The 114,495-nt window shown below is 67.4% G+C and carries 106 protein-coding genes, 1 tRNA gene and 3 pseudogenes (1 of these 110 only partly in view); 51 read left to right on the forward strand and 59 right to left on the reverse strand.

The annotated features are described in order from the left end of the window. The 3 genes from E3O42_RS13740 to E3O42_RS13750 all read right to left on the reverse strand — a co-directional run. On the reverse strand, positions 1–447 hold a 447-nt coding region (locus E3O42_RS13740), incomplete at its 3' end, for a biotin/lipoyl-containing protein (RefSeq protein ID WP_338144954.1). Between the two features lie 67 nt (positions 448–514). Beyond that, positions 515–1,888, reverse strand: a complete 1,374-nt coding sequence (gene lpdA, locus E3O42_RS13745; protein ID WP_134454485.1) for a dihydrolipoyl dehydrogenase — start codon at positions 1,886–1,888, stop codon at positions 515–517. 107 nt (positions 1,889–1,995) lie between these two features. Further along, entirely contained in the window at positions 1,996–3,483 is a 1,488-nt protein-coding gene (locus tag E3O42_RS13750) for a leucyl aminopeptidase (RefSeq protein ID WP_134454486.1), read from the reverse strand. A gap of 95 nt (positions 3,484–3,578) precedes the next feature. Between E3O42_RS13750 and E3O42_RS13755 the strand changes: the two genes are divergently transcribed. From E3O42_RS13755 to E3O42_RS13775, 5 genes are all read left to right on the forward strand, one after another. Next, complete coding sequence (locus E3O42_RS13755) at positions 3,579–4,502, forward strand: proteasome assembly chaperone family protein (protein WP_134454487.1); 924 nt, start codon at positions 3,579–3,581, stop codon at positions 4,500–4,502. A 66-nt stretch (positions 4,503–4,568) separates the two neighbouring features. Then, positions 4,569–5,903: an MFS transporter gene (locus E3O42_RS13760; protein WP_134454488.1), complete on the forward strand. Its 1,335-nt coding sequence runs from the start codon at positions 4,569–4,571 to the stop codon at positions 5,901–5,903. Positions 5,904–6,156: 253 nt separating this feature from the next. After that, positions 6,157–7,488 (forward strand): RNA polymerase sigma factor, encoded by a 1,332-nt coding sequence (locus E3O42_RS13765; RefSeq protein WP_134454489.1) that lies wholly within the window; start codon positions 6,157–6,159, stop codon positions 7,486–7,488. A 9-nt stretch (positions 7,489–7,497) separates the two neighbouring features. Then, on the forward strand, positions 7,498–8,766 hold the full coding sequence (locus E3O42_RS13770; protein WP_134454490.1) for a MurT ligase domain-containing protein: 1,269 nt from the start codon (positions 7,498–7,500) through the stop codon (positions 8,764–8,766). After that, a complete protein-coding gene (locus E3O42_RS13775) occupies positions 8,763–9,497 on the forward strand; it encodes a type 1 glutamine amidotransferase (RefSeq protein ID WP_134454491.1) in 735 nt (244 codons plus the stop codon). Before E3O42_RS13770 ends, E3O42_RS13775 begins: the two co-directional genes overlap by 4 nt. 77 nt (positions 9,498–9,574) lie before the next feature. On the opposite strand, the gene E3O42_RS13780 is transcribed toward E3O42_RS13775, so the two are convergent. After that, entirely contained in the window at positions 9,575–9,811 is a 237-nt protein-coding gene (locus tag E3O42_RS13780; RefSeq protein WP_134454492.1) for a DUF7455 domain-containing protein, read from the reverse strand. A gap of 198 nt (positions 9,812–10,009) precedes the next feature. On the opposite strand from E3O42_RS13780, the gene E3O42_RS13785 reads away from it, so the two are divergent. After that, positions 10,010–12,091, forward strand: coding sequence for a DNA gyrase/topoisomerase IV subunit B (locus E3O42_RS13785; RefSeq protein WP_134454493.1), 2,082 nt, complete (start codon positions 10,010–10,012; stop codon positions 12,089–12,091). An 89-nt stretch (positions 12,092–12,180) separates the two neighbouring features. Here the strand turns inward: E3O42_RS13785 and E3O42_RS13790 are convergent, their stop codons facing one another. Both E3O42_RS13790 and E3O42_RS13795 read right to left on the reverse strand, forming a co-directional pair. Further along, positions 12,181–12,909: an SDR family NAD(P)-dependent oxidoreductase gene (locus E3O42_RS13790; RefSeq protein WP_134454494.1), complete on the reverse strand. Its 729-nt coding sequence runs from the start codon at positions 12,907–12,909 to the stop codon at positions 12,181–12,183. A gap of 55 nt (positions 12,910–12,964) precedes the next feature. Continuing rightward, positions 12,965–15,451: a DNA gyrase/topoisomerase IV subunit A gene (locus E3O42_RS13795; protein ID WP_134454495.1), complete on the reverse strand. Its 2,487-nt coding sequence runs from the start codon at positions 15,449–15,451 to the stop codon at positions 12,965–12,967. A 210-nt stretch (positions 15,452–15,661) separates the two neighbouring features. Between E3O42_RS13795 and E3O42_RS13800 the strand changes: the two genes are divergently transcribed. Then, on the forward strand, positions 15,662–16,699 hold the full coding sequence (locus E3O42_RS13800; protein WP_241984837.1) for an alkaline phosphatase family protein: 1,038 nt from the start codon (positions 15,662–15,664) through the stop codon (positions 16,697–16,699). 60 nt (positions 16,700–16,759) lie between these two features. Here E3O42_RS13800 and E3O42_RS13805 read toward each other — a convergent pair whose 3' ends face one another. After that, the gene (locus E3O42_RS13805) at positions 16,760–17,356 is read right to left on the reverse strand and encodes a DUF3043 domain-containing protein (protein WP_134454497.1); all 597 of its coding nucleotides are present in this window, start codon (positions 17,354–17,356) and stop codon (positions 16,760–16,762) included. 39 nt (positions 17,357–17,395) lie between these two features. Between E3O42_RS13805 and E3O42_RS13810 the strand changes: the two genes are divergently transcribed. The 5 genes from E3O42_RS13810 to ctaF all read left to right on the forward strand — a co-directional run bounded on the left by E3O42_RS13810 (position 17,396) and on the right by ctaF (position 22,630). Further along, positions 17,396–18,832, forward strand: a complete 1,437-nt coding sequence (locus E3O42_RS13810; RefSeq protein ID WP_134454498.1) for a dipeptidase — start codon at positions 17,396–17,398, stop codon at positions 18,830–18,832. A 130-nt stretch (positions 18,833–18,962) separates the two neighbouring features. Beyond that, a complete protein-coding gene (gene erpA, locus E3O42_RS13815) occupies positions 18,963–19,319 on the forward strand; it encodes an iron-sulfur cluster insertion protein ErpA (protein WP_134454499.1) in 357 nt (118 codons plus the stop codon). A gap of 260 nt (positions 19,320–19,579) precedes the next feature. Then, positions 19,580–20,467: an aa3-type cytochrome oxidase subunit II gene (gene ctaC / locus E3O42_RS13820; protein WP_134454500.1), complete on the forward strand. Its 888-nt coding sequence runs from the start codon at positions 19,580–19,582 to the stop codon at positions 20,465–20,467. A gap of 3 nt (positions 20,468–20,470) precedes the next feature. Then, the gene (gene ctaD / locus E3O42_RS13825) at positions 20,471–22,207 is read left to right on the forward strand and encodes an aa3-type cytochrome oxidase subunit I (RefSeq protein ID WP_134454501.1); all 1,737 of its coding nucleotides are present in this window, start codon (positions 20,471–20,473) and stop codon (positions 22,205–22,207) included. Continuing rightward, a complete protein-coding gene (ctaF, locus tag E3O42_RS13830) occupies positions 22,208–22,630 on the forward strand; it encodes an aa3-type cytochrome oxidase subunit IV (protein WP_134454502.1) in 423 nt (140 codons plus the stop codon). Between the two features lie 65 nt (positions 22,631–22,695). Here ctaF and E3O42_RS13835 read toward each other — a convergent pair whose 3' ends face one another. The 5 genes from E3O42_RS13835 to ctaE form a co-directional block, all read right to left on the reverse strand. Continuing rightward, a complete protein-coding gene (locus tag E3O42_RS13835; RefSeq protein ID WP_134454503.1) occupies positions 22,696–23,505 on the reverse strand; it encodes a class I SAM-dependent methyltransferase in 810 nt (269 codons plus the stop codon). A gap of 103 nt (positions 23,506–23,608) precedes the next feature. Beyond that, positions 23,609–25,207, reverse strand: coding sequence for a cytochrome bc1 complex cytochrome b subunit (gene qcrB, locus E3O42_RS13840; protein WP_134454602.1), 1,599 nt, complete (start codon positions 25,205–25,207; stop codon positions 23,609–23,611). 14 nt (positions 25,208–25,221) lie between these two features. Then, a complete protein-coding gene (qcrA, locus tag E3O42_RS13845) occupies positions 25,222–26,310 on the reverse strand; it encodes a cytochrome bc1 complex Rieske iron-sulfur subunit (RefSeq protein ID WP_134454504.1) in 1,089 nt (362 codons plus the stop codon). A gap of 53 nt (positions 26,311–26,363) precedes the next feature. Further along, positions 26,364–27,176: a cytochrome bc1 complex diheme cytochrome c subunit gene (gene qcrC / locus E3O42_RS13850; protein WP_134454505.1), complete on the reverse strand. Its 813-nt coding sequence runs from the start codon at positions 27,174–27,176 to the stop codon at positions 26,364–26,366. Positions 27,177–27,200: 24 nt separating this feature from the next. Next, positions 27,201–27,830 (reverse strand): aa3-type cytochrome oxidase subunit III, encoded by a 630-nt coding sequence (gene ctaE / locus E3O42_RS13855; RefSeq protein WP_241984838.1) that lies wholly within the window; start codon positions 27,828–27,830, stop codon positions 27,201–27,203. Between the two features lie 142 nt (positions 27,831–27,972). Here ctaE and trpD point away from each other — a divergent pair, with 142 nt between their 5' ends. Continuing rightward, a complete protein-coding gene (trpD, locus tag E3O42_RS13860; protein WP_134454506.1) occupies positions 27,973–29,025 on the forward strand; it encodes an anthranilate phosphoribosyltransferase in 1,053 nt (350 codons plus the stop codon). Positions 29,026–29,095: 70 nt separating this feature from the next. Here trpD and glpK read toward each other — a convergent pair. Then, positions 29,096–30,600 (reverse strand): annotated as a pseudogene (gene glpK / locus E3O42_RS13865) (glycerol kinase GlpK). Between the two features lie 118 nt (positions 30,601–30,718). Then, positions 30,719–31,435 (reverse strand): MIP/aquaporin family protein, encoded by a 717-nt coding sequence (locus tag E3O42_RS13870; protein ID WP_241984848.1) that lies wholly within the window; start codon positions 31,433–31,435, stop codon positions 30,719–30,721. A 282-nt stretch (positions 31,436–31,717) separates the two neighbouring features. Between E3O42_RS13870 and dhaK the strand changes: the two genes are divergently transcribed. From dhaK to E3O42_RS13900, 6 genes are all read left to right on the forward strand, one after another. Next, a complete protein-coding gene (gene dhaK, locus E3O42_RS13875; protein ID WP_134454508.1) occupies positions 31,718–32,719 on the forward strand; it encodes a dihydroxyacetone kinase subunit DhaK in 1,002 nt (333 codons plus the stop codon). A 10-nt stretch (positions 32,720–32,729) separates the two neighbouring features. Then, entirely contained in the window at positions 32,730–33,368 is a 639-nt protein-coding gene (dhaL, locus tag E3O42_RS13880) for a dihydroxyacetone kinase subunit DhaL (protein WP_134454509.1), read from the forward strand. A gap of 2 nt (positions 33,369–33,370) precedes the next feature. Further along, complete coding sequence (dhaM, locus tag E3O42_RS13885; RefSeq protein WP_241984839.1) at positions 33,371–34,099, forward strand: dihydroxyacetone kinase phosphoryl donor subunit DhaM; 729 nt, start codon at positions 33,371–33,373, stop codon at positions 34,097–34,099. 51 nt (positions 34,100–34,150) lie between these two features. Then, entirely contained in the window at positions 34,151–34,471 is a 321-nt protein-coding gene (locus tag E3O42_RS13890) for a hypothetical protein (protein ID WP_134454510.1), read from the forward strand. Positions 34,472–34,590: 119 nt separating this feature from the next. Next, the gene (locus tag E3O42_RS13895) at positions 34,591–35,073 is read left to right on the forward strand and encodes an SRPBCC family protein (RefSeq protein WP_134454511.1); all 483 of its coding nucleotides are present in this window, start codon (positions 34,591–34,593) and stop codon (positions 35,071–35,073) included. Continuing rightward, positions 35,070–35,387 carry an ArsR/SmtB family transcription factor gene (locus tag E3O42_RS13900; protein ID WP_134454512.1) on the forward strand — a complete coding sequence of 106 codons (318 nt, stop codon included), beginning with the start codon at positions 35,070–35,072 and terminating at the stop codon, positions 35,385–35,387. The genes E3O42_RS13895 and E3O42_RS13900 overlap by 4 nt, the downstream gene beginning before the upstream one ends. 345 nt (positions 35,388–35,732) lie before the next feature. On the opposite strand, the gene E3O42_RS13905 is transcribed toward E3O42_RS13900, so the two are convergent. Next, a complete protein-coding gene (locus tag E3O42_RS13905) occupies positions 35,733–38,120 on the reverse strand; it encodes an ATP-binding cassette domain-containing protein (RefSeq protein WP_134454513.1) in 2,388 nt (795 codons plus the stop codon). Positions 38,121–38,283: 163 nt separating this feature from the next. On the opposite strand from E3O42_RS13905, the gene E3O42_RS13910 reads away from it, so the two are divergent. Beyond that, positions 38,284–38,880 carry an HdeD family acid-resistance protein gene (locus tag E3O42_RS13910; protein WP_134454514.1) on the forward strand — a complete coding sequence of 199 codons (597 nt, stop codon included), beginning with the start codon at positions 38,284–38,286 and terminating at the stop codon, positions 38,878–38,880. A 12-nt stretch (positions 38,881–38,892) separates the two neighbouring features. Here E3O42_RS13910 and E3O42_RS13915 read toward each other — a convergent pair whose 3' ends face one another. Beyond that, entirely contained in the window at positions 38,893–39,687 is a 795-nt protein-coding gene (locus tag E3O42_RS13915) for an SDR family oxidoreductase (protein WP_174844273.1), read from the reverse strand. Positions 39,688–39,744: 57 nt separating this feature from the next. Here E3O42_RS13915 and E3O42_RS13920 point away from each other — a divergent pair, with 57 nt between their 5' ends. The 4 genes from E3O42_RS13920 (at position 39,745) to E3O42_RS13935 (ending at position 42,436) form a co-directional block, all read left to right on the forward strand. Continuing rightward, complete coding sequence (locus E3O42_RS13920; RefSeq protein WP_134454515.1) at positions 39,745–40,215, forward strand: NfeD family protein; 471 nt, start codon at positions 39,745–39,747, stop codon at positions 40,213–40,215. Beyond that, positions 40,199–41,197: an SPFH domain-containing protein gene (locus E3O42_RS13925; protein ID WP_134454516.1), complete on the forward strand. Its 999-nt coding sequence runs from the start codon at positions 40,199–40,201 to the stop codon at positions 41,195–41,197. Before E3O42_RS13920 ends, E3O42_RS13925 begins: the two co-directional genes overlap by 17 nt. Further along, positions 41,187–41,939 carry a glycerophosphodiester phosphodiesterase family protein gene (locus E3O42_RS13930; RefSeq protein WP_134454517.1) on the forward strand — a complete coding sequence of 251 codons (753 nt, stop codon included), beginning with the start codon at positions 41,187–41,189 and terminating at the stop codon, positions 41,937–41,939. Before E3O42_RS13925 ends, E3O42_RS13930 begins: the two co-directional genes overlap by 11 nt. Before the next feature lie 134 nt (positions 41,940–42,073). Next, positions 42,074–42,436, forward strand: coding sequence for an RNA polymerase-binding protein RbpA (locus E3O42_RS13935; protein WP_088456196.1), 363 nt, complete (start codon positions 42,074–42,076; stop codon positions 42,434–42,436). 49 nt (positions 42,437–42,485) lie between these two features. On the opposite strand, the gene lnt is transcribed toward E3O42_RS13935, so the two are convergent. The 10 genes from lnt to E3O42_RS13985 form a co-directional block, all read right to left on the reverse strand. Next, positions 42,486–44,087: an apolipoprotein N-acyltransferase gene (gene lnt / locus E3O42_RS13940; protein ID WP_241984840.1), complete on the reverse strand. Its 1,602-nt coding sequence runs from the start codon at positions 44,085–44,087 to the stop codon at positions 42,486–42,488. A gap of 9 nt (positions 44,088–44,096) precedes the next feature. Beyond that, positions 44,097–46,541 (reverse strand): DEAD/DEAH box helicase, encoded by a 2,445-nt coding sequence (locus E3O42_RS13945; RefSeq protein ID WP_134454518.1) that lies wholly within the window; start codon positions 46,539–46,541, stop codon positions 44,097–44,099. Positions 46,542–46,549: 8 nt separating this feature from the next. After that, positions 46,550–47,344, reverse strand: a complete 795-nt coding sequence (tatC, locus tag E3O42_RS13950; protein WP_241984841.1) for a twin-arginine translocase subunit TatC — start codon at positions 47,342–47,344, stop codon at positions 46,550–46,552. Between the two features lie 5 nt (positions 47,345–47,349). Further along, entirely contained in the window at positions 47,350–47,592 is a 243-nt protein-coding gene (gene tatA / locus E3O42_RS13955) for a twin-arginine translocase TatA/TatE family subunit (protein WP_134454519.1), read from the reverse strand. Next, positions 47,586–47,927, reverse strand: a complete 342-nt coding sequence (locus E3O42_RS13960; protein ID WP_134454520.1) for a hypothetical protein — start codon at positions 47,925–47,927, stop codon at positions 47,586–47,588. Before E3O42_RS13960 ends, tatA begins: the two co-directional genes overlap by 7 nt. Then, complete coding sequence (locus E3O42_RS13965) at positions 47,927–48,946, reverse strand: helix-turn-helix transcriptional regulator (RefSeq protein ID WP_134454521.1); 1,020 nt, start codon at positions 48,944–48,946, stop codon at positions 47,927–47,929. Before E3O42_RS13965 ends, E3O42_RS13960 begins: the two co-directional genes overlap by 1 nt. Beyond that, positions 48,943–49,968 (reverse strand): helix-turn-helix transcriptional regulator, encoded by a 1,026-nt coding sequence (locus tag E3O42_RS13970; protein WP_134454522.1) that lies wholly within the window; start codon positions 49,966–49,968, stop codon positions 48,943–48,945. Before E3O42_RS13970 ends, E3O42_RS13965 begins: the two co-directional genes overlap by 4 nt. 75 nt (positions 49,969–50,043) lie before the next feature. Further along, a complete protein-coding gene (locus E3O42_RS13975; protein ID WP_134454523.1) occupies positions 50,044–51,009 on the reverse strand; it encodes an FKBP-type peptidyl-prolyl cis-trans isomerase in 966 nt (321 codons plus the stop codon). Between the two features lie 106 nt (positions 51,010–51,115). Then, on the reverse strand, positions 51,116–52,117 hold the full coding sequence (locus tag E3O42_RS13980) for a tRNA (adenine-N1)-methyltransferase (protein WP_134454524.1): 1,002 nt from the start codon (positions 52,115–52,117) through the stop codon (positions 51,116–51,118). Further along, on the reverse strand, positions 52,114–52,845 hold the full coding sequence (locus E3O42_RS13985; protein ID WP_255455114.1) for an HAD family hydrolase: 732 nt from the start codon (positions 52,843–52,845) through the stop codon (positions 52,114–52,116). The genes E3O42_RS13980 and E3O42_RS13985 overlap by 4 nt, the downstream gene beginning before the upstream one ends. 82 nt (positions 52,846–52,927) lie before the next feature. On the opposite strand from E3O42_RS13985, the gene E3O42_RS13990 reads away from it, so the two are divergent. Next, positions 52,928–53,872, forward strand: coding sequence for a PAC2 family protein (locus E3O42_RS13990; RefSeq protein WP_134454525.1), 945 nt, complete (start codon positions 52,928–52,930; stop codon positions 53,870–53,872). Positions 53,873–53,971: 99 nt separating this feature from the next. On the opposite strand, the gene mshC is transcribed toward E3O42_RS13990, so the two are convergent. Genes mshC through E3O42_RS14005 form a run of 3 tightly spaced genes read right to left on the reverse strand, consistent with a single transcriptional unit; the run spans position 53,972 to position 57,497 of the window. Further along, positions 53,972–55,252 (reverse strand): cysteine--1-D-myo-inosityl 2-amino-2-deoxy-alpha-D-glucopyranoside ligase, encoded by a 1,281-nt coding sequence (mshC, locus tag E3O42_RS13995; protein WP_134454526.1) that lies wholly within the window; start codon positions 55,250–55,252, stop codon positions 53,972–53,974. 13 nt (positions 55,253–55,265) lie between these two features. After that, complete coding sequence (locus tag E3O42_RS14000) at positions 55,266–56,120, reverse strand: undecaprenyl-diphosphate phosphatase (RefSeq protein WP_134454527.1); 855 nt, start codon at positions 56,118–56,120, stop codon at positions 55,266–55,268. 51 nt (positions 56,121–56,171) lie between these two features. Beyond that, positions 56,172–57,497, reverse strand: a complete 1,326-nt coding sequence (locus tag E3O42_RS14005; RefSeq protein ID WP_134454528.1) for a M20/M25/M40 family metallo-hydrolase — start codon at positions 57,495–57,497, stop codon at positions 56,172–56,174. A 154-nt stretch (positions 57,498–57,651) separates the two neighbouring features. On the opposite strand from E3O42_RS14005, the gene E3O42_RS14010 reads away from it, so the two are divergent. The 4 genes from E3O42_RS14010 (at position 57,652) to E3O42_RS14025 (ending at position 61,675) form a co-directional block, all read left to right on the forward strand. After that, positions 57,652–57,736: transfer RNA gene (locus E3O42_RS14010), tRNA-Leu, on the forward strand. Positions 57,737–58,002: 266 nt separating this feature from the next. Continuing rightward, positions 58,003–58,245: a hypothetical protein gene (locus E3O42_RS14015; protein ID WP_134454529.1), complete on the forward strand. Its 243-nt coding sequence runs from the start codon at positions 58,003–58,005 to the stop codon at positions 58,243–58,245. A 205-nt stretch (positions 58,246–58,450) separates the two neighbouring features. After that, the gene (locus E3O42_RS14020) at positions 58,451–60,922 is read left to right on the forward strand and encodes a glycoside hydrolase family 94 protein (RefSeq protein ID WP_134454530.1); all 2,472 of its coding nucleotides are present in this window, start codon (positions 58,451–58,453) and stop codon (positions 60,920–60,922) included. Positions 60,923–60,958: 36 nt separating this feature from the next. Continuing rightward, a complete protein-coding gene (locus E3O42_RS14025; protein WP_134454531.1) occupies positions 60,959–61,675 on the forward strand; it encodes a hypothetical protein in 717 nt (238 codons plus the stop codon). 31 nt (positions 61,676–61,706) lie between these two features. Here the strand turns inward: E3O42_RS14025 and E3O42_RS14030 are convergent, their stop codons facing one another. Both E3O42_RS14030 and E3O42_RS14035 read right to left on the reverse strand, forming a co-directional pair. Next, positions 61,707–63,302 (reverse strand): ABC-F family ATP-binding cassette domain-containing protein, encoded by a 1,596-nt coding sequence (locus E3O42_RS14030; RefSeq protein WP_134454532.1) that lies wholly within the window; start codon positions 63,300–63,302, stop codon positions 61,707–61,709. After that, positions 63,299–63,688 carry a hypothetical protein gene (locus tag E3O42_RS14035; RefSeq protein ID WP_134454533.1) on the reverse strand — a complete coding sequence of 130 codons (390 nt, stop codon included), beginning with the start codon at positions 63,686–63,688 and terminating at the stop codon, positions 63,299–63,301. The genes E3O42_RS14030 and E3O42_RS14035 overlap by 4 nt, the downstream gene beginning before the upstream one ends. A gap of 65 nt (positions 63,689–63,753) precedes the next feature. Here E3O42_RS14035 and E3O42_RS14040 point away from each other — a divergent pair, with 65 nt between their 5' ends. Beyond that, on the forward strand, positions 63,754–64,644 hold the full coding sequence (locus tag E3O42_RS14040) for a hypothetical protein (protein ID WP_134454534.1): 891 nt from the start codon (positions 63,754–63,756) through the stop codon (positions 64,642–64,644). 18 nt (positions 64,645–64,662) lie between these two features. Here the strand turns inward: E3O42_RS14040 and E3O42_RS14045 are convergent, their stop codons facing one another. After that, positions 64,663–65,589, reverse strand: a complete 927-nt coding sequence (locus E3O42_RS14045; protein ID WP_134454535.1) for a J domain-containing protein — start codon at positions 65,587–65,589, stop codon at positions 64,663–64,665. Between the two features lie 146 nt (positions 65,590–65,735). Between E3O42_RS14045 and E3O42_RS14050 the strand changes: the two genes are divergently transcribed. Beyond that, positions 65,736–66,383: a DUF1345 domain-containing protein gene (locus tag E3O42_RS14050; RefSeq protein WP_241984842.1), complete on the forward strand. Its 648-nt coding sequence runs from the start codon at positions 65,736–65,738 to the stop codon at positions 66,381–66,383. A 34-nt stretch (positions 66,384–66,417) separates the two neighbouring features. On the opposite strand, the gene E3O42_RS14055 is transcribed toward E3O42_RS14050, so the two are convergent. The 3 genes from E3O42_RS14055 to E3O42_RS14060 all read right to left on the reverse strand — a co-directional run bounded on the left by E3O42_RS14055 (position 66,418) and on the right by E3O42_RS14060 (position 68,303). Continuing rightward, complete coding sequence (locus E3O42_RS14055) at positions 66,418–67,266, reverse strand: SMP-30/gluconolactonase/LRE family protein (RefSeq protein ID WP_134454536.1); 849 nt, start codon at positions 67,264–67,266, stop codon at positions 66,418–66,420. A 56-nt stretch (positions 67,267–67,322) separates the two neighbouring features. Beyond that, entirely contained in the window at positions 67,323–67,487 is a 165-nt protein-coding gene (locus E3O42_RS18085) for a hypothetical protein (protein WP_166788005.1), read from the reverse strand. Between the two features lie 90 nt (positions 67,488–67,577). Further along, a complete protein-coding gene (locus E3O42_RS14060) occupies positions 67,578–68,303 on the reverse strand; it encodes an SOS response-associated peptidase (RefSeq protein WP_134454537.1) in 726 nt (241 codons plus the stop codon). 84 nt (positions 68,304–68,387) lie between these two features. On the opposite strand from E3O42_RS14060, the gene E3O42_RS14065 reads away from it, so the two are divergent. The 5 genes from E3O42_RS14065 to cspE all read left to right on the forward strand — a co-directional run bounded on the left by E3O42_RS14065 (position 68,388) and on the right by cspE (position 75,563). Next, positions 68,388–69,155, forward strand: a complete 768-nt coding sequence (locus tag E3O42_RS14065) for a hypothetical protein (protein WP_174844275.1) — start codon at positions 68,388–68,390, stop codon at positions 69,153–69,155. Beyond that, a complete protein-coding gene (locus E3O42_RS14070) occupies positions 69,152–70,771 on the forward strand; it encodes a DNA polymerase Y family protein (RefSeq protein WP_134454538.1) in 1,620 nt (539 codons plus the stop codon). Before E3O42_RS14065 ends, E3O42_RS14070 begins: the two co-directional genes overlap by 4 nt. A gap of 86 nt (positions 70,772–70,857) precedes the next feature. Further along, positions 70,858–74,259: an error-prone DNA polymerase gene (locus tag E3O42_RS14075; RefSeq protein WP_134454539.1), complete on the forward strand. Its 3,402-nt coding sequence runs from the start codon at positions 70,858–70,860 to the stop codon at positions 74,257–74,259. Between the two features lie 10 nt (positions 74,260–74,269). Further along, positions 74,270–75,109, forward strand: a complete 840-nt coding sequence (locus E3O42_RS14080) for a DUF3097 domain-containing protein (protein WP_194092318.1) — start codon at positions 74,270–74,272, stop codon at positions 75,107–75,109. 250 nt (positions 75,110–75,359) lie between these two features. Next, a complete protein-coding gene (gene cspE / locus E3O42_RS14085; RefSeq protein WP_035840308.1) occupies positions 75,360–75,563 on the forward strand; it encodes a transcription antiterminator/RNA stability regulator CspE in 204 nt (67 codons plus the stop codon). 199 nt (positions 75,564–75,762) lie between these two features. Here cspE and E3O42_RS14090 read toward each other — a convergent pair whose 3' ends face one another. Both E3O42_RS14090 and E3O42_RS14095 read right to left on the reverse strand, forming a co-directional pair. Beyond that, entirely contained in the window at positions 75,763–76,242 is a 480-nt protein-coding gene (locus E3O42_RS14090) for an Lrp/AsnC family transcriptional regulator (RefSeq protein ID WP_066595420.1), read from the reverse strand. Between the two features lie 147 nt (positions 76,243–76,389). After that, positions 76,390–78,201 carry a DEAD/DEAH box helicase gene (locus E3O42_RS14095; protein WP_134454609.1) on the reverse strand — a complete coding sequence of 604 codons (1,812 nt, stop codon included), beginning with the start codon at positions 78,199–78,201 and terminating at the stop codon, positions 76,390–76,392. Between the two features lie 182 nt (positions 78,202–78,383). Between E3O42_RS14095 and E3O42_RS14100 the strand changes: the two are divergent. Next, a pseudogene (locus E3O42_RS14100) lies at positions 78,384–79,112 on the forward strand (SGNH/GDSL hydrolase family protein). Here the strand turns inward: E3O42_RS14100 and E3O42_RS14105 are convergent. Next, entirely contained in the window at positions 79,109–80,332 is a 1,224-nt protein-coding gene (locus tag E3O42_RS14105; RefSeq protein WP_134454540.1) for a D-alanyl-D-alanine carboxypeptidase family protein, read from the reverse strand. The pseudogene E3O42_RS14100 and the gene E3O42_RS14105 sit on opposite strands and share 4 nt — an antisense overlap. A 64-nt stretch (positions 80,333–80,396) precedes the next feature. After that, entirely contained in the window at positions 80,397–81,200 is an 804-nt protein-coding gene (locus E3O42_RS14110; RefSeq protein ID WP_134454541.1) for a TrmH family RNA methyltransferase, read from the reverse strand. A gap of 161 nt (positions 81,201–81,361) precedes the next feature. Between E3O42_RS14110 and E3O42_RS14115 the strand changes: the two genes are divergently transcribed. Further along, positions 81,362–82,216 (forward strand): Sir2 family NAD-dependent protein deacetylase, encoded by an 855-nt coding sequence (locus E3O42_RS14115; protein ID WP_134454542.1) that lies wholly within the window; start codon positions 81,362–81,364, stop codon positions 82,214–82,216. Positions 82,217–82,259: 43 nt separating this feature from the next. Next, a complete protein-coding gene (locus E3O42_RS14120) occupies positions 82,260–82,829 on the forward strand; it encodes a histidine phosphatase family protein (RefSeq protein ID WP_241984843.1) in 570 nt (189 codons plus the stop codon). Positions 82,830–82,837: 8 nt separating this feature from the next. On the opposite strand, the gene E3O42_RS14125 is transcribed toward E3O42_RS14120, so the two are convergent. Further along, entirely contained in the window at positions 82,838–83,923 is a 1,086-nt protein-coding gene (locus E3O42_RS14125; protein ID WP_134454611.1) for a glycosyltransferase family 4 protein, read from the reverse strand. A 20-nt stretch (positions 83,924–83,943) separates the two neighbouring features. Further along, positions 83,944–84,870, reverse strand: coding sequence for an alpha/beta fold hydrolase (locus tag E3O42_RS14130; protein ID WP_134454543.1), 927 nt, complete (start codon positions 84,868–84,870; stop codon positions 83,944–83,946). Between the two features lie 146 nt (positions 84,871–85,016). Between E3O42_RS14130 and treS the strand changes: the two genes are divergently transcribed. Next, the gene (treS, locus tag E3O42_RS14135; protein ID WP_134454544.1) at positions 85,017–86,714 is read left to right on the forward strand and encodes a maltose alpha-D-glucosyltransferase; all 1,698 of its coding nucleotides are present in this window, start codon (positions 85,017–85,019) and stop codon (positions 86,712–86,714) included. A gap of 65 nt (positions 86,715–86,779) precedes the next feature. On the opposite strand, the gene E3O42_RS14140 is transcribed toward treS, so the two are convergent. The 3 genes from E3O42_RS14140 to glgA all read right to left on the reverse strand — a co-directional run bounded on the left by E3O42_RS14140 (position 86,780) and on the right by glgA (position 89,169). Next, positions 86,780–87,031: a type B 50S ribosomal protein L31 gene (locus tag E3O42_RS14140; protein WP_066595443.1), complete on the reverse strand. Its 252-nt coding sequence runs from the start codon at positions 87,029–87,031 to the stop codon at positions 86,780–86,782. A 133-nt stretch (positions 87,032–87,164) separates the two neighbouring features. Then, positions 87,165–87,947 (reverse strand): ABC transporter ATP-binding protein, encoded by a 783-nt coding sequence (locus E3O42_RS14145; protein WP_134454545.1) that lies wholly within the window; start codon positions 87,945–87,947, stop codon positions 87,165–87,167. Positions 87,948–87,987: 40 nt separating this feature from the next. Further along, a complete protein-coding gene (gene glgA, locus E3O42_RS14150) occupies positions 87,988–89,169 on the reverse strand; it encodes a glycogen synthase (protein ID WP_134454546.1) in 1,182 nt (393 codons plus the stop codon). A gap of 81 nt (positions 89,170–89,250) precedes the next feature. Between glgA and E3O42_RS14155 the strand changes: the two genes are divergently transcribed. Both E3O42_RS14155 and serB read left to right on the forward strand, forming a co-directional pair. Further along, complete coding sequence (locus E3O42_RS14155; protein ID WP_134454547.1) at positions 89,251–90,495, forward strand: glucose-1-phosphate adenylyltransferase; 1,245 nt, start codon at positions 89,251–89,253, stop codon at positions 90,493–90,495. After that, positions 90,495–91,139 (forward strand): phosphoserine phosphatase SerB, encoded by a 645-nt coding sequence (serB, locus tag E3O42_RS14160; protein WP_198414149.1) that lies wholly within the window; start codon positions 90,495–90,497, stop codon positions 91,137–91,139. The genes E3O42_RS14155 and serB overlap by 1 nt, the downstream gene beginning before the upstream one ends. 55 nt (positions 91,140–91,194) lie before the next feature. On the opposite strand, the gene fabG is transcribed toward serB, so the two are convergent. Next, a complete protein-coding gene (gene fabG / locus E3O42_RS14165) occupies positions 91,195–91,905 on the reverse strand; it encodes a 3-oxoacyl-ACP reductase FabG (protein ID WP_104166238.1) in 711 nt (236 codons plus the stop codon). A 180-nt stretch (positions 91,906–92,085) separates the two neighbouring features. On the opposite strand from fabG, the gene E3O42_RS18615 reads away from it, so the two are divergent. Next, entirely contained in the window at positions 92,086–92,466 is a 381-nt protein-coding gene (locus E3O42_RS18615) for a DUF3099 domain-containing protein (protein ID WP_420897885.1), read from the forward strand. On the opposite strand, the pseudogene E3O42_RS18985 reads toward E3O42_RS18615, so the two are convergent. After that, a pseudogene (locus E3O42_RS18985) lies at positions 92,393–92,560 on the reverse strand (hypothetical protein); the annotation flags it as partial. The gene E3O42_RS18615 and the pseudogene E3O42_RS18985 overlap by 74 nt on opposite strands. Before the next feature lie 144 nt (positions 92,561–92,704). On the opposite strand from E3O42_RS18985, the gene E3O42_RS14185 reads away from it, so the two are divergent. Further along, the gene (locus tag E3O42_RS14185; RefSeq protein ID WP_134454550.1) at positions 92,705–93,547 is read left to right on the forward strand and encodes an SURF1 family cytochrome oxidase biogenesis protein; all 843 of its coding nucleotides are present in this window, start codon (positions 92,705–92,707) and stop codon (positions 93,545–93,547) included. 30 nt (positions 93,548–93,577) lie between these two features. On the opposite strand, the gene E3O42_RS14190 is transcribed toward E3O42_RS14185, so the two are convergent. From E3O42_RS14190 to sufB, 7 genes are all read right to left on the reverse strand, one after another. Beyond that, positions 93,578–95,176: an ABC-F family ATP-binding cassette domain-containing protein gene (locus E3O42_RS14190; RefSeq protein ID WP_134454551.1), complete on the reverse strand. Its 1,599-nt coding sequence runs from the start codon at positions 95,174–95,176 to the stop codon at positions 93,578–93,580. Between the two features lie 119 nt (positions 95,177–95,295). Next, positions 95,296–95,946 carry a TetR/AcrR family transcriptional regulator gene (locus E3O42_RS14195; RefSeq protein WP_134454552.1) on the reverse strand — a complete coding sequence of 217 codons (651 nt, stop codon included), beginning with the start codon at positions 95,944–95,946 and terminating at the stop codon, positions 95,296–95,298. A 148-nt stretch (positions 95,947–96,094) separates the two neighbouring features. Beyond that, entirely contained in the window at positions 96,095–96,424 is a 330-nt protein-coding gene (locus E3O42_RS14200) for a metal-sulfur cluster assembly factor (RefSeq protein ID WP_104166251.1), read from the reverse strand. 4 nt (positions 96,425–96,428) lie between these two features. Beyond that, positions 96,429–97,193 carry a Fe-S cluster assembly ATPase SufC gene (gene sufC / locus E3O42_RS14205; RefSeq protein ID WP_134454553.1) on the reverse strand — a complete coding sequence of 255 codons (765 nt, stop codon included), beginning with the start codon at positions 97,191–97,193 and terminating at the stop codon, positions 96,429–96,431. 83 nt (positions 97,194–97,276) lie between these two features. Beyond that, entirely contained in the window at positions 97,277–97,603 is a 327-nt protein-coding gene (locus E3O42_RS14210; protein ID WP_134454554.1) for a non-heme iron oxygenase ferredoxin subunit, read from the reverse strand. Between the two features lie 2 nt (positions 97,604–97,605). Beyond that, entirely contained in the window at positions 97,606–98,832 is a 1,227-nt protein-coding gene (gene sufD, locus E3O42_RS14215; RefSeq protein WP_134454555.1) for a Fe-S cluster assembly protein SufD, read from the reverse strand. Then, positions 98,833–100,251 (reverse strand): Fe-S cluster assembly protein SufB, encoded by a 1,419-nt coding sequence (gene sufB, locus E3O42_RS14220; protein ID WP_134454556.1) that lies wholly within the window; start codon positions 100,249–100,251, stop codon positions 98,833–98,835. Positions 100,252–100,536: 285 nt separating this feature from the next. Between sufB and E3O42_RS14225 the strand changes: the two genes are divergently transcribed. Beyond that, positions 100,537–101,478: a COX15/CtaA family protein gene (locus E3O42_RS14225; protein WP_134454557.1), complete on the forward strand. Its 942-nt coding sequence runs from the start codon at positions 100,537–100,539 to the stop codon at positions 101,476–101,478. Between the two features lie 134 nt (positions 101,479–101,612). On the opposite strand, the gene E3O42_RS14230 is transcribed toward E3O42_RS14225, so the two are convergent. Beyond that, positions 101,613–102,563, reverse strand: coding sequence for a heme o synthase (locus E3O42_RS14230; RefSeq protein ID WP_134454558.1), 951 nt, complete (start codon positions 102,561–102,563; stop codon positions 101,613–101,615). A gap of 262 nt (positions 102,564–102,825) precedes the next feature. Between E3O42_RS14230 and tkt the strand changes: the two genes are divergently transcribed. Genes tkt through pgl form a run of 6 tightly spaced genes read left to right on the forward strand, consistent with a single transcriptional unit; the run spans position 102,826 to position 110,991 of the window. Then, positions 102,826–104,919 (forward strand): transketolase, encoded by a 2,094-nt coding sequence (gene tkt, locus E3O42_RS14235; protein WP_134454559.1) that lies wholly within the window; start codon positions 102,826–102,828, stop codon positions 104,917–104,919. A gap of 43 nt (positions 104,920–104,962) precedes the next feature. After that, positions 104,963–106,078: a transaldolase gene (gene tal / locus E3O42_RS14240; RefSeq protein ID WP_134454560.1), complete on the forward strand. Its 1,116-nt coding sequence runs from the start codon at positions 104,963–104,965 to the stop codon at positions 106,076–106,078. Continuing rightward, positions 106,075–107,682 (forward strand): glucose-6-phosphate isomerase, encoded by a 1,608-nt coding sequence (locus E3O42_RS14245; RefSeq protein ID WP_134454561.1) that lies wholly within the window; start codon positions 106,075–106,077, stop codon positions 107,680–107,682. Before tal ends, E3O42_RS14245 begins: the two co-directional genes overlap by 4 nt. A gap of 44 nt (positions 107,683–107,726) precedes the next feature. Next, on the forward strand, positions 107,727–109,268 hold the full coding sequence (gene zwf / locus E3O42_RS14250; RefSeq protein ID WP_134454562.1) for a glucose-6-phosphate dehydrogenase: 1,542 nt from the start codon (positions 107,727–107,729) through the stop codon (positions 109,266–109,268). Then, entirely contained in the window at positions 109,265–110,224 is a 960-nt protein-coding gene (locus E3O42_RS14255) for a glucose-6-phosphate dehydrogenase assembly protein OpcA (protein WP_134454563.1), read from the forward strand. Before zwf ends, E3O42_RS14255 begins: the two co-directional genes overlap by 4 nt. After that, positions 110,221–110,991, forward strand: a complete 771-nt coding sequence (pgl, locus tag E3O42_RS14260) for a 6-phosphogluconolactonase (RefSeq protein ID WP_134454564.1) — start codon at positions 110,221–110,223, stop codon at positions 110,989–110,991. Before E3O42_RS14255 ends, pgl begins: the two co-directional genes overlap by 4 nt. A gap of 75 nt (positions 110,992–111,066) precedes the next feature. Here pgl and E3O42_RS14265 read toward each other — a convergent pair whose 3' ends face one another. The 5 genes from E3O42_RS14265 to gap all read right to left on the reverse strand — a co-directional run. Further along, positions 111,067–111,435 carry an RNA polymerase-binding protein RbpA gene (locus E3O42_RS14265; protein ID WP_066595496.1) on the reverse strand — a complete coding sequence of 123 codons (369 nt, stop codon included), beginning with the start codon at positions 111,433–111,435 and terminating at the stop codon, positions 111,067–111,069. A gap of 118 nt (positions 111,436–111,553) precedes the next feature. Then, complete coding sequence (gene secG / locus E3O42_RS14270; RefSeq protein WP_066595498.1) at positions 111,554–111,805, reverse strand: preprotein translocase subunit SecG; 252 nt, start codon at positions 111,803–111,805, stop codon at positions 111,554–111,556. 115 nt (positions 111,806–111,920) lie between these two features. Further along, positions 111,921–112,712 (reverse strand): triose-phosphate isomerase, encoded by a 792-nt coding sequence (gene tpiA, locus E3O42_RS14275; RefSeq protein ID WP_134454565.1) that lies wholly within the window; start codon positions 112,710–112,712, stop codon positions 111,921–111,923. Further along, positions 112,703–113,917, reverse strand: a complete 1,215-nt coding sequence (locus E3O42_RS14280) for a phosphoglycerate kinase (protein WP_104166278.1) — start codon at positions 113,915–113,917, stop codon at positions 112,703–112,705. Before E3O42_RS14280 ends, tpiA begins: the two co-directional genes overlap by 10 nt. Positions 113,918–113,931: 14 nt before the next feature. Beyond that, positions 113,932–114,495 carry the 3' portion of a type I glyceraldehyde-3-phosphate dehydrogenase gene (gene gap, locus E3O42_RS14285; protein ID WP_104166280.1) on the reverse strand. Its footprint extends 441 nt past the window's final position, so the window shows 564 of its 1,005 coding nt (coding positions 442–1,005); its start codon lies beyond the right edge, outside the window — the gene reads right to left on this strand; its stop codon occupies positions 113,932–113,934.

The following is a 114,495-nucleotide window of genomic DNA, read 5'->3' on the forward strand; positions in this document are numbered from 1 at the left end:
AGCGACGGGCGCAGCAGCGACGGGTGCCGATGCGGCGGGCGGCGATGCGGCGGGCGGCGGCTCCACGGCGGCCGGGGCCGGCGGTGCGACGGCGGCAGGAGCTTCGGCGGGTGCCGGCGCTTCGGTCGAGGGGACCTCGGCGACGGGTGCTTCGGCGGCGGGTACCTCAGCGGCGGGCACCTCGGCGACCGGAGCTTCGGCCGCAGCCGAGCCGTCTCCGATGGTCACCAGCGGGGTGCCGACCTCGACGGTCTCGTCCTCCTGGACGAGGATGGCTTCGATGATGCCGGCAACGGGGGATGGGATCTCCGTGTCGACCTTGTCGGTCGATACTTCGAGCAGCGGTTCGTCGACTTCGACGCGGTCTCCCACGTTCTTGAGCCAGCGGGTAACCGTACCCTCTGTGACACTCTCACCGAGTGCCGGGAGGTTGACGGATTCGCTCATGCGTTTGTCTCCTTTGAAACCATTAATGTCTGACCAATGTTAGTGAGAATCTGTGTGCCGAAACGGACTACATCGCGTGCAAAGGCTTGCCGGCCAGGGCCAGGAAAGCTTCGCCGAGTGCTTCGTTCTGGGTGGGGTGCGCGTGCAGCAGCGGAGCGAGGTCCTCAGGGTAGGCCTCCCAGTTCACGATGAGCTGGCCTTCACCGATCAGCTCGCCCACGCGGGCGCCGATCATGTGGATGCCGATGATGGGGCCGTCGGCCTCGCGGACGACCTTGATCGACCCGGTGGTGCCCAGGATCGAGCTCTTGCCGTTGCCGCCGAGGCTGTACTCGTAGCTGGTGACCTTGTCGGCGCCGAACTTGGCGACGGCCTTGGCCTCGGTGTAGCCGACCGATGCGATCTCGGGGTCGCAGTAGGTGACCTTGGGGATGTTCAGGTCGTCGACGACGATCGGGGCCAGGCCCGCGATCTCCTCGGCGACGAAGATGCCCTGCTGGAAACCGCGGTGCGCGAGCTGCAGGCCGGGGACGATGTCGCCGACGGCGTACACGCCGGGGATGTTGGTGGCGAGGCGTTCGTCGGTGATGACGAAGCCGCGGTCCATGGTGATGCCGGCCTCTTCGAAGCCGAGTCCCGCGGTGGACGGGCCGCGACCGACGGCGACGAGCAGCAGCTCGGCCTCGATCGTGGTGCCGTTCTCGAGGGTGACGACGACGCCGGAGTCATCCTGCGTGACCGACTGGAACCGAACGCCGAGGGAGAAATCGATGCCGCGCTTGCGGAACGCCCGCTCGAGCTGCTTGGACACAGACTCCTCTTCGTTGGGAGCGAGGTGAGGGAGGGCCTCGATGATGGTGACGTCGGCGCCGAAGGACTTCCAGACGCTGGCGAACTCGACGCCGATCACGCCGCCGCCGAGCACGGCGACCTTCTTGGGCACGTAGTTGAGCTCGAGGGCTTGTTCGCTGGTGATGACGCGACCTTCGATGGCCAGGCCGGGCAGCGACCGGGAGTACGAACCCGTGGCCAGCACGACGTTCTTGCCGACGATGGTGTCCTCGCCGACCTGAACGGTCGTGGGGGAGATGAGCTTGCCCTCTCCCGCGATGACGGTGATGCCGCGGGCCTTGATCAGGCCCTGGAGGCCACGGAATTTGCTCGCGACGATGCCCTCCCGGAACTTGGTGACCGCGTCGATGTCGATGCCTTCGAAGGAGGTGTTCACACCGTACTTGGCCGACTCGCGGCTCACGTCGGCAACCTCGGCCGAGTGCAGCAGTGCCTTCGTCGGGATACAACCGACGTGCAGGCAGGTGCCACCGAGCTTGTCCTTCTCGATCAGGCCGACGGTCAGGCCCAGCTGAACGGCACGCAAAGCGGCTGCGTAACCGCCGCTGCCGCCACCGAGAACTACAAGGTCAAAATTCTGTTCAGACACCCAGATACTCCCTCGTGCATCACATACACTTTCACGGCCCGTCCGACGCACCTGTTGTGCGCGGTCAGGCGTTGAACGGCAAGGATTTTCCTGCCTATAAGACCTTACTACTTGCGCGAAAAGTCCTCGGCCAGTCGCAACAGGGTCCGGACCGTCACTCCGGTCGGGCCGGGGGCGGTGAAGCCGAGGCCGCCGCCGACTAGCTGCGCGCTGCCGGCGATGTCCAGGTGCGCCCAGGGGATGGGGGTGGCTTCGGCGCCCTCGCCGGTCTTGGGGATGAACTCATTCAGGAAGACCGCGGCCAGGAGCATCCCACCGCCGGTGTTGCCGATCTTGGCATTGGCAATGTCCGCGACGTCGGAGTTGAGCAGGGCGCGCAGCTCCTCGGGCATCGGCATCGGCCAGGCCAGTTCGCCCTCGGCCTTGCTCGCGGCCAGAACCTGGCCGACGAGGTCGTCGTCGCCCAGCACCGCGGAGTATCGGGTGCCGAGGGCCACGATCGCGGCGCCGGTCAGCGTCGCGACGTCGATGATCGCGTCGGGCTTCTCCTCGCCCGCGGCGACGAGACCGTCCGCGAGGACCAGCCGGCCTTCCGCGTCGGTGTTGAGCACTTCGACGGTGCGCCCGCCGCGCATGGTCAGCACGTCGTTGGGGCGGATGGCGGATCCGGACGGCATGTTCTCGGCGATGCACAGCCACGCCGTGAGCCGGACGGGCAGGCGCAGGCGTGCCGCGGCCAGGGTGACGGCCAGCACGGTGGCGGCGCCGGTCATGTCGTACTTCATGCCCACCATCGACGCCGGCGGCTTCAGCGACAATCCGCCGGTGTCGAAGGTGATCCCCTTGCCCACCAGGGCGAGGTGCGTGGTCGCCTGGATCGGGTCGTAGCTGACCTTGACCAGCCGCGGAGGCCGGGTCGAACCCTGGCCGACACCGGCGATGCCGCCGAAGCCGTCGGCGACGAGCTGCTCTTCGTCCCACACGGTCAGCGTCACCGGGAGGCCCTCGGCGGCTGCCGCTGCGAGGTCGGCCAGGGACTCCGGATACAGGTCGAGCGGCGGCATGTTGACGAGGTCTTTCACCAGGCTCACAGCCTCGGCCACGATCCCGGCACGCTCGGATGCGTCCTCATCGGCCTGATCCGTGTGCACAGTGATGTCGGCGGCCGGAAGCTTGGTCGCGGCCAGGGACGCCTTGCGGTACGTCGTGAAGGAGTACCCGCCCAGCGCAGCGCCCTCGAGCACCGCGGCGGCCTGGTCCGCGTCGGCCAAGGGCAGGGCGAACGCCACCGTGGCGGAGCCGGTGAGCTGGCGCACCGCAGAGCCGGCCGCGTAGCGCAGCGACTCCGGCGAGACCACAGGGCCGAGCCCGACAACGGCGATGCTGCGCGCGGCACCGACGACGGCCGCGAGACGAACCACCTGATCTTTCATCCCCGTTACGGCTACGGCGGCGAACTGCAAGGCGATCTCCTCGAAGCCGGGGTCGGCGAAGAGGGTCGGCCCGTCCTTTCCCTGCACGGCGCCGACAACGAGCACGTCGGCGGTGGATTCGATCGAGGGCAGTGCGGACACGGTAACGCGGGAAACGGTCATGCCTCGATGGTACGGGGCGCAGTGTTCGCTCTGGGCATCACGGCGTGAGGAGCGATTCTCCGACACCGGGCGAAACCTCCGCCTAAAGTTAATGGATGCGCGATCCCGATGAAATCTATACGCTCACTGCGGACGCCGCAGGCGTTCCTGAAGGACTGCATCTCGTCGCGGGCCTGACCGGGTTCGCGGACGCCGGCGGCGCGGTCTCCCAATTCACGGAATACCTGCTCGCGACCCTCGAGCATGAGGTCATCGCCGAGTTCGACGCGGATCTGCTGCTCGACTACCGGGCGCGGCGACCGATCATCTACTTCGATCAGGACCATCTGACCGACTACCAACCGCCGCGGCTTCGCCTGTACCTGGCTCGCGACGAGATCGGCCAGCCGTTCCTGCTCCTGGCCGGCTTCGAACCGGACTTCAGGTGGGAGCAGTTCACGGCCGCGGTGCTCGAGCTCGTGGGCCGGTTCACGGTGTCGTCCACGACGTGGGTGCACGCCATCCCGATGCCGGTCCCGCACACCCGACCCATCGGTGTGACGGTCAGCGGAAACCGCACCGACCTCATTGAGAGCATGTCGGTGTGGCGGCCGCACACCCAGGTGGCCGCCAACGCCCTGCATCTCGTGGAATTCAGGCTGCAGGAGATCGGCGCCTGGACCATCGGCTACGTCCTGCTGATCCCGCACTACCTTGCTGACACCGAATATCCGTCCGCCGCGTTGTCGGCCCTGGAAAGCACGAGCGCATCCACCGGGCTGATTTTCCCCACCGATCGGCTGCGGGAGAAGAACCGCGAGTTCATCGGCCGGATCGACGAGCAGGTGGGCGAGAACCCCGAACTCGCCAAGCTCGTCGGCACCCTTGAAGAGCGATACGACGCTTATATGGAGGGCAACACCCTGCGGTCGCCGTTGACCGACGAGGACGGCGAACTGCCGTCGGCAGACGAGATCGCGGCGGAGCTCGAGAAGTTCCTCGCGACCAGACGTGGTCGGGACGACGGTCAGCAGCCCTAGCCCGATGCCCCACCCGGCGCCCGGCAATGGTCGGGGACACCGGCCCGCCCGGCTAGATTGAGACAAGTGAACTCTCGTCGATCCTGGTTGATTTTTTCGTTCGGGTCGTTCGTCTACCTGTCCGCCGTCATGCAGCGCACCTCGCTCGGCATCGCGGGAGTGTCGGCAACCGAGCGATTCGGCGGCTCTGCCGCCGTCCTGTCCAGCCTGGCGGTGGTGCAGCTGATCGTCTACGCGGCCGCCCAGATTCCGGTCGGCGTGCTGATCGACAGGTTCGGTCCCCGCGTGCTCATGCTCGCCGGCACCGCCCTGATGGTGGCGGGGCAGCTGACCCTCGCATTCGCACCGTCCATTACCCTCGCGGTGGTGGGGCGGATGCTGGTGGGCGCGGGCGACGCCGCGATCTTCATCTCGGTGATCAGGCTGATCACCTCCTGGTTCTCCGGGCGCATCGTGCCCCAGCTGTCGCAGTGGTTCGGCAACATCGGCCAGCTGGGCCAGGTGCTCTCCGCCGTGCCGCTGGCCTGGATCCTGCACGACTTCGGCTGGACGCCGGCGTTCCTGGGCGCCACCCTGGTGGCGTTCGTGGCCTTCGTGGTGGTTGTCGTAGGCATCCGCGACCGGCCGGCCGGGGCGCCGGACCAGCCGCGGCCGAAAAGTTGGGGGAGCGCCCTGACCCAGCTGCGGCACAGCTTCAGCCGGCCCGGGACCCAGCTGGGCTTCTGGTCCCACTTCGTCACCCAGTCCTCCGGGACGGTCTTCACCCTCCTGTGGGGTTTCCCGTTCATGGTCTACGGTCTCGGGTACGAGTCGAGCTTGGCCGCGGCGATGCTCACGATTCCGGTCGCGGCCGCGATCATCTGCGGACCGATCCTGGGCGTTCTGACGGCACGGCATCCGCTGCGCCGCAGCAATATCGTGCTGGGTATCGTGACGGTCATGGCCGCGGCGTGGGCGCTGGTGCTCCTGTGGCCTGTGGGCCCGCCGTTCTGGCTGATCGTCGTCCTGCTGATCGTGCTGGGCGGCGGCGGCCCCGGGTCGCTGATCGGCTTCGACTTCGCGCGCACTTTCAACCCGCAGCGCAGCCTCGGCTCAGCCAACGGGGTCGTCAACGTCGGCGGTTTCCTGGCCAGTTTTGTGATGATGTTCCTGATCGGAGTGCTCCTGGACGTGCAGGACAGCTGGCGTCAGGCCCACACCGGCGTCAGCGATCTGTATGCGCTTGACTCCTTCCGTCTCGCGTTCACGGTGCAGTTCCTGATCGTCGGCATCGGCGTGGTCATGCTCGTGAGCACCCGCAAACGCACCCGTCGGATGCTGTCCCGCGATGAGGGAATAGAAGTGGCGCCGCTCTGGGTTGAACTTTCCAGGAGACTGCGGCAACACAAGCGCGTGGAGTAGGCCGGCGTGGCTCGGTTTATACACAATCCGTGCAATAATTGTCAATAGGACCCGTTCTGGTTCCTGGGCGCACCGATCGTTTGTCGGCGGCAATCCCGGGGACTTGACATGGGTCCTAGTACTGCCCAAAAACGTACGGCCCAAAAACGTACCGCCCATAACCCCCGCTCTCAGATGGACCCGGCCCGCGCCGAGTGCCCGACGAGCGAGGCCGCGCCGCACGCGCACGAACCACGGCATGAGAGGTGTTCGAATGGCAACCCCGACGAAGACAGAGCCCGAATTGAAGACCACCGAGACCCAGCCGGCCGACGACGCTTCGACCGCCCCTCCGGCCAAGACGCCCGCGCAGAAGGCCGCGGCAACGCGTGCCGCCAAGGCCGCGGCCGCCGCCGCGAGCGGCGACGCCCCCGTGAAGGCCGCGCCGCGCAAGCGAGCCGCCAGCACGAAGGCCAAGGCGCCCGCGACCAAGAAGAAGGCCGGCGATGCCGAAGCCGGCGACGACGAGGCCGCGGCTCCCGGTGAAGACCACGACACCGATGACGACGACACCACGGATGGCTCCGCCAAGCGCGTCGCCCCTGCCGAGCCGCTGCCCAGCGGTGCGCTCGTACTGTCCCTCGTCGACGACGAGGACGAGGTTCCGGTCTACTCGAGCGCCATCACCGGCGCGACGGCGGACCCGGTCAAGGACTACCTGAAGCAGATCGGCAAGGTCGCGCTGCTCAACGCCGCCGAAGAAGTCGAACTGGCCATGCGCATCGAGGCCGGCCTGTTCGCCGAGGACAAGCTCTCGCAAATGACCGATGCTGAGAAGAAGAGTGCGCTCGGACGCGAATTGCAGTGGGTCGCCAAGGACGGCGCCCGCGCGAAGAGCCACCTGCTCGGCGCCAACCTGCGTCTGGTCGTCTCCCTGGCCAAGCGGTACACCGGTCGTGGAATGCAGTTCCTGGACCTGATCCAGGAAGGCAACCTGGGCCTCATCCGTGCGGTCGAGAAGTTCGACTACACCAAGGGCTTCAAGTTCTCCACCTATGCGACCTGGTGGATCCGCCAGGCCATCACACGCGCCATGGCCGACCAGGCCCGCACCATCCGCATCCCGGTGCACATGGTCGAGGTCATCAACAAGCTCGCACGCGTGCAGCGCCAGATGCTGCAGGACCTCGGCCGCGAACCCACGCCGGAGGAACTGAGCCGCGAGCTCGACATGACCCCGGAAAAGGTCGTCGAGGTACAGAAGTACGGCCGCGAGCCGATCTCCCTGCACACCCCCCTCGGCGAGGACGGCGACAGCGAGTTCGGCGACCTGATCGAGGACACCGAAGCTGTGGTTCCCGCCGATGCTGTGGGCTTCACCATGCTGCAGAAGCAGCTGGAAAGCCTGCTCGACTCGCTCTCCGAGCGCGAAGCCGGCGTGATCCGGATGCGTTTCGGCCTGGGTGACGGCATGCCCAAGACCCTCGACCAGATCGGCGACACCTTCGGGGTCACGCGCGAGCGGATCCGTCAGATCGAGTCCAAGACCATGGCCAAGCTGCGCCACCCGTCCCGGTCGCAGTCGCTGCGCGACTACCTCGAGTAAGAGTTGCCTGTGCGGTATGCGCCGGCGATCCTGCTCGGCAGGGTCGCGCGCACCCTTGCGCGCTGGCGCAAGCCCGGTGGCGGGTCTGCCGTCCCGGGCCTGGTGGTCAACACCATCGCGCCCGGATTCCTGCCCCGCACCCTGAACGGGTTTCCCGGCGGACTCGTCATCGTCACGGGTTCGGCGGGCAAGTCCACGACCACCAAGATGCTCGTTGCCGCTCTGCGCGCCCACGGCCTGTCGGTGTTCACCAACCAGTCGACGGCGAACATCAGCCAGGGGCTCACCTCGGCGCTGCTGGAGCGGGTCAGCCTGACCGGCCGCATCGAGGGCGACATCGCGGTGCTGGAAATGGATGAGGGCCATGGCGCCCTGATCTCCGCCTCCCTCGACCCGCGGGTTGTCGTGCTGACCAATGTGATGGTCGACCAGATCGACCGCTTCCACGACTCCGACATGGTCGCCGCGATGCTGGCCAAGATCGCCCAACGCGCCACCGGTTCGGTGGTCCTGAACGCAGACGACCTCTACCTGGCCAGGCTGGGCGATGGCATCGCCCCCGGCGTCAGCGTGGCGCGCTACGGAGTCGCCGACGAGGTACTTGCCGCGAACCCGCGGGGACTGGGCTATACGCTCACGTCGCCGACCCGGCTCGACGCCGCCGATGGCATGGTCCTGACCGGCGTCAGCGGGCTCGACGCGACGGTCCTGGTCGACGGTCGTGTGCACGAGCTGCGGTTGCCGGCCAGAGGCACCCACTACGCGGTGGATGCGCTCACCGCACTCGCCGCCGCGCGGGCGGCCCTGCTCGACAGGTTCGACGCCGACGTCGCTGTCGCCGCGATTTCGACCATCCCCCCGGTCTTCGGCCGCGGCGAGGTCGTGTCGGTGCGCGGGACCACCGTGGAGTTCGTGCTGGTGCAGAACCCGGCCAGCCTGCAGCTCAATGTGGACAGCCTGGACCCTGACACCGAACAGATCCTCGTCGCCGTCGGCTCCGATGTGCGCGACCCGTCCTATCTCTGGCCGGCCGACACGTCCGGCCTCGGCCACGTGCTGATCGCCTCCGGGTCGAAGTCCTACGACATCGGCCTGCAGCTGGCGTACGACGGTGTGCTCGTCGACCGCATCGAACCCGACCTCGGCCGGGCCCTCGACGACTTCCTGGCGCTGCCGGAACCCGCCAGGGGTGTCAAGACGATCATCTTCTCGGCCGACTCGATGCGGCGCACCCGGGCGCACCTGGGCCTGGAAACCAACGAAGCGGACCCGTCATGACTGTTGACCACCAGGCTGGCCTGACCATCGTGACCCTGTTCCCGCGGTTGCTGGACACCAACGGTGACGCTGCGAACGCCCGGGTTCTTGCGCAGCGCGCCCGCTGGGCCGGACTACCGGCCCGGATCGTGCTCGTGCACACCATCGCCGACCTTCCCGATGCCGTCGATCTGGTCGTCATCGGCTCGGGAACCGACACCGACCTCGCCGCCGCGCGCGACGCCCTCGGCACCCTGGCCGAGCCGCTGCGTGCCTGGCTGGCCGGGGGAGTGCCCGTGCTGGCCGTCGGCACCGGTTGGGAGCTGCTCAGCGCCGGGCTCGGCCTGGCCGACGGTTCGTCGGTCGATGGTCTCGGCCTCGTTCCGGGGCGTGCGAGCGTCCTGCCCGCCCGCGTCGCTGACGACCTCGTCGTCGACGCCGACGGGTTGCGCCTGCTCGGCTTCGAGAACCATCTGCGCGGGTACTCCGGCGCCACGGCCACGCTCGGCGCGGTCGCCTACGGCACCGGCAACGGCGACGGCACCGAGGGTGCCGTCGATGGCAGCTTCATCGGCACCCACCTGCACGGACCGGTTCTCGCCCGCAATCCGCAGCTCGCCGATCGGATGCTCGGGCTGGCCTCGGCCGCCAGGGGACTGACCCTGGCCCCGTCCGCTCAGACCGAGTCGGTCGACGGCATGGCAAAAGCCGCACGCAACCAGGTTGCAGTGCGGCTCAGCCTCACCTCGTAGGAGGACTCACCCGGCCTGGGGCCGGGTCCGCCCTGGGGGACCGCACCCCGCGCGAGCGGGGTGCGGTGCCAGACGGGTTAGGACTTCTGGTCCTCGAAGAGTCGGCTCGACTCGTCGTGCCAGCTTTCGGCAATAGCGGCGAGCTTCTCCTGGTGCTTGCGTCCGTGGTGGGCGCAGAAGAGCAACTCGCTGTTGCTCACGACTACACGAATGTAGGCCTGAGCGCCACAAGCGTCGCAGCGGTCGGCCGCGGTGAGCTGGTGGGGGGCGCCCTGTTGGTCGACGGCACCATTTTCGGTGGCGATCTGGGACATATTCTCCTCCTCCAGACTGATACCAGGTGATACCAATTGAATCCTTACTCACCATGTAAACACGGGCGGGCGCGGATTGGGCCACAGTTCGGTGACATTTCGCTCACCGCGTAGCATTCTTCAACGTGACCCCGGCGCAGGGGAGCCCTGCGCGAGTGTCGATCGGGGCGGGACGCATCCGGTTCGCTATTCTTAACCATCGTGAGTTCTGACTATTCCGCCCGCCACCTCTCGGTCCTCGAAGGCCTGGACGCGGTGCGCAAACGCCCCGGCATGTACATCGGATCGACCGACTCTCGCGGGCTCATGCACTGCCTCTGGGAGATCATCGACAACTCTGTCGACGAGGCGCTCAGCGGACACGGGTCGTCGATCGGCATCGTGCTGCATCCCGACGAAAGCGTCGAGGTCAGCGACACCGCGCGCGGAATCCCGGTGGACATCGAACCGAAGACCGGGCTGAGCGGTGTGGAGGTCGTGTTCACCAAGCTGCACGCCGGCGGCAAGTTCGGCAGCGGCTCCTATGCGGCGTCCGGCGGACTGCACGGCGTCGGCGCATCGGTCGTGAACGCCCTGTCGGAACGCCTCGATGTCGAGGTCGACCGGGATGGCAAGACCTGGGCGATGTCTTTCCACCGCGGCGAACCGGGTGTCTTCGCCGACTCCGGTGAGAAGAGCCCGGATGCGCCGTTCACGCCGTTCGAGAAGAGGAGCGAGCTGCGCGTGGTCGGCAAGGTGCGCAAGGGCGTCACCGGCACCCGCATCCGCTACTGGGCCGACCGCCAGATCTTCACCAAGGGCGCCACCTTCCAGACCGAGGACCTGATGGGGCGGGCCCGCCAGACGGCATTCCTGATTCCGGGCCTGACCATCAACATCGATGACAGGCGGAGCGCCGTGCCCGTCGCGGAGTCGTTCACCTTCGCCGGCGGCATCTCCGAGTTCGTGGACCACCTGGCCGTCGACACGCCGATCACCGACACCTGGCGGCTGACCGGCGCCGGCAGCTTCACCGAAACGGTGCCGGTGCTCACCGACACCGGCGCGATGATCCCCACCGAGCTGGTCAGGGAGTGCCAGGTCGACATCGCCCTGCGCTGGGGAACCGGCTACGACACCGTGATCAAGAGTTTCGTCAACATCATCGCCACGCCCAAGGGCGGCACCCACCAGGCGGGGTTCGACGCGGGCATGCTCAAGTTCCTGCGGGCGCAGGTCGAGCAGAACGCCCGGCGGCTCAAGGTCGGCTCCGACAAGCTCGAGAAGGACGACATCCTCGCCGGGCTCACGGCTGTGCTCACCGTCCGGTTGCCCGAACCGCAATTCGAGGGCCAGACCAAGGAGGTGCTTGGCACCCCCGCGGTGCGCGCCATCGTGGCCGCGGTGATCAACAAGACCATGACCGAGCGTTTCACCTCGACCAAGCGTGACGACAAGACCCAGTCGGCGGTGGTGCTCGACAAGATCGTGGCCGAGATGAAGTCCCGAATCTCAGCCCGCGCCCACAAGGAGACGCAGCGGCGCAAGAACGCCCTGGAGAGCTCGTCGTTGCCGGCGAAGCTGGTCGACTGCCGCAGCAATGACGTGGCGCTGAGCGAGCTTTTCATCGTCGAGGGCGACTCGGCGCTGGGCACCGCGAAGCTGGCCAGGGACAGCGAGCACCAGGCGCTGCTGCCGATTCGGGGCAAGATCCTCAACGTGCAGAAGGCCTCGGTTTCCGACATGCTCTCCAACCTGGAGTGCGCGTCGATCATCCAGGTCATCGGCGCCGGTTCCGGCCGCAGCTTCGACCTGTCCGCCGCCCGTTATGGCAAGGTCATCATCATGAGCGACGCCGACGTCGACGGCGCGCACATCCGCACCCTGCTGCTCACCCTGTTTTTCAGGTACATGCGCCCCATGATCGAGGCCGGCCGGATCTTCGCCGCCGTGCCGCCGTTGCACAGGGTCGTCGTGATGAATCCGGGCAGCAAGCCCAACGAAACCATCTACACCTACTCCGAGGCCGAGCTGCAGGGGGTGCTCGCCGCGCTCAAGAAGAGCGGGAAGCGCTATCAGGACCCGATCCAGCGGTATAAGGGACTGGGCGAGATGGATGCCGACCAGTTGGCCACGACGACCATGGAAAGGGCGCACCGCACCCTGCGCAGGGTCCGTGTCGCCGACGCCGAGATGGCGGGCAAGGTGTTCGAACTCCTGATGGGCAACGACGTCGCCCCGCGCAAGGAATTCATCATCGACAGTTCCGACAAGCTCAGCCGCGAACGCATCGACGTCTGACCGGACCCGACTGTTCCCGGAACGGACTTCTGCGCCCGGCGTGCCGGACGCAGAAGTCCGCAGCGGCAACAGTTGTGGGTGGAACAAAGCTACGCGCGGGCGGCGGGTTGACTCGCCGGGTCGCGCGTGAACGCCGTGCTGGGCAGATCCCGCTCGCCGTCCACGATGCCGCGAACGATTCGGGCGCACACGGCGACGGGGTCAAGGCCAACGGGCAGCGGCGGCGCGCTTCCGCTGATCGGATGCGTGGACAGGGCCGTCTCCGTGTGCCCCGGCCTGGCGTCGATGACCCGGATGCCCACCCGCCGCAGCTCCCGGCCTGCCGCGGTGCCGAACGCAGCCAGTGCGGCCTTCGACGCCGAATAGGCGGCGAGGTTCGCGGTCGGGCTCTCACTGACCAACCCGCTGAGGGTGAGAAAGAACGGCGACCGGCCCGCTGCGGCCGACGCCGAGAGGGAACCGTGGGCGGCCTGGAGAAGCAGCATCGGGGCGGTGGTGTTCACGGCAAACAGTCGGGCGATGATGTCGTCGGTGAGGTCTGACGCGGGGCCGAAAGCGACGACACCCGCGGCAACCACGATCCCGTCCAGGTGGCCGGTCACCGCGACCGCATCGGAGATGAGCCTCCGTACGGCTGCCGGGTCGGTGAGGTCGCAGGCGATGATGGTGCCCGGCAGTCCGAGGGCGGCCAGGGCAGCAGGGTCGCGGGCGCTGAGGACCAGGGTCGCCCCGGCTTCGGACAGCTGGCGGGCGGTCTCCCGGCCCAGCCCGCCCGAGGCACCGACAACGAGGATTGTGAAACCGTGAAGTTCAGGCATGCCACACCTTACTGCGAACGCCCAGCCCCAGGCCTAACGCCCGGGAGAACCAGCGTCAGCCGATTCCCGAACCGATCGAGCCGACGACGGCATCCAGCATGGTCCCAGAGGCGTCGCGTCGTGCGCCGGTGTCGGGGAGCGTGCGGGCAGTGCCCTCGACGCCCAAAGCCCGAGCCGGCGCCGCGCCCACCCAGGCGACGCCGAGAACGTCTTCGCCCTTGAGGAAGCGGTGCGAGCGCACCCCTCCGGTGGCTCGACCCTTGGCGGGGAATTCGGTGAAGGCGGACACCTTGGCGCTGCCGGGGTCCGTTCCGGGCAGGGTCTGGCTTCCCGAGGCGATCGTCGCCACCACGGCATCCTCGGCGGCGTCTGCCGCCAGGCTCGTGAAGAACACCACCCGGGCGTCCTGGCCCAGCTTGATGCCCGCCATCCCGCCGGCCGTACGGCCTTGCGGCCTCACCGTCGATGCCGGGAAGCGCAACAGTTGGGCGTCGGAGGCGACGAAGACGAGCTCGTCGTCCTCGGCGCCCTGGACGGCGCCGACGACCTCGTCCCCGGCCTTGAGCGCGATGATCTCGAAATCGGGCTTGTTCGCCCAGTCGTTCGGGGTGACCCGTTTGACGATGCCCTGCCGGGTGCCGAGCGCGATCGCCCGGTCACTGTCCAGGGCCACGAGAGCACGCACCAGCTCGCCGGTGCTGCCCAGCGAGAGGTAGTCGCGCACGCGCACACCAGCGGCCAGCTGGATCGAGGTGGGTGGCAGCACGGGCAGGTCGACGGGGGAGAAGCGGATGAGCCGGCCACGATTGGTCACGGCGCCGATCTCGGTGCGACTGGACGTGTCCAGCGCGGACAGCACGGCGTCGTGCTTGCTGCGGCGGTGCGCGGGCATGATGCGTTCCGTCTGGTCGTCGCCGGGCTGCGGCAGGTCCACCCTGGCGATGCGGCCCGTGGTACTCAGGTACACGCGGGTGGGGGAGTCGGTCACCTCGAGCACGGCCGTCTTTCGCGCGGATGCGCCGGCGATGCTGGGACGAGCCTCGGTGAGCAGGGTGCGCCGCGGGGTGCCGAACCGGTCGGAGATGGCGGCGAGTTCGTCGGAGACCAGGGTGCGGATGGCCTGCTTGCTGGCGAGCAGGGCCTCCAGTTCCTTGATCTCGGCGAGCAGCTGGTCTCGCTCGGTTTCGAGTTCGATGCGGGAGAATCGGGTGAGCCGGCGCAGCCGCAGCTCGAGGATGTACTCGGCCTGAAGCTGGCTGAGGTCGAACACGTCGATGAGCCGGGTGCGAGCCTGCTCGGTGTCGTCGCTGGCGCGAATCACCTGGATGACCTCGTCGATGTCGAGGATCGCGATGAGCAGCCCGTCGACCAGGTGTAGGCGTTCTAGGCGCCGGGCCAGCCGGTACGCCGTTCGCCTGGTGACGACCTCGACGCGGTGATTGACGTACACCTGCAGCAGTTCGACCAGGCCCAGCGTCTGCGGGCCGCCGTTGACGAGGGCGACGGCGTTGATGTTGAAGGAGTCCTCCAGCGGAGTCACCCTGTACAGCTGCTCGAGCACGGCCTCTGGGCTGAAACCGGTCTTAATCCCGATCACCAGGCGCAGGCCCTTGGTGCGGTCGGTGAGGTCGGTGACGTCGGAGATGCCGCTGAGCTTCTTGGAGTTGACGCCGTCCTTGATCTTCTCGATCACCCGTTCGGGCCCGACCAGGTAGGGGAGCTCGCTGACGACGAGTCCGGCCTTGCGGGCCGTGATGGCCTCGATCGACACCTTGGCCCTGGTCTTGAAGCTGCCTCGCCCGGTCAGGTAGGCATCCTTGATGCCGGCCAGGCCCACGATGGTGCCGCCGGTGGGCAGGTCAGGACCCGGCACGAACTCCATGAGCTCGTCGAGGGTCGCACGCGGGTGGGCGAGCAGGTGCCGGGCGGCGCCGATGACTTCGACGAGGTTGTGCGGAGCCATGTTCGTGGCCATGCCCACCGCGATGCCGCTGGCCCCGTTGACGAGCAGGTTGGGGTACGCCGCCGGCAGCACGTCGGGCTGGGTGAGCTGGTTGTCGTAGTTGGGCACAAAATCGACGACGTCCTCGTCGAGGTGCTCGGTCATCGCCAGGGCCGGTGCCGCCAGGCGCGCCTCGGTGTACCTGGGCGCGGCGGGTCCGTCGTCGAGCGAACCGAAGTTGCCGTGCCCGTCGATGAGCGGCACCCGCAGGGTGAAGGCCTGGGCCATCCGTACCATGGCGTCGTAGATTGCGGTGTCGCCGTGCGGGTGCAGCTTGCCCATCACCTCGCCGACGACCCGCGCCGACTTCACGTGGCCACGGTCCGGCCTGAGGCCCATCTCGCTCATCTGGTACAGGATGCGGCGCTGCACCGGCTTGAGTCCATCCCTGGCGTCGGGGAGGGCGCGCGAGTAGATCACCGAGTACGCGTACTCGAGGAACGACCCCTGCATCTCCGTCGACACATCGACGTCTTCGATGCGTTCGGTGGATGCGGCGGGCCCCGCGTTGGCTGACACTGTGTTGTCTGAGCGGCTCATTCGTAGATTCTGCTGTGTGGTGCATGCCGGCAAACCGGGGAGCACCAGGGCTGATGCGCACGGACCTGCGCTGAGGAAACGTGCGGCCGGGTCTATGTCAGACTGGGCCAGATGCCCCCTATGCTACCGGTCCGGCCCTTCAGCGTCGTTCGCCTTGCCGACGTTTTGACAAGTTCGCTGGCCTCGCTCCGGGCCCAGCCGAACCCGCTCGTGCTTCCACCCGCAGGCAAGGCCCTCGTGGTCCTCGCCGACGGGCTCGGCGTGAGCAACCTGCGCGCGCGCGCCGGGCACGCCAGGTTCCTCACGTCTCATCTGGCCAGGACCGACGTCGTCGACGGGGTCTTCCCCGCCACGACCGCCGCGGGCATCGCCTCCCTGACCACCGGGGTGGCGCCCGGCACCCACGGGCTGGTCGGCTACAAGGTCCTCGACGCGGCCAACGACAGGGTCGTCAACCAGCTCACTGGCTGGGACGAGCGGATGGAGCCGCACAGCTGGCAGAACCAGCCGACGGTCTTCGACACCGCCGCGGAGACCGGGATCCCCAGCTTCGCCGTCGGCCCCAAACGGTTCACGGATTCCGGCTTCAGCCGGGCCGTGCTGCGCGGTGCCGGCTACGTACCGGCCGAGTCCATCGGCGCGCGCTTCGCCGCGTCGCGCGCGATCTTCGACGCCGAGCCCACGGCTCTGATCTACCTGTACGTGCCCGAACTGGACATCAATGCGCACGCCCACGGCTGGGAATCCGCCAAGTGGCTGGCGCAGCTGGAAAGCCTCGATGCCGAAACGGCCCGGTTCGCCGGCACCCTGCGCCAGGACGAGGGCATGATCCTCACGGCAGACCACGGTGTCGTCGATGTTCCCGCTGCCAAGCAGGTGCTCTTCGACACCGTGCCGGCCCTCGTCGCCGGGGTACGCCATATCGGCGGTGACCCGCGCTGCCTGCAGCTCTACACCGAGCCGGGCGTTGACGCCGATGCGCTGGCCGAGGCCTGGCGTGGGGTCGAGGGGGAGCGCGCCTGGATCTTCACCAGGAGCGAGGCGGTGGCCGCGGGACTGTTCGGCGCGGTGCGCGCCGACGCCGTGGCACGCATCGGCGACGTCATCGTGGCCGCCCGCAAGCTGATCGCCTACTACGACTCCCGGGAACCCAACCAGTCCGCGCGCAGCATGGTCGGCCAGCACGGCTCGCTGACCGATGAGGAACTGCGTGTTCCGGTCATCAGGTTGGGCGCCTTCCGGCGTTGACCCGGCGCAGACAAAACCCCTCGGAGCCGGCTCCGAGGGGTTTTGTCTGCGCCGGGTGGATCAGGCCGGGTACTGGCCGCGCTTCACCTGCGGCTTGGGCAGGCGCATGACTCGCAGCTGAAGGGCTCGCATTGCAGCGTACCAGCGCACCTTCTCGGCCCGGTCGGCTCCGAACTTGGCCTCGATCTTCTTGGTCAACCGGAAACCGAGCACGATGCAGTCCCCGATCGCGACCAGGAAGAACGCCCAGAGAGCGAGGATGCCGTAGGTCTGCACGGACGGATCCGGGAAGAAGGTGAGCAGGATGACCAGGAACATCACCGGGATCATGAACTCGCCCACGTTGAAGCGTGCGTCGATGTAGTCACGGGCGAAACGTTTCTGCGGTCCGCGCTCACGCACCGGGAGGTACTTGTCGTCGCCGGCGGCCATGCCGAGCCGGGCCTTCTCGCGGGCCTCGGCCGACTTCGCCCGCGCCTGCTTGGCGGCGAGCTTGCGGTCATCCGGAACCAGCGGCCGTTTGTTCGCGGCCTCCTGGACCCGACGGCTCGGGGTCGGCTGGCCCTTGCGCGCAGACGGACCGGCCAGGCGGGCCTTCGTCTCGTCGGCGGACTCGATCGACGGCTCTGCGCCGGGATTTACAGGTTGCTTAGCCACATCAGTTCCTTGCACTTAGGTTGCCTTAAGATTACTCGCATGACGGATACCGCGGACACAGCAGCAGGAACCACCCAGCAAGACGCACCAAGAACCCTCGAATCGGCGCTGCGGAACGCCGTCGAACGAGAGCTTCCGCGAACCGTCGCCGACCTCTGCGCCCTCGTGCGGATCCCCTCGGTGTCCTGGGCGGCGTTCGACCGCGAGCACGTGCGCGCCAGCGCCGACGCCGTCGCCGAGCTGGTGCGGGGAATCGGCATCTTCGACACCGTCGCGGTCACCCAGGCCGGCATTCCCGGTACCGACGAACTCGGGCAGCCCGCCATCCTCGCCACCCGGGCGGCCAGGAACGGCCGCCCCACCGTTCTCCTCTACGCCCACCATGACGTGCAGCCTCCCGGTCTCGACGACGCGTGGGACTCGCCGCCCTTCGAGCCGACACTGCGCGGGGACCGCCTGTACGGCCGCGGTGCCGCCGACGACAAGGCCGGCGTGATGGCGCACGTCGCCGCGTTGCGGGCGCTGCTCGCGGCAACCGGCGGGGACCTCGACCTCGGCCTGGCCCTCTTCATCGAGGGCGAGGAGGAGTTCGGCAGCCGCTCGTTTGCCACCTTCCTCACCGAGAACCGGGATGCGCTCCGTGCCGACGCGATCGTCGTCGCAGACTCGAACAACTGGGACGTCAACACCCCGGCCATCACCATCGGGCTACGGGGCAACGTCACTTTCCGCCTCACCGTCAGCACTTTGGCGCATGCGTCGCACTCCGGAATGTTCGGCGGCGCCGTGCCGGACGCGATGATGGCGACCGTCAAGCTGTTGGGGACCCTGTACGCCGCAGACGGATCCGTCGCGATCGATGGTCTCACCAGCCACGACGCGCCGACCCCGCCGTACGACGAATCCGCGCTGCGCGAGGAGACCGGCCTGCTTGACGGGGTGGCTCCGATCGGCCACGGACCCATTCTCAGCCGCATCTGGTCCCAGCCCGCGCTGACGGTGACGGGCATCGACGCACCCACCGTCGCCAATGCATCCAACACCCTGACCCCCGCGGTCAGCGTCCAGATCAGCGTGCGCATCGCCCCCGGCCAGTCCGCCAGGGAGGCTGCCACCGCGATCGAGGCGCACCTGCGCAGGAACGCGCCGTTCGGCGCCCACCTCACCATCGACGACCTCGACACCGGCGAACCGTTCCTGGTCGACACCAGCGGGTGGGCCGTGGCCGAAACACGACTGGCCATGACCGCGGGCTGGGGCGTCGAACCCGTCGACATCGGTGTGGGCGGCTCGATCCCGTTCATCGCGGACCTGGTCCGGGAATTCCCGGACGCGCAGATCCTGGTGACCGGGGTGGAGGACCCGGATTCCCGGGCGCACAGCCCTAACGAGTCGCTACACCTGGGTGTCTTCAAGCGGGCAGTGCTCAGCGAGGCGTTCCTCCTGGGCCGCCTGAACGACCGCACCGGCCACTGACACCGGGAAAGCGTCCGCGCGATCCAGCCCGCACACGGGCCTGGCGGTTACACTAGGAGCAGATTCGCCGGCGGACCCCATGCGCGTGGGATGCTCACCGACGCGAAACCGGATAATACCGAGGAGCAGCATGACCGACACGATCGAAACCAGCACCACTGCCCACGGCGTCGGCCTGACCGACGTCGCCGCCGCAAAGGTGCGCAGTCTGCTCACCCAGGAAGGCCGCGAAGACCTGCGGTTGCGCGTCGCCGTGCAGCCCGGCGGCTGCTCCGGCCTGATCTACCAGCTGTACTTCGACGAACGCACCCTCGAGGGTGACGCCGTCATGGACTACGACGGTGTCGAGGTCGTCGTCGACAAAATGAGCGTCCCGTATCTCGAGGGCGCCTCCATCGACTTCGAGGACACCATCCAGAAGCAGGGCTTCACAATCGACAACCCCAACGCCGGCGGCAGCTGCGCCTGTGGAGACTCCTTCAACTAGCGAATCGACCGTGCAGGAAGGAGACCGCCCATCGGGCGGTCTCCTTCCTGCATGTCGGTGTGGAGTCCTGCCGCCGACGCCTCATCCCCGACAAAATCGCCCGGAACGGGCCCTTCGACCCTGTTGTCGTGCCCCCATCGGGGTCGAGAATTGCGACGGGCCCGTCGCTCGTGCACTCGGGCGCGACCGGCGCGGAGTAAGCTAAAGATGATAAATGCACTTCCTGTGTAGTGCCTTCACGTCTTTCCGAAAGGTCACCGGTGCTCAAAAACCGCCGTCTCCGATGGGCCGTCATTCCGGTCGCAGCAACGTTAGCCATAGTCCTCGCCGGATGCACCCAGGCTCAACTCAACGGGTACCTGCCCGGCTTCGAGGAGGGCGAGTCCCCGGTAACCAACAACACCGAGCGGGTGTCCGGTCTGTGGACCACCTCGTGGATCGTGCTGCTGATCGTCGGCCTGATCACCTGGGGCCTCACCATCTGGTCCGTCGTCGTCTACCGTCGACGCAAGGGCCAGACCGGCCTTCCGGTGCAGCTGCGCTACAACATGCCGATCGAGATTTTCTACACGATCGTCCCCCTGATCCTGGTGCTGGGCTTCTTCGCGTTCACCGCGCGGGACCAGAACGCCATCGAGGCACGGTTCGAGGAACCCGACCTGCAGATCGAAGTCATCGGCAAGCAGTGGGCGTGGGACTTCAACTACGTCACCGACGACGTCTTCACCCAGGGCATCCAGGGTCAGCCTGACCTCGACGGCGAGAGGGGCGCGCTGGTCGAGTCCGAGATTCCCACGCTCGTGCTGCCGGTCGGCAAGAAAATCGAGATCGCCCTCGAAGCGCGCGACGTCATCCACTCCTTCTGGGTCATCGACTTCCTGTACAAGAAGGACATGATCCCGGGAAAGACCAACTACATGTCGGTCGTCCCTGAACGCGTCGGCACCTACGCCGGCAAATGCGCCGAACTGTGCGGCGAGTACCACTCGCTGATGCTCTTCAATGTGGAAGTCGTCTCCGAGGCGGACTACGAGGCCTACGTCGACTCACTGCGTGCTGCCGGCAACGACGGCCAGGTCTCCAACGAATACGACCGCAACTCGAACCAACCAGGCACCGACGCCCCGACGGCTGAGGAAGGCAACTAGACCATGAGCACGACAACAGCTCCCGCCGGCGCCCCGGCCGCCCCCTCGGCGGCACGGCCGACCGGTGTTGACCGCAAGGGCAACATCGTCGTTCGGTGGATCACCTCCACCGACCACAAGGTCATCGGCTACATGTACCTGATCACCTCGTTCATCTACTTCTGCCTCGGCGGCGTGATGGCGCTCGTGATGCGCGCCCAGCTCTTCGAACCGGGGCTGCAGATCGTGCAGACCAAGGAGCAGTACAACCAGCTCTTCACGATGCACGGCACCATCATGCTGCTCATGTTCGCCACGCCACTGTTCTTCGGCTTCGCGAACGCCCTGATGCCGCTGCAGATCGGTGCACCCGACGTCGCCTTCCCGCGACTGAACGCGTTCTCCTTCTGGCTGTTCTTCTTCGGCAGCCTGATCGCCGTGGGCGGCTTCCTCACCCCGCAGGGAGCGGCATCGTTCGGTTGGTTCGCCTATCAACCGCTGGCGAGCACCACGTTCTCGCCGGGCATCGGCGGCAATCTCTGGATGGTGGGCCTGGGCCTCTCCGGCTTCGGCACGATCCTCGGTGGCGTGAACTTCATCACCACCATCATCACCATGCGGGCCCCCGGCATGACCATGTTCCGGATGCCGATCTTCACCTGGAACACCCTCGTCACCTCGCTGCTGATCCTGATGGCGTTCCCGGTCCTCGCCGCGGCCATGCTCGCCGCTGCCAGCGACCGGATCTTCCTCTCGCACATTTACGACCCGGCCAACGGTGGCGCCATCCTCTGGCAGCACCTGTTCTGGTTCTTCGGCCACCCCGAGGTGTACATCATCGCCCTGCCGTTCTTCGGCATCGTCTCCGAGGTGTTCCCGGTGTTCAGCCGGAAGCCGATCTTCGGCTACAAGACCCTGATCTACGCGACCATCTCGATCGCGGCGCTGTCCGTGACGGTGTGGGCGCACCACATGTACGTGACCGGTTCGGTCCTGTTGCCGTTCTTCTCGCTGATGACCATGCTCATCGCCGTTCCGACGGGCGTGAAGATCTTCAACTGGATCGGCACCATGTGGCGCGGTTCGCTGACCTTCGAGACGCCCATGCTCTGGGCCATCGGCTTCCTCATCACGTTCACCTTCGGTGGCCTGACCGGGGTCATCCTGGCCTCGCCGCCGCTGGACTTCCACGTGTCAGACACCTACTTCGTGGTCGCCCACTTCCACTACGTGGTGTTCGGCACCGTCGTCTTCGCCATGTTCAGCGGGTTCTACTTCTGGTGGCCCAAGTGGACCGGCAAGATGCTCAACGAACGCCTGGGCAGGTGGCACTTCTGGCTGCTGTTCATCGGCTTCCACACGACCTTCCTCGTGCAGCACTGGCTCGGTGTGGTGGGCATGCCGCGCCGCTACGCGTCCTACCTGCCCGATGACGGATTCACCTGGATGAACCAGCTGTCCACCGTCGGATCGATGATCCTCGCCGTCTCGATGATCCCGTTCTTCCTGAACGTGTACATCACGGCCCGCACGGCTCCCAGGGTCACGGTCAACGACCCGTGGGGCTACGGCGCCTCCCTGGAGTGGGCGACGTCCTGCCCGCCGCCGCGGCACAACTTCACGTCGATCCCGCGCATCCGCTCCGAACGTCCCGCGTTCGACCTGAACCACCCGGAGGTCGGCATGCCCGTCGGCATCGGTCCCGCCAAGGACGCCCCGGATGCCCCCACCTATGACGCAGGATCGGAAACGGTTAAGTAGATGAAAGCCAATGTCAACCTCTACTGGATCCTGACGGGATTCCTCGCGCTGGTAGCAGTCGCGTACGTCGTGTGGGGCCTCGTCGACCCGAACCAAGGCCGCATCGAGTGGGTCGGAGCGTTCGCGATCTCCCTCTGCGCCCTGCTCGTGGCGTTCATCGCCTTTTATCTGTCCCGTGTCTACAAGGCGCAGGGCGGCGAGCTGCCCGAAGACCTGCTCGACGCGAACATCGACGACGGCGACCCCGAGCTCGGCTTCTTCAGCCCGTGGAGCTGGTGGCCGATCATGCTCGCGGCCAGCGCGGCACTGTTATTCCTGGGACTGGCCGTTGGCTTCTGGATCTCGTTCATCGCCGTCGGCATCGGCGTGATCAGCCTCGTCGGCTGGGTCTACGAGTACTACCGCGGTCTCTTCGCCCGCTAAGCCCACCCTGTACGAACAAGCGCCAGTGACCTTCGGGTCACTGGCGCTTTGTCGTATGCCGACGCTCAGGCCTCGGTGCGACGGAACCCGAGGAGGCGGAACGCGACGGTGACCTCGGTCGACCCTGACCGGTCGGCGGGGTCCGTTGTCGGGGCGTGGTGCGAGGACGGGCCCATGCCGATGAGCGCGGCAACGTCGCCGGGGGAGAGCAGCAGGACCCTGGACAGGTCCTCGGTGGACTCCAGGTGAAAGCCGAACTTCAGGCCGGCGACCAGGTCGTCGGTCTTGTTCCCGTGCACGTCCAGGGCCAGTCCGGCGGCCCGCAGCTCCTGCAGGTGGCCCGGGTGCGGCACCACGACGGCCAGGAGCGCACCGGGAGCCAGGATGCGATGGAACTCGGCCGGGTTCCGGGGAGCGAATACGTTGATCGCGACGTCAGCGGCCCCGTCACGGACGGGGAGGGGAGACCAGACATCCGCCACCAGACCGTGAGTGGACGAGTCCGGATCGATCAGGCCGGCGCGGACGGTGCGCGCGACCGCGGCCGCGGACAGGTCCATGGCCAGCGCCCCGACGCCGGGGGCCTGCACCGGAGGGGAATCAGGGGAGCGCCTGCTGGCCGCGATGGCGGCCAGGACACCGCGCAGGTAGTAGCCGGTGCCGCAGCCGATGTCGATCACGCGAAGGGGCGACTCGGCGGCCACGAGGGCGCCGAGGGCGTCGCGGAGTTCGGTGTACCAGCCGCGTTCCAGGAAGGTGTCGCGGGCGTCGAGCATCGCGGCGGAATCACCGATGAGCTTGCGTGAGCCGACGATGAGGGACGCGAATCCTCGGCGGTTCGTGTCGAAGCGATGACCGTTGCTGCAGGCGAGCACCAGCTCGCCGGCCGGGACGAGGTCACGGAAACAGTTCGGGCACCGAAGCCACTCCGACAGGGTCTGGAGTGGCTTCGGTGCCCGAACCGGTTCGGCTGAGGAACTAGTGGTGATCGCCGTGGCTCTCTTCGAGTTCCTTGGTTCCGACCGGGGCAATCCGGTCTTCGAAGAACCAGCGGGACAGGCCGGCGCGCACCCGCTGAACGGGGGACACCTTGCCCTGGGCGTTGGGGGCCAACTCCAGCGGCTTGTAGTTGTTGTAGCTGACCAGCTTCCAGCGCTCGTACTCGTCGACGGGCTGGTGCACCTCGATGTACTCGCCGCCGGGAAGGCGCACGATCCGACCGGATTCGTAGCCGTGCAGGACAATCTCGCGGTCCTTCTTCTGCAGCGCCAGGCAGACGCGCTTGGTGATGAAGTAGGCGAAGATCGGCCCCAGGATCACGACGGCCTGGAGAGTGTGGATGACACCCTCCATGGTCAGCTTGAAGTGCGTGGCCATGATGTCAGAGGAGGCCGCCGCCCAGAGGCCGGCGTAGAACGTGACACCGGCGGCGCCGATGGCCGTTCGGGTTGGCGCGTTGCGCGGACGGTCCAGGATGTGGTGCTCGCGCTTGTCGCCGGTGATCCAGGCCTCGATGAACGGGTAGAACAGCACCGTGGCGATGAAGATACCGATGACGGTCAGCGGGATCAGGATGTTGAACGACCAGGTGTGGCCGAACCAGACCCATTCCAGTCCCGGGGGGACCAGTCGCAGGGCTCCATCGGCGAAACCGATGTACCAGTCCGGCTGGGTTCCGGCGGACACCGGTGAGGGGTCGTACGGGCCGTAGTTCCAGATCGGGTTGATCGTGAAGAACGACGCCATCAGCATCACCACGCCGAAGACGATGAAGAAGAATCCACCGGCCTTGGCGGCGTAGACCGGGAGCACCGGGTAGCCGACCACGTTCGTGTCGGTGCGGCCCGCTCCGGGGTACTGGGTGTGCTTGTGCACCACGACGAAGAGCAGGTGCAGTGCGATCAGCGCGACGATGATCGCCGGCAGCAGCAGGATATGCAGCGAATACAGGCGGCCGACGATGTCGGTGCCCGGGAATTCGCCGCCGAAGAGCAGGAACGAAATCCAGGTTCCCACGACGGGGATGCCCTTGACCATGCCGTCGATGATCCGCAGGCCGTTGCCGGAGAGCAGGTCGTCGGGCAGCGAGTAGCCGGTGAAGCCCTCGGCCATGGCCAGGATGAATAGTACGAACCCGATCACCCAGTTGAGCTCGCGCGGCTTGCGGAATGCTCCGGTGAAGTAGATGCGGAGCATGTGCAGGCCGATGGACGCGACGAACAGCAGCGCAGCCCAATGGTGCACCTGACGCATCAGGAGACCGCCGCGCACGTCGAAGGAGATGTCCAGCGAGGACGCCATGGCGACGGACATCTCCACGCCCTTGAGCGGCACGTAGGAGCCGTCATACTGCACTTCGGCCATCGACGCCTGGAAGAAGAACGTCAGGAAGGAGCCGGACAGCAGGATGATGACGAAGCTGTACAGCGCCACCTCACCGAGCAGGAACGACCAGTGGTCGGGAAAGATCTTGCGACCCAGTTCCTTGACCGCGGTGGAGACGCTGGTGCGTTCGTCGATGTAGTTGGCCGCGGCGCCGGTGAAGCCCCCCGACTTCTTCGTCGCGACGGGTTTCATGTCAGTTGTGGTACTCACTGTCGCTCCCAAAAGCTCGGTCCGACTGGTTCAAGGAAATCGCTTTGTGCGATGAGGTAGCCCTCGGAGTCCACGGCAATGGGCAACTGGGGGAGGGCGCGCTTGGCCGGTCCGAAGATGACCTTCGCGTGGTCGGCCACGTCAAACTGCGACTGGTGGCACGGGCAGAGGAGGTGGTGTGTCTGCTGTTCGTACAGGCCCACCGGGCATCCGACGTGCGTGCAGATCTTGGAGTACGCGACGATGCCGTCGTAGGACCAGGTGGCACGCTCGGGGAGCTGGTTGAGGTCTTCGGGCTTCATCCGGACGAGGATGACGGCGGCTTTCGCCTTCTCTTCGAGCCTGCCGTGCTCGAGGTCCGCCAGGCCCTCGGGGATCACGGCGAACGACGACCCGAGGGTGACGTCAGAGGCCTTGATCGGCGACCCTGAGGGGTCAAGGGCGAGCCTGGTGCCCTTCTTCCACATGGTCTGGTTCAGGAGGGCGACCGGATCCTGGTCCTGCGGGGCGAGCCCGCGGAACAGGACGACGGCGGGGAGGGGGAAGACCACGAGGGCGCCGATGAGGCTGTTGCGGATCACGGCGCGCCGGCCGATGCCGGACTCGGTGTTGGCTTCCTGGAAGATCTCGACCGCGCGGGCGCGGGTCTCGTCGCTGCCCCGGACGGGGTGGCGTTCGTCGCTGCCCTCTTCGTCGTGCATGAGAGCCTTGCCCCAGTGGACGGCGCCGATGCCCAGCGCCAGGAGGGCCAGGGCCAGGCCGACGCCGATGAATAGGTTGTTCAGCCGAACGGAGCCTGGATCTTCGGGGACGATCGGGAAGATCATGTACGCCGCGATGGCGAAGATGCTGCCGACGATCGACAGGTAGAACAGGGTGTACACCGTGCGCTCCGCGCGCTTCTCTGCGCGGGGATCGAGGTCGGTGATGCGGGGCCGGTGCGGCGGGAAGCCGGGATTGGCCACGGCGTCGCGGGCGACGACGGCAGTGCCGACGACGGCGGTGCCGACGGCGGCCGTGACGTGCTCGACGCTCGAGGAGTCGGCAGCGGTCAGATCCTTTCCGCTGGTCTCATCGCTGGCCATGGTTCTCCTTCGTGGGCGCTGTCTGTGCTGGGTGTGTCATAGCCGGGTGCCGATCAATTCGATTTCGCTGTGATCCACACGGTCAGCGCCACGATGGCGCCCAGACCGAAGATCCAGAGGAACAGGCCTTCCGACACCGGTCCGAGGGATCCGAGGGCGAATCCGCCCGGCGACGGGTTGTTCTCGAGGTACTTGAGGTAGGTGATGATGTCGCGCTTGTCTTCGGGCGAGACGTTCATGTCGTTGAACACCGGCATGTTCTGGGGGCCGGTGACCATGGCCTCGTAGATGTGCTGTGGGGTGACGCCGTCCAGCGCGGGAGCATACTTGCCCTCGGTGAGCGCGCCTCCGGCTCCGGCGACGTTGTGGCACATGGCGCAGTTGATGCGGAACAACTCGGCGCCGGCGGCGGCGTCGCCCTCGGCATCGAGGTACTCGGCTTCGGGAATGCCGGGGCCGGGGGCCAGGGAAGCCACGTATGCGGTCAGCGCTGCGGTCTGCTCCTCCGTGAACTGGACCGGCTTGACGATGGCCTGCGGACCGTTGGCCTGCAAGGGCATGCGTCCGGTGCCGACCTGGAAGTCGACGGACGCGGCTCCCACGCCGATCAGGCTGGGCCCGCTGCCGGTTCCGTCGGCGCTGAGTCCGTGGCAAGTGGCGCAGTTCGCGGCGAAGAGTTTTTCACCCTCGCTGACGGTCTGCTGCGACGCGGTTTCGGTCGCCGCGGTGGCCGTGCTGGTGCTGATCATCGCGTAGGCGCCGCCCGTGAAGAGCAGGCCGATCGCGATCAGCGCGACGCTGGCGAGCGGGCTGCGCCGGCCGGTGCGACGCGTGCGGCCGTTGGTAGGTTTCTGAGTCCTGGGCATACTGAGAGTGTCCGCTCCTGCTTGTTATTTAAGAACGTAGATGACGAGGAAGAGCCCGATCCAGACGACGTCCACGAAGTGCCAGTAGTACGAGACCACGATGGCGCTGGTGGCTTCCTTGTGACCGAAGTTCTTGACCGCGAAACCACGACCGATCACGAGGAGGAAGGCGATGAGTCCGGCGGTCACGTGGATGCCGTGGAATCCGGTGGTGAGGTAGAACGCGGAACCGTAGGCGTTGGAGGCGAGAGTGACGCCTTCTGACACGAGGGTCGCGTACTCCAGGACCTGACCGGAGACGAAGATGGCGCCAAGCGCATAGGTGAGGAAGAACCACTCGACCATGCCCCACTGGCTGGGCTTCCACCCCGTCGACCTGGCCTGCAGGCGCTCGGCGGCGAACACGCCGAACTGGCAGGTGATCGACGACGAGACTAGAACCAGGGTGTTCACCAGCGCGAAGACGAAGTTGTGCTTTTCCGTCTCGAACTGCCACAGCTCCGGGGAGGTGGACCGCAAGGTGAAGTAGATGGCGAAGAGGCCAGCGAAGAACATGACCTCACTGCCCAGCCAGACAATGGTGCCAACCGCCACGCTGTTGGGCCTGTTAACTACGGGAATGGTCGCCCGGGGAGTAATTGAGGTCGTCGTCACTCCTCCATTATGACCGATTACTCCACAGGTTTTTCTCAAGGTGAAGTGCCATAAGACCCTAATCTGAAAAATGGCATCCCCATCCGAACTCTGACGGTGCCAAAATGCCGGCTGGGGGAGCGCCGGCGCTTAAGATTGGGCCATGCTCGAATCCCAGTCCTGGCCCGCCGTTCTCGATGCCCTCCTGCGTAGAGAGGACCTGAGCGTCGCCGATGCGGCGTGGAGCATGGAACGGATCATGCTCGGTGAGGCCACTCCGGCCCAACTCGCCGGATTCCTGGTGGCCTTGCGCGCCAAGGGCGAGACCGTGGATGAGATCGTCGGCTTCCGTGACGCGATCCTCGACCACGCGGTTCCGCTTGACGTCAACTCGATGGGGCTGGACATCGTCGGCACCGGGGGAGACCGGTTCGGCACCGTGAACGTGTCGACCATGGCGTCGATTGTGTGTGCGGCGACCGGCGTGCCGGTGATCAAACACGGCAATCGGGCGGCCAGTTCGGCATCGGGCTCGTCGGACGTGCTCGCTGCACTGGGCATCGACCTGACCCTGTCGGCGGACGCCGTGGCCGCGATCCTGGATGCCACGGGCATCACCTTCGCGTACGCCGCCGCGTTCCACCCCGGATTCCGGCACGCCGCCGCGGTTCGAGCCGAGCTGGGCATCCCCACGGTGTTCAACTTCCTCGGCCCTCTCGTCAATCCCGCCAGGCCGGAAGCATCCGCCGTCGGCGTGGCCAACCTCGACCGGGTACCCCTGTTCGTCGGGGTGTTCCAAACCCGCGGCGCGTCGGCGCTGGTTTTCCGCGGCGACGACGGCCTCGACGAACTCACCACGACGGGGCACAGCCACGTCTGGGAGGTGTCACGGGGTCTGGTGACCGAGCACGACATCGAACCGCGCGACCTCGGCATCCCGCGGGCGACCATGAGCCAGCTGATCGGCGGCTCTCCGGAACACAACGCGTCGGTGGTGCACTCGGTCCTGGCCGGTGCGAAGGGACCGGTGCGGGACATCGTGCTCCTGAACGCGGCAGCGGGTCTGGTCGCCTACGACCTCGCCCACGATCCCGCGCAGTCGCAAATCAGCATCCTGGACCGGTTCCGGGCGAAGCTGGCCGTGGCAGCGCAGGCCATCGACTCCGGCGCCGGCGCCGCAAAACTGGCCCAATGGGTGAAGGCCAGCCGCGCCTGACCAGCTGCGCAGCCCCGCATGTGCGGGGCTGCGCAACCGGCGGGCGCGGCTACAGGAGGCGTTTCGGCGGTTAGAGCACGTCGTCGTCGACCCAGTCGAAGGTCTTGGTGACGGCCTTCTTCCAGTTGCGCAGCTGACGGGCGCTCTCCTCCGCGCTCAGCTTCGGCGTCCAGCGACTGTCCTCCTGCCAGTTCGCCCGCAGCTCGTCCAGGGTGCTCCAGAAGCCCACGGCCAGGCCGGCCGCGTATGCGGCGCCGAGAGCCGTGGTCTCGGCCACAACCGGGCGCACCACGGGCACACCGATGATGTCGGCCTGGAACTGCATCAGCATGTTGTTCTTGATCATCCCGCCGTCGACCTTGAGCTCGGTCAGCGGCACTCCGGAGTCCGCGTTCACGGCGTCGAGCACCTCCCGGGTCTGGAAGGCCGTGGCCTCCAGCGCCGCTCGGGCGATGTGGCCCTTGTTGACGAACCGGGTGAGCCCAACCAGCGCACCGCGAGCATCCGCGCGCCAGTACGGCGCGAACAGGCCGCTGAACGCCGGCACGAAGTAGGCGCCGCCGTTGTCGTCGACCGTCGCGGCGAGGGTCTCGATCTCCTCCGAGGACGTGATCATGCCCAGGTTGTCGCGCAGCCACTGCACCAGGGCGCCGGTGACGGCGATGGAGCCCTCGAGGGCGTAGTGCGGTTCGGCGTCGCCGAGCTTGTAGCCCAGCGTGGTCAGCAGGCCGTTCTTGGAGTGGATGATCTCGGTGCCGGTGTTGAAGATCAGGAAGTTACCGGTGCCGTAGGTGTTCTTGGCCTCGCCCTGGTCGAAGGCGGCCTGGCCGAACGTTGCGGCCTGCTGGTCGCCGAGGATGCCCGCGATCGGCACCTCGCGCAGCAGGCTGTGCTCGTTCACGGTGCCANCGAGGACTTGATCTGAGGCAGCATCGACTTCGGCACATTGAAGATGCGCAGGATCTCGTCATCCCACTGCAGCGTCTCCAGGTCCATGAAGAGCGTGCGGCTGGCGTTGGTGACGTCGGTGGCGTGAACGCCGCCCTCCAGGCCTCCGGTGAGGTTCCAGAGCACCCACGAGTCCGTGGTGCCGAACATCAGGTCGCCGGCGTCTGCCTTGGCCCTGGCCCCCTCGACGTTTTCGAGGATCCAGACGATTTTGGTGCCGGAGAAGTAGGTTGCCAGCGGCAGGCCCACCTTCTGCTTGAACCGCTCCACGCCGCCGTCGGCGGCGAGACGGTCGACGATCGGCTGGGTGCGGGTGTCCTGCCAGACAATGGCGTTGTAGACGGGTTTGCCGGTGGTGCGGTCCCAGACCACGGCGGTTTCGCGCTGGTTGGTGATGCCGACCGCGGCGATGTCGTGCCGGGTGAGGTTGGCCTTGGACAGGGCCTGGCCGATCACCTGCCGGGTGTTGTCCCAGATCTCCATCGGGTCGTGCTCGACCCAGCCGGCGCGGGGGAAAATCTGCTCGTGCTCGAGTTGGCCGGTCGAGACGATGGATCCGGAGTGGTCGAAGATGATGGCGCGAGAACTCGTGGTGCCCTGGTCGATGGCGAGTACATACTTAGCCATGGTGTACCTCCTTGTACGTTGCGTGATGGCTTGAACAGACTATAAAACCGACTGCCGGTTTCGGGTGGTGTTTGCACAGCGAAGCAGGCCGGTCCGTGGAGGAACCGGCCTGCCTCGGTCATGCCATGATCGGCAGCCAGACCAGCGACGCCCAGCCCGCCAGGAGTCCGCCGATAACGGGTCCGACAACGGGAACCCAGGAATAGGCCCAGTCCGAGGAGCCCTTGCCCTTGATCGGCAGGATGAAGTGCGCGATCCGCGGGCTGAGGTCACGGGCCGGGTTGATGGCGTAGCCGGTGGGGCCACCGAGCGAGACGCCGATGACGAGAACCAGCAGGGCAACGGGCAGCGCACCCAGCGCACCCAGACCGCCGCTTTCGCCCTGACGGCCGCCGCCGAATGCGATCACCACGAAGACCAGCACGAAGGTGCCGATGATCTCGGTGACCAGGTTCCAGCCGTACGAGCGGATGGCCGGCCCGGTCGAGAAGGTTCCGAGCTTGTTGGCGGGCTCGGGCTCCTCGTCGTAGTGCTGCTTGTAGGCCAGCCAGCACACGACGGCGCCGAGGAAGGCGCCGAGGAACTCGCCGGCCAGATAGACGAGCACGGACAGGAAGTTCACCGGGACGCCGAGGCCGAATTCGGTGGCGCCGGAGGCGACGAGGCCGAGGGTGACGGCCGGGTTGAGGTGTGCGCCCGAGTTGTATGCCACCGTGACACCGGCGAAGACCGCGAAGGCCCAGCCGAAGGTCACCATGAGGAACCCGCCGCCGAAACCCTTGTTCTTCGTCAGGGCTACGTTGGCAACGACACCACAACCAAGGAGGATGAGCATCCCTGTGCCCAGCACCTCCGACAAAAACACAAGACCGATATTGTCCACGATGACCTTTCTCGTAAGAATCGAGATGCCGGCTGTACCGGAGCAATCCCTTCGCGGTGAGCGATTTCGCAGTCACCATAGCGCGGGCGGGGCGCGAGCGAAATAGTCCCGGTGGGCAGCATCATCTGCCTCTTACCCAGACCGATGGCAGCGCGTAGGTTGGGCAGGGAGCACAGTTACGTGCCCGGCGCTGAAGCCTGCGCCGATCGATCCCGACGAAACGAAGGAATGGTCATGAAAAAGCTTGTCAACGACCCGAAGAACGTTGTCGACGAAGCCGTCGCCGGTTTCGGTGCGGCGCACGCGGATATCGTGCGTGTCTCCCTGGACCCCGTGTTCATCGTGCGTGCGGACGCGCCGGTGGCGGGAAAGGTCGGCATCGTCAGCGGCGGTGGCAGCGGGCACGAGCCCCTGCACGGTGGTTTCGTCGGGTTCGGCATGCTGGATGCGGCGGTGCCGGGCGCCGTGTTCACGTCGCCGACCCCTGACCCGATCCTGGCCGCCACCAAGGCCGTCGACGGGGGAGCCGGGGTACTGCACATCGTGAAGAACTACACCGGGGACGTCCTCAACTTCGAAACGGCGGCTGACCTGGCCGAAGCCGACGAGATTGAGGTGCGCACCGTCATCGTCAACGACGATGTCGCAGTGAAGGACTCCCTGTACACCGCCGGTCGACGCGGTGTGGCCGGGACCGTCCTCGTAGAGAAGATCGCGGGCGCGGCCGCGGCCAGGGGTGACGACCTCACTGCCGTGGCCACCGTCGCAGAAAAGGTGATCGGCCAGGTGCGCTCGATGGGGGTGGCCCTGACTCCCTGCGTCGTGCCGCACGCCGGCGAGCCGAGCTTCACCCTGGCCGACGACGAGATCGAGATCGGCATCGGAATCCACGGCGAGCCCGGGCGCGAGCGCATCAAGCTCGAACCGGCCGACGCGATCGTCGACCGGATCCTCGGACCGATCCTGGACGACCTCCCCTATGCATCCGGAGATAAGGTTCTGCTCTTCGTCAACGGAATGGGCGGGACGCCTCAGGTTGAGCTGTACATTGTATTTCGACGGGCCGCCGAAGTTCTCGCCGAGCGAGGCATCGAGGTGACACGCACGCTCGTCGGCAATTTCACAACATCACTGGAGATGCAGGGCATGTCGATCACGGTACTCAAACTCGACGATGAGTTGACCGCCCTGTGGGATGCTCCGGTACACACGGCCGCACTGCGGTGGGGAAAGTAGGGAAGACCGAATGAGCGTAGACGTCGCATGGGCACAGACCTGGATCAGGAGCAGCGCGAAGGTTCTCTCAGAACACCGCGCCGAACTGAACACCCTCGACCGCGAGATCGGCGACGGTGATCACGGCGAGAACATGGACCGGGGCTTCCAGGCCGTCCTGCCCAAGCTCGATGCGCTGGCCGACGCCGCCACGCCTGGTGAGCTGCTCAAGACGCTCGCGGCGACGCTCATCTCCACCGTCGGCGGTGCGGCCGGTCCGCTCTACGGCACGGCGTACCTCAAGGCCGCCGCCGCCGTGAGCGGGATCGCCGAACTGGACGGCCCCGCCGTCGTCGCCCTGCTGACGGCGGGGCGGGACGGCATCGTGCTGCGCGGCAAAGCCGAATCCGGGGACAAGACCATGGTGGACGCCTGGACCCCGGCAGTGGACGCGGCTATCGAGGCCGTGGCCGCCGGGGCCAGCCCCAGCCTGATCCTGGCCGCCGCCGCGGATGCTGCCGAGGCCGGCGCTGTCGCGACCGAACCCTGGGTCGCCCGCAAGGGCCGTGCGAGTTACCTGGGGGAGAGGGCCATCGGCCATCGCGATCCCGGCGCCCAGTCGACAGCGCTCATCCTCCGCTGCGGCGCCGATGCGGCCGCACAGTCCTGATCGTGGCTGACCTGAACGTGCCCGAGTCCCTCGTCGGTCTGGTTTTCGTCTCGCACAGCGTCGAGATCGCCAGCGGCCTGGTGACGCTGGCCCGCCAGATGGCCCCGAACGTCGCCCTGGTGGCCGCTGGCGGCAGGGACGACGACGGAATCGGCACGAGCTTCGACAAAATCGCGGCAGGCATAACGGAGGCCGACCGGGGCGGCGGCGTCGTCCTGCTCTGCGACCTGGGCTCGGCCATCCTCACCGCGGAGACCGCGCTGGACTTCCTCGACGACGAGGTGCGGGCCCGGGTGCGAATCGCGGACGCACCACTCGTAGAGGGCGGGGTGGCAGCCGCCGTCGCGGCCGAGATCGGGGGAGACCTCGCGGCCGTGCTCGCAGCGGCTCAGTCGGCCCAGGGCGGCGGGTCGGCTCCGGCGGAGTCCGATTCGCCCGAACCATCGGGCACGGCCAGTACCGGGGAGGCCGCGCGGCCGGTCAGCCGCACGGTGACGTTGCGAAACCGGGACGGCCTGCACGCCAGGCCCGCCGCGGACTTCGTGAAACTCGCCAGTGGGTTCGACGCCGAGGTCACCGTCAACGGCAAGGACGCGCACAGCCTGCTGGGCATCATGTCGCTCGGGCTGACCCGGGGGATGAGCGTGGAGATCTCCGGTCCCGACGAGCGATCGCGGGCGGCCGTGGATGCCCTGGCCGACCTGGTCGAGACCGGATTCGGCGAAGAATAGCCGCGTCCCGATGCCTAGTCCGGGGGCATGCCGGGGGCGTACGCTGTGGGCATGGTCCAGAATGAGAAATCCTCGGCCCAGGCGCATCGCAGGGGCGCCAACCGTCTGTTCGACTGGGTGGAGGACCGGCTCCGTCCCGCCTTCGACTCCCCACCCGTGGGCAGCTACGACGCTGCCGAGGCGACGGGGCTGACCCAGTGCCCGGTGTGCGGACGGCCGATGACCGAACACACCATCGACCACTCGGCCCATGACACAGTCCTGAATTGTCCGATCCCACACCCGGGAGCCTGGGACCGGGATGCATTCGAGCCGGTCAATGAGTTCGGAATGGTGATCCGACGCCGGCCCGACGATGGCACCCCGGACTGAGCCCTGCGGCACCAGGCGCGGCCCGCCCCGTTCCCACGAACTGCAACCAGGGGGTTGCTTTTCGTTTTCGATTGATGCAACCTTAGAGTTGCAGTAATCGACTGAAAGGAACGGAAACCATGACCATGACCACAAATCCTCCCGCCGTTGTCGATAGCGGCACCTTCACGGTGCGACGGACCATCACCATCCAGGCCCCGATGGACCGGGTCTGGGAGGCCATCACCGACGCTCGCCACATCGCCGCCTGGTTCGGGCAGTCCGCAATACTCGACACGGTGGCCGTCGGTGCCCGGGGAGTGTTCTCCTTCGAGGGCGTCGGCGACTTCCCGGTGCTGATCGAAGAACTCGAGCCGCCCCGCCTGATCGCGTATCGCCAGAGCAACGACAACACGCGTGCGGTCGACCCGGCCCGGGTCAGCCCCGAGCGATCGACGGTTTTCAGGTTCGCGCTCGAACCCGCGGGGGCGGGCACCCAGCTCACCGTTGTCGAGTCCGGATTCGACTCGTTGGCCGATCCCGCCGCCGGCATGGAGAGCAACCGTGGCGGTTGGGATGCGGAGCTCGACGAACTGGTGGCCTACCTCGAGGGCGGCTCGTGACAATCAGCACCCTCGTTCCCGTGTTCGCCGCGCTCGGCGACGAGACGCGGTGGAGCATTCTGGCAGCCCTGGGCGAGGGTGACGCATCGGCGTCCGCCCTCGCCGGGCGGCTGCCGGTCACCCGCCAGGCCATCGCCAGGCACCTTGCCGTTCTGCAGGAGGTTGGACTCGTGGATTCCGTGCGCGTTGGCCGTGAGCTGCGTTACCGGGTTATCGGCACGCAACTCAGCGACACGGCGCGGCGGCTGGACCGCATCGGTGATGAGTGGGACCGCCGGCTGGCGGCCATCACGCGAATCGCCGAGGAGCTGTGAAACCCTCCTTCTTGTTGACATAATGTGCATTATCGGTCATATTCCGGTGCCGGGGAGACGGCCGGGATCCTGGTCGATCCCGCATCAGATCGTGCCGGTTCGACCCGTGACGGTGCTCGCCCGGACGCAGGCGTATGCGAGGCGGTGAGGAAGCACGCTGCACGCCGGGCGCCGCCGGGTGCATTCGGCTGGCACCGACGTTCGGCGACGGTCGGACGCCCCGTCGACGCACCCCTTCCGAGCCACTCAGTGCGCCAATCTGCATGTTATGTCAAGAAAATCGCTCTCCTGAGCAGAACCGCCCCTCGTTTTGAAGACGAAGTGGCATGACAAGGACGATTCTGGTCAGGCGCCGACGTACGCCGCGAGGTGCTGGCCGGTGAGGGTGGATCGTGCCGCGACGAGGTCGGCGGGTGTTCCCTCGAAAACGATCCGGCCACCGTCGTGGCCGGCGCCGGGACCCAGGTCGATGATCCAGTCCGCGTGGGCCATCACCGCCTGATGGTGTTCGACGACGATAACCGACTTGCCGGAGTCGACCAGCCGGTCGAGCAGACCGAGAAGCTGTGCCACGTCGGCGAGGTGCAGGCCCGTCGTCGGCTCGTCGAGCACGTAGACGCCGCCCTTCTCCGAGAGATGGGTGGCCAGCTTCAACCGCTGCCGCTCTCCCCCGGACAGCGTCGTGAGCGGCTGGCCCAGGCTGAGATAACCGAGCCCTACGTCGGCCAGGCCCACCAGGATGGCGTGCGCTGCCGGTGTCCGGGCCTCGCCGGTGCCGAAGAACGCCTCGGCCTCGGTGACCGACATCGCAAGAACCTCGCTGATGTCGCGGCCGCCGAGCCGGTACTCCAGCACGGATGCGTCGAACCGCTTGCCCTCACACACCTCGCAGGTGGTCGAGACCGTCGCCATCGGGCCCAGGTCGGTGAAGATCACGCCGGCGCCGTTGCAGTTGGGGCACGCGCCCTCGGAGTTGGAGCTGAACAGGGCCGGCTTGACGCCGTTGGCCTTCGCGAAGGCCTTGCGGATCGGTTCGAGCATCCCCGTGTAGGTGGCCGGGTTGCTCCGCCGCGAGCCGCGAATCCCGCCCTGGTCGATCGACACCACGCCGGCCCCGGCCGGGACCGAGCCGTGCACGAGCGAACTCTTGCCCGAGCCGGCCACGCCGGTGATGACCACGAGGACACCCAGGGGGATGTCCACGTCGACGTCCTGCAGGTTGTGCGCCGTCGCGCCGCGGATCTCGAGGGCCCCGACGGACGTGCGCACGCTCTCCTTCACCCTCGCGCGGTAGTCGAGGTGGCGGCCGGTGAGGGTGTCACTGGCCCGCAGGCCTTCGAGAGTGCCCTCGAAGCAGACCGAGCCGCCCGCCGTGCCTGCACCGGGGCCCAGGTCGATGACGTGGTCGGCGATGGCTATCATCTCCGGCTTGTGCTCCACAACGAGGACGGTGTTGCCCTTGTCCCGCAACCGCAACAGCAGCTCGTTCATCCGTTGGATGTCGTGCGGGTGCAGCCCGATGGTGGGTTCGTCGAAGACATAGGTGACGTCGGTGAGAGACGAGCCGAGGTGGCGGATCAGCTTGGTGCGCTGCGCCTCACCACCGGACAGGGTGCCGGCTGGACGGTCGAGCGACAGGTAGCCCAGGCCGATCTCGGTGAAAGAGTCGAACAGGTGCTGCAGCGCCGCCAGGAGCGGAGCCACCGTCGGGTCGTCGATGGTGCGCACCCAGTCGGCGAGGTCGCTGATCTGCATGGCGCAGGCGTCCGCGATGTTCACGCCGGCGATCCGCGACGATCGTGCCCCCTCGCTGAGGCGGGTGCCGCCGCAGTCCGGGCAGGTCGCGAAGGTGACCGCCCGGTCCACGAAGGCGCGGATGTGCGGCTGCATGGCCTCGCGGTCCTTGGCCAGCATCGACTTCTGCACCTTGGGGACCAGGCCCTCATAGGTCATGTTGATGTCGCCGACCTTCACCTTGACCGGCTCCTTGTAAAGGAAGTCGTGCAGTTCTTTCTTCGAGTAGTCGCGGATCGGCTTATCGGCCTTGAGGAAGCCGGACCCGGTGAAGATCTTCACCCCCCAGCCGTCCGCAGTGTAACCCGGGATGGTGAGCGCACCCTGGTTCAGCGACTTGCTGTCGTCGTACAACTGGGACAGGTCGATGTCGTTCACCGTGCCCATGCCCTCGCAGCGCGGGCACATGCCGCCGGTGATGCTGAAGCTGCGCCGTTCCTTCGTGGTGTTCCCGCCGCGCTCGATGGTGACGGCGCCCGCACCGGAGATCGACGCGACGTTGAAGGAGAACGCCTGCGGCGAGCCGAGGTGCGGCTGGCCGAGCCGGCTGAACAGGATGCGCAGCAGCGCGTTCGCGTCGGTGGCGGTGCCGACCGTCGACCGGGCGTTGGCGCCCATCCGCTCCTGGTCTACGATGATCGCCGTGGTCAACCCGCTGAGCAGGTCCACATCCGGGCGGGCCAGCGACGGCATGAAGCCCTGCAGGAAGGCGCTGTAGGTCTCGTTGATCATCCGCTGCGACTCCGCGGCGATGGTGCTGAACACCAGCGAGCTCTTTCCGGAGCCGGAGACGCCGGTGAACACCGTCAGGCGCCGTTTCGGGATCTCGACACTGATGTCCTTGAGGTTGTTCTCCCGCGCACCCTGTACCCGGATCAGGTCGTGGCTGTCCGGATCCGCGGCGGGAGACGACGGGGCCGTCGGGGCTGAAGCATTCATCGTGTCTCCAAAATAGAGGGGGTGCCGTGCCGAAAGGGGTGCCGTGGCTGCGCAGCCGACCAGCTTCGAGCATACGTGAGGATCTCCGTCGTCACCGGGCAGTTTCGGTGTCGGGGTTGGACTGCGCGTAGCCGTGGGAGCGGCATCGGATTAGGTTGACGGCATGCCAAACACTGTCGGACCCACCAGTGCAGTCTTCGCCATCTCCATCGACCCCCGCCAGCTGACCGCGAGGGAGATCAGCGGCATCAGGGTGGCCTTCGCCGTAAGCGGGGTGGTCGCCATCGCCATCGGGACGATCCTGCTGGTCTGGACCGAGGCCACCCTCTCGGTCATCGCCGTGCTGTTCGGGCTCTATTTCGTGATCAGCGGGGTCGTGCGTATCGCACGCGGGGTCGCCAGCACCGGGTCGGCCGTTGGCGGCAGGGTGCTCAACATCGTTCTCGGCGTACTGGTGCTGGTCCTGGGCATCCTGGCGCTCCGCAACCCCGAGGGGTCGTTGGCCGTTCTCGGGCTGCTGGTCGGCATCGTGTGGATCGTGGAGGGGGTGGCGGGGCTCGTGGAGTACACCACGGACTCCAGCCGCTGGCCCGGAATCCTACTGGGCGTGGTCGGCGTCCTGGCGGGCCTGATCGTGCTGTTCGCACCGGTGCAGACCATCGGCGTCCTCGTGACGATCGGCGGAATCATGCTGATCATTTCGGGACTCGTGCAGCTCGTGCGCGCGTTCACCTTCGGGCGCGGCGTCGCCGCCGGCTGACGGCGGGTGCTGCTAGCTTGAGAAGTCGGAGGTGTCGCCGACGTAGCGGGTGTTGTTGGCCGGGACCGGGTCTACGGCCGCCAGCACGATCTCCGCGGCGAACTCGCTGACGTTGTAGAGCTTGCCGGCGGAGTTCTGGCGGGCGCTGATGGCCCCGGGATTCGCGCGTTCGAGCAAGACCGCCGTGATGGTGCCCTGGATCATGTCGCCGGAGACGACGACGAAACCGATGCCGGCCTCGGCCAGTTCGGGGATGACGGCGCGCAGGGCGTCCTCGCCGGCGCGCTTGCTGCGGGCGACGGGCTCGTAGACGGCGACGTTCGACGCGGTGTCGACGAAGTGGGCCTGGTGGCTCGTGATGAAGACCACGCGGGCCCCGTCGCTGAGTAGGGGGACGGCCGCGGTGAGCAGGTTGACCTGGGCGTCCCGGTTCAGCTGCATGGCGTAGTCCTCGGCCATGCCTGACTCCATGCCGCCGGAGGCATTCATCACGAGGATGTCGAGTCCGCCGTACTCGGCGCGGATGGTGTCGAACATCGCCGAGACGGACTCTGCGTCGGTGAGGTCAGCGGCCACGGTGATGGCGGTTCCGCCTGCGGCACGGATGGTGTCGGCCAGCTTGGTGGCACGCGCTTCCTTATTCCGGTAGTTGATGACGACCTTCGCGCCGGCTTCGGCGAAGTAGGCGACGGTGTCGGCTCCGATCCCCCGGGACGAGCCCGTGACGAGGATGCGCTTTCCCGAAAGGCTGCCGGGCTGGAGGGGATTCATCGATGGTGTGCTCACGGTGATAAACACTACCAACATGCCCAACACCTCCAAGTGCTAGCGTCAGGTGCAAGCGACGCTAAGAGGGGCGGCGACATGGTGGATTTGACGGACTACCTGTGGATCGTATGGCTGGTGTTCATCCTGGTCTGCGTCATCATCGAGCTACTCACGCTGGATTTCACCTTCCTGATGATCGCCGTCGGCAGCGTCGCCGGGCTGGGCGCGAACCTGCTCGGCTGGGACTGGTGGGTGCAGATCCTCGTCGCCGGCGCCGTGTCGATGCTGCTGCTGCTGCTGATCCGACCGGTGCTGTTGCGCTTGATGGCCAGGAACGCCGCGTCGGTGCCACCGAGCAACGTTGCCGCGCTGATCGGCATGGGCGGGCGGGTGTCCTCCACGGTCGCCGAGCTGGGCGGCTTGGTCAGACTCGACAACGGCGAGACCTGGACAGCCCGCCTGTCCCCCGACCGGGCCCAGACCCGCATCGATCCCGGTGAGCGGGTGCTCGTGTCCGCCATCGAAGGCTCCACCGCTGTTGTCGTCCCCGATGAAAGGACCGATTAACGTGCCAAGTCTCGATCAACTCCTTCTCCAGATCTTCGTGCTGGTCCTCATCATCGTCGTCCTGGTCTTCGTCGTGGTGGTGCTCGTACGCACCATCCGCATCATCCCCCAGGCCAGTGCCGGTGTCGTCGAACGCCTCGGCAAGTACCACAAGACCCTGATGCCCGGACTCAATATCCTGGTGCCTTTCGTCGACCGGGTACGGCCACTCATCGACATGCGGGAACAGGTGGTGTCCTTTCCTCCGCAGCCGGTGATCACAGAGGACAACCTGGTGGTGTCGATCGACACCGTCGTCTACTTCCAGGTCACGGATGCCCGCGCCGCGACCTACGAGATCACCAACTATCTCGGCGCGGTCGAGCAGCTCACCACGACCACTCTGCGCAACGTGGTCGGGGGGCTCAACCTCGAAGAGGCGCTGACCAGCCGGGACAACATCAACGGTCAACTTCGGATCGTGCTGGACGAGGCCACCGGGAAGTGGGGCATCAGGGTCGGCCGGGTCGAGCTGAAGGCCATCGACCCGCCGCACTCGATCCAGGACTCGATGGAGAAGCAGATGCGCGCCGAACGAGACCGCCGGGCGCTGATCCTCACCGCCGAGGGCACCAAGCAGTCCGCCATCCTCACGGCCGAGGGCGCGCGCCAGGCCTCGATCCTGCAAGCCGAAGGCCAGGCCAAGGCCGCCGTCCTGCGGGCGCAGGGTGAGGCGGAGGCGATCACCACGGTCTTCAAGGCCATCCACGACGGCGATCCCGACCCGAAGCTCCTCGCCTACCAGTACCTGCAGACCCTGCCGAAGCTGGCCGACGGCACGGCGAACAAGCTCTGGATCGTGCCGAGCGAACTGACCGAGGCGATGAAAGGCATCGGCAGGGCCTTCGGCCCGAATCCGGTACCCGGTTCCCACCCGGGCGCCGCCACAGCCGAGCCGTCGGGGGCTCCCCCGGAAACACCAGTGCCCGGACATGACCGCTGACCTGGCAACCTTCCTGTCCCCGCCGGGGCCGCGCATCCTCGCGCACCGCGGGCTCAGCACGCAGGCGCCCGAAAATACCCTGCTGGCGTTCCTGCAGGCCATCGTCAGCGGGGCGACGCACCTCGAAACCGACGTGCACGCCAGCCGCGACGGCGTCGCCGTGATCAGCCACGACCCCGTCCTGCCCAACGGCGGACCGGCCGTGAACGCGCTGACGATGGCCCAGCTCGGCCGGATCGACCTCGGCGCGGGCCAGACCTATTGCTCGCTCGCGGAGGCCCTGGCCGCTTTCCCCGAGGCGCGGTTCAACATCGACGTCAAGTCCGCCGACGCCGTGCTGCCGGCCGCGCGTGCCATCCGGGCGGCCGCCGCGTCCCGCCGGGTGCTCCTCACCTCGTTTTCTGAGAGCCGGCGACGCCGAGTGCTCCGGGCCGTTCCCGGCGCGACGACGTCGGCCTCCGCCCAGGGGATCGCCCTGATGCTGGCCGCAATCGGCCTCCGCCAGCACTGGGCGCTCCCCCGCATCCTGCGCGGGATCGACGCCATCCAGGTGCCGCTGCGGGCCGGACGGCTGCGCATCGTCACTCCCCGTGTCATCAGCCGAATGCATGCAATCGGGGTGGAGGTGCACGTGTGGACGGTCAACGACCCGGCAGTGATGGCCCGGCTGCTGGCGCTGGGCGTCGACGGGCTCGTTACCGACCGCTGCGACCTCGCTGCCCACGTCGTCGCACGGCGGTGAACACGGCCCGCCGGTCAAACGGAGCGAAACAGATGCGGTTTCTGAGAGATCCCCGGGAGATCGGCGGTAACGGAAAGATAACGCACAGCTTGATGGTTTACAACTGAGAATGCATCGCGAGAAGGGACCACACGATGGCAGACCGTAGTTTGCGTGGCATGAGGTTGGGTTCACAGAGCCTGCAGAGCGAAGAGGGCGTGACCTTTTCCCCACGCGTCAGTCACACGTATTTGTGTGCAACGTGCGAACGCGAGACGGTGATGATTTTCTCCGCCGAAGCCGAGGCACCGGATGAATGGGAGTGTCGTTTCTGCTCCCAGACCGCAACCAGGTTGGTTGATTCGAAGCCAGTGGTCGTCGACCACTCCGACGAAAAGATCGCCCGCACCCACTGGGACATGCTCCTGGAGCGTCGCACCCGGGCCGAGCTCGAAGAGCTGCTGGAGGAACGCCTTGCGGTCCTGCGTCAGCGTCGGGGCCAGAAGGTCGGCGCCTAGCCACCTCAGCGGGCAGCCTGGCTCCCGCACTCAGACCTGACGGCGTCGGCTAACCCCGGCGCCGTTTGCGTATCTTCGCGCGGTCGGCGCCCACCTGCCCGGCCGACAGGCGGGGGCCGCCGTCGGAAAGAGCCAGGGTTCGGGCCGAGACGATGCAGAGCAGCATCCCCGCCAGTCCGAGACCGGAGACGAACCATTCCAGGGGCCGGCCGACGGTCATCGCAGGGGTGTCCGAGATGCTCAGCGGAACGGTCTGGATCATGGCCCCGGACACCCAGGTGGGCAGGCTGTCGAGGGTCTCGCCGTCCGGCGTGATGATCGCGCTCGTGCCGACAGTCGAGATGTTCACCACGGTTCGTCCGGCCTCGATCGCGCGGAGCCGCGCGATCGCCAGCTGCTGCACCGATTCGTCGGTGCGGCCGAAGTCGGCGTTGTTGGTCTGGGCCAGGATGATCTCGGCGTCGTCGTCGATCATCTCGTTCACGAGTTGGTCATCGGCGATGTCGAAGCAGATGGCGATTCCCGCGATGATGCCGTCGATGTCGAAGACATTGTCCCGTGTGCCGATCTCGTAGTCCCGGGAGACAAGGTCGATGAGATCGGGTGCAAACGGCCGCCAGAAGGCCCGGTCCGGCATGTACTCCGCGAAGGGAACCGGGTGCACCTTGTCGTAGAGGTCCACCGCACCGTCGCCGGCCTTCCAGAGTAACGAGGTGTTGTAGAACTTGCCGTCACGCTCGGTGATGGTTCCGGCGATGAGTGGAGCATTCATGGCCCGGCTGATGTAGTCGGCCACCCGTGCGGAGTCTGCGGACCGGAGCGGGTCGACGTCGATGCCGTTCTCGGGCCAGACGACGAAGTCCACCGGCTCGCCCACCAGCGGCAGGGTCGCCGACACGTGGTCGTTCAGGATCTGGCCGGGCGAGTTCTGCGCGAACAGGCCGGCGTCGGAGGCGCCCTGCACGGCCGCGATGCGGGCGGTCCCGCTCTGCAGGGTGGGCCACGCCGGGAACGCCAGCAGCAGGGCGACCGCGGCCACCGCTATCGCGGACCGGCCCCCGACGCGCACACCGGGCTCCCGGCACAGTTGCACGGCCAGGGCGCTGAGCCAGACCATGACGAAGCTGAGACCGGACATCCCCACCCAGGCGATGAGTCCGTTGAACGGGCTCTCGGATTGGGAGATGGCGACGCGGCCCCATGCGAAACCGCCGTACGGCCACACCGCGGAGATGGCTTCCCGAGCCGTCCACAGCCCTGCCACGACGACAGGGAGCATGCCGAGCCGGCCGGTGACGGACGGCCAGACCCGCGGGCCGAGGTTCAACACCACCCCGGTCAACGCCAGGCCGACGCCGAAAAACAGCGCCTCGAGGCCGGCCAGGGCCAGCCAGGGCACCGGACCGAGGTACAGGGTGAGCCAGCTGATGTGGATGAGCCAGAACGACAGGCCGGCCACCATGCCGACGAGAAGACCCGTCCACGGCCCACGGCCCAGCAGGGCCAGGAGCATCAGCACCACACCGATCGGAGCCAGGATCCACCAGTTCCGGTCCGGGAATCCGCCGTCCAGGATCGCGCCCGCGCCGGCGGCAAGCAGAATCGCCGCCCACAGGGGCAGGCCGGTGCCGCGCTGTATGCCCGTCTTCACTTCAACAGCCTATGCGACCGAGGAATACGCGACGATGCCGCGCCGGATGGAGTCCATCGCCACCCGCGCCGTACGACCGACGGGGCCGTCCGCGACGAGCGAGAGCTGGTCGAGCAGGTCGATGGTCTGCTTGGTCCAGCGCACGAAGTCTCCCGCCGCCATTTCCGCCTCTTCCAGCACCAGCCCGAGCGAGTCGCCCCGCGCCCACTTCCACATCGCCAGGCTCAGGCCGCCCGCCAGGGGATTGCTGCCGGGCAGTTTGTGGTCCCGTTCGAGGTCGTCGAGTTGGCTCCACAGGATCTGGGTGGCGTCCAGGGCGGGCCGGAAGGGGCCCTTAGGCAGGAACCGTTCGTCGGTCATACCCTCGTCGCGGCGGGGCTCGAAGACCAGGGCGCAGGCCATCGCGGCCAGGCTCGGTGCGTCGAGGGAGTTCCAGAGGCCACGGCGCAGGGACTCGGCCACGAGCAGGTCACGGTCGGCGTAGATGCGGCGCAGGATGCGGCCGCTCTCGCTCAGCGTGACCGCGCGGCCCTCGCCGGGCAGGAGGTAACCGAAACCGAGCAGCACATCGGTGACCCTGTCGAAGACCCGGGCGACGGCCCCGGTGCGGACCGTGATCTGGCTGGTCAGGGCCTCGGTCTCCCGGGTCAGCTTCCACCAACGCTGGGCCCAGCGGGCGTGAGCCTCGCGCTCAGGGCAGCTGTGGCACGGGTGCGCGCGCATCCGCTTGCGCAGGCCGGCAAGTTCCTTCTGGCGCCGGTCCCGGCCGCGGGCGTTCGAGTCGGCGGCCGCGTTCTCCCGTTCCAGGTCGGACAAAAGTCGGCGGATGCCGGAGTACTCGGTGAAGTCGCCGAGGTGGCAAGCCATCGAGGTGGCGTAGCCGTCGAGCGAACTCTGCTGCTGCCGCACCCTCCGGGCCAGGTCCACAACGGCGCGGTCGGCCTGGAACTGCGCGAACGAGGACTCCAGAACCTCCCTGGTGTGTTCCCGGCCGAACTGGTCGATGAGATTGACGGCCATGTTGTAGGTGGGTTTGAAGCTCGAATTTAGCGGGTACGTGCGCCGGGAGGCCAGCGAGGCGACGGCCTGCGGGTCCAGGCCCTGCTGCCACTGGATGACGGCGTGCCCCTCGACGTCGATGCCGCGGCGACCGGCGCGACCGGTGAGCTGGGTGTACTCCCCCGGCGTGATCGGCACCCGCGCCTCCCCATTGAACTTCTCGAGCTTGTCAAGCACCACGGTGCGGGCCGGCATATTGATGCCCAACGCCAGCGTTTCCGTGGCGAAAACGGCTTTGACCAGTTTTTTCTGAAAGAGCTCTTCGACGACTTCCTTGAACGCGGGCAGCATGCCGGCGTGGTGGGCGGCGACCCCGCGTTCGAGACCGTCGAGCCATTCCCAGTAGCCGAGCACGGCGAGGTCCTCGTCGAGCAGGGTGCGGCAGCGTTCGTCGACGATCTGCCGGATCTCCTCACGCTCGGCGGTGTCGGTGAGGCGCACCCCGGCGCGGAGGACCTGGCGCACGGCCTGATCGCAACCGACCCGGCTGAAAATGAAGAAGATCGCGGGCAGCAGGTGCTTGCCCTCGAGCATCCGCACGATCTCCGCCCGATCCATGCGTCCGGACTCCGCTTGCGCGCGTTGCTGGTGGTACCGGCTCTGGTTCGAACCGCGGCGCCCGGAGCCTGACCTGTCGGAGAGCGGGCGGCCGCCGGCCTGGGCCAGGCGGACCAGCTCCGGATTCACCCGATGGGTTGCGGCCAGTCCTGACGAGTCGAACAGGTCAAGCATCTTGCTCTTGACCAGAACGTGCTGATCCAGCGGTACCGGTCGTTCTTCGGAGACGATGACGTCGGTGTCACCGCGCACGGCCTGCAGCCAGTCGCCGAACTCCTCCGCGTTGGACACCGTCGCGCTCAGCGACACCATCCGAACCGACTGCGGCAGGTGGATGATGACCTCTTCCCAGACGGCCCCGCGGAACCGGTCGGCCAGGTAGTGCACCTCGTCCATGATCACGAAGGCGAGATTGGTCAGCAGGTCGGAATCGGCGTAGAGCATGTTGCGGAGCACTTCGGTGGTCATCACGACGATCCGGGCGCCGGCGTTGACGTTGGTGTCTCCCGTGAGCAGGCCCACCTGGTCTGCGCCGTACTCGGCCACGAGCTCCTGGAACTTCTGGTTGCTCAGCGCCTTCATCGGCGCGGTGTAGAAGACCTTGGCGGTGGGCCGCTGCATGGCCAGGAAGATGGCGAACTCGGCGACGACGGTCTTGCCGGCGCCGGTGGGCGCGGCGACGAGCACGCTGTTCCCCGCCTCGAGCGAGGCCCCCGCGGCCAGCTGGAAGGAATCCAGGTCGAAGCGCAAGCCCCGACGGAAGGTCTCGAGTTTGGGGGTCTGCGCCCGCAGGCGTGCTGCCGTGTACCGGTCCGCCGGCGTCTGGATGTCTGTCATCTGATGCGCTAGAGCGCCAACTCCCGTTCGAGGGCACGAGCGCGCCGGGCGGCTCGCTTGTCGTGCAGGTACGCGATTGAGTACGCGGCGAAGTACAGCACGATCATCGGCACGGCGAGCATGAACATGGAGACCACGTCGGCGGCCGGGGTGGCGATGGCGGTGAAGAGGATGATCACCAGAACGGCGATGCGCCAGGACTTGATGATTGAGGCGGCACTGATCACCCCGGCGAAATTGAGCAGGACCACGAAAACCGGCAGCACGAAGGCAATCCCGATGGCGACCAGCAGTTTGAGGGTGAAGTCCAGGTAGTTCTGGGCGTTGATGAACGCCGCGTCCTCGGGAGGCGCGAAGCTCGTCATGAGGCCGACCACCTGGGGCAGCACATACCAGCCGGCGGCACAGCCGGCAAGGAACAGGGGCACCGCCGTCAGGACGAAGCCGTAGACGTACTTCTTCTCGCCGCGGGTGAGGCCCGGCATCAGGAACGCGAAGATCTGATAGAGCCACACGGGGCTGGACACCACCAGGCCCACGTAGAACGCGATCTTCAGCTTGAGGTCGAAGGCGGAGGTGATGTCCGGGTAGTTGATCTGCGCGTTCCGGGCCTGCGCCTCGATGATGGCGTAGATGGGCTGGCGCAGGGCGTCCCAGACTGCCTCGGAGAGTATCCAGCCGATGATGCCGCCGATGAGGATGCCGGCGGCGGCGCGGAACAGGCGCTTGCGAAGCTCGACCAGGTGCTGTCCGAGCGACATCGTGCCCGCACGGTTCGCACGCTTGGTGGTGCGTACGGCCACGGGAGTTAGGACTTCGTCTGGTCGCCCGGGCCGACGGGCCGCGTCGTGCCGTCAGCGGAATCCGGGTGCGCCGTCGTACCGGTCTTGTCTGCGGGCTCGTCGACGGTGTCGCTCTTGATCTCGTTCTTGAAGATCTTCATCGACTGGCCGAGGCTGCGGGCCAGGCCGGGAAGCTTGGGCGCACCGAACAACAGCAGGATGACGACGAGGATGATCAGGAAATGCCATCCGGTCAGATTGCTCAACATGAGGGCCAATCCTCTGGCTTGTAGGGAGTGTGTTGGATTAGTTTACCCCGGTTGATTGCGAGATCCCGCCGGTGTGCCCGCCGGTGCGCACGCTCGAGGCGCGCCTGGTCGATCGCGGCGGCCAGTACCCGGCGCTTCTGGAATACCGCCGGGTGGAACGGGGCGCCCGGCACCCCGGTGTCGAGGTCGAGTTCGGCCAGCTGGTCGCCGAGGTCTTCGAGGGCGCCCATGGTCGCCATCAGCTTGCGAAACAGGTGCACGGCGAACCAGACCAGCATCGCGATGAGCCCGGCGACCAGCAGCGTCCAGATCAGGATCCAGGACCAGACCGGCATCAGCGCGGCGCCCCATCGGCCTGCTCGGTCTGCGCTGCCGCCGAAGTCTCGTACCTGGCGGCACCGGCGGCGGCCCAGTCGGCGACGGTCTGCCTGGCCAGGCCCGGATCCACCACGGTGACAACGCCGGCCAGACCGGCTACGAGCCGCTTGAGGCCGTGGAAGTGCGACACCCGTACCTCGGCCCTGGACAGTTGGCCGTCGGCGGCCGGACCGTGAGGAACCGGCCCGTAGTCGGCGAGAAGTTCCAGGGCCGCGGCCGGCAGCTCGATCGTGACGGTGAGGTCGTCAGCGGAGCCCTCGAACAGGGTGTCCGGCAGGAGGACGCCGTCATCGTGGGAGTCCGCCGGCACAACCGTGGAGCGCAGGTTGCTCATCCGGTCGAGCCGGAAGGTGCGCATGGCCTCGCGCAGGTGGCACCACCCGCGCAGGTACCAGTCGCTGTCGACGGATTCGATGCGCAACGGGTCGACGCAGCGGTGCTGGGCGGTACCGCGGGAGTTCAGGTAGTCGAATTCCACCTGGGTGCCCGCACGCACGGCGGCCTGGATGACCGCAATCGCCACGTCGGCGTCGGTGCGAGACACCGCGAGCTGGCTCGGCGCTCCCGTGGAACTGCGGGTGAGCTTGGCCATCAACGTGGCGATGGCGTCCCGGTCGCCGTTCTCGGGGAGGGCGGACAGGTACTGCAACCCGGCGATCAGAGCGGCAGCCTCCCGCGCCGAGAACCGGGGCGAATCGTCGATGGCGACCAGGTGGGTGAGGACGATATTGTCGTTGGTCTCGAATTCATCCCACTGGATGTCGAAGAGGTCGCCGTGCAGGTACTGCCGGGTCTCCCCCGGCACACCCGACATGGCGATGAGGTTCACCGCGTCACGCACCCGCTCGGGGGTGACCCCGAAGTGGTCGGCGACGGCCGTCACGCTCACCCTGTCGTGGTCCATCAGGAACGGGACGAGGGAGAGCAGGAAGGTGAGCTTGTCGGACGCTCCGAGCGTCACGGGCTTGGCGTTCATCGTGCGACCTCCGTCTCCGGCAGTGGGGCGTGACTGTCCCGCACCTGGCGGAGACGGCCCAGGACGGCGTCGATCAGGGTGGGCGGGGAGAGCACGAAGACCTCGGGTCCGTAGCCGGCCAGCTCGTCGGCGAGGATGTTGACGTCGGTGTAGTGCAGTTCCACGCTGTCTTCGGCGCGGCCGGGCTCACCGCGCTTGCTCAGCCGCACCGCAGCATCCGAGCCGGGTTCGACGGTGATCAGCGCGACCTGGGCCTGCCACAACGCGTCGAGTTCGGCGAGGGCCCGTTCGCCTTGGCCGTCGTCGGCCGGCAGGACGGTGAGACCGGGCACGGTCACGACGGGACCGACGATCCTGGCGAGCAGGAAGGTACGGGTGGCGCCGGCATCCTGATCGGCGCCGTACAGGTGCCATCGGCCCTCGTGCAGCACCACGGCCAGCGGCGCGATGACCCGGCGGCGCGGCGCGCTCTCGCCCGGCTTGAGGTAGAGGAAGGCGACGACCTGGCCGCGGTCCATGGCCTTGCCGAGCGGTTCGAAGGATGACTCGCGGGCGCGCAACGACGGCGCGTAGCCGATCACGGGGTCGCTCGAGTCGATGCCGAGCGAGTTGAGCTTGGTGAGCGCACGGCGGGACTCGGCCGAGAGGGACCCCTCACGCCACACCGCGGCGGCGAGTTTGAGCAGCATGATCTCGTCGGGCGAGAACGAGATGTCTGCGGGCAGGTCGTAGAGCCCCTTGGGGATGCGGTAGCGCAGGTGGTGATTGCTGCCGGGGTCGTCGGGCGACTCGATGGTTTCGAGGGGGATGCCGAGTTCGCGGATGTCGTCCTTGTCCCGCTCGAACTGCCGCTCGAGGCTGGCGTTGTCACCGCCGACCCGGAACCGTTGCCGATATCCCTGCACGGTCGAAAGGATATCGGCCTTTGTCAGGCCGATCTGGGTGGCAATGAGCGCAAGGACCAGGCTGAAGAGGCGTTCCTCGACAGTGACGGGGTGCGGCAGGTCTGGGGTGGGCGACACGTACGCGATTCTATCGGTGGTGCACTCAATGGTCGGCCCGTCCCGCGGGGAACGCGGGACGGGCCGGGAAGCCGGTTAGTCGACGCCGAGGATGTCCACGACGAACACCAGCGTGGAGCCGGCCGGGATGGTGTCAGTGGCCTGGTCGCCGTACGCCTGGTCGGGCGGGAGAACGGCCACGATCTGGGATCCGACGGTCTGGCCGATGAGGGCGTTCGCGAAGCCGGGGATCACACCGCCCTCGGTGGTGGAACCATCCGCGGCCACGAAAGCGGCCGGAGCTCCGGCGGCCCAGCTGGAGTCGAAGACCTCCTTCGAATCCCAGACCACGCCGGTGTAGTGCACGGTGACGGTCGACCCGTCGGTGACGGTTTCGCCGTCGCCCTTCTTGAGCACGCCGATCTTCAGCTCGGTGGGCGGCTCCGCCGAGGGAATCGTGATGCCGGGGGTGCCGTCGTCCGCGAGGACCACGGCGGGCAGGCCAGCGACGGGCAGCTGGTCGGCGCCGTCGGCGCGGGTGAGGTAGGCCTTGACGACGTCGAGCACGAACACGAGCGAGTCGTCTTCGGCGACGCCGATGTCGGCGTTGCCGCCGGACGGGCCGAAGGCGTCTGCCGCAGACGCGACGACGGCGACCCGGGAGCCCACCTGGGCGCAGAGCAGACCGTCGGTCAGTCCGGTAAGGGTCTGGTCGTTGAGCACGAAGCTGGCCATGGTGGTGCCGTCGTACGAGCTCTGCTCGATGGCTTCACCCGTGGTGGCGTTGAAGACGCTGAGGTCGACCTGCACCTTCTGGCCTTCGGTGAGGCCGGGGCCGGTGCCGTCGATGATCTCGCTGCGCTGGGTGGTGTCGGTCTTGAGCGGGGTCGGGAAGTCGACCGTGGGGGCCGAACCGAACTCCCCGGTCACCTCCACCAGCTTGGACGCGTCGCCGGAGGACACCGGAGCCGTGCAGTCGGAGTTGTCGGGGCCGGCGCTGCAGGCGGTCAGGGTCGCGAGCACCAGGCCGGCGGTTGCGATAAGTGCGGGAACTTTACGCACGGGTCCTCATTTCGATACGGGAAGGCGGCAGCGTGATGCCGTCGAGTGACTTTCAGGGTGAGAGCTGGCGGAAACCGCTGGTGCGGGCGGCGGGCCGAAGCCCATCCTATCCGGCGTCGAGGTCGCGGGCCTTGGAGAGTGCCGCGCCGTTCTCGGCAGTGCGGTTGCGCTTGCGCATCACCTTGGCGCTGACGGACCGTTCGCCGAGAGCGCCCGGCGTCCACAGCTCGACATCGGCGTCACTGAAGTCGGTCTTCGAGGGGCGACGCTTGAGCTCGGGCAGGATCGTGTCCGGTGCGAGGCGGCGGGCGGTGATGAGGAAGCCGGTGTGCCCGATCATGCGGTGGTCGGGACGAACCGCGAGGCCTTCCACGTGCCAGCCGCGCACCATCGTCTCGTGTGAATCCGGGTTGGTGTAGTTGCCGGTGGCGCGAATGGCCTCCGCGACGCGGGACAGCTGGGTGACGGTGGCCACGTAGCAGAGCAGCACTCCCCCGGGCTTGAGCGCGTCGGAGACGACATCGATGCACTCCCACGGAGCGAGCATGTCGAGTACGACCCGGTCGACGGACTGCGCCGGCATGGTCTCCGGCAGCGTGTCGGCGAGGTCGCCCAGCGTGATGGTCCAGTTCCGCGGGTCGGTGCCGAGGAAGGTGGCGACGTTGGAGCGGGCCACGTCGGAGAACTCCTCCCGGCGTTCGAAGGAGGCCAGGGTGCCGGCCGGGCCGATGGCGCGCAGCAGCCACAGCGACAGGGCGCCGGAGCCGACTCCGGCCTCGACGACCGTGGCGCCGGGGAAGATGTCTGCCTGGGCGAGGATCTGGGCGGCATCCTTGGGGTAGATGATGGCCGCGCCGCGGGGCATGCTCATCACGAAGTCGATGAGCAGCGGGCGCAACGCGAGGTGTTCGACGCCGACGTTGTTGGTGACGACGGAGGCGTCGGGCCGGCCGATGATGTCGTCGTGCTCGAGGATGCCCCTGTGGGTGTGGAAGGTCTTGCCCGGTTCGAGGGTGATGGTGTTCAGTTTGCCCTTGGGGCCGGTGAGCTGAACTCTGTCGCCGGCGCGGAACGGACCGCTGTTCTGGATGACCTGGTTGTCGCTCATGCGCGTGTTGCGTCCTCGGTATGGGTATTGGTGCGGGTGGATGGGGAAGATCGTCGGGTCTGGTAGACCTCGGTCAGGGTGGCCAGCGAGGTGCCGGTCAGGCTCTGCACCAGCGTGTAGTGCTCACTCTGCTCGATAGGCACCATGTGCGGAACGGCGATGACGACGGCGCCGGAGGCGACGGCCGCCGCGACGCCGGGCAGGGAGTCCTCGATCGCGACGGAGTGCCTGGGGTCGACGCCGAGGACGCCCGCGGCGGTGAGGTAGGCCTCGGGGTGCGGCTTGCTCTGCTGCACCATGTCGCCGGAGATGATGGTGGCGAAGGCGGCGAAGCCGACGAGGTCGGCGATCTGGCGGGCCATCCGCTGTTCGGACATGGTGACCAGGGCCATCGGCATCCCGGCCCCGTGCAATTCGGTCAGCAGCTCGTGCGCCCCGGGGCGCCACGGGATGCCGGCGGAGCCGAGCTGCTCCTGCACCCGCGTGGTGAGCAGGTCGACGATGGCCTCCGCGGCCAGGTTCACCCCGCGGTTCTGCAGGATGGCTGCGGAGCCGAGCATGCCGGAGCCGACCAGCAGCATGGCGTCCGCGTGCGTCCAGACGCCACCGAAGGACTCCACGAGCTCGTGTTCGGCGCGCATCCAGTACGGTTCGGTGTCGACCAGGGTGCCGTCCATGTCCCAGAGAACGGCGGCTGGTGGGGGCGAGAATGCGGGGATCAGTGTCACGGGGTTCAAGTTTAGGGGGCACGGCCTATCCTTGGAGGAGGCCGCCCAGTCGCGGTGGCCGGAATACACGAGGTTTCGCGCAGTGACAGACGGCAATGGGTTCCTCAGCGGGCGTCTCCTGGTGGTCGCCTTCGAAGGCTGGAACGATGCGGGCGAAGCCGCAACGGGCGCCGTGAGTACGCTGAAAGAGCTCCTCGACGTCGAAGAGGTCAAGCGCATCGACCCCGAGCTCTACTTCGACTACCAGTTCAACCGCCCCACCATCTCCACCGACGAAGACGGCCGCCGGGTCATCGAGTGGCCCAGCGCGGTCATGTACGGCCCCGTCGTTCCCGGTGCCAGCGGGGTTCCGTTGGCCGAGGATGCGCAGCTCAAGGTGAGCGGCACCAACGCCGGCAACATCTACCTGCTGGTGGGCACGGAGCCCTCGCGCAGCTGGAAGAGCTTCACGGCCGAGATCCTGGACTCCGTGCTCGCCGCCGACGTGAGCGGGATCGTCTTCCTCGGCGCGATGCTGGCGGATGTGCCGCACACCCGGCCGATCTCGATCTTCGTCTCGAGCGACAACCCAGAGGTGCGCGCAGAGCTGCAGATCGAGCGCAGCAGCTACGAGGGGCCCGTCGGCATTCTGAGCGTGCTTGCCTCGGCGGCGGAGACCGTGGGAATCCCGAGCCTGTCGATCTGGGCGTCCGTGCCGCACTACGTGCACAACGCCCCGTCCCCCAAGGCCATGCTCGCCCTGATCGACAAGCTCGAGGAGATCATCGACGTCGTGATCCCCCGCGGCGACCTGGTCAGCGACGCCTCGGAGTGGGAGACGGGCATCGACGCTCTCGCCGCCGAAGACGAGGAGATGGCCGCGTACATCGGTCAGCTCGAGCAGGCCAGGGACACCGTCGACTCACCGGAGGCGAGCGGCGAGGCGATCGCCCAGGAGTTCGAACGGTACCTGCGCAAACGTGGCGACGGTCAGGGCGGTTGGGCCGACGGCCGCCAGGGCCCCGGCCCGGAGCCGCGCCAACCCTAGCCGGTCGCCCGTCCTCCCCGACGTGCCCACCTGAGGACGAGTTGCCCCGGCATAGCGGGGCAGCTCGTCCTCAGGTGGGCAACTCGCGGGGTAGGCGGGCTAGAGCTTGACGCCCAGGAGTGCGTCGATCGCGGCGGCCACGAGGGCGCGGTCGTCGACTCCGGCCACCGCCGCCTCGTCCACAGCGGCCAGGGCACCCCGGGTATCAAGATCGTCGACCAGCGCGGCACGCATCCGCTCGACAACGGCCGCGGCGCTCGCAAACGCCGAGACAGCAGCACCGGCCGCGGTGTCGGCCGGGCCGAAGGCCAGCGTCCAGGCTGACAGGCGAGCCTCGGCGTCCACCAGCTGCTGCGCGGTCCACTCCCAGTCCGTGCGGTAGTGCTGGGCCAGCAGGGCGAGGCGGATGGCACGCGGGTCGCTGCCCCCGGCCCGAAGGCGGGAGACAAGAACCAGGTTGCCGAGCGACTTGCTCATCTTCTCGCCCTGGTAGGCGACCATTCCGGTGTGGCTGTACACCTGGGCCAGCGGATGCCCCGACAGTGCGGCGGCGTGGCCGGCGCTCATGTCGTGGTGCGGGAAGATCAGGTCGCTTCCGCCGCCCTGCACCGTGAAGTCGGTGCCGAGTTCGGCGAGGGCGATGACCGAGCACTCGATGTGCCAGCCGGGGCGGCCGGCGCCCACGGGTGAGTCCCAGGCCGGCTCTCCGACTCTGGCGGCGCGCCAGAGGAGCGGGTCGAGCCTGTCGCGCTTGCCGGCCCGGTCGGGGTCTCCCCCGCGCTCGGCGAACAGGGTGAGCATGGGGCCCGGCTCGAGGTTGCTCTCGTCGCCCAGGGTCCACGGCGCCTGGCGCTCGGCCGCGCGAATGTCGAAGTACAGGTCGGCGCCGGGCCCGTCGGGTGTCGGCAGGGCATCCGGCGTTGGCACCTTGTAGGCCAGGGCGGACTGGCGCAGTTTCAGCACCGCGGCGCTGATGTCGTCGATGACGTCGGTGACGGCCACGAAGTCGTCCGGCGGGATGATGCCGAGCGACTCCATGTCGGCCCGGAACAGGTCGGTCTGCTCCCGGGCGAGATCGCGCCAGGCGACGCCCGTGGCCGTTGCCCGCTCCAGCAGTGGGTCGTCGACATCGGTCACGTTCTGGGCGTAGTGCACCCGGTAGCCGCCGTCGCGCCACACCCGCTGCAGGGTGTCGAAGGCGAGGTAGGTGGCGGCGTGGCCCAGGTGGGTGGCGTCGTATGGCGTGATGCCGCAGACGTACAGCCTGGCCACATCCGTCGGTCGGGCTTCGACGATCGAATCCGTCGCCGTGTCATGCAGGCGCGGAGCGGCGGAGAGTCCCGGAATTGACGGGATGACGGGGTGTGACCAGGCGCGCATGCTTCCAGCCTAACTACGCCGTGATGGTATTCGTGCCCAGCAGGATCATCACGAGGATGCCGAGTGCGATGCGGTAGACCACGAACGGCATGAAGCTGCGCTTGGAGATGTAGTTCATGAAGAAGCCGATCACGAACAGCGCCACGACGAACGCCACGACGGTTGCGACGAGGGTTTCCAGCGGGCCGAACAGTTCGGGCGTGCAGTTCGCGGCGGCCGCTACGCACGGTTCCTTGATGGACTTGTAGACCTGGTAGAAGCCGCTGCCGAGGACCGCGGGGATCGCGAGCAGGAACGCATAGCGGGCGGCGGCGGCCCGCTCATAGCCGAGGAACAGGCCGGCCGTGATGGTGCCGCCGGAGCGGGAGACGCCGGGGATGAGTGCCAGCGCCTGGGCGAAGCCGAAAATGACGCCGTGTCCGACGGTGAGGTCGTCCAGTTTTCGGCGCTTAGCACCCACGTAGTCGGCGACGCCGAGCAGTACGCCGAAAGCGATGAGCATGATCGCGGTCACCCACAGGTTGCGCAGGCTGGTTTCGATCTGGTCCTGGAAGAGCAAGCCCAGGATGACGATGGGCAGGGTGCCGAGGATGATCAGCCAGCCCATGCGGGCATCCGGATCGCTACGTGGAACCTTGCCGGCCAGGGACTTCGCCCACTGGCCGATGATGCGCACGATGTCGCGCCAGAAGAAGATCACCACAGCCGCCTCGGTGCCGATCTGGGTGATCGCGGTGAATCGGGCGCCGGGGTCCTCGCCGGTGCCGAGGAACTGACCCACGATGCTGATGTGGGCGCTGGAGGAGACCGGCAGGAATTCGGTCAGACCCTGGACCAGGCCCAGGATGACCGCGTTGATGAAGTCCACGTGATACTCGTTTCGCTTGTGCGGTGTGCTGGCCGTTAGCGCGACAGCGGGCTAGTACGTCGTCAGCAGATCGGTCAAAACCGTCCTGCCAAACACTAATGCGTCCAGTGGCACGCGCTCATCAACGCCGTGGAACAGTGCCGGAAAATCCAGATTCGCTGGGAGCTTCAGCGGGGCGAAGCCGTATCCTTTGATGCCCAGTTTACTCAGCGCCTTGTTGTCGGTGCCGGCGGGCATGAGGTACGGCAGCACCGGTGCGCCCGGGTCGTGGGTGTCGAGGGTCTGGACGATCCGGTCGATCAGGGGGCCGGCGAACTCGGTTTCGAGCCCCACATCACGGTGCATCACCACGATCTCGATGTCAGGGCCGACCAGCTCGGCCAGCTCGGCCAGCACGGCGTCTTCCTCGCCCGGTAGGGAGCGCACGTCAATGAGGGCCTCGGCACGGTCGGGGATGACATTGTGCTTGTAGCCCGCCTGCAGCACGGTCGGGTTCATGGTGGTGCGCAGGCTCGCCTGGATGAAGCCGGATGCCGTGCCCGTCGCCAGGGCCAGTTCGTCCGGACCCATGGACTGCGGCTCGACACCGAGGATTCGCGCGATCTCGGAGAGCAACTGCCGGGTGGTGTTCGTCAGGCGGATCGGCCACTGGCGGCGCCCCACTTTGGCGACGGCCTCGGCGAGCCTCGTGATCGCGTTGTCGGTGACCAACCGCGACCCGTGCCCGGCCGGGCCGTGCGCGACGAGTTTGAGCCAGATGAGAGCCTTCTCACCCGTTTGCAGCAGGTAGGCCCGTTCCCCGCCGATGCTGATCGAGTATCCGCCGACCTCGCTGATGGCCTCGGTCGCTCCGGCGAACAGGTCCGGACGGGTGTCGACGAGGTGGTGCGAGCCGAACACTCCCCCGGCCTCCTCATCGGCGAAGAACGCGATGATCAGGTCCCGCTCGGGCTGGCCGCCCTGGTCGAGCACATCCGTGAGGGAGGCCAGGATCATCGCGTCCATGTTCTTCATGTCGACAGCGCCGCGCCCCCAGAGCATGCCGTCCTTGATCTCGCCGCCGAACGGATCCACCGACCAGTTCGCCGGATCGGCGGGCACCACGTCGAGATGACCGTGCACCACCAGGGCGCCCGTGCTCCGGTCGCGGCCTGGCACCCGGGCGACAACGCTGGTGCGACCCGGCTCCGAATCGAACAACTCCGGCGCCAGTCCCAGGGCACGCAGCTTCTCAGCTACGTACTCCGCGGCATCCGTTTCGCCGTTGGAGCGGCCCTCACCGTAGTTCGTGGTGTCGAACCTGATGAGATCGCGGGCGATCTCGGTGGTCAGGTCGAGCGTGTCGGCCGAAGCGGGGCTGGTGGCGGGGGCTGTCATGATGTTCACGCTACCGGGCATCCGGGCGGCACCGGCTGAAGCGGTCCTGCACGGGTATCCGGGGGGCCGTGCGGCGCTGTGGTGTCCGGAAGTGGTTTTGATCCGTGCTAAGTTATTCCCCGGCAGCAAAACAAAATTGCGGCCAAAACATCCAGTCCGGGTGGCGGAAATGGCAGACGCGCTAGCTTGAGGTGCTAGTGCCCGTATAGGGCGTGGGGGTTCAAGTCCCCCCTCGGACACGGCGATTGTTGGTAAGACAGCAATCAACGAGAACTGGTTGAGACAGTTCACGGGCCGGATCTCAGGATCCGGCCCTGTCTCGTTAACACGTCCTCGTTAACCCGTCAGTGAGGTAGCGCACAAGGTTACCTCGCCGGGGCCGGTCCCGACGAGCGTCGGACCACGAGCGACGGCGGCGGCAGCGTTGTGGCCAGCACATCCGTGTGCTCGAGCTGGGCCACCGCGGCACGACCCTGGCCCTCGAAGTCGTTCCGCAGGGGTGTCAGTGGCGGATCGAAGTAGGCCTGCCGCCCCGCGGAAGCTCGCCGAGCGCCTGGCCCTGGACGCCGGAATCGACCTTCCGGCACCCGTGACGAGCGGCGTCCGGGTCGAGGTGGTGCGGCGCGGCGGCGCCCTCTTCGTGATCAATCACGGTCAGGACGACGCGAAGGTCCTGATCGACGGCACCGACGCGCTCACGGGCGCGCCGACATCCGGCATGCGGCTGCCCCGCAGGGAGTCGCCATAGTACGAACCATGGGAGCCGCCGGGGACGGGACACCGGCCGGAGACTGAGTCGGAATTCGCTCCCGGGGTCTTCTCCTGAGGCTGCTAGAGTCAACGAAAGCGCTCGTGAGAGCGCTCTCATTGAGACTAGGCTCGGCTACGGCGGCGGATTCAGGATGTTGGATCTTGCCCTCCAGACGGTCCGTGGATACCGAAAAGGTGCACGCATGAAGTTCGGCCACTTCGACGACGAAGCCAGGGAATATGTCATCGAGACCCCGTTGACGCCCTACCCGTGGATCAACTATCTCGGCAGCGAGGACTTCTTCTCGCTGGTCTCGCACACGGCGGGCGGGTACACCTTCTACAAGGACGCCAAGATGCGCCGTCTGACCCGGTACCGCTACAACGACGTTCCCACCGACTCCGGTGGACGCTACTTCTTCATCAAGGACGGCGACGACGTGTGGACGTCCAGCTGGCTGCCGATGAAGAAGGACCTCGACTTCTTCGAGACCCGCCACGGCATGGGCTACACCCGCATCACCGGTGAGCGCGGCGGACTGCGGGTCTCGACGCTCTACTTTGTTCCCCTCGGTGAGACGGCGGAGGTACAGAAGGTCACGATGACCAACACCTCGGATCAGGTCAAGACTTTTTCTCTGTTCTCCTACCTCGAGTTCTGCCTGTGGAACGCCCAGGACGACCAGACCAACTACCAACGCAACCTCTCCATCGGCGAGGTCGAGGTCGAGGGCAGCGCGATCTACCACAAAACCGAATATCGCGAGCGTCGCGACCACTACGCCGTCTACGGAGTGAACGCCGAGATCGCCGGCTTCGACACCGACCGGGAGACCTTCGTCGGACTCTACGAGACTCTCGCGGAGGCCAAGGTGCCGCATGCCGGCGCCGCGGCGAACTCGATGGCGTCCGGCTGGTACCCGATCGGCTCCCATCAGGTCGACTCGACGCTGCAGCCAGGTGAGAGCCGTGACCTCGTCTTCGTTCTCGGCTACGTCGAGAACAATGCCGAGAACGGTGAGGAGAAGTGGGCCGACGACGCCAAACAGGTCATCAACAAGACCCGGGCCCAGGCCCTGCTCGCCCGCCTGTCCACCACCGAGGCCGCGGATGCCGCCTTCGACGCCCTCGGCGGGTACTGGACGGACCTGCTCTCGGCGTACACGGTGACCTCGCCGGACGACAAACTCAACCGGATGGTCAACATCTGGAACCAGTACCAGTGCATGGTGACGTTCAACATGAGCCGCTCGGCGTCCTACTTCGAAACCGGCATCGGCCGCGGCATGGGCTTCCGCGACTCGACCCAGGACCTCCTCGGTTTTGTGCACCTGATCCCGGACCGCGCGCGCGAGCGCATCCTGGACATCGCCGCGACCCAGCTGCCGGACGGGTCGGCGTACCACCAATACCAGCCCCTCACCAAGCGGGGCAACAACGAGCTCGGGTCGGGCTTCAACGACGATCCGGCCTGGCTGATCATCGGGGTGGACGGCTATCTCAAGGAGACCGGCGACTACACGATCCTCGAGGAGGTGGTGCCGTTCGACAACAACGACGCCCTCGCCGAGACCCTGTACACCCACCTCACCCGGTCGTTCGAGTTCACCCTGAACAACCTCGGGCCGCACGGGCTCCCGCTGATCGGGCGCGCCGACTGGAACGACTGCCTGAACCTGAATTGTTTCTCCACAACGCCGGGCGAGTCGTTCCAGACCACCGAGAACCAGGCCGGCGGGGTGGCGGAGTCGACCTTCATCGCCGCGCAGTTCGTGCTCGCCGCGGGCCAGTATGCGGCCATCGCCGAGCGCGGCGGTGACACCGTGCAGGCGGACAAGGCCCGCAAAGCCGCCGCCGCCATGAGCCAGACGTTGCTGACGCACGGTTGGGACGGCGACTGGTTCCTGCGCGCCTATGACTTCTACGGCAACAAGGTCGGCACCTCCGAGGACACCGAGGGTCAGATCTGGATCGAACCCCAGGGCTTCGCTGTCCTTGCCGGCGTCGGCGTCGAGCACAACAGCGACGGCACCCCGGTGAAGACCAGTCCCGCGTTCCGCGCCCTGGACTCCGTGGACCGCCTGCTCGGTTCCGAACACGGCCTGGTGCTGCAGTACCCGGCGTACCGGAGCTACCGCGTCGAGCTCGGCGAAGTGTCGACCTATCCCCCGGGCTACAAGGAGAACGGTGGCATCTTCTGCCACAACAACCCGTGGGTGATCATCGGCGAGACCGTGCTGGGCCGTGGCGCGAAGGCGTTCGACCACTACCGGAAGATCACCCCGGCCTACCGGGAGGAGATCTCCGAGGTGCACCGCACCGAGCCATATGTGTACGCGCAGATGATCGCCGGCAAGGAAGCCTCCCGGCACGGCGAGGCCAAGAACTCCTGGCTGACCGGGACTGCCGCATGGAACTTCGTGACGGTCTCCCAGTACCTCCTGGGTGTGCGCACCGACTATGACGGGCTCGTGGTCGACCCGCAGATCGGGCCGGATGTCGCGGAGTTCACCGTGACCCGGCAGGCCCGCGGCGCCACGTACGTGATCACCGTGGCGAACTCGGGACGCGAGGGCTCCCGCGCGAGCCTCGAGGTGGACGGTGTCGCCATCGAGGGCCGCACCGTGCCGTACGCCGCGGCCGGCACGACCGTGCAGGTGTGGGCGACCCTGTAGGGGGAACGAATTGCGGCCGGCCGGACATTAGTGGGTATGGACGTCTACCGAACAGCCCGCGCACGGGCCTGGCAGCTATGCGTCGCCGTCGCGTGCGTCGGTGTGTTGCTCGCAGGATGCGGCCGGGGCGACGCCACGGCTCCGTCCGCCGCCGGCCCGACCATGGGGCCGGCGCCGGCCGGGCCCAGCGCTGACGAGGTCTTCACGGCGTGCAGCCCACCGGGGACCGTGGACTACGACCCGATCGAGTCACTGGCGGTGCTGGCTGGGGACAGCATCGTGGTGATCATGGGCGAAATCGATCGGATCCAGGCCGGCCGCGACAGCACCTACACCGCGTCGAAGGAGACGTCGACGACGCGAAGCGCGGTGATCGTCGTGCGTGACGTCACGGTTGTCCACGGGAAACTGGACCCGGCCACCAGCGGCAGCGTGTACATCGAATTCGCTTCGGGCGGCCCGGACGAGTGCTCGCGGATCGTGCCGGCCGGAACGGCCATCGTCGCCTATCTGGAGCCGGCCTGGGACGGCGCCCGCAGCTACGTCGACGAGGACCCGACCTCCGAGTACACGGAAATCCAGGAGCCCGGCGCCGGTCGGCCCGCCGGCCAGCCGCTGTACCGGGCATCCGCGCTCGAGGGTCTGGTCTGGCAACTACCGGGCAGCGCCGAGGTGATCTGGCCGCTCTACCTGGGCACCGGCCCCGGGTCGATCCGTGAGGCCCTCCCGGACGGCTCTCTCGCCGGCCCCTAGCGATCCTGAGGGATTACACGCGATGCGCGGGTCAGGCGACGGCGACCTCGACCTCGCCGGGTTCGGCACCGACACTGCCGAAGACCAGGCGACGGTTCGCGATCTTGTCGGTGAAGAACCTGTCGTGGCTGACGACCACCACGGCGCCGGGGAAATGCAGCAGGGCCCGCTCCATCACCTGGGTACTGGACATGTCCAGGTGGTTGGTGGGCTCGTCCAGGAGCAGCACCGACGCGCCGGAGAGCAGGCACTGGGCCATCGCCACGCGGGCCTTCTGACCGCCGGAGAGGTTGCCGATCTTCTGCTTGAGGTCGGCCTCGGAGAACTGGAACATGGTGAGGAACCGGTTCACCGACTTACGGGTGGCCGTGAAAGCCAGGCTGCCCTCGAGCGCATTGACGGCGTGGCTGACGGTGTCGGTGTCGTCGAGCTCGACGAGTACCTGGTTGTACGACACCATGCCCGCGCCCTTGGCCCAGTCGACCTCGCCGTGATCGGCCGATTCTTCGCCGGTGAGCACCCGCAGCAGGGTGGTCTTGCCGCTGCCGTTGGCGCCGATTACGACGATGCGGTTGCCGCGGCGGATCTCGAAGCTCAGGTCGTTGAACAGCACCTTGTCGCCGTAGGCCTTGCTGAGCATCTCCACCCGGCAGAGCACATCCTTGATATGCAGGTTGCCGTAGATTTCGGTGATGATCTTGTCCACCGGGCGAGGGGTGCGGGACTTCTTGATCGTGGCCAGCTGGGTGCCGAGCCTGCGGCTGGCGGCCTTCTGGGCCTCCCGCCGGTCGGCGATGCCCTCAGATTCGAACGCGAGCAATTCGGACTCGTGCACGAACTGCGCCTCGAGCGTCTTCAGCCGGAACTGCTTCTGAATCACGTATTCGCCGAAGTTGCCCGGGTATTCGTGAAGGTGGAAGTTCTCCAGCTCGATAATTCGGGTGACGACGGCGTCGAGGAAGGTGCGATCGTGCGACACGATCACGGCGGCACCCTTGAAGTCGCGGAACCAGCCCTCCAGCCACTCCACGCCGGCCACGTCGAGGTAGTTGGTTGGCTCGTCGAGCAGGAGCACGTCCGGCGCCTCGAGCAGGATCTTCGCCAGAGCCGCGCGATTGCGCCAGCCGCCGGAGAGCTCATCGATCGCGCAACTGCGGTGCGCCTGATCGAAGCCCAGGATGGTCAGGGCCGCGTCGATCCGGCGCGGGTAGTCCCAGCCGCCCAGCCGGTCCATGTCTTCGAACAATTCGGACTGGCGGTGGATCAGCCGGTCAAGCTCCGCGCCGGCCGAGGAATCCGCGGCGATGGCGGCATCGATCGACGCGAGTTCCGCTTCGACGGCCTTGATCTCGACGAACAAAGCGTCCAGCACCTCGGTGATGGTGGCGTCGCCGTTCAGCTCGGAGAACTGGGAGAAGTAGCCGATCTTCACGCCGTCATCGACCGTGACGGTGCCGGTGTCCGGCGTCACCTGGCCGAGGATCAGCTTGATGAGGGTGGTCTTGCCCGAGCCGTTGCGGCCGATCATGCCGACCCGGTCGCCCGGTTCGAGGCGGAAGAAAGTCTCGCGGAGCACCTGGGTGTTCTCGAAACGCACGCTGACGTCGTTGAGCCTGATCAGGCTCATGAGCGCTCTTCTCCGTGCTCCGCGGCATCGACGATGCCGATGAAACGGCTGCCGATGCCGTCGATCTCGCGCCGGCTCAGTCCGTCCGCGGCCACCGGAAGCTCGTCGTAGCCGTCGTAGCCGTGGTGGTCGCAGGAGAGGAACGTAAATTCCGGCCACCACTTCTTCGGCCGCGCCGCCTCGGTGAACCCGCACACACTGCAGGTCAGCTCAATCCAGACGGGCTTCTTGCCGGTGCGGTTCGCCCGCGACTGCACGAGCCAGGCTGGCGGATTCTTCTCGATCTCGGCGAGTTGGGTTTCGGTCATGCGGCTGGGAAGGTCGTGGCGCTGCGCCATCTCGAGGGGAATGTCGAGGCGGAGCGCTGCTTCTCGTCTGGTAATCATCAGGTTCAACGATAGGCGCTGCGACGTACGCCAACACTCCGGGGCGGGAACTGGTTCAATGAAGCATGACTGAAACCGTTTCCCCGCTCGGCCTGCTGCTGGATGTCGATGGTCCGATCGCCAGCCCGGACACCCGCACCATCGCCACTCCCAGCATCATCACCGACCTGATCACCCTGGCCGGCGCGAACGTGCCGATCGGCTTCATCACCGGGCGGTCGGCGCAGTTCATCGGCGAGCAGGTCGTGGCTCCGCTGCTCACGGCCGGGCTGCCGCGCGAGATGCGCATGTACGGGGTCTGCGAGAAGGGCGCCGTGTGGTTTCCGATCACCGAGACCGGAATGGGCGAGGTCGTCGTCGACGACAGCGTGGCCCTGCCCGCCGCGGTCGTCAGCCGCATCCGCGAACTGGTCGCCACCGACTACGCCGACACCATGTTCTTCGACGAGACCAAGCTGGCCATGATCTCGGTCGAGCAGCGCACGGATGTGGACCGGGCCGAGTATCACGCCGCCCAGGAGCGCTTCAACGAGGCCGCGTATGCCATCCTGATCGCCTGCGGCCTCGGGGTGCGTTTCGGCGAGCGGACCTCCCCGGATGTTGACGGCGCGGTGCCGTTCCGCATCGACCCCACCATCATCTCCACCGACATCGAATCGGTCGACCTCGACAAGGACCACGCCGCCAAGCGCGCCCTCACCTTCTTCGCCGAGGGTGGACCGCTCCCCCGGCTGTGGCGTTCGGTGGGCGATTCGCGCAGCGACTACCTCATGGCCGACCACCTGCACGCGGCCGGCTACGACGTGGCTCACGTTGACGTGCGCCCGGCGGACGGCATCCTGGACCGGCCGTACCCGGTGATCGTGGAGGGCGACCTCATACACGATGAGGCCGGCGCCGCGTTCCTGGGCTACTGGGTGCAGAAACTCGGCCTCGGCGAGGCCGTACCTGAGTAGTCGGCGCCTGGCACTCGCCTAGTCTTCGACAAAGCGGATGCCGTTCTGCAGGGTGCTGCGCAGCTCGAACACCTTCTCGAAACTGCCGCGTTCCATCCCGGCGATGCCGTCACGCAGCACGCCTACCAGGCGCGACCGCGGGATCACGACCACCATCGGCCGTCTGCCGCGGCTCGGCAACGACAGGGGTTCGGCCACGGCCTGATCGGGAACCACCACGACCAGCGCGGTGAAGCGCACCCGGAGGGACTTGGCCAGGATCCGCGCGGCGGCCGCGAACTCGTCCAGCGGTTCCTCGCCAGGCGCCAGGCCCTCGCCGACGAGTTCGCCCCGCTTGAGGTGCGCGGGCGACCCCCAATCCTCCGAGAGGATCGCGAACAGCCCGGCCGGGCCGAGCACGACGTGGTCGACCTTCTCGACGTCGTCGCGGGTGGCGATGTCGTGCCAGGCGGTGTAGCCGATGCCGAGGCCCGAGATCAGCTGGGCGGTGCTTTCCTCGGCGAGGGCCTTGGCCAGGCGGTGCCTGATCTCCCGCGGCGCCGACCGCACCAGGTCGGGGGCATACGGGTCCGCGATGACGGTGCCGCGCCCGGCCCACTCCCGCAGCAGCGCGAGGTAGCGCTGGCGTGAGTGGCCACCGGGATGGCCGTGCATCCTGGCCCTCATCCCGGAGGAGGACGGCCGCTGGGCCGGCTGTGCGGCACTGCTCGGGCCGGAGTAGCCGGATTCCGGGTAGCGCGCCCCGTCGTAATCGGCCCGGGACTCGGGGCTCCCGATGCGCTCCCAGGCCACCTGCACGGCGTGGAAGGACGCCGCACTGCCGCCGACATCGGGGTGGGATTGCCGCAGCTTCAGCCGGTAGGCGCGTCGCAGCTCCTCGTCGGTCACCGACGGGCTCACGCCCAGCACCTCGTAGGGGCTGGCTGCGGCCGGACTCTCTGACATTCGTGCGGTCTCTTTCGGCCTGGAACGGGAAAGGCCGTTCGGCTCCCAGCCTAGCCAGCGTTGCTGGTATCTCGCCGACATCGTGGGGCGCCCGCGCACCGGTGGGCGCGCTCCGCTGAACGCGCGTTTCGTGCGACGATCAGCGAGTGAAGACTTCAACTCCCGTTCCCCGGGTGCACCGCTCAAGCACCCGGTTCATCGTCATGGTGGCCGTCGGCGTCCTTGCCGGCCTGGCCACAGGTCTGCTGGGCAACTGGTTGCTGGCGCCGGCGCTCGGCTGGGCGGTCGCGGCGGTGCTCTACATCGGCTGGGTGTGGGTGAGCATCGCTCCGCTGGACGCCGCCACCACGGCGGCCCACGCCACCAGAGAAGACCCGTCGCGAGGCATCACCGACCTGCTGCTGATCCTGGCGAGCCTGGCCAGCCTCGGCAGCATCCTCATCGTGCTGCTGCAGGCACGTGTCGCGGTGGGGGCCGGCCAGGTCCTGCTCGCCGCCCTGGCGGTGGTCGGAGTCGCGCTGTCCTGGGTTCTCGTGCACACCCTGTTCACCCTGCGGTACGCCTCGATCTACTACGCGGATGACGACGGCGGCATCGACTTCAACCAGCTGGAGCCGCCCAGGTACGCGGACTTCGCCTACCTGTCGTTCACGTTGGGCATGACCTTCCAGGTGTCGGACACGTCACTCACCTCGTCGACCATCCGAGCGGTGGCCCTGCGGCACGCGCTGATGTCGTTCCTGTTCGGCTCGATCATCCTGGCGACGCTGATCAACCTCGTGGCCGGCCTGTGAGCCAGACCGGTCGGGGCAGCGCCAGGCGTGGCACCTAACCGGCGAATGGTGCTGCCGGCAGTCCCGCCACGCCAGGGGTCACCGAGAAAACCGAACCCGCGAGCGGGTCTTCGCCAGGGGCGAGGTCTTCGCGGGAGGTGGTGATGAACAGTCGACGGAGGTCGTCGCCACCGAACGTGCAGGCCGTGACCCGGTGCGCTGCCACCTCGACGACCTCGTCCAGGGTGCCTCGCGGCGTGTACCGGCGCACCGCCCCACCGGCGTACAGCGCGACCCACACGCCGCCCTCACTGTCCACGGTGAGGCCATCGGGGTAGCCATCGCTGGCGGGGATGTCGACGAAGGTGCGCAACCCGGTCAGCCCGGTCTCCGCGGCCCAGTCAAAAACCCCGATCCGGCCGGTCGGAGTGTCGTTGTAGTAGGCAAGCGAGCCGTCCGGACTCCACGCGAGACCGTTGGAGATGGTCACGCCGGCCAGGGCCAGGCCCACGGATCCGTCCGGGGCGAGCCTGTACAGCGATCCGGCGCCGGTGCGTTGGTCGTAGGCCATTGAGCCGCAATAGAACGAGCCGTCCGGAGCGGTGCCGCCGTCGTTCATACGCACGCTCGGATCCGCCCACACCTCCGGCAGCCGCGTCAGGGTGCCGTCGGGGTCCTCGAGGGCGAAGCCGCGTTCGAGGGCGATGACCGCACCGCCACCCACGCGTGGTCGCAGGGCGGCGGCGACGGTGTCCACGTGCCGGCGGGTCACGCTGCCGTCGGCGGTCACGGACAGAACGTCACCGGCGAACAGGTCGACGAGGCGCAGTCCGCCCCAGGACGGGGCAAAGACCGGGCCCTCGCCGTGAAAGGTGATCGGGTCGGTGAGCTGTTCGGCGCGCATGGGATCCTCGTCGACCTGGTGGCTGGGCCGGTCGCCGGCCCGGGATGATCGGGTGGTCAGTTGCGCAGCGCACGCACGGGGATGGCGATGGCCGCGCTGACGGCCAGGATGCCGGCGAAGAAGATCGCACCTTGCCAGGCGGTCACGGTGAAGGCCAGGCCGAACAGCCACAGACCCAGGACGAAGACGGCCATCGCGACGACGAAGGTAAGAATGGGCATGGCAGGTTCCTCTCAACGGTGCCGCGAAAGCGTTCCCGGCTCGTTTCGAGAGTACTAGTTCGCAGGGCAGGGCGCGGCTCTGCGCGCCGGTCAGGCGCTGTAACCGACCTCACGCTCCGGGCCGAGCGGATCGATGAGCTCCGGCGCATCACCGGAGACCGGTGCCACCTGATGGAAGGCCAACCCGGCCGCCGCCTCCGTGGATGCCTCGACCATCGCGTCGACGAGCACCTGGTCGCCGTCGGCGTGCGGGTCCAGCCAGCGATCCCAGCATTCCTCCGGCAGGACCACGGGCATCCGGTCGTGGATATCGACGAGGGCACCCTGGGCGGCGGTGGTGAGGATGGTGGCCGTCAACACCCACCGGGCCGGGTCGTCGGGGCCGAGCGTCGGATTGCGCCACCACGAGTACAGCCCGGCCAGCGCGAGGGGCAGGCCATCGTCGGAGTGCACGAAGTATGGCGTCTTGGTGGTGCCGACGGTGTGCCATTCGTAGTAGCCGGTGACCGGCACGATGGCACGGGTCTTGGCGAGGGCGGTGCGGAACGTCGGCTTTTCGGCGACGGTCTCGGCACGGGCGTTGAAGGTGGCGAACGCGGCGGTCAGCTCGGGAGAGAAGGTGGGGACCAGCGACCAGCGAGCCGGTTCCAGGCGGCGAACGACCGGATCGGACTTGATCGATTCGAGCACGATGGCGATCTGTTCGGTCGGTTTGACGTTCCAGGATGGCTCCGGCAGCTCCCCGGCCTCGTGCTCGATGTCGAACATGGCGGCGAGGTCAGGCGCCGAATCGGTAATGATGAATCGCCCACACATAGGCTCAGGTTACCGTGCCGCCATGAGAGGACCTGGTTATCCACACCGGTTGACGAAATCGAATCTGTGTTCGAAAATTAGAGAGTGTCCATTCCTCTGACCTCCGAAGCGCGCGTCGCCGGCTCCTCCGCCGGCACTGCCGGCACAGCCGGCTCCGCTGCAGAGCGTGTCAGCGAGCTGCAGGCGCGCATCCACGGTATGCAGCGCGACCGCTGGGACGGCGGCGGGCGGCCCGTCTCCGGGGTCCTCGCCGAACTCCTGCCGGACGGGATCCTGCGAACGGGTGTGGTCTATACGGTCGACAACTCGACGTCGCTCATCATGGCCGTGCTGGCCGCGGCGACAGCGGACGGCGGCTGGAGCGCCGTGGTGGGCCTTCCAGACTTCGGCGCGGAGGCGGCCATCGGATTCGGCATCGACCTCGAGCGTGTCGTGTTGGTTCCCTCCCCCGCCGATCAGTGGTTGGCGGTGACGGCGGCGCTGGTGGACGTACTGCCGGTCGTCGTCGTGCATCCGGAGCGTGCCGTTGGCGACGCCGAGGCGGCCCGGCTCGGCGCGCGGCTGCGGCAGAGCGGCTGCACCCTGATCGTGGCCGGTGCGTGGTCCCAGAGCGAGGCAGCACTGCGGGTCACCGGCACCCGCTGGGAGGGCCTGGGCGCCGGACACGGCTACCTGGCCGGTCGCGACCTGACCGTGCACGTTTCCGGGCGAAACGGCAGTGGACCGCGACGGTCCACGCTGGTGCACCTTCCGGAGGTCGCCGCCCCGGGTGACGCCGAACCTGTTGTCCGCCGGGAGAGCGGTCGGCGCGGCCGGGCGGGGGCCGGCATCCGGAAATCGGGTCGGTCATGAACCGCGAACGCACTATCGTTCTGTGGTGCCCGGACTGGCCGGTGCGTGCCGCTCGGTCCGCCACCGACCTGCCCGCAGACACCCCGATGGCTCTCATCGATCACAGGATGGTCTTCGCCTGTTCGCCAGAGGCGCGGCGTCTGGGCGTCCGGCGGGGCCTGACCGTGAGGGAGGCCCAGTTCCGCTGCACAGACCTCATCGTGTTGCCCTACGACCCCGCGTTGGACCGGCGGGCCTTCGAGCCCGTGCTGGACGGACTCGAGGACATCGCGCCCGGTGTGGCCGTGCTCCGTCCTGGCACCTGCGCGATCCGGGCCCGCGGCCCGGTGCGGTACTACGGCAGCGAGGCCGCCGCGGCGCGAGCCATGCTCGACTACCTGCACGGGGCCGGACTTCCCGAGGCCAGGGCCGGCATCGCCGACGGCCCGTTCGCGGCCGAGCAGGCGGCGCGCGCTCCGGCGACGGGTCCCGGGGGCGTCGGGTCGGAGTCCCCGGATCGGGTGCGCATAGTCCCTTCCGGAGAATCCGCCGCGTTCCTGGCACCGCTGCCCGTGTCGGCCGTTGCCGATGCCGGACTGGGCACCCTGCTGGCCCGGCTCGGGGTGCACACCCTCGGCCAGCTCGCCGCTCTGCCCGCCCTGGACGTGCACCGCCGGTTCGGGGCTGCGGCGGCGCAGGCCCACGCCAGGGCGGCCGGGCGGGAGCACGAGGAGGTCGTGCCCCGCACCCCCACACCGGTCTTCGACCGCGGCCAGGAGTTCGAGCCGGCCCTGGACCGCATCGACCAACTCGCCTTCGCGCTGCGCAGCACCGCTGACACCTTCGTGCTGGCGTTACGGGAGCAGACGCTGGTGTGCACGGCCGTGTCGATCCTCGTCAGCACCGAAGACGGTCTCCTGACCGAACGGACCTGGCGGCATCCCCGGTGGTTCACGGCCTCAGACCTGATCGACAGGGTGCGCTGGCAGTTGCAGGGCGAAGGGCGGGCAGACTCGGGCCTGGCCGCCGGGGTGATACGAGTGACGTTTTCCCCCGACCGGGTCGACGCCGTCGCTAACCACGAGGACGGCCTGTGGGGAACGGGCCCCGACGAGCGCATCCACCACGCCCTCACCCGGGTGCAGGGCCTGGTCGGCCACGCCGGCGTCGTGACGGCGGCCATCAGCGGCGGGCGGATGCTCGCCGACCGCCAACTGTGGGTGCCCTGGGGCGATGACGGTGCCGGCCCGCCCGGCCGCGCCTCGGGCGGCGACGCCCGCCCCTGGTCCGGGAGCCTCGGCGGGCTGCTCCCCGCCACGGTGTACCGGGAACGCCGGCCGGTCACCCTTGTCACCGACGATGGCCACGCATTGCGGGTCGATGACCGCGGTGCGCTCGTTGGCGAGCCGGCGCGGTTCTCGCCGCCTCGGTCTGCAGCGGGAGGCACCGAGGGATCCACCGGCACCGAGCCCCGAACGGTGGTGGCGTGGGCGGGCCCGTGGCCGGTGCTGGAACGGTGGTGGGACACCCCGGCCGGGCGCACGGTGCAACGGGTGCAGATCGTCGAGGAGCACGGCAGCGCATGGCTGTTGGCCCTGGACGGCGACGGCTGGCGGGCCGAGGCCCGGTATGACTAGGCCCCACGTGATCGACGGCACCGCGCTTGACGGCACAGCGCTTGACGGCACAGCGATTGGTGACACAGCGAGGACGGTGCAGCCCGATGGGATTCAATAACCCACCCATTCCCTGGTCGGAACTGGAGCGTCGGCTCTCCGACCGGCGACCCGGCGGCCCTCCCCCAGAGGCCGACGGCGGCGACAGCCCGGCCTGGTCCAGACACCGCCAGCCCTACGCGCCCCAGACCCCGCCGCGCCCACCCGCGGAGGCCCTCGTCGGCTACGCGGAACTGCACGCCCACTCGAACTTCAGCTTCCTCGACGGCGGAAGCTCCCCGGAACGCCTCCTCGAGGAAGCCGGGACGCTGGGCCTGCACGGCCTGGCCCTTACCGATCACGACGGGTTATACGGTGCGGTCCGCCTGGCCGAAACCGCGGAGAGCTACCCGGGCGTCCGCACGGTGTTCGGGGCAGAGCTGTCCCTCGGGCTGACCCGACGGCAGAACGGGGTGCCGGACCCCGAGGGCAGCCACCTCGTTGTCCTGGCCAGGGGTCAGGAGGGCTACCACCGGCTGGCCGCTGCGCTCACCCACGGCCAGCTCGCCGGCGGCGAGAAGGGCCGCCCCATCTACGACGCCGAGGAACTCGGCGAGGCGTCCGACGGGCAGTGGAGCATCCTGACCGGGTCTCGTTCCGGCGCGGTGCGCCAGGCCCTGTTGCGGGACGGCGACGCGGCGGCGGCCCGGGAACTGGACCGCCTGGTCGCCCTGTTCGGCCGCGACAGCGTAAACGTCGAACTGGTCGACCACGGCCGTCCGCAGGACAGCGTGACCAATGACCGGCTGGCCGCCCTGGCGGAGCGGGCCGGCCTGCCCGTGCTCGCCACCAACAACGTGCACTACGCCCAGCCGGGCGACTTCAGGCTGTACTCCGCACTGGCCGCCGTACGCGCCCAACGCAGCCTGGACGACATGGACGGCTGGCTGCCCGCTGGCCCCACCCAGCACCTGCGGAGCGGAGCAGAGATGGCCGCGCGCTTTCGCCGGTATCCGGGGGCCGTCGCCCGCACCGTGCCGCTCGCCGACGAACTCGCCTTCTCCCTGCGCCGGGCCAGGCCCCGGCTCCCTCGTCAGCACGTTCCCGACGGGCACACGCCGATGAGCTGGTTGCGCCAGCTGGTCTGGGACGGCGCCGAACAGGCGTACCCCGGCTACAACGCCAATGTGCGGGAGCGTCTGGAGAAGGAACTCGCCGTGATCGAGGCGAAGGACTTCCCCGGCTACTTCCTGATCGTGCATGACATCGTGCAGTTCGCCCGGCGTTCTGGCATCCTCTGCCAGGGCCGAGGGTCCGCGGCGAACTCGGCGGTCTGCTTCGTGATCGGCATCACCGCCGTGGACTCGATCTTCTATCGGCTGCCCTTCGAGAGGTTCCTCTCCAGCCTGCGCGAGGAAGAACCCGACATCGACGTGGACTTCGACTCCGACCGGCGGGAGGAGGTGATCCAGTACGTCTACGAACGCTACGGGCGCCTCAATGCCGCCCAGGTGGCCAACGTGATCACCTACCGGCCGAAGTTCGCGGTACGAGACATGGCGAAAGCCCTCGGCTACAGCACCGGACAGCAGGACGCCTGGTCCAAGCAGGTGGAACGGTGGGGTTCGGCGGTGTCCAGCCCGGACCACGACATCCCCGGCCAGGTCGCCGACCTCGCCGGCCAGGTGCTCGGATTCCCCCGTCACCTCGGCATCCATTCCGGCGGCATGGTCCTCACCGACCGACCCGTCGGAGAGGTCTGCCCCATCGAGCACGCCCGCAAAGAGAACCGCACGGTGCTGCAGTGGGACAAGGATGACTGCGCCTGGATGGGCCTGGTCAAGTTCGACCTGCTCGGCCTCGGCATGCTCGCCGCCCTGCAGTACACCTTCGACCTGGTGCGGGACTCGCTCGGCGAGGACTGGGGCCTGGGCAGCATTCCCCGGGAGGAGGCCGGGGTGTACGACATGCTCTGCCGAGCCGACTCCATCGGCGTGTTCCAGGTGGAGAGCCGCGCCCAGATGGGCACCCTGCCGCGCCTGCAACCGCGCCGCTTCTACGACCTCGTGGTCGAGATCGCACTGATCCGCCCCGGGCCCATCCAGGGCGGCGCCGTGCACCCGTACATCCGGCGCAAGCTCGGCCAGGAACCGGTCAGCTACCTGCACCCCAAGTTCGAGCCGGTCCTGGAACGCACCCTCGGCATCCCGCTCTTCCAGGAACAGCTCATGCAGATGGCCATGGCGGTGGGCGGCTGCAGCGGCGAGGACGCCGACCTGCTCCGCCGGGCGATGGGATCCAAGCGCGGTGTCGAGAAGATCTCATCCCTCCGCGCCACCCTGTACGAGGGCATGGCCGGCAACGGCATCACCGGCGACCTGGCGGACGAGATCTACGAGAAGATCGAGGCGTTCGCGAACTTCGGCTTCGCCGAGAGCCACTCGATCAGCTTCGCCCTGCTGGTCTACGCCAGCGCCTGGTTGAAGCTGCACTATCCCGGCGCCTTCCTCGCCGCGCTGCTGCGGGCCCAGCCGATGGGGTTTTACTCGCCGCAGTCACTGGTCGCGGACGCCCGCAGGCACGGTGTGCAGGTGATGCGACCCGATGTGCAGCTCTCCGGCGCCGATGCGATTCTCGAGTTGCTGCCCGACGCGGCGGGCGAGCCCGGCGGCCGGCCGGGCTGCCTGGACCACGACCAACCCGCCGTGCCGGTCTACGACCGGACCCTGCCCGTCGACGATCGGGGCCACCGCAGGGACGGCGCCCTGGCCGTGCGGCTCGGGCTGGCCGATGTGCGCTCCATCGGCGCCGCGGTGGCCGAGCGGATCGTCGCAGACCGGGCCAGGTTCGGTCCGTTCCATTCCATGAACGACCTGGCCCGGCGGGCCAGGCTGAACACCGAACAGCTCGAATCCCTGGCCACGGCTGGAGCCTTCGATGGGCTGGGCCTCGAGCGCCGGCAGGCCCTGTGGTCGGCTGGGGAAGCGGCCCAGGAGACCGACGCCCACCTGCGCGGCTCCTTCGAGACCGTGCAACCGCCCCTGCTGGCCCTGATGACACCGGTGGAGCAGGTGGCCTATGACCTCTGGGCCACCGGAGTCTCCACCGACGACCATCCGATCCGCCATGCCAGGCCGGCCCTGGCCGCCCGGGGCGCCCTGGCCGCGAATCAGCTGGCCGCCAGCGAGAACGGCCGCCGGATCGAGGTCGGTGGGGTGGTCACCCATCGGCAGCGACCGGCCACGGCGAACGGCGTCACCTTCATCAACCTGGAGGACGAGACCGGCAACGTCAACGTCGTGGTGAGTGTCGGGGTCTGGAACCACTTCCGCAGGATCGCCCGGGAATCCCCCGCCCTGATGATCCGCGGCATCCTCGAACGCTCGCCGGAGGGCGTCGTCAACCTGATCGCCGACCGATTCGAACCCCTCACCGTGGCGGCCCACACGTCGTCGCGGGACTTCCGCTAGCGTCGATCCAGTGAATGAAGACCGATACTCCAATGATGTGCTCGCCGCCGGATGGCGGGAGGCCGGCCGCCGTGTCGTCCCCCAGCAGGAGGCCGTGCGCGACCTGGTCGTCGAAGAGGTCGCCACCGGGTTCTGTGGTGCGGTCATCAGGGTTGAGAAGAAGGTCGTCACCCTGGAGGACCGGCACGGAAAACTCCGGCTGTTCCCCCTCGGCGGCGGATTCCTGCTCGACGGCGAGCCGGTCGTCCTGGTACCAGCGCGCGCCACGGCCCCGGCCGCCAGGGGACGCACGGCGTCCGGCTCACTGGCGGTGGCGGATGCGCCGGCGCGGGTGGCCAGGGGCAGCCGCATCTTCGTGGAGGGCCGCCACGATGCCGAGCTCGTCGAGAAGGTCTGGGGCGCCGACCTCCGCATCGAGGGCGTCGTCGTGGAGTACATCGAGGGCGTGGACAACCTCGCCGAGCTGCTGGCGGAGTTCAAGCCCGGTCCGACCCGCCGGGTCGGAGTTCTCGTCGACCACCTGGTGCCCGGATCCAAGGAGAGCCGCATCGCCGACGCGGTCGCCAATGGCCCGCATGGCCGCCACGTCCTGGTGGTCGGTCATCCCTACGTGGATGTCTGGCAGTCGGTGAAGCCGGCCCGATTGAACCTGCCCGTCTGGCCCCAGATTCCGCGCAACATCGAGTGGAAGCACGGCATCTGCGCGGCCCTCGGCTGGCCGCACGACGACCAGGCGGACATCGCAAGGGCCTGGCAGCGGATCCTGGGCCAGGTGCGCACCTACGCCGATCTCGAACCGGCGTTGCTGGGCCGGGTCGAACAGCTGATTGACTTCGTCACCGTCGAATAGAGCCGTCACCGGCACGCTTTGAGCATTTCTGTCAGAATTCGTACACTTTGATGGCTTTTTTCGCACAGATCTTCACGCAGACCGAGCGATGTGGGCTAGTGTTGTCGAAGTAGTTGTAGTGCTTGCACGTCTAAAAAACGTATCGACTTCGGTCGGTGCGGGCTTATTCCTTTCGGAAGCGGACGACGAATACCGCGACGAACGGCCTCGAAAGTCGGGGCCATTCTTACACTCCTGGAGGAGTTTCATAATGGCAACAGGTACCGTGAAATGGTTCAACGCTGAAAAGGGCTTTGGATTCATCGCTCCCGACGACGGAAGCGCCGATGTCTTCGCGCACTACTCCGCGATCGCTTCGAACGGCTACAAGTCGCTCGACGAGAACCAGAAGGTCGAGTTCGAGGTAACCCAGGGCCCCAAGGGTCCCCAGGCCGAGAACATCCGCGCCCTCTAAATAGAGCTGCGGCAGCTGCATTCAGCTGCTTGCAACGCCCCCGCTTCGGCGGGGGCGTTGCTTTTTTAACGCGCTGACTGTGTCACGGAGCGTTTGCCTAACGCAACTGTTCCCCGTGCGGACTTTTGCGTCCGGCGGACCGGGTGCATTTGTCCGCACGGGGAACAGTTGCCGTGCGGGTTCGCGGGAAAGGGCCGGGTTACTTGACCAGGTCCTGCCAGCCATCACCGTCGACGTACTCGAAGATCAGGTTGGTCTCCGTGTGCGCCACCGCCGGATGCTCCGCCAGGTGTTCGAGGACGAAGTCGCGCAGGTCGGAGGCATCCGCCGCGGCCACGTGCAACAGGTAGTCGTCGGCGCCGGCCGTGTGAAACAACCCGATCACGCCGGGCCAGTGCGGGGCGGCACTGCGGAAGTCATCGATCTGCTCCCTCGCGTGCTTGGCCAGTCGCACCGAGATCAGGGCCTGCAGCGACGCCCCCAGGGCGGCCAGGTCGATGTTCGCCCGGTATCCGCGGATGTGGCCCAGCTGCTGGAGCCGGCGCAGCCGGAGGGAGACCGTGGACTCGGCCACGCCGATTTCGGCGGCCAGCGCGGCTCCCGATGCGCGTGCGTTGACCGAGAGCGCACGGAGCAGGGCCCGGTCGACGCGGTCCAGGTCGGCTTTCTTGGAATCCATACACGCTCTCTTTCGTCGAGCGTCAGTTTATCGACCGTTCTTCGACTCTGACGGCCGCCTCTGCATCAACTGCATCACAGGTGGGTTTCCGGCGGATGACGCCGGTGAACCTGCGACCCGCCCCTCGAGCGTCCCCGCAGCGCCGGGTCAGCTGCGGCCGAGGCGGCGGCGGAGCAGGTCGATGCGCTTTTGGATCTGGGTAACGCTGGCCTGGGCAACCGCCGGTCCCCCGCACAGCCGACGCAGCTCGGCGTGCACCATGGCGTGCGGCTCCCCCGCAAGCTTGGACCACATGCCCACGAGACTGCCCAGCAGTGCCCGCTGCTCTTTGAGCGTGCGGTAGAGGGGCATCGGCTCCTCGGGTGCGCCCTCGACTGCGGCGGCCGCTGTGCGCCGTTCAGAGCCGCGCTTGGCCTGTCGGTGCTGGCGCTGGCGCAGCAGCTCGGAGACCTGCTCGGGTTCGAGCAGCCCGGGGATCCCGATGAAGTCGAACTCCTCGTCGGTGCCGGGTTCGGCGAGCTCGCCGAATTCGTCGCCGTTGAACATCACCATGTCGAAGGTGGCCTGGGAGTCCAGCGCCTGCCAGGTGAATTCCTCTTCACCGAGGTCGTCCGAGGCCTTCTCGGACTTGTTGGCGGCCGCCACCATCGCGTCCTCGGGGTTGTACATGCCGTCGTCGCCGTCGTCACGGTTGCTGCGATCCAGAGCGTGGTCGCGTTCCAGCTCCATCGCGTTGGCCAGACTCAGAAGACCGGGGACGTTGGGCAGGAAGATCGAGGCGGTCTCACCGCGGCGACGGGCGCGCACGAAACGGCCGATGGCCTGCGCGAAGAACAACGGCGTTGAGGCGCTCGTGGCGTAGACGCCGACGGCCAGGCGCGGCACGTCCACGCCCTCCGACACCATCCGCACCGCGACCATCCACCGCCGGGTGTTGTGCGAGTACTCGTCGATCCGGTCGCTGGATTCCTTTTCGTCCGAGAGCACCACGGTGGGCGCTTCGCCGGAGATCTCCTCGAGGATCGCCGCGTAGGCGCGCGCCGTGGTCTGGTCCGTCGCGATCACCAGGCCGCCGGCGTCGGGGATGCCGTGCCGTACCTCGGTGAGGCGGGCGTCCGCTGCCCGCAGGACCGCGGGAATCCACTGGCCGCTCGGTTCCAGTGCCGTCCGCCAGGCCTGCGAGGTGATGTCCTTGGTGTTGCCCTCGCCGAGCTTGGCCTCCATCTCGTCGCCGGTGCGGGTGCGCCACTTCATGTGCCCGGCGTAGACCATGAACATCACCGGGCGCACGACGCCGTCTTCGAGGGCCCGGCCGTAGCCGTAGTTGTAGTCGCTCTGTGACAGCCGGATGCCGTGCTTGTCGGGCAGATAGGTCACGAACGGGATGGGAGAGGTGTCCGACCGGAACGGGGTGCCGGTAAGCGACAGCCGCCGGGTGGCAGGGTCGAAGGCCTCGCGGATGGCGTCGCCCCAGCTGAGGGCGTCGCCGCCGTGGTGCACTTCGTCGAGGATCACCAGCGTGCGGCTGGCCTGGGTGAGTTCGCGGTGCAACGCCGCGCGGGTGGCCACCTGCGCGTAGGTGACGGCGATGCCGTGGAAATGGCTGCCGTAGCGGCCGTGGGCGTTCTTGAAGCCGGGATCCAGGCGGATGCCGGCACGGGCGGCCGCGTCGGCCCACTGGCGTTTGAGGTGCTCGGTCGGGGCGACCACGGTGATGCGGTCGATCACCCGGCGGGCCCGCAGTTCGGCGGCCAGGCGCAGCGCGAAGGTGGTCTTGCCTGCGCCGGGGGTGGCCGCGGCGAGGAAGTCGCGGGGCTGGTGCTGGAAGTACGCCTCGAGGGCCTCCGCCTGCCAAGCGCGAAGCTTGCTCGCGGTGCCCCAGGCTGCTCGCTCGGGGAAGGACGGGGAGAGGTGCTCTGCGGCGCTGGTGCCGGCAGGTCCGCGGTCCGGCCCGAACACTGGCGGGGTGTCGACGGTGTTGGCGAGAATGCTGTCGCGATCAGGCACGGCGAACAATCCGGGTTCAGTGGTCTCCCGGTGCGAGGGTTCCCGGAAAGCGGATCCGAAGTCAGGTGGAGTAGTCACTTCATAAGAGATTACCAACTCGCGCCGACATCTGCCCGACGGGGCACAATGACAGCATGTCGAAACAGCAGCATCCGTGGTCCAGTTACGTCGCTCTCGGCGGCTCGTTCACCGAGGGCGTCGGAGACCGGGAACCGGCCAGCCCCGGCGGCAGTCGCGGGTGGGCGGACCGCGTTGCCGAGATGCTCAGCCTGGGCTCCGACGAGTTCGCGTACGGCAACCGTCAGGGGCAAGCTGATGAACCAGATCCTGGCCGAGCAGGTGGGACCGGCCCTGGCCCTGCACCCCGACCTGGTCACGATTTCCGCCGGTGGCAACGATGTGCTGCGGCCGGGCAGCGACCAGGATGCCATAGCCGCGCGGCTCGACGACGCGGTCGCGCTCCTGGGCTCTGAGGGTGCCACGGTCGTGCTCTTCACCGGCACCGATCTGCGTTTCTCCCCTGTGCTCAGTGGGCTGCGAGGCAAGGCCGCCATCTACAACGAGAACATCCGCGCCATTGCCGCCGCCCGTGACGCCATCGTGGCGGACATGTGGTCGCTGAGCGAGATCCAGGACGCCCGGGCGTGGGCCCCAGCCGCAACTGCCGAAGCCGATGCCGGCGGGTCACCTGGCGCCAGGCGCGCACCGAAGACCTCGCCTGGGCAAGGGAGTACCTGGTGCCCTGGGCGCTGCGACGGGTGCGTCACCAGTCGTCAGGGGAGCACATCCTGCCCAAGCGCCCGGCCGCGGACCCGGTGGCCAGGCTCGACAGGCCTGTCGAACCCGAACGGGGAGTCGGTTAGACCTCGCCGGGGTGCGTCCAACGCCAGAACGGCCCCGGGTCGGTGATGGTCTGATCGAGCACGAGCGGAACCGTGACGGTCTCCGAACCGACGGTCACTTCGACGCTGCCGACGGAATCGCCCTTCTCGCCCAGGGCCAGCGCCCTGACGTCGACGGTACTTTCGATCGGGGTATCCGACCAGACCACGGCTGACTCGGAGGCTTCCGCCACGGCCTGCCCCGACTGACCCCACGGGGTCGTGAAGGTGCCGAAGGAGGTGCCGGCCTCCACCAGCGTGACCGTGCGGAAACCGGGCTTGACGCTCTCGATGAGGCTCAGGACGCTCTCGTTCAGTTCACTGTGGGTGTCCCCGCCGAGCACAACGCCCACGAGGGTGACCGAGGTATCGCCGACCGGCACGTCCACGGCGAAAAGCAGGCAGGCGCCGGCCTCGTCGGTGGTGCCTGTTTTGATGCCGTCGACGCCGTCGACGCCGAGCAGCTTGTTCGTGTTGGTCACGGTGCCCACGGTCGGGATGTCGGCGGTGGGCATGGCCACGATGCTCGCCAGCGCGGGGTTGGCCATCACCAGCTCGCCGATGGCTACCAGGTCGGCCGGGCTGCTCACGCTCTGGGCGGAGATCCCGCTGGTGTCGGCGACGGTGGTGCCGGTCAGGCCGTTCGCGGCGAGGTAATCCGCGGCGGCGGCCAGGTAGGCGTCCACGGAGCCGAACGCCCACACGGCCAGGGAGACGCTGTAGTTGTTCGCGGACGGGATCAGCATCGTTTCGAACGCTTCACGTTGGCTGAGCACCTGGCCGGCGGAGACGGGCGCAACCGAGCCGTCTTCCGCGATCGCGTCGTAGTAGATGTCGACGTCGTCGTCGGTGAAGGTGATGTCTGGCCCTGGCTCGTCGCCGGTCAGGGGCTTGGCGTCGAGGATCACCAGTGCGGTGACCATTTTGGTGATGCTGGCGATGGGCACCGAAGCCTGGTCCCCGGTGGAGCCCAGGACCCCGTCGAAGCCGACGGCGCCGATGGCGCCGGCACCCAGGTCGGGCCAGGCGGGTGCGACGGCCGCCTGGGTGAGCGCGGGCGGCTCGGTGAGAGCTGCGGCCGTGCTGGACACGGGGGCGAGGCCAGAGCTGGTGAGGTAGGCGACGGCCGCGAGGATCACGGCGAGCACGCCGAAGAAAGCGAAACGCCGACGGCGATAGACCTGGCGACGGGAGTTAGACATTCGATGATTCTATCCACGGCTGCCGCGCCGGGTTCGAAAGCGCCGCCGCGCGCCAGCGAATCCGCTAGGCGCGCAGCGCGTAGAGTGCCACGGCGCTGGCCGAGGCCACGTTCAGCGAATCCACTCCGTGCAGCATCGGGATCGTGACCACGGTGTCGGCCACGGCCAGTGCGGTGCGGCTCAGGCCGTCACCCTCGGTGCCGAGAACCAGTGCCACCCGTTCCGGCGGGTCGTTCGCGAAGACGTCGAGGGAGACGGCGTCGTCGGCCAGGGCCAGGGCCGCCAGGTGGAAGCCGTGCTCATGCAGGACCGCCGCGGCCTGGTCCCATTCCGGCAGCCGGGTCCAGGGCACCTGCAGCACGGTTCCCATGCTCACCCTGACACTGCGCCGGTACAGCGGGTCGGCGCAACGCGGGGTGATCAGAACGGCGTCAGCGCCCAGCCCCGCGACCGACCTGAAGATCGCTCCGACATTGGTGTGGTCGACGATGTCCTCGAGGATCACGATACGCCGGGCGCCGCGGATGATGTCGGCCACCGACGCCAGGTCGGGACGGTGCATGGCCGCCAGGGCGCCGCGGTGCAGGTTGTAGCCGGTGAGCTGTTCCAGCAGCGCCGCCGAGCCCACATAAATCGGAACCTCCGGCCAGTCCGCCAGCAGTCGCCGGGCGTCGGGCAACCACTGCTCCTGCACGAGAACCGAACGCGGGCGATGCCCGGCGGCGAGGGCCCGCCCGATGACCTTGGCCGACTCGGCGATATACAGGCCGTTCGCCGGTTCGGACACGCGGCGAAGGGCCACATCGGTCAGCCGCGAGTAGTCGGCGAGGCCGGGCGCATCGAGGTCGGTAATCGGGACGATCTGCACGGAGCCGCCGCCTTTCTGGGAGGTGTCAGTTGCCGGCTGCCGGCGCCGGAACCTCGAACCGTAACACAGCCGAAAACTGACCAGTTTAGACTCAGAGGACATCGGCGCCACGCCAGCTCCCCTGGGGCCCGGCCGGCGGCGACGGACGAGGATGGAGCATCATGACGGCCGAGACTGTCCTGACGACGTCGGCGGCGGCCGGAGAGGACCTCGACGCCGTGGCCGCGCTCCTGCGCGGCCGGCGAACGGCAGTCCTCACCGGGGCCGGGGTGAGCACCGATTCCGGAATCCCCGACTACCGTGGTGCGGGCGCCCCGGTACGAGTGCCGATGACGTTCCAGACCTTCCTCGCCGACGAACGGGCGCGCAAACGCTACTGGGCCGGAAGCCACCTGGGTTGGCACCGGTTCCGTGCGGCCGAACCCAATCTGGGCCACCGGTCCCTCGTGGCCCTCGAAACGGCCGGCCTGGTCAGCGGCATCATCACCCAGAACGTCGACGGCCTGCACACCCGCGCCGGATCCCGCCACGTCGTCGACCTGCACGGATCGATGGACCTGGTAATCTGCCTCTCCTGCGGGCAGGCATTCGGCCGGGACAGCATCGCCGCGCGCCTGGAGGCGCACAACCCGGTGCTGGCGGACCCTGAACACGTCGAGATCGCACCGGACGGCGACGCTATCGTGGTCGACATCGACCACTTCACCGTGCCGGACTGCTCGGTGTGCGGCGGACTGCTCAAGCCCAATGTGGTGTTCTTCGGTGAGCTGGTCCCGACGGGAAAGTTCACCGCGGCGTCCGCGCTCGTGCGGGCGGCTGATGCCCTGATCGTGGCGGGTTCTTCGCTCGCGGTCAATTCAGGGATCCGGTTGCTCGAGCAGGCCAGGCGCCGCAAACTGCCCATCGTGGTGATCAACCGCGGGGCGACCAAGGGCGATGGGCGCGCCCTGGTTAAACTGGAGGCAGGCACGTCGGAGACGTTTGCCGGGTTGGTGACCCGACTCATCGACCTGTAGCCGGCCACCGCCGACAAGTACCCGTCCAGCAGAAGGCAGCGTTGTGATCACCAAGCTCGCGATCGTCAGGCACGGCCAGACCGATTGGAACCTGGAAAAACGAATCCAGGGCAGCACGGATATCCCGCTGAACTCCACGGGCCGGGCCCAGGCGGCGGAAACCGGTCTGCGGCTCAGCCGCACCCGCTGGGACGCGATCGTCACCAGTCCCCTGCTGCGTGCGCACGAAAGCGCCCGGATCATCGCCGGCGAACTGGACCATCCGGCACCGCTCGTCGTGCCCGAACTGACCGAGCGTCACCACGGCCAGATCGAGGGACTGACCTTCGCGGAACGACAGGTGCGGTTCCCCGACGGCTCCTCTGTGCCGGGCCTCGAAACCCGCCAGGCCGTGCTCGACCGGGTGTTGCCGGCGCTGGAACGGGTCGCGCTGGCCTACGAAGGCCGGAAGGTTGTCGTGGTCTGCCACGGCGGTGTTATCGGCACCCTGCTGCGCTACACCACGCACGGCGACAGGCCTGCCGCCGGCGAGCTCATCCCGAACGGCTCGATCCACGAGTTCCGTTGGCAGAGCGGCCGGCTCCACCTGGAGAGCGTCGTTTCGGCGCGTTAGAACCTCGGTCAGCGTCGGCGGGATGCCGCCTGGGTGCCCTGCAGCACCCGGAGAAGTCGTTCGGCAGACCCGGCCCAGGTGAAGCGTGCGGCCTGGACGACGGAGAGCCGCGAGCGGCGCAGCCACTCCCCCGGCGCCTCGAGTGCGCGTACGGCGTCCGCCAGCGCGTCCGGGTCCAGCGGCGGGACATAGCTTGCCGCGCCGCCGCCGATCTCCCGGAAGATCGGGATATCGCTCGCCACCACCGGAATGCCCAGGCTCATCGCCTCAACCAAGGGGATGCCGAAGCCCTCGTCGAGGGACGTCGTGACCAGGGCCGTGGCGCTGGACAGCAGGGACACATACTCCTCGTCGCTGACGCCGTTGTGGAAGACCAGCGTCGCCTGGGGGGCGAGGGCGGCCAGCCGGGCACGCTCAGCGTCACCGACACGGCTGAGCAGGTGCAGCTCATAGCCGGGTAGGGCCGCTGCGGCGCGCACCAGGGTGTCCACGTTCTTGTAGGGCATGAACGAGCCCATGTAGACCAGGCGCTGGGTCGCCGGTCCGGTTCTCTCGCCCGGCGAGGCCGCTGCGGCGACGGAATCGGCCGCATTGGGCACCACGAAGACCGGCCGCCGGGTGAGACGGTGGCTTTTGATCAGCGCGCCGGTGGTCTCTGACACGGTCACGACGCCGTCGGACCGGTTCAGCAGCATCCGTTGGGGCACCCAGGAGAGGTGATACAGCCGCCAGAGCAGCCGGATGCCGAGCGAGAACTCTCGCGGCGGTGTGCGGTTGCGGTAGTAAATGAGGTCGTGCACGGTCAGAACCAGGCGATACCGTCTGCCCCACGAGCCCATCGTCTGCATCGGGCTGAACACGATGTCGGGGGCCAGCCGGTTCACGGTCAGGGCGACCAGTGGTTCGAGCGGGCTGGTGGGCGAGCGCACCAGCTGCCAGGGCAGGGCAGGCAGCAGAGCCAGCTGCCGGTGGTCGCTGATCAACATCGTCACCGGATGCAGCCGGCCGAGTTCGGTGACCAGCCCCGCCGTGTACCGGCTGATGCCGTCGTGCCGATCGATCCGTGTGTAGCGGCAGTCGAAGACGATGCGCAGGGGGCGCTGAGCCGAGGGCGTCACGACGCGTCGTCTCCGGAACCCGCCGGGCTGGCCGGTTCAAGGAAGGCGCGCAGCTCCCTGGCCGCGTCTTCCGGCACTTCATAGTGGATCAGGTGGCCCACCCCGGGCAGGACGTGCAGCCGGGCGTCCGGGAACAGGGCGCGCAGCCGGACCTGGGCCTGCACCGGGGTGATGTCGTCCTTCTCGGCGGCGATCAGCAGGGTGCGGGTGCCGATGGCGGCGGCGTATTCGCTGACGTCGTGGCCGACGGATGCCGTGAAAGCCTCGAGCACCACCGTGCGATCCGCGAAAGCGGAGAAGTAGCGGTCGTGCTGATTGTGGATCCAGCGCCGCCGTTGCCGGCTCGGGGTCTTGGCCATGGTGATGCTCATCACCCGAACGATCACGCGGTTGCGCAGCAGCGCGAAACCGAGCCGCTCCGGCAGCTTGGACGCCAGCCAGTAGTAGAAGACGGCGAGCCGGGTCAGCATGCCGCGGGGCCCGGACAGGGCGGGCGCGGCGATCGGGTTCACCAGCACCAGGTCCTGGGCGGGCAGGCCGCCCGGCGCCGCGGCGGCTGCGGCGACGACGATCGAGCCGAACGAGTGGCCGAGGACCACGACCCGGCCCGGCAGTGCCAGCAACCGCAGGAATTCGGCCAGCCAGTCGGCATAGGAGTCGATGGTGTGCGGCGCCGTGCCGAACGGAGCTGATTCGCCGAAGCCCGGCAGGTCCGGCGAGATGATCCGCAGGCCCTGGAGCTGAGCGACGACGGCCTCGAGGCCGTGGTGGTCGCCGCGGAACCCGTGCACCATCACGACTGTCGTCGGTGCGGCGGGGTCCCCGTACTCCCAGTAACGGGTGTCGCTGCCCAGCACGGATTGGGTGTGGGTGCGCGCATCCATGAGGGTGAGCAGGTCGGCATAGGGCGAGGGAACGATCATCGATCCCAGTTTAGGCTGGCGCCGAGCACGCGGCCTGACCGAAGTCGGACCGATCGACCTAGAATCTCCCATACCTGCACCATCCACATCCGCGTCGGATCCTGGCCCCCTCCGGCCACACCCGCGTCAGGGACGGAAGGAACGCCGTGAGCTTCACCGCACCCATTCAGCTGCCAGGGCTGACCCTCGATCCGCGGTGGTATCGCCGCGCGGTGTTCTATGAGGTCATGGTCCGTTCCTTCGTCGACAGCAACGCCGATGGCACCGGTGACCTGTCCGGACTGATCTCGAAGCTCGACTACCTGCAGTGGCTGGGCATCGACGCACTGTGGATTCCGCCGTTCTTCACCTCCCCTTTAGGTGACGGCGGCTATGACGTGGCCGACTACCGGACGATCCTGCCCGAGTTCGGCACCCTCGACGAGTTCAAGGAGCTCGTCACCAAGGCGCACGAGCGAAACATGCGTATCGTCATCGACCTGCCGCTCAACCACACGTCGGATCAGCACCCGTGGTTCCAGCAGTCCAGGCAGCAGCCCGACGGACCGTTCGGTGATTTCTACGTCTGGAGCGACGACGACGGCAAGTATCCCGACATCCGGATCATCTTCACGGACACCGAGGAGTCGAACTGGGCGTTCGACTCGATCCGGCGCCAGTTCTACTTTCACCGGTTCTTCTCCCACCAGCCCGACCTGAACTATGACAACCCGGCCGTGCACGACGCGATCCTCGGTGTTGTCCGGTACTGGCTGGACCTGGGCGTCGACGGGTTCAGGTTGGACGCGATCCCGTACCTGTACGAATCCGACGAGGGCAACGGTGAGGGCGAGCCGCTGACCCACGAGTTCATCAGGCGGCTGCGGACCATCGTGGACCGGGAATATCCGGGGCGCATCATGATTGCCGAGGCCAATCAGTGGCCGCGGGAGGTGGCCGCCTTCTTCGGCACCGAGGCCGAGCCGGAGTGCCACATGGCCTTCGACTTCCCGGTGATGCCCAGGATCTTCTACTCGCTGCGCTCCCAGCGGGCCGGCGAGCTTGTGCGGGTACTCTCCGAGACGACGGACATCCCCGAGGGCGCGGGGTGGGCGGTGTTCCTACGTAACCACGACGAGCTCACCCTGGAGATGGTCAGCGAGCAGTACCGGCAGGCGATGTACGGCTGGTACGCCTACGACCCGCGGATGCGCGCCAATATCGGCATCCGCCGTCGCCTGGCGCCCCTGCTGGACAACAGCCGATCGGAACTCGAGCTCGCGCACGCCCTGCTGTTCTCCCTGCCCGGCAGCCCGTTTCTCTACTACGGCGATGAGATCGGGATGGGCGACAACATCTGGCTCCCCGACCGGGACAGCTCGCGCACGCCGATGCAGTGGACACCGGACCGCAACGGCGGGTTCTCGGCCGCGGACCCCGGCAAGCTGTACCTGCCCGTCGTGCAGTCCCTGGTGTACAACTATGCCCAGACCAACGTCGAATCCCACCTCGCCCAGTCCGGTTCGCTGCTGCACTGGATCCGCAACGTCATCCACGTGCGCACCAGCCACCCCGCCTTCGGACTGGGGTCGCTCACGGTGCTGTCCACCGACCACGAATCCATCCTGGCCTTCACCAGGGTGTACCCCGGCTCAGGGTCGAGCTTCGGCGACCAGCCGGAGACCTTGCTCTGCGTGTTCAGTTTCGCGCACAACCCCGTCGCGTTCCGGATCCAGGAACCCGACCTGGCCGGCACCCGGCTCTATGACATCTTCGGCGGGGCCGTGTTCCCCTCGTTCGACGAGGAGGGCGGACTCACCCTCACCCTGGGCGCGCAGAGCTTCTACTGGTTGCACTGCGGCTGATCAGAGGGCACGCAAAAGGGCGACCTGCCGAAGCGGGTCGCCCTTTGAGAGCACTGCGGGGGTGGTTACTTGCCGAAGCCCTTGTAGCGCGAGTTGAACTTCTCCACGCGTCCGGCGGAGTCCATGATGCGCTGCTTGCCCGTGTAGAACGGGTGCGACTCGGAGGAGATTTCCACGTCGATGACCGGGTAGGTGGTGCCGTCTTCCCACTCGATGGTCTTCGAGCTGGAGACCGTCGAACGGGTAAGGAACGTCGCACCCGACGCGAGGTCGCGGAAGACCACGGGAGCGTATGTGGGGTGAATGTCAGACTTCATGGAGACTTCCTTGTTGCGTTTCGATGGGTGAGTTCTGGCTCGCCGGTTGCGGCAGAAAAGTGTATCGGTCACGAGGACCAGCTAGTGAGTTTAGCAGAATCTTGAAGCCCCGAGGGGCCAGACCCCGGATCGGTCAGATTGCGCGGGCCGCGTAGCGCCCGTCGGTCTCGGTCAGCTCGATCGGGAGACCGAATGCCTCAGTGAGGGTATCGGAGGTGAGCGCCTCGGCCAAGGGGCCGGCGCTGACGATCTTGCCGTCGGCGAGAAGCAGCACGTGGGTGAATCCACGCGGGATTTCTTCCACGTGATGGGTGACCATGATGATGGCCGGGGAGTTGGGCTCGCTCGCGTATCCGCTGAGCAGGCGCAGCAGTTCTTCCCTGGCACCGAGGTCGAGGCTGGCGGCCGGCTCGTCGAGAAGCAGGATCTCCGGGTCGGTCATGATGGACCTGGCGATCTGCACACGCTTCTGCTCGCCGTCGCTCAGGGTGCCGAACTTGCGATCGGCGAGGTGATCGAGCTTCCATTCGCCGAGGACGCGCTGGGCGCGGCGCTCGTCGATCTCCTCGTATTCCTCGTTCCAGCGGCCGGTGACCGAGTACGCGGCGGTCATCACAACGTTCAGAACCGTTTCCGCGGCGGGCACCCGGCGGGCCATGGCGGTAGACGCGAAGCCGATCCGCGGACGCAGTTCGAACAGGTCGCTGCCGCCGAGCGGCTCCTCGAGGACCTCGGCCGTTCCCTGTGACGGGTGGATGAGCGCGGCCGCGATCTGGAGCGTGGTGGTCTTGCCGGCACCGTTGGGGCCCAGGATCACCCAGCGCTGATCGCCGTCGACGCTCCAATCCACTGAGTCCAGGATGGTTGTGCCACCCCGGACGACGGAAACTCCGGTGAAGTGAAGAACGTTGACCATACAGCCATGTTATCGGGCGTCGCCGAGGCCCTCGGTCACGCTAGAGCAGCGCGGCGTAAATCTCCCGAGTGCTCGCGGCGATCTGACCCCAACTGAACATTTCCTCAGCCCGCACTCGGCCGGCGCGGCCCATCTGCGCCGCAAGGGCGGGGTCGCTGAGCACCTCGGTGAGGGTCCGGGCCAGATCAGACACGAAGACGTCCGGGTCGGTCGGGGTGCCGGTGCCGTCGCTGAGCTGGTCGATGGGCACCAACCGTCCGGTCACGCCATCCGCCACGACCTCGGGGATGCCGCCGGTCGCGGTGCCGACGACGGGCAGGCCGCAGGCCATGGCCTCGAGGTTGACGATGCCCAGCGGCTCGTACACCGACGGGCAGACGAAGACGGTTCCGGCGGTGAGTATGGCCGACAGCTCGTGCTGGGGAAGCAGCCTGTCGATCCACACCACGCCAGAACGCTCCCGCTGCAACGCCTCGACCAGTTGGGTGACCTCGGCAAGGATGCCGGGCGTGTCAGGGGCGCCGGCACACAGCACGAGCTGCACCTCCGGCGGCAACAGGGCGGCCGCCCGGAGCAGGTAGGGCAGACCCTTCTGGCGGGTGATCCGGCCGACGAACACAACCGACGGCCGGTCGGGATCGATCCCGAGGGCGCGAACGACGTCGTCGTCGGTGGTCGGCTTCCACCGGTCCAGGTCGATGCCGTTGTAGACGACGTGCACACGCGACTCGTCCAGGGCCGGGTAGCTGCGCAGGATGTCGGCGCGCATGCCGCCGCTGACGGCGATCACCGCATCCGCTGCCTCGAAAGCGGTCTTCTCAATCCAGCTCGACACGCGGTAGCCGCCGCCGAGCTGTTCGGCCTTCCATGGTCGCAACGGTTCGAGGCTGTGCGCCGTGACGACGTGGGGCACCCCGTGCAGCAGCCTGGCGATGTGGCCGGCACCGTTCGCGTACCAGGTGTGCGAATGCACGACGTCGGCACCCTGCACGTCCTGGGCCATCTGCAGGTCCACGCCGAGCGTGGTCAGCGTGGCGTTGGCGTCGGCGAGTTCGGCCGGGACGCCGTAGGCGAAGGTGTCGGCCTCGGCCCTCTGCTCACCGAAACACCGAACGGTGACATCAATGTCGGTACGGAGGGCCTTCACCAGCTCGGCGACGTGCACGCCGGCTCCTCCATAGATTTCGGGCGGGTATTCCTTGGTGAGCAGATCAACGCGCATGCAGTAAAACTAGCGCAGGCTGAACGCAGGACACACCCCCGCCCGCTGGTCCCAGCCACAGGATGGCCCTACTCTGAACATATGAAGGCCAAGAAGATTTTCGGAATCGTTCTCGCAGGCGGCGAGGGAAAACGGCTGATGCCGTTGACCGAAGACCGCGCTAAGCCGGCGGTGCCGTTTGGAGGGCATTACCGTCTGATCGACTTCGCGCTGTCGAACCTGATCAACTCCGGTGTGACCCAGGTCGTCGTGCTCACCCAGTACAAGTCGCACAGCCTGGACCGGCACGTGTCGCAGACCTGGCACGTGTCCGGGGGGCTGTTCAACTCGTACATCGCCTCGGTCCCCGCCCAGCAGCGACTCGGCAAGCGCTGGTTCAGCGGCTCGGCCGACGCCATCCTGCAGAGCCTCAACCTCATCCACGATGAGAAGCCCGACATCGTCGTCGTGGTCGGTGCCGACCACGTCTACCGGATGGACTTCAGCCAGATGATCGAGGCGCATATCGCGTCCGGCGCGCAGGCGACCGTCGCCGCCATCCGCCAGCCGATCGGCCTGGCGGACCAGTTCGGCGTCATCGAAGTGGATGCCGCCACCCCCGACCGGATCAAGGACTTCCTGGAGAAGCCCAAGGACGCCGTCGGGCTCGCCGACGCGCCGCACGAGGTCTTCGCCTCGATGGGCAACTACGTCTTCAACGCCGACGCGCTGATCGAGGCCGTGCGCCGCGACGGGGAACGCACCGATTCCAGCCATGACATGGGTGGCGACATCGTCCCGGACTTCGTCTCGCGGGGTGAGGCCGGTGTCTACGACCTGCAGCGCAACGACGTGCCCGGTTCGACCGACCGCGACCGCTACTACTGGCGCGATGTGGGAACCATCGACTCGTTCTTCGAGGCCCACCAGGATCTGATCTCCGCATTGCCGGTGTTCAACCTCTACAACGAGAGCTGGCCGATCTTCAGCCAGCAGCTGAACTCCCCGCCGGCGAAGTTCGTGCGCGACAGCAAGGGCTCCCTGGGTACGGCCATCGACTCCATCGTGTCGCTGGGCTGCGTCATCTCCGGCGCCCACCTCGAACGCAGCGTCGTCGGACCATGGGCCGTCATCGACTCCGGCGCCCACGTTGTGGACTCGATCGTGTTCGACCGGGTGCAGATCCGTCCGGGCGCCGTCGTGCACCGCGCCATCCTCGACAAGGACGTGATCGTTGAGGAGGGCGCCTCAATCGGCGTCGACCGGGACCGCGACCTCGCCCGCGGTTTCAGCGTCACCGAATCCGGGATCACCGTGGTCGGCAAGGGCGTGCACGTCCACCCGTGATCCCTGCAGCCCGATTCCTCGTCGTCCTTGATGCCGATTCGACCCTCATCGAGAACGAAGTCATCGAGCTTCTCGCCGACGCGGCCGGTTCCCTCGCCCTTGTGGCCGAGGTGACCGACCGCGCCATGCGGGGCGAGCTCGATTTTGCCGCGAGCCTGCGGCAGCGGGTGGCGACCCTGGCGGGTCTGTCGACCGAGGTCTTCGCCGAGGTGGGCGCGCTCATCCGCCCCACCGCCGGTGTGCACGCGCTCATCGACGGCTTGCATGCCGGGGGAAGCCGGGTCGGTGTCGTCTCGGGCGGCTTCCACGAACTTCTGGACCCGCTGGCCGCGACGCTGGGCCTCGACCACTGGCGGGCGAACCGCCTCGAGGTGCGGGACGGCCGGTTGACCGGCGGCCTGGTAGGGCCGATCATCGACGCCACAGCCAAGGCGCACGCGCTCACCGAGTGGGCGGCCCTGGACGGCGTCGACCTGTGCGGGACCGTCGCGGTCGGGGACGGCGCCAACGATCTCACCATGATGCGGGTGGCCGGCCTGGGCGTCGCGTTCAACGCCAAGCCTGTGGTGCGGCGATCGGCCGACCTGGTCATCGACACGACCGACCTCAGCCAGGTGCTGCCGCTGCTGGGGCTGCGCGGCTGAACTCGACCGGGGCTCCCCCGGGTCGGGCCAGTCGCGTGAGGCCGGCGGCTGCGGCCTAGTGGCCCATGCCCAGTCCACCGTCGACGGGGATCACGGCGCCGGAGATGTACGATGCGTCGTCGCCGGCGATCCAGCTGACCACCCGGGCGACCTCGCTCGGGGACGCGAAACGACCCGCCGGGATATTGCGCTTGTACTCGGCCTGCTGCGCTTCGGGCAGCGCCGCCGTCATATCGGTCTCGATGAAGCCGGGGGCGACGACGTTCGCGGTGATGCCGCGGGCACCGAGTTCGCGGGTGACGGACCGGGCCAGGCCGACGAGGCCGCTCTTGGACGACGAGTAGTTGACCTGCCCCGCGGAGCCGTACAGGCCCACGACGCTGGAGATCAGCACGATCCGGCCGAACCTCGCCTTGAGCATGCCCTTCGACGCCCGCTTGACCACCCTGAACGCTCCGCTGAGGTTGGTGTCGATGACCGAGGTGAAGTCATCCTCCGACATCCGCATCAGCAGGGTGTCTTTGGTGATTCCGGCGTTGGCGACGACGACCTCCACGGGGCCGTATGCGGCCTCGATCTCGGTGAAGGCGGCGTCGATCGAGGCGTAGTCGGTGACGTCGGCTCGCACGGTGAGGCTCCCGGCCGGGCCTTCGCCGGAGCGCGCGGTGATGGCGACCCTGTGGCCCTTGGCGAGGAATTCCTCGGCGATGGCGTAGCCGATGCCGCGGTTGCCTCCCGTTACCAGAACTGTTCGAGCGGTCGCCATGGCGCGGTCCTTTCAGTGGGAACGCCCACCGAACGGCGGGCACAGATTCATTCAGCTTAGAGCGTCCCGTGAACGGACCCGGGGACCGGGCAGTGGACGTAGTCTTGAATCAACGCGTGGACAGGCGTATTTGGACCCTGGGCGGTTGACATCGTCACCGTCAGTTGAGCGATGGGCATGATGAAGCAGCAGCAGCAGTCGATCACGACGCTCCCTCTGTCGCCGGAGGAGGAGCGGCGGCGCCGCATGATCCGGTATGCCGTGACCATGGGCATCCGCATGGTGTGTATCGTCCTGCTGCTGTTCGTGCAGGGCTGGTGGCTGTTGGTCTGCGCGCTCGGGGCGATCCTGCTTCCGTATTTCGCGGTGGTCGCCGCGAACGTGCACGGCGACCCGCGTTCTCAGACCGTGCTGCGCCCCGGCGCCGTGGCGGTGCTGCCCCGCACAGACATGCCCCGCGCAGACATGCCCCGCGCAGACATGCCCCGCGCAGGCGCAGACCGTCCAGATGACAGCGCTTCATCCGACAGCGCTTCATCCGACAGCAAGGACCCCCGGTGATTGGATTCGGCGCAGCCCCGGAATCGACCGGCTGCTCGCGAGCCGGTTGCCGGGAGTCAGCGCTCTGGCGCCTGGACTGGCGGAATCCGCGCATTCACACCGAGGACCGGGTCAAGACCTGGCTGGCCTGCGACGAGCATGTCGAGTTCCTGCGGGAATTTTTGCTCACCCGCGACTTCCCGCTCCGGGTCAGTCCTCTGACGGTTGACGCGAACGCGCTCGACGAGACGGCACCGGCATGACCGGCTGGCGGTTCTTGCTCTCCAGGCAATGGGCCGGCTACCTGGCGCTCACGATTGTGTTCGCCGTGGTCTGTTCGGGGCTGGGCATGTGGCAGCTCGCCCGGCGAGCGGAGGCGCAGGCCGAGATCAGCCGGGTGGATGCGAACTTCGACGCCGAGGGGATCCCCGTCACCGACGCCCTGCCCACGCTGGAGTCCTTCGAGGAATCCCAGAAATGGTTGCCCGTCGTACTGACCGGAACGTACCTCACCGCGGATGAACTCCTCGTGCGCAACCGGCCGCTGAACATCAACCCGGGCTTCGAGGTGCTCACTCCCCTGCTGCTGACCAATGGTGACGTCTTCATTGTGAACCGCGGCTGGGTGCCCACCGGCGAAAACCAGAACGCGCCGGACGCCGTACCGGCGGCCCCCTCCGGTGAGGTCACCGTGATCGCCCGACTCAAGCAGGGCGAGCCGTCACTGGCCGGGCGTGGCGCCAGTGGAAACCAGGTCGCCACGATCAACCTGACCGAGATCGCCGAGCGCCTCCGCACCGAGACCTACACCGGGGCGTACGGCCTGATGAAGTCGGAGGATCCGGCACCTGCCGACCGGCCGACGGCCGTCACCCGTCCGGTCCGCGACGAAGGCCCGCACCTCTCCTACGCATTCCAGTGGTTCGTCTTCGCCCTGATGGCCTTCATCGGTCTCGGCTGGGCGGCACGGCAGGAGTTTCGCACCATCAACGCCGAAGTCCCCGAGGAGCAGGTCAGGGCCGCGGAACGTGCCCGTCGCCAGGCGGCCAGGCCCCGCAGCGATTCCGACATCGAGGACGAGCTGATCGATCAGCACCCCTAGCATCTTTCGCAGCCGGCCCGGCCAGCGTGATCAGGCCAGCGTGATCAGATCCAGGTAGTCCTTGTTCCAGTGGTCCTCCGTGCCGTCGGGCATGATGAGCACCCGCTCGGGGTTGAGCGCTTCGACAGCGCCCTCATCGTGGCTGACCAGCACCACGGCCCCGGTAAAGTGCGCCAGGGCATCCAGGATCTCTTCACGGCTGGCCGGGTCGAGGTTGTTGGTAGGTTCGTCGAGCAGCAGCACGTTGGCGCCGGAGACCACGATCATGGCCAGGGCCAGGCGGGTCTTCTCTCCGCCGGAAAGGACCCCGGCCGGCTTGTGCGAGTCGTCGCCGGTGAACAGGAATGAGCCGAGCACTCGCCGGGCTTCCATCTCGGTGATGTTCGGCGAGGAGGAGATCATGTTCTGCAGCACGCTGCGCTTCACGTCGATGGTCTCGTGTTCCTGGGCGAAATAGCCGATCCGCAGGCCGTGGCCGGCCACGATTTCGCCGGTGTCAGGCTTGTCCACTCCGGCGAGCATCCGCAGCAGGGTCGTCTTGCCGGCACCGTTGAGGCCCAGGATGACGACTTTGGAGCCACGGTCGATGGCCAGGTCCACGGCCGCGAAGATCTCCAGCGAGCCGTAGCTCTTGGACAAGTCGGTGGCCATCAGCGGGGTGCGACCGCACGGGGCGGGCTCGGGGAAACGCAGCTTGGCGACCCTGTCGACGGCGCGCACTGCGTCGAGGCCGGAGAGCAGCTTCTCGGCGCGGGCGACCATCTGGTGCGCGGCGGCGGCCTTGCTGGCCTTGGCGCCGAACTTTGCGGCCTGCAGCTGCAGGGTCGACGCCTTCTTTTCGGCGTTGGCGCGTTCCTTCTTACGGCGGTCGGCGTCGGCGACGCGCTGGCGCTGGTAGTTCTTCCAGTTCATGTTGTAGATGTCGATGACCATGCGGTTGGCATCGAGGTAGAACACGCGGTTGACGGTGTCGCCGACGAGTTCGATGTCGTGACTGATGATGATGCAGCCACCGCGGTAGTTCTTCACGAACTCGCGGAGCCACACGACTGAATCGGCGTCGAGGTGGTTGGTGGGCTCATCGAGGATCATTGTCTCGGCGGCGGAGAACAGGATGCGGGCCAGCTCGATACGGCGGCGCTGGCCACCGGAGAGGGTGCGCAGCGGCTGGTCGAGGATCCGGTCGGGCAGATTCAGGTTGCTGGCGATCGACGCCGCTTCGGCCTCGGCCGCGTAGCCGCCGAGCGCGTTGAACTCGTCGGTGAGGGTGCCGTAGCGCTTCATCGCCCGTTCGCTGGTTTTGCTGTCGGTGCTGCCCATCTCGATGCCGGCCTGGGTGAGGCCCAGCGAGATGGTGCCGAGGCCGCGGGCATCGAGGATGCGGGTGCGGGCCAACATGTCGGGGTCGCCGGAGCGGGGGTCCTGCGGCAGGTAGCCGATTTCACCCGATCGCTCGATCTTGCCCTTGGTCGGCATGGTCTCCCCCGCCAGGGTCTTGGTCAGAGTGGTCTTGCCTGCGCCGTTCCGGCCGACCAGGCCGATCTTGTCGCCGGCGGATACCCGGAAGTTCACGTCCTCCATGAGCACGCGCGCCCCAACTCGGATTTCGAGATCTTGCACACTGAGCACAGCAATAGTCCATTCGAGGGAGTCGTGGGAGGTCGGCCTAACCTGGCCAATTCACCAGTATATTTGCTCGCGCGCGGTTTCGGAGCCGAAGTGCCGGAACAGACCCTGCCGGCGCGAGTTTACCGGGCCGGCAACCGGCCGGTCGGCAGCACTCCGGGCAGTGCGGAACGCAGCCAGGCCGTGTAGGTTTCCCTCGACCAGCCGAGCCCGACCACCAGGGTGTGAAACACCTGGGGGTGGCCGAGAGCCCAGATTGACGTGGCCGCTTCGTGGTCGCTCAGCCCGGACCGCAGGCCCAGCTGCCCACGGAGGGCGCCGACAGCCTCGGCGTACGCGTGCAGGCTGCGGGCGGCCATGGTGACTTCGAGCTCCCGGATCTCCGGGTCGGTTCCGGCGGCTTCGTTTACCACGCGGTGCAGGGGTGCAGTGCGCTCGTTGTCGGCGGTGATCCAGGTCGCCAGGCCGCTGACGGCCGCGGCCGGTGTGGCGGACCCGCTAATGCCGGAGGCGAGCTCGGCCACGGAGAGCCCGGTGGCCCGCGATGCGGTGTTGGCGGCGGCGAGCACCGCGGCGAGCACGTCCACCTTCGAGCCGATGGTGTTGTAGATGGTCTGGACGGCAACGCCGCCTCGCTCGGCGATGGCGCCTATCGACGTGCCCACATAGCCGTGCTCCCGCATCAGCTCCGCCGCGGCCTCGACGATGTCCCTCCGGGTGCCCGCCGTCTGCCTGTCTCGCCGGATCTGGCTGCGTGTGCGGGTGCTGTCCATCTGGATAGAATACCCCTCCAGCGATTGGCATACTGTTCCACATGCCCGGAATTGCACGGTAGCGCTGGTTAAAAGCGAACCGCGCCGGGAAACGGATGCGAGGGCATCCGTCCCGGCGCGGGGCAGGTGATGCAGGTGCTGGTGACGGTCAGATCGCGAAGCCCAGGGCTCGCATCATGTCGCGGCCGTCGTCGGTGATCTTCTCCGGACCCCACGGCGGCATCCACACCCAGTTGATGCGGAACTGGTCGACGACGCCGTCCAGCGCCTCAGCGGTCTGTTCCTCGAGCACATCGGTGAGCGGGCAGCCGGCCGAGGTGAGCGTCATGTGGATGATGAGCGCATCGTTCTCGTCGTCCCAACCGAGGTCGTAAATGAGACCAAGGTCCACGACGTTGATGCCGAGTTCCGGGTCCATGACGTCCTTGAGCGCCTCTTCGATTTCGTCGAAGCGTGCCGGGGTGAGTGTCGAAACCATGGCTCTAGCCTACGGGCGTCTCGGCGAGGAAGCGATCGTAGCCTTCGTCTTCCAGGCGGTCGGCGAGCTCGGGGCCACCCTGCTCCGCGATGCGTCCGTCGACGAAGACGTGCACGAAGTCGGGCTTGATGTAGCGCAGGATCCGCGTGTAGTGCGTGATCAGGAGCAGGCCGAGGCCGGTGTTCTCCTTGGCACGGTTCACACCCTCCGACACGATCTTCAGGGCGTCGACGTCGAGGCCGGAGTCGGTCTCGTCGAGGACGGCGAACCTGGGCTTGAGCAGTTCGAGCTGCAGGATCTCGTTGCGCTTCTTCTCGCCGCCGGAGAAACCCTCGTTGACGTTGCGCTCGGCGAAGCTCTTGTCCATGCGCAGCTTGGCCATCGACTCGCGGACATCCTTGATCCAGGTGCGGATCGCCGGTGCTTCGCCATCGATGGCGGTCTTGGCCGTGCGGAGGAAGTTGGTGACGGTGACGCCCGGGATCTCGACGGGGTACTGCATGGCCAGGAAGAGGCCCGCGCGGGCGCGTTCGTCGACCGTCATGGTGAGCACCTCTGCACCGTCGAGAAGGATCGAACCGCTGTCGACGTGGTACTTCGGGTGGCCGGCGATCGTGTAGGCGAGGGTGGACTTGCCGGAACCGTTCGGCCCCATGATCGCGTGGATCTCGCCCTCGTTGATGGTGAGGTCGACGCCGCGCAGGATCTGCTTGGTGCCCTGGTCGGTCTCGACGCTGACGTGCAGGTCTTTGATCTCAAGAACAGACATTTTTCAGTATCTCTTTCGTTGTCCGCGTGGTACGGGCTTCAGTGTGTGGGCCGGATGCGGCGCGCGCATCACGGCGGTGCGCATCAGGCGGGGATGGTGACCAGAGGATCGATGAACACGTCGCCGTCGATCAGGTCGACCTGGTAGACGGGAACGGGCTCGTAGGCCGGAAGCGTCAGCGGACGGCCGGTCCTGAGGGAGAACTTGGAGCCGTGCGCCCAGCATTCCAGCGTGTCGCCCTCGACGAAACCCTCGGACAGCGAGATGTCGCCGTGAGTGCAGGTGTCGCCGATGGCGAAAACGGCGCCATGGGAGTCGCGGACCACAGCGATGTTCACTCCCCCGATCTCGACCTTGATGGCCTCGTTGGGTTCGAGCTCGTCGAGCGCACAAATCTTGGTGGACGCCATGTTCAGTTGCCTTCTGTTCCGCGGAGCTCGTCTTCGATGGCGCCCTGCAGGCGCTCCTCGAGCGGCTTCGATCCAATGTGCTGCACGATTTCGCTGAGGAAGCCGCGTACAACGAGGCGTCGTGCCTCGATTTCGCCGATGCCGCGGGACTGCAGGTAGAACAGCTGCTCGTCGTCGAAGCGACCCGTCGCGCTGGCGTGACCGGCACCGAGGATGTCCCCGGTCTCGATCTCCAGGTTCGGGATGGAGTCTGCCCTCGTGCCCTCGGTGAGGACCAGGTTGCGGTTCTGCTCGTAGCTGTCGGTGCCCGGCGCGCTGCGGCCGATCAGTACGTCGCCGATCCACACGGTGCGGGCGCCCGCACCCTGCAGCGCGCCCTTGTAGGTGACCCGGCTGCGGCTGTTCGGCGCGTCGTGGTTCACGTACACCTGCTGCTCCAGGTGCTGACCGGCGTCGGCGAAGTACAGCCCGAACAGTTCGGTGTCGCTGCCTTGGCCGGCCAGGTGGACCGACGGGTTGACCCGCACGATGCCGCCGCCGAGGGAGACGACAACGTGCTTGAGGCGGGCGTCGCGACCGATGGTGGCGAAGTGGTTGGCCAGCTGTACGGCGTCTGCGTTCCACTCCTGCACAGTGACGACCGTGAGGTTGGCGGATTCGCCCACGATGATCTCGATGTTCTCGGAGAGGCGGGCGTCGCCGGTGTTCTGCAGGATGACGACGGCCTGGCTGAACGGCCGGGCCTCGATGATGGTGTGCGCGGCGCGGGGCGCAGAGCCGAGGTTCGCCCGGGTGAGGGTGATCTCCTTGGCTTCTTCGCCGCCGACGGTGATGGCCAGGGCGGTCTCGAAGCTGCTCCAGGCGTTGGCTGCGGCGCGCTCCTCGGGCGCGCCGGCGGTGCCGATGCGGGCATCCGTGCGGTCGACCCAGGAGACGTCGACGTCGGCGTGCGGAGTCGCGTCGATGTCATAGGCCGAGCCGTCGAGCACACCACCGGTGAGGTCGGTGAACTTGGCGACGGGTGAGAGCTTCCACACCGCTTCCCGGCCGGTGACGGCCGGGAAGTCGGCGACGTCGAAGCTCTTGAACCGTGCAGACCGGGTCTGCACGGGGACGAAGCCGAAGCGTCCGTCCGAGTGCTCCTTGATGCCGTGCTGTTCCGCGGTGGGCAGAGCCTCCGACGAGGTGGGTGAGGACGTGGGGGCTGTTGAAGTCGAGGCGGCGGACATTTAGCCGACGGATCCTTCCATGCCCATTTCAATGAGCTTGTTGAGTTCGAGGGCGTACTCCATCGGGAGCTCCCTGGCGATCGGTTCTATGAAGCCGCGCACGATCATGGCCATCGCTTCGTCTTCGGGCATGCCGCGGCTCATCAGGTAGAAGAGCTGCTCTTCGCTGACCCGCGACACCGTGGCCTCGTGGCCGAGCTGAACGTCGTCGACCCGGATGTCGATGGCCGGGTAGGTGTCCGAGCGCGACTGCGTGTCGACCAGCAGGGCGTCGCAGCGCACGGTGTTCGCTGAGTGGTGCGCGGTGGCATCCACCCTCACCTCGCCGCGGTAGCCGGCGCGGCCGCCGCCGCGGGCGATCGACTTGGAGACGATCGATGACTGGGTGTACGGGGCCATGTGGATCATCTTGGCGCCGGCATCCTGGTGCTGGCCGGGGCCGGCGAAAGCGACGGACAGGGTCTCGCCCTTGGCGTGCTCGCCCATCAGGTAGATCGACGGGTACTTCATGGTGACCTTGGAACCGATGTTGCCGTCGATCCACTCCATGGTGGCGCCCTCGGCGGCCGTGGCGCGCTTGGTGACGAGGTTGTAGACGTTGTTGGACCAGTTCTGGATCGTCGTGTAGCGAACGCGGGCGTTCTTCTTCACGATGATCTCCACCACGGCGGAGTGCAACGAGTCCGACTTGTAGATCGGTGCAGTGCAGCCTTCGATGTAGTGCACGTAGCTGCCCTCATCGGCGATGATCAGCGTGCGCTCGAACTGGCCCATGTTTTCGGTGTTGATCCGGAAGTAGGCCTGCAGCGGGATCTCGACGTGCACGCCCGGCGGCACGTAGACGAAGGAGCCACCGGACCAGACGGAGGTGTTCAGTGCGGCGAACTTGTTGTCACCGGACGGGATGACGCTGCCGAAGTACTCCTCGAAGAACTCCGGGTGTTCCTTGAGCGCGGTGTCGGTGTCCATGAAGATGACGCCCTGCGCTTCGAGTTCCTCGTTGATCTGGTGGTAGACCACCTCCGACTCGTACTGGGCGGCGACGCCGGAGACCAGGCGCATGCGCTCCGCTTCGGGGATGCCGAGCTTCTCGTAGGTGTTCTTGATGTCGTCGGGCAGGTCTTCCCAGGTCTGGGCTTGCTTCTCGGTCGACCGCACGAAGTACTTGATGTTGTCGAAGTCGATCTCGGAGAGGTCTGCTCCCCAGGTCGGCATGGGCTTGCGCTCGAAGAGCGCCAGGGCCTTCAGCCGGCGTTCGAGCATCCAGGCCGGTTCCTGCTTCAGGTTCGAGATGTCGGTGACAACCTCGGGCGAGATTCCGCGACGCGCGGAGGCACCGGCGGCGTCGGAGTCGGACCAGCCGAATTCGTAAACCCCCAGCCCTTCAAGCTCGGGGCGGTGCAGCAATACGTCAGACATCTTTACCTCTTCTCCTACCCACATCAACCCGGATATCAGTCCGGTCATTCCCGAACCGGGTGCGGCGGCCGACCGTTTGGTCGGACGTGCAGGCCGGTGCGCGCGTGCGTTGTGTGGATGGCTACGTTGCGTACCTAAGATGAACAGGGCCCGTCGTGTCGCGTTGTACGAGTGATCATCGCGTACACGGAGCCCGTGAAACACTTAATTCTACAGGCTAGTGATCGTATTGATAGTGCGACCCGGCGTATTCACATACGCGCGCACCAGCAGGGAGCAGAACCCGTGAACCGGATTATCCAGTGGTTGCCCACCCAAGTGGACCGTCGCCTGAGGGTCCTCGGCTGGGTCTACCTCGCCGCGCAGATCTTCCTGGTCGGCACCGGAGGCCTCGTCAGGCTCACCAGTTCCGGCCTGGGCTGCCCCACCTGGCCCAGGTGCACCGCGGACTCGATCGTGAACACGCCGGAGATGGGCATCCACGGCGTGATCGAGTTCGGCAACCGCCTTCTCGGCGTTGTGCTCGGCCTCGTGGCCATCGCCGCGTTCGTTGCCGTGCTGCGGATGCGTCGCAGCCGCCCCGACCTGTTCACGCTGACCCTGCTGGCCGGTCTGGGCATCCCCGCCCAGGCCGTGATCGGCGGCATCAGCGTGCTGACCCAGTTGAACCCCTATGTCGTCGGCCTGCACTTCGTCATCTCGGTCGGCCTGGTCGGGCTCTGCACCGCCTTCGTCTACGGGCTGTACACGACGCCGGGTCCACGGGTGCGCGTCGTTCCGCTCTGGTTCCTTATCGTCACCCACCTCACCAGTTTCGCCGTGGCCATCACCATCGTGGTTGGCATCCTCACGACGGGTTCTGGCCCGCACGCCGGGGATGCGGATGCGCCCCGCAACGGTCTGGACTCCGAGTTACTGCAGCACGTGCACAGCTGGCCGGCCTACCTGACCGTCGCGTTGACCCTGGTGCTCCTTGTCGGCGCCGTCGTCCTCCGCCTGCCGCTGCGACGCTGGGTACTCCTGCTGCTCGCCGTCGAGGTGGCCCAAACGGCCGTGGGGCTTATCCAGGCGAACCTGGGCCTGCCCGCCATTCTTGTGGGCATCCACATGGTGCTGGCCTGCGTGCTCGCTTCCGCGATGACCGCGGTCATCCTGAACCTCAAGCAGCCCGTCCCGCTGACGGATCACCGGCCATCGGATGACCGCACGGACGCCCGAGCGCTCTAGCCCCGGTCCCCGTCCCAGGCTCAACGCCGCACCTGGTGTGGCGCGTCGCGCCCGCACGAGCGGGCGCGGAAAGCCATGCGGGGCGCAGCGAGCCGGACGATCAGCACAACGCTCCCGCGCGATCGAGACTCCGGCTAGAAGGGCAGCAGCGGGTCGACGCCCACGGCGACGAAGACCAGGGTGAGATAGGCGATCGAACCATGGAACACCCGCATCGGCGACACGTGCTCGTGGCGGATGGCGAGGCTGTAGAGGCGGTGGGTCTCATAGATGAACCAGGCGCCGGAGCCGACTGCAACCAGTGTGTAGACCAGGCCCATGTCGGCGATGGGCACCAGCAGCAGCGAACACGCCACGGTCGCCCAGGCGTACAGGATGACCTGCAGGCCGACCTGCGCGCGTCCGCGAACCACGGACAGCATGGGCACCCCGGCGGCCTGGTAGTCGTCGCGGTACTTCATCGACAGCGGCCAGTAGTGCGGCGGCGTCCAGAGGAAGATGATCATGAACAGGATGAACGGCGGCCAGGACAGGTCACCGGTCACGGCGGCCCAGCCGATCAACACGGGCATGCAGCCGGCGACACCGCCCCAGACGATGTTCTGCGCGGTGCGGCGCTTGAGGATCATCGTGTAGAACACGACATAGAGCAGGATGGCGCCCAGCGACAGCGCGGCGGCGACCCAGTTGGTGAACAGGGCCAGCCAGGCGATCGAGATGCCGCCGAGAACCCAGGCGAACACCAGCGCCTGCCGGTCGGTGAGTTCACCGGTGACCAGCGGCCGACCCTGGGTGCGGTTCATCAGGCGGTCGATGTCACGGTCGAGGAAGCAGTTGAACGCACCGGCAGAGCCTGCGCTGAGCGCACCACCGATGAGCGTGGCGAGCACCAGCCACAGGTCAGGGATGCCCCCGGTTGCCAGGATCATCGTCGGCGCGGTAACAACGAGTAACAGTTCGACCACACGCGGCTTGGTCAACGACACATAGGCCAGGACGGTCCGTTTGAGGCGTGCAGCACGGTCCTCGGTCCCCCGTCCACGAGGCTCCGGGGCCGTGTCGATTGTTTCTCGTGCGCTTCGCATATTGCCTCGATTCTAGATCATTCCTGCACCTCTCACTCCCGGCTGGCCAGTGCGATAGCGGCGCAATATTGGCGAAACAACGCCGCGAAGCCGGGGTCCGTATACTGGAATTGCTCGCCAATCTAGGTGCATGCATCCTTGAGCGCCTGACATGGGCCCTCTGCTGCGCACCTGATGCCGATAACGATGTCGGCGGGCAAACCTCTCCAGCGGCGCGGGAACCTGCGTGCCGCCATTTCGCAATTCAGAAGGGTCAGTTCACGTGGCAGCATTGCAGTGGGATTCCATCGACAACAGGGCAGTTGACACCGCCCGCATCCTCGCGGCAGATGCCGTGGAAAAGGTCGGGAACGGCCACCCGGGTACCGCCATGAGCCTTGCTCCGGCGGCGTACCTGCTGTTCCAGAAGGTGATGCGTCGCGATCCCGCTGACAACGAGTGGATCGGCCGTGACCGGTTCGTCCTCTCGGTCGGCCACAGCTCACTCACCCAGTACGTGCAGTTGTATCTCGGCGGCTACGGCCTCGAGCTGGACGACCTCAAGGCCCTGCGCACCTGGGGTTCCAAGACCCCCGGCCACCCCGAATACGGCCACACCGACGGCGTCGAGATCACCACGGGCCCGCTCGGGCAGGGCCTCGCCTCCGCCGTGGGCTTCGCCTACGCCTCGCGTTTCGAGCGCGGCCTGTTCGACCCCGAAGCCGCGGTCGGCACCAGCCCGTTCGACCAGTTCGTCTACGTCATCGCCGGCGACGGCGACCTGCAGGAGGGCATCACCTCCGAGGCGTCCTCGCTCGCCGGGCACCAGCAGCTCGGTAACCTCATTGCGATCTACGACTCCAATCAGATCTCGATCGAGGACGACACCAACATCGCCTTCACCGAGGATGTCGCGGCCCGCTACGACGCGTACCACTGGCACGTGCAGACGGTGGACTGGAAGAAGACCGGCGAGTACGTCGAGGACGTCGCCGCCCTCAACGACGCCATCGAAGCGGCCAAGGCGGTCACCGACAAGCCGTCGCTGATCATCCTCAAGACCATCATCGGCTGGCCGAGCCCGAAGAAGCAGAACACCGGAAAGATCCACGGCTCCGCCCTCGGCGCCGAGGAACTCGCCGGCGTGAAGGAGATCCTCGGCTTCGACCCTGAGAAGTCCTTCGAGGTGTCCGACGAGGTCATCACCCATACCCGCAAGGCCCTCGACCGTGGTGCGGAGCAGCACGCAGAGTGGACCGTGCGCTTCGACGCGTGGGCCGCCGCGAACCCGGAGCGCAAGATCCTGCTTGACCGCGTCCTCTCCGGCGACCTGCCCGACGGCGTCGAGGCGGCACTGCCCGTCTTCGAGGCCGGCACCGAGGTCTCCACCCGCGCGTCGTCCGGCAAGGTGCTCAACGCGCTCGGCCCGGTCATCCCCGAGCTGTGGGGCGGCTCCGCCGACCTCGCAGAGTCGAACAACACCACCATCAGCAACTCCGCCTCCTTCATTCCCAGCGAGCACTCCACGGGTGAATGGACCGGAAACCCGTACGGCCGCGTCCTGCACTTCGGCATCCGCGAGCACGCGATGGCCGCGATCCTCAACGGCATCGTGCTGCACGGCAACACCCGCCCGTTCGGTGGCACGTTCCTGATCTTCAGCGACTACATGCGCCCCGCCGTGCGTCTGGCCGCGCTCATGAAGGCGCCGTCGATCTTCGTCTGGACCCACGACTCCGTCGCCCTCGGCGAGGACGGCCCCACCCACCAGCCGATCGAGCAGCTCGCGTCGCTGCGCGCCATCCCCGGACTCGACGTGGTGCGCCCCGGCGACGCCAACGAGGTGTCCTGGGCCTGGAAGACGATCCTTGAGCGTCGCAACGGCCCGGCCGGCATCGTGCTGACCCGCCAGAACATCCCGGTGTTCGAGCGCGGAGACGGCGACGCGACCGGCGAGACCTTCGCCTCGGCCAAGAACGTCGCCAAGGGCGCCTACGTTCTCGCCGAAGCACCGAACGGCACCCCGGACGTCATCCTGATCGCCACCGGCTCCGAGGTGCAGCTCGCCGTGGCCGCCCGCGAGGCGCTGAAGACGGATGGCGTCAACGCCCGCGTCGTCTCCGTGCCGAGCCTGGAATGGTTCGAGGAGCAGTCCGCCGAGTACCGCGAATCCGTTCTGCCCAAGGCGATCACCGCCCGGGTATCGGTTGAGGCCGGAATCGCGTTGACCTGGAACAAGTACGTGGGCGACCGCGGCCGCAGCGTCTCGATCGAGCACTTCGGTGCCTCGGCCGACTACAAGACCCTGTTCCGCGAATTCGGCATCACGACCGAAGCCGTCGTCGCCGCAGCCAAAGAATCCCTCGCCGCGCTCTGAGCGCGACACCCACCAGCGCAGCATTCAAGGAGATTTGATTTTCATGACTGAAACAACAACCCCCACCATTGCCCTCTCTGCCGCCGGCGTCAGCATCTGGCTCGACGACCTGTCGCGCCAGCGCATCCAGTCCGGTGGACTGAAGACACTCATCGCCGAGAGGAACGTCGTCGGCGTCACCACCAACCCGACGATCTTCGCCGGCGCGCTGAGCAAGGGCGAGGCATACGCCTCCCAGGTGGCCACCCTGGCCGCCGCCGGAACCAGCGTCACCGACGCCGTGTTCGAGATCACCACCGACGACGTCGCCGCGGCCTGCGACATCTTCCGCCCCGTCTACGACGCCACCAACGGTTTCGACGGTCGCGTGTCGATCGAGGTCGAGCCCGGTTTCGCCCACGACGCCGAGAAGACCCTCGCCCAGGCGCAGCAGCTCTGGAACAAGGTCAACCGTCCCAACGCGATGATCAAGATCCCCGCGACCATCGAAGGCCTCGAGGCGATCACCGAGACCATCGCCCTGGGCATCAGCGTCAACGTCACCCTGATCTTCAGCCTCGAGCGGTACCGCGCTGTCATCAACGCCTACCTCAGCGGCCTTGAGAAGGCCAAGGCGGCCGGCATCGACCTGTCGACGATCCACTCCGTGGCGTCCTTCTTCGTGTCGCGGGTCGACACCGAGATCGACAAGCGCCTCGCGGCCGTCGGCACCACTGAAGCCCTTGCCCTGCAGAGCAAGGCCGGCGTCGCCAACGCCCAGCTGGCCTACCAGGTCTTCGAGCAGTCCTTCACGACCGAGCGGGCCTCCGGGCTCCTCGCGGCCGGCGCCAACAAGCAGCGTCCGCTCTGGGCATCCACCGGTGTCAAGTCGGCCGACCTGCCCGACACCCTCTACGTGACCGAACTGGTCGCCCCCGAGGTCGTCAACACCATGCCGGAGAAGACCCTCGAGGCCACCTTCGACCACGGCGTCATCGTCGAAGGCGCCGTCACCGGCGCGTACGACGCGGCCAACGCCGTGCTCGACGCGATTGCCGCCCAGGGCGTCTCCTACGACGACGTCACCCGCGTGCTCGAGGAGGAGGGCGTTTCGAAGTTCATCATCTCCTGGAACGAACTCCTGGACACCGTGACGGCTGCGCTCGAGTCCGCCAAGTGAGTTTCCAGATCTCGGTGAGCGGTGCGGCGGCTGACGCCGTCCGCACCGTGGTCCCCACATTGGTCGCCGACCTCGTTGCCTCCGGCATCACGTCGCTTGACCCCGCTTTGTGGGGACCCGAGGCGGAGGTGGAGGCCGGCCAGCGTCTCGGCTGGACCGAGTCCGTGGCCGCCTCCCGTCTCCTCGTCGCCGAGATCGTCGCCCTGCGTGAGGAACTGCACGCACAGGGCGTCACACGCATCATCCTGGCCGGCATGGGCGGTTCGTCGCTCGCGCCGGAGGTCATCACGCTCACCAGCGGTGTTGACCTGACGGTGCTCGACGCGACAGACCCCGGCCAGGTGCTGGCGGCGCTGGCCGACCGCCTCGAGTCGACCGCCCTGGTGGTGTCGTCGAAGTCGGGCGGCACCGTGGAGACCGACAGCCAGCGCCGCGCGTTCGAACGCGCCTTCCGAGAAATCGGAATCGACCCCGTCGAGCGCATCATCGTCGTCACCGACCCCGGCTCGCCGCTCGAGGCCTCGGCCAGGGAGGCCGGATACCGCGTTTTCAACGCGGACCCGACCGTCGGCGGCCGGTTCTCGGCGCTGACCGCGTTCGGCCTGGTGCCGTCCGGTCTGGCCGGGGTCGACATCGAACAGCTTCTGGATGAGGCCGAGGCCGTGTCTTTGGCCCTGGCCGTCGACTCCGAGGACAACCCCGGTCTGATCCTCGGCGCCGCCATGGCATCGACCACGCCCCTGCGTGACAAGCTGGCCATCGTCTCCGACGGCACCCACATCGTGGGTTTCGCCGACTGGGCCGAACAGCTCATCGCGGAGTCCACCGGCAAGATCGGCACCGGCATCCTGCCCATCGTGCTCGACCGTGACGCCCCTGAGCTCACCGCGGCGCTGCCCGATGTGCAAATTGTGCGGGTTGTGGCGGATGCCGGCGGCAAGCTCTTCGCCGACCATGGCGGTGCCGACGAGATCCGGGTCAGCGGAACCCTGGGCGCTCAGTTCCTGGTCTGGGAGTATGCCACTGTCATCGCGGGCCGGCTGCTCGGGATCAACCCGTTCGACCAGCCCGACGTCGAGTCAGCCAAGATCGCGACCCGGGGCCTCCTTGACTCCCGCCCGGAACCCGAACCCGCTGCCTTCATCTCCGACGGCATCGAGGTTCGTGGCACGCCGCACGTGATCGGTGCCGCCAGCGACCTGGGCAGCGCCATCGACGCGTTGCTCGAAGAGCTCGGTCCCGACGGGTACGTTGCCGTTCAGGCGTACGTGGACCGTGTGGCGCTCCCCCAGCTCGCCGAGCTGCGTGGGCTGCTCGCCACGCTGTCCAGGCGTCCGGTCACGTTCGGTTGGGGACCCCGGTTCCTGCACTCGACCGGTCAGTTCCACAAGGGCGGCACTCCAACCGGCGTGTTCCTGCAGATCCTCAGCACCCCCGCTGAGGACCTTGACATCCCGGGCCGCCCGTTCACTTTCGGCGAGCTCATCCAGGCTCAGGCCGGCGGTGACGCCAGCGTCCTCGCAGACAAGGGCCGCCCCGTGCTCACCCTCACGTTGACCGACCCGGCTGCGAACATCACCACTCTGTTCAACGCGGTCCGCTAAGTCACATCCTCGCGTCGTACCGCGTCAATCCTCGAAGGAGCTGCATGTCCCCGGTGGAAATCACCCCGGAGTTCAATCCGTTGCGTTCACCCTCCGACTATCGCCTGAACCGGATCGCGGGGCCCTCCAGCCTCGTCATCTTCGGCGTAACCGGAGACCTCTCGCGGAAGAAACTCATGCCCGCCGTCTATGACCTGGCCAACCGTGGGCTCCTGCCACCCGGGTTCGCTCTCGTCGGGTTCGCCCGCCGGGACTGGGACAACCAAGACTTCATGCAGGTGGTGCACGACTCCGTCAAGGAGTACGCGCGCACCGAATTCCACGAGGATGTCTGGGCCCAGCTGGCCGAGGGCATCCGCTTCGTGCCGGGCACCTTCGACGACGATGCCGCGTTCGAGCTCCTCAAGGAGACCATCGAGGAGCTCGACCGTGAGCGGGGAACCATGGGCAACCATGCGTTCTACCTGTCGATCCCGCCGAAGGCCTTCCCGCAGGTGACCGAGCAGCTGCGGCGGTCGGGTCTGGCGGAGCAGAAGAACGGCCAGTGGCGACGTGTCGTCATCGAGAAGCCGTTCGGCAGCGACCTCAAGACGGCTCGTGAGCTCAACGATGTCGTCGAGTCGGTCTTCCCGGCCGATTCGGTGTTCCGCATCGACCACTACCTGGGCAAGGAGACGGTGCAGAACATTCTGGCGCTGCGCTTCGCGAACCAGTTGTACGAACCGATCTGGAACGCGAACTACGTCGATCACGTGCAGATCACCATGGCCGAGGACATCGGCGTCGGCGGACGAGCCGGCTACTACGACGGTATCGGCGCCGCCCGCGACGTCATCCAGAACCACCTGCTGCAGCTCCTGGCGCTCACGGCGATGGAGGAGCCCATCTCCTTCGACGCGGCAGACCTGCGCACCGAGAAAGAGAAGGTCCTCGCCTCCGTGCGACTGCCGGAAGACCTGGCACAGGGCACCGCCCGTGGCCAGTACGCCGGCGGTTGGCAGGGCGGCGAGAAGATCCTCGGCTTCCTCGAGGAAGAGGGCATGAACCCGGAGTCGCTGACGGAAACCTACGCCGCGCTTCGCCTCGAGATCGACACGCGTCGCTGGTCAGGGGTGCCGTTCTATCTCCGCGCCGGCAAGCGCCTGGGTCGCCGGGTCACCGAGATCGCGGTGGTCTTCAAGCGGGCGCCGCAGTACCTCTTCGAGAAGAGCCAGACGGCCGCACTGGGTGAAAACGCCCTGGTCATCAGGGTCCAGCCCGACGAGGGTGTAACCATCCGGTTTGGTTCCAAGGTTCCGGGTGTCGGCATGCAGGTGCGCGACGTGACCATGGACTTCGGCTACGGGCACGCGTTCACCGAAGCCAGCCCCGAGGCCTACGAGCGTCTGATCCTGGACGTGCTGCTGGGCGACCCGCCGCTCTTCCCCCGCCACGAGGAAGTCGAGTTATCGTGGAAGATCCTCGACCCGATCGAGGAATTCTGGACCACCCAGGGCCAACCGGAACAATACCGACCCGGAACCTGGGGGCCCGCATCAGCCGACGAACTGCTGTCACGCGACGGCCGGAACTGGAGACGCCCATGATCGTCGATCTGCCGGATACCACCACGGCCAAGATCTCCAAGGCACTCGTGCGCATCCGTGAGGAAGGCGGCGCTGTCGCCCTCGGCCGGGTGCTCACCCTCGTCATCGCGGCCGAGCTCGGCCACGAGGAAGACGCCATCGAGGCAGCGAACGACGCGTCACGGGAGCACCCGATGCGTGTCATCGTGCTCTCCACCCAGGCGGAGGGCACCCCGGCGCACGAGCCCCGCGTGGATGCCGAGATTCGTGTCGGCGGAGACGCCGGCGCCAGTGAGGTCATCGTGCTACGCGCCTACGGAGACGCCGCCAGTGACCCGGAGAGCCTCGTGACCGGGCTGCTCCTGCCCGACGCCCCTGTCGTGGCCTGGTGGCCCGGTGAGGCCCCTGCCGTGCCTGCCGAGTCTCCGTTGGGGCGCATCGCCTACCGGCGGATCACCGACGCATCGGCCCAGCCGGACCCGCAGGCGGCTCTCACGCGCATCTGTTCCACTTACCGGCCCGGCGACACCGACTTCGCCTGGACGCGTCTGACGCTCTGGCGCGCTCAGCTCGCCGCGGTGCTGGACCAGCCGCCCTACGAGCCCATCACCGCCGTGTCCGTCAGTGGCGCGCTGGACTCCCCCTCCACCACGCTCCTCGCGGCCTGGCTCCAGCTTCAGCTGCAGGTGCCGGTGGACTACGAGCTGACCTCTGGTCAGAACTCGAACGGGATCCGCGGCGTACATCTCACCCGGGCATCCGGGGTGATCTCGCTCGAACGCGAGGTTCCCGGCATCGCAACGCTCACCCAGTCGGGCCAGCCCGTGCAGGACCTGACCCTCAAGCGTCGCAGCCTGCGCGACTGCCTGAGCGACGAACTGCGCCGCCTCGACCCCGACGAGCTGTACGGCGAGGTCATCACCCGCGGTCTGCCCCAACTGTCGGGTCCCACCACAACAACCGAAGGTCACTCATGACGCACGACAGGCGTGTTCTCGTACACGACGACAAGGCGGCCCTGATTGCCTCGGTCGCCAGCCGGTTCATCACCAAGATGGCCGACATCCTGCACGAACAGGGGCACGCCCACGTGATCCTGACCGGCGGAAGCGTCGGGACCGGTGTGCTGGAAGCGATCAATGCCTCCCCCGACCGTGACGGCGTCGACTGGGCCAAGATCGACTTCTGGTGGGGCGATGAGCGCTGGGTTCCCCGCGCGCACGCCGACCGCAACGAGGGGCAGGCCCGCGCGGCGTTGTTGGACCACATCGACATCCCCGCGGCGAACGTGCACTCGTTCCCGGCGTCGGATGATGGCCTGGACCTGGACGCCGCCGCCGATCGCTACGCGGCCGAACTCAAGAGCAAGGCCGCGCCGGATTCCCTGGTACCGCAATTCGACGTCACGTTCCTCGGTGTCGGTCCTGACGGCCACATCGCGTCGCTCTTTCCGCACCTGCAGGGTATCCGGGAGAACGACCTCACCGTCATCGCGGTGCTGAACTCGCCCAAGCCCCCGGCGGAGCGCCTCAGCCTCACCAGATGGGTGCTCAACTCCTCCGAGCGCATCTGGCTCGTCGTCTCCGGCACGGACAAGGCGTCCGCGCTCGGCCTGGCCCTGGCCGGCGCGAGTCGTGACGAGGTGCCCGTCGCGGGCATCCGCGGTCGCCACTACACCGACTTCTTTGTCGACGGCGAGGCCGCCGCGGAGGTTCCGGAGAACCTGATCGCCCAGCCGCAGTAATCTAGCGCCGACAGGCACGAAAAAGCGCATCGGTTCCTCGGAACCGATGCGCTTCTCTTGTTGGTGCGATGTGCCCTAGTTGGTGGCGCTGAGCTTGCCGCGACGCACCCGGAGCTGCTGGAGCGCCTCCTCCAGGAGGGACTCCGCTTCCTCTTCGGTGCGGCGTTCCTTCACGTAGGCAAGGTGCGTCTTGTATGGTTCAAGCTTGACCACCGACGGCGGGTTCTCCTTGTCGCGACCCGCGGGGAGACCCGACGACGGGCAGTCGATGGTGTCGGGGATCTCCTCGTCCGGCAGGTTCGCGGCAAAGTACCGAACGGTCTCGTTGCCGAGAGCGTCCCAGTAGGACACGCGAATGCGATCAGCGTGAAAACCACGGTCCTGCTCGCCCATGGGGCCGGCTCCGACTCGCGAGCCGCGAATTGCGCTTCCACCAGATGCCATTGTCTTCCTCCGCTATCAAAACTGTTCGGCGTGTTCGGGTTGTACTGCTGCGTGCGGTCGCGCCGTGGGTGACCGGATGCGGTGCGTCGCGGGTGGGGTGCCGCGACTTACGACGTCGCTAGGCGCCGGTATCGAATTTGGTGATGAGGCCCAGCACGACGATGCAGGAAATCCACAGCACGGCCAGGATGATCGTGATGCGGTTGAGGTTACGTTCGGCGACACCGGAGGCACCGAGGTTCGAGGTGACACCACCGCCGAACATGTCGGATAGACCCCCACCGCGCCCCTTGTGGAGCAAAATGAGCATGGTGAGCAGGAGGCTCGTGATGCCGAGCAAAACCTGCAATACAACCTGGAGAATCTCCACGCGAAACCTTTCACAAAACGATGGGCGCTAGAGCTCCACCAAGACCACTGGCAATTATAGCCTGACGGCAAACGAAACCCGCCGCACCCCCCGGAGGGGGTGCGACGGGCACTCGTTACAGTCCGACGTGCTTCTGGAAGCGAACGATGCTGGAGAACTCGGTGATGTCCAGGCTCGCGCCTCCCACCAGTGCTCCGTCAACGTTCGGCTCCTTCATGAAACCGGCGATGTTGACGCCCTTGACCGAACCTCCGTAGAGGATCCGGGTCTTGTCGGCGACATCCTGCCCGAGAACCTCGGCCAGGGTCACCCGCAGCTGAGCAGCGACCTGCTCTGCCTGGTCTGGCGTCGCCGCCTGGCCGGAGCCGATGGCCCAGACCGGTTCGTACGCCACGACGATGTCCGCGGCGTTGTCGACTCCCGCGAGGGCAGCCTTGAGCTGAGCGACCGGAACGGCGCTGGGACCATGCAGTTCCAGGTCTGCGGCGGTTTCGCCGACGCAGATGATCGGGACCAGGTTGTGCTTCAACGCGGCGGTCACCTTGGCGGCGACGACCTCATCGGTCTCGTTGTGCAGGGTGCGCCGCTCAGAGTGACCGATCAGCACGTACTGGCATTCGAGCGCGGCCAGGAAGGCGGCCGAGATCTCGCCGGTATACGCGCCGGACTCCTGCGTGGAGACGTCCTGGCCACCGTACGCCAGGGGCAGCTTGTCCGCTGCCACCAGAGTCTGCACACTGCGCAGGTCGGTGAACGGCGGGAACACGGCAACCTCGGTGGAGGTGAAGTCGTGTCCGGCGTCCTTGAGGCTCCACGCCAGCTTCTGCACGAAGGCGATGGCCTGGAGGTGATCCAGGTTCATCTTCCAGTTTCCTGCAATCAGGGGAACACGCGCGTTTACTGCCATCCGAGGACCTCCAGTCCAGGCAGTCGCTTGCCCTCGAGGAACTCGAGGCTGGCGCCACCGCCGGTAGAAATATGACCGAACTGGTCATCATTGAAACCGAGGATGCGCACGGCAGCGGCGGAGTCTCCTCCGCCGACGACGCTGAGCCCATTGACCTCGGTGAGTGCGGCGGCAACCGTGCGGGTGCCGTCGGCGAATGGTGCCAGTTCGAAAACGCCCATCGGGCCGTTCCAGAACACAGTCTTGGACACCCGGATGATCGCGGCGAATGCCGCTGCGGTGTCGGGCCCGATGTCCAGGCCCAGTCCGGCAGCGCCGAACGGGGTGTCCTCGATCTGGTCGGCCGGCGTCGTGACGTACTCGGCGTCGGCTCCGAATTTGGAGGCGACGACGACATCGGTCGGCAGGACGATCTTCACGCCGAGACGGTCGGCCTCGGCGAGGTAACCGCGGACGGTCTCGATCTGGTCGACCTCGAGCAGGCTGGCGCCGACCTTGTGGCCCTGGGCCGCGAGGAAGGTGAACAGCATGCCGCCGCCGATCAGGAGCGAGTTCACCCGCGGCAGCAGGTGGCCGATGACCCCGAGCTTGTCCGAAACCTTCGAGCCGCCGAGAATCACCGTGTACGGCGCCTCGGGCTTCTCGGTGAGGCGGTCGAGCACGTCAAGCTCTGCTGCGATGAGCAGGCCGGCCGCGCTCGGCAGGATCTGGGCCAGGTCGAAGACGCTGGCCTGCTTGCGGTGTACGACGCCGAATCCGTCGGACACCAGGGCATCGCCGAGGGCCGAGAGCTCGGTGGCGAATGCCACCCGCTCGGCTTCGACCTTGCTGGTCTCCCCCGCGTTGAAGCGGAGGTTCTCCAGCACGACGATGTCGCCGTCGGCGAGGGCCGCGACTGCGGCCTGGGCAGATTCGCCGACGGTGTCGGTGGCGAAGGCCACCGGGGAACCGATCAGTTCGGCCAGGCGCGCCGCAACGGGCGCCAGGCTGTACTTGGGGTTGACCTGGCCGTCAGGGCGCCCGAGGTGAGAAACGATCACCAGGCGGGCACCCTGTTCGACCAGAGCCTTGAGGGTGGGCAGGGACGCCCGCACGCGGCCATCGTCGGTGATCTGACCGTCCTTCAACGGAACGTTCAGATCACACCGAACGATGACGCGCTTGCCGTGGAGCGATCCCAGCGATTCGATAGTGCGAAGCGTCACTGCGTATCCCCTAGTTAGAGACGCTCGGCGACGAACTCGGTGAGGTCAACCATGCGGTTGGAGTAGCCCCACTCGTTGTCGTACCAGGAGGACAGCTTGACCTGGTCGCCCAGGACGCGCAGCAGGCCGGCGTCGAAGATCGAGGAGTGCGGGTCGGTCACGATGTCGCTGGAGACGATCTCGTCCTCGGTGTACATCAGGATGCCCTTGAGGGGGCCCTCTGCTGCTGCCTTGTACGCGGCCTTGATGGCTTCGACGGTGACCGGCTTCTCGGCGATGACGGTCAGGTCGGTGATGGAACCGGTGGGCACGGGTACGCGCAGTGCGAAGCCGTCAAGCTTGCCGGCGAGCTCCGGGAGGACGATGCCCAGGGCCTTGGCGGCACCGGTCGAGGTCGGGATGATGTTGACGGCGGCGGCGCGGGCGCGACGCAGGTCGCTGTGCGGGCCATCCTGCAGGTTCTGGTCTGCGGTGTACGCGTGGATGGTGGTCATCAGGCCACTCTTGATGCCAAAGTTGTCGTTGAAGACCTTGGCCAGCGGGGCGAGGCAGTTCGTGGTGCACGAGGCGTTCGAGAT

It is taken from the genome of Cryobacterium adonitolivorans (genome assembly GCF_004402695.1).
Classification (GTDB): Bacteria; Actinomycetota; Actinomycetes; order Actinomycetales; family Microbacteriaceae; genus Cryobacterium; species Cryobacterium adonitolivorans.

Excerpts from the sequence above, each read along its gene's own strand:
- E3O42_RS13750 (WP_134454486.1), bottom strand. The coding sequence starts at position 3,483 with ATGACCGTTTCCCGCGTTACCGTGTCCGCACTGCCCTCGATCGAATCC.
- E3O42_RS13755 (WP_134454487.1), top strand. The coding sequence starts at position 3,579 with ATGCGCGATCCCGATGAAATCTATACGCTCACTGCGGACGCCGCAGGC.
- E3O42_RS13765 (WP_134454489.1), top strand. The coding sequence starts at position 6,157 with ATGGCAACCCCGACGAAGACAGAGCCCGAATTGAAGACCACCGAGACC.
- E3O42_RS13775 (WP_134454491.1), top strand. The coding sequence starts at position 8,763 with ATGACTGTTGACCACCAGGCTGGCCTGACCATCGTGACCCTGTTCCCG.
- E3O42_RS13780 (WP_134454492.1), bottom strand. The coding sequence starts at position 9,811 with ATGTCCCAGATCGCCACCGAAAATGGTGCCGTCGACCAACAGGGCGCC.
- E3O42_RS13790 (WP_134454494.1), bottom strand. The coding sequence starts at position 12,909 with ATGCCTGAACTTCACGGTTTCACAATCCTCGTTGTCGGTGCCTCGGGC.
- E3O42_RS13795 (WP_134454495.1), bottom strand. The coding sequence starts at position 15,451 with ATGAGCCGCTCAGACAACACAGTGTCAGCCAACGCGGGGCCCGCCGCA.
- E3O42_RS13810 (WP_134454498.1), top strand. The coding sequence starts at position 17,396 with ATGACGGATACCGCGGACACAGCAGCAGGAACCACCCAGCAAGACGCA.
- erpA (WP_134454499.1), top strand. The coding sequence starts at position 18,963 with ATGACCGACACGATCGAAACCAGCACCACTGCCCACGGCGTCGGCCTG.
- ctaD (WP_134454501.1), top strand. The coding sequence starts at position 20,471 with ATGAGCACGACAACAGCTCCCGCCGGCGCCCCGGCCGCCCCCTCGGCG.
- ctaF (WP_134454502.1), top strand. The coding sequence starts at position 22,208 with ATGAAAGCCAATGTCAACCTCTACTGGATCCTGACGGGATTCCTCGCG.
- qcrB (WP_134454602.1), bottom strand. The coding sequence starts at position 25,207 with ATGAAACCCGTCGCGACGAAGAAGTCGGGGGGCTTCACCGGCGCCGCG.
- qcrA (WP_134454504.1), bottom strand. The coding sequence starts at position 26,310 with ATGGCCAGCGATGAGACCAGCGGAAAGGATCTGACCGCTGCCGACTCC.
- qcrC (WP_134454505.1), bottom strand. The coding sequence starts at position 27,176 with ATGCCCAGGACTCAGAAACCTACCAACGGCCGCACGCGTCGCACCGGC.
- trpD (WP_134454506.1), top strand. The coding sequence starts at position 27,973 with ATGCTCGAATCCCAGTCCTGGCCCGCCGTTCTCGATGCCCTCCTGCGT.
- E3O42_RS13870 (WP_241984848.1), bottom strand. The coding sequence starts at position 31,435 with ATGCTCATCCTCCTTGGTTGTGGTGTCGTTGCCAACGTAGCCCTGACG.
- dhaK (WP_134454508.1), top strand. The coding sequence starts at position 31,718 with ATGAAAAAGCTTGTCAACGACCCGAAGAACGTTGTCGACGAAGCCGTC.
- dhaL (WP_134454509.1), top strand. The coding sequence starts at position 32,730 with ATGAGCGTAGACGTCGCATGGGCACAGACCTGGATCAGGAGCAGCGCG.
- E3O42_RS13890 (WP_134454510.1), top strand. The coding sequence starts at position 34,151 with ATGGTCCAGAATGAGAAATCCTCGGCCCAGGCGCATCGCAGGGGCGCC.
- E3O42_RS13895 (WP_134454511.1), top strand. The coding sequence starts at position 34,591 with ATGACCATGACCACAAATCCTCCCGCCGTTGTCGATAGCGGCACCTTC.
- E3O42_RS13905 (WP_134454513.1), bottom strand. The coding sequence starts at position 38,120 with ATGAATGCTTCAGCCCCGACGGCCCCGTCGTCTCCCGCCGCGGATCCG.
- E3O42_RS13910 (WP_134454514.1), top strand. The coding sequence starts at position 38,284 with ATGCCAAACACTGTCGGACCCACCAGTGCAGTCTTCGCCATCTCCATC.
- E3O42_RS13915 (WP_174844273.1), bottom strand. The coding sequence starts at position 39,687 with ATGTTGGTAGTGTTTATCACCGTGAGCACACCATCGATGAATCCCCTC.
- E3O42_RS13920 (WP_134454515.1), top strand. The coding sequence starts at position 39,745 with ATGGTGGATTTGACGGACTACCTGTGGATCGTATGGCTGGTGTTCATC.
- E3O42_RS13925 (WP_134454516.1), top strand. The coding sequence starts at position 40,199 with ATGAAAGGACCGATTAACGTGCCAAGTCTCGATCAACTCCTTCTCCAG.
- E3O42_RS13930 (WP_134454517.1), top strand. The coding sequence starts at position 41,187 with ATGACCGCTGACCTGGCAACCTTCCTGTCCCCGCCGGGGCCGCGCATC.
- E3O42_RS13935 (WP_088456196.1), top strand. The coding sequence starts at position 42,074 with ATGGCAGACCGTAGTTTGCGTGGCATGAGGTTGGGTTCACAGAGCCTG.
- E3O42_RS13945 (WP_134454518.1), bottom strand. The coding sequence starts at position 46,541 with ATGACAGACATCCAGACGCCGGCGGACCGGTACACGGCAGCACGCCTG.
- tatA (WP_134454519.1), bottom strand. The coding sequence starts at position 47,592 with ATGTTGAGCAATCTGACCGGATGGCATTTCCTGATCATCCTCGTCGTC.
- E3O42_RS13960 (WP_134454520.1), bottom strand. The coding sequence starts at position 47,927 with ATGCCGGTCTGGTCCTGGATCCTGATCTGGACGCTGCTGGTCGCCGGG.
- E3O42_RS13965 (WP_134454521.1), bottom strand. The coding sequence starts at position 48,946 with ATGAACGCCAAGCCCGTGACGCTCGGAGCGTCCGACAAGCTCACCTTC.
- E3O42_RS13980 (WP_134454524.1), bottom strand. The coding sequence starts at position 52,117 with ATGAGCGACAACCAGGTCATCCAGAACAGCGGTCCGTTCCGCGCCGGC.
- mshC (WP_134454526.1), bottom strand. The coding sequence starts at position 55,252 with ATGCGCGCCTGGTCACACCCCGTCATCCCGTCAATTCCGGGACTCTCC.
- E3O42_RS14005 (WP_134454528.1), bottom strand. The coding sequence starts at position 57,497 with ATGACAGCCCCCGCCACCAGCCCCGCTTCGGCCGACACGCTCGACCTG.
- E3O42_RS14020 (WP_134454530.1), top strand. The coding sequence starts at position 58,451 with ATGAAGTTCGGCCACTTCGACGACGAAGCCAGGGAATATGTCATCGAG.
- E3O42_RS14025 (WP_134454531.1), top strand. The coding sequence starts at position 60,959 with ATGGACGTCTACCGAACAGCCCGCGCACGGGCCTGGCAGCTATGCGTC.
- E3O42_RS14030 (WP_134454532.1), bottom strand. The coding sequence starts at position 63,302 with ATGAGCCTGATCAGGCTCAACGACGTCAGCGTGCGTTTCGAGAACACC.
- E3O42_RS14035 (WP_134454533.1), bottom strand. The coding sequence starts at position 63,688 with ATGATTACCAGACGAGAAGCAGCGCTCCGCCTCGACATTCCCCTCGAG.
- E3O42_RS14040 (WP_134454534.1), top strand. The coding sequence starts at position 63,754 with ATGACTGAAACCGTTTCCCCGCTCGGCCTGCTGCTGGATGTCGATGGT.
- E3O42_RS14045 (WP_134454535.1), bottom strand. The coding sequence starts at position 65,589 with ATGTCAGAGAGTCCGGCCGCAGCCAGCCCCTACGAGGTGCTGGGCGTG.
- E3O42_RS14055 (WP_134454536.1), bottom strand. The coding sequence starts at position 67,266 with ATGCGCGCCGAACAGCTCACCGACCCGATCACCTTTCACGGCGAGGGC.
- E3O42_RS18085 (WP_166788005.1), bottom strand. The coding sequence starts at position 67,487 with ATGCCCATTCTTACCTTCGTCGTCGCGATGGCCGTCTTCGTCCTGGGT.
- E3O42_RS14060 (WP_134454537.1), bottom strand. The coding sequence starts at position 68,303 with ATGTGTGGGCGATTCATCATTACCGATTCGGCGCCTGACCTCGCCGCC.
- E3O42_RS14070 (WP_134454538.1), top strand. The coding sequence starts at position 69,152 with ATGAACCGCGAACGCACTATCGTTCTGTGGTGCCCGGACTGGCCGGTG.
- E3O42_RS14075 (WP_134454539.1), top strand. The coding sequence starts at position 70,858 with ATGGGATTCAATAACCCACCCATTCCCTGGTCGGAACTGGAGCGTCGG.
- cspE (WP_035840308.1), top strand. The coding sequence starts at position 75,360 with ATGGCAACAGGTACCGTGAAATGGTTCAACGCTGAAAAGGGCTTTGGA.
- E3O42_RS14090 (WP_066595420.1), bottom strand. The coding sequence starts at position 76,242 with ATGGATTCCAAGAAAGCCGACCTGGACCGCGTCGACCGGGCCCTGCTC.
- E3O42_RS14105 (WP_134454540.1), bottom strand. The coding sequence starts at position 80,332 with ATGTCTAACTCCCGTCGCCAGGTCTATCGCCGTCGGCGTTTCGCTTTC.
- E3O42_RS14115 (WP_134454542.1), top strand. The coding sequence starts at position 81,362 with ATGACGGCCGAGACTGTCCTGACGACGTCGGCGGCGGCCGGAGAGGAC.
- E3O42_RS14130 (WP_134454543.1), bottom strand. The coding sequence starts at position 84,870 with ATGATCGTTCCCTCGCCCTATGCCGACCTGCTCACCCTCATGGATGCG.
- E3O42_RS14140 (WP_066595443.1), bottom strand. The coding sequence starts at position 87,031 with ATGAAGTCTGACATTCACCCCACATACGCTCCCGTGGTCTTCCGCGAC.
- E3O42_RS14145 (WP_134454545.1), bottom strand. The coding sequence starts at position 87,947 with ATGGTCAACGTTCTTCACTTCACCGGAGTTTCCGTCGTCCGGGGTGGC.
- glgA (WP_134454546.1), bottom strand. The coding sequence starts at position 89,169 with ATGCGCGTTGATCTGCTCACCAAGGAATACCCGCCCGAAATCTATGGA.
- E3O42_RS14155 (WP_134454547.1), top strand. The coding sequence starts at position 89,251 with ATGAAGGCCAAGAAGATTTTCGGAATCGTTCTCGCAGGCGGCGAGGGA.
- fabG (WP_104166238.1), bottom strand. The coding sequence starts at position 91,905 with ATGGCGACCGCTCGAACAGTTCTGGTAACGGGAGGCAACCGCGGCATC.
- E3O42_RS18615 (WP_420897885.1), top strand. The coding sequence starts at position 92,086 with ATGAAGCAGCAGCAGCAGTCGATCACGACGCTCCCTCTGTCGCCGGAG.
- E3O42_RS14185 (WP_134454550.1), top strand. The coding sequence starts at position 92,705 with ATGACCGGCTGGCGGTTCTTGCTCTCCAGGCAATGGGCCGGCTACCTG.
- E3O42_RS14195 (WP_134454552.1), bottom strand. The coding sequence starts at position 95,946 with ATGGACAGCACCCGCACACGCAGCCAGATCCGGCGAGACAGGCAGACG.
- E3O42_RS14200 (WP_104166251.1), bottom strand. The coding sequence starts at position 96,424 with ATGGTTTCGACACTCACCCCGGCACGCTTCGACGAAATCGAAGAGGCG.
- sufC (WP_134454553.1), bottom strand. The coding sequence starts at position 97,193 with ATGTCTGTTCTTGAGATCAAAGACCTGCACGTCAGCGTCGAGACCGAC.
- E3O42_RS14210 (WP_134454554.1), bottom strand. The coding sequence starts at position 97,603 with ATGGCGTCCACCAAGATTTGTGCGCTCGACGAGCTCGAACCCAACGAG.
- sufD (WP_134454555.1), bottom strand. The coding sequence starts at position 98,832 with ATGTCCGCCGCCTCGACTTCAACAGCCCCCACGTCCTCACCCACCTCG.
- sufB (WP_134454556.1), bottom strand. The coding sequence starts at position 100,251 with ATGTCTGACGTATTGCTGCACCGCCCCGAGCTTGAAGGGCTGGGGGTT.
- E3O42_RS14230 (WP_134454558.1), bottom strand. The coding sequence starts at position 102,563 with ATGCGAAGCGCACGAGAAACAATCGACACGGCCCCGGAGCCTCGTGGA.
- tal (WP_134454560.1), top strand. The coding sequence starts at position 104,963 with ATGACTGAAACAACAACCCCCACCATTGCCCTCTCTGCCGCCGGCGTC.
- zwf (WP_134454562.1), top strand. The coding sequence starts at position 107,727 with ATGTCCCCGGTGGAAATCACCCCGGAGTTCAATCCGTTGCGTTCACCC.
- E3O42_RS14255 (WP_134454563.1), top strand. The coding sequence starts at position 109,265 with ATGATCGTCGATCTGCCGGATACCACCACGGCCAAGATCTCCAAGGCA.
- pgl (WP_134454564.1), top strand. The coding sequence starts at position 110,221 with ATGACGCACGACAGGCGTGTTCTCGTACACGACGACAAGGCGGCCCTG.
- E3O42_RS14265 (WP_066595496.1), bottom strand. The coding sequence starts at position 111,435 with ATGGCATCTGGTGGAAGCGCAATTCGCGGCTCGCGAGTCGGAGCCGGC.
- tpiA (WP_134454565.1), bottom strand. The coding sequence starts at position 112,712 with ATGGCAGTAAACGCGCGTGTTCCCCTGATTGCAGGAAACTGGAAGATG.